This is a genomic window from Hydrogenophaga electricum, from assembly GCF_030160815.1.
GTDB classification, from domain to species: domain Bacteria; phylum Pseudomonadota; class Gammaproteobacteria; order Burkholderiales; family Burkholderiaceae_C; genus Hydrogenophaga; species Hydrogenophaga electricum.
In genome coordinates, this window is the sequence record NZ_BSPB01000014.1 from 1 (window position 1) to 95,124 (window position 95,124).

Here is a 95,124-nt window from a genome sequence, read left to right on the forward strand (position 1 = left end):
ACCTGACCATGGCGTTCTGCGGTCACACGCAGATCGACAACGTCGATGCCTCCGTGCTCCTCCCGGGCACTTTCCCTACCGCCTGAGGCCAGCGTTCGGGGGCGGCTCAGCGACCGATCCGGTCCAGCACGGGTTCAAGCACTTCCCAGTAGTCGGCCAGGTCCGGCCGGCTCATGGGGCTGGTGATGCCAAGCCAGGCATGGCCCTGACGCTCCACCTCGGTCTGGAGATCGGGCGTGACGCTGAGGTGCGTGCCCAGCCCGATGATGGTGGGCGTGTGGTGCACCTGGCGGCAGGCGCTCAGCACCTTGCCGACGATGCGGTGGTTCTGCTCGGCGTCGTCATCGAGCAGGATCACGACCGCTTCGTAGTTCGGCAGAAACGCATGGGTCATGCCCATGGCCAGCCCCTTGCGGGCGTTGGCGACGATGCGCACGCCGCACGGCCCCAGGCCCGGCAGGTCGAGGTAATCGCTTTCCACGTCGAGCGCGTCTTCCGAACTGCCGGCAAACCGGCGGCGGATGAGCGGGCGCGAGGTTTCGCGGGCCAGCCAGTTGATCAGGTCGAACGACACCGCCCGCCGCGCCGGCAGCAGCATCACGCGCGGGTAGGCGCCGCCGGCCGCCGGCATGTCGGGGTCGGACGGTGAGCACAGGCTCAGCCAGACCGAGGCGGGTTCCATCACGTCGCCCATTTCGTGCCGCTCCTTGAGCGCGAACACGCGCTGGGCGAAGTCGGCCGAGGTCTCGGTGGTCTGCACGATGGAGCCGATCCAGGGCCGCATCAGACGGGCCTTGCCGTGGCTGCGGTGGATGACGGTCAGGCCATGGTGGCGCGTGTCCTGGGCCACCCGGGTGACCAGGCGTTCGATGGCCGGCTCCGGCCCTTCGATCCACTGCACGAACCACCCGCACATGTTGAGCAGCGCCACGCGGATGCCATGCCCCTGGTTGTTGGCGATGGCGTGTTCCCGGATGCGCCGCATTTCGTCGAGCGCGGACCCCTTGACCTGGCTGACGCTGGCGTAGATCAGCCGGCCTACAGGCAGCAGCGGCACCTCGTTGCCAGAGTCGGGCCAACGGGTACTTTCGGGTTCATGCTCCGACACGCTCATGGGACAATCGCTCTCGTTCGACGTGCAGCGAGGCGCCCTATTGTGCGCCGCATCTGCCCCCGCTTCAATGGCGGGAATAACCACTTTCACCATCATGTCTTCGGCAGATTCCGACCAAACTGTAGCCCGCCCCACCACCCGCAGCGTGTCGCCCTGGTGGCGCGCCCTGACCATCGTGCTCGTGCTGGCCATGCTGCTGGGCTGGGCCGCCAGCGCCAGCCTGTACGAGCAGCTCAAAGCCCAGATCAGCCACCTGCAAGGTCGTCTGGCGCAGGTGCCGCAGGTGCGCCATGTGAGCGTGCTGCTGGACGCCCAGGGCCTGCCGGCCATGCTGGCCACCATGGACCCGCAGGAAGGCAAGCTGACGCTGCAGCGTCTCAACGACGTCAAGGAAGGGCGCGAGGACAGCATGCAGGTCTGGGCGGTGCCGGCCGAGGGCGCTCCGCGTTCGCTGGGCGTCATCGAAAGCAAATACCGGACGCTGCAGATGCCCGTGGCCGAAGCCGACCTGCAAGGCGTCACCGAACTGGCCATCAGCGCCGAGAACAAGGGCGGCGTGGCGGCGGGTCAACCGCCCAGCCTGCCCTGGCTGTTCAAGGGTTGGCTGGTGCAGAAAAGCCTCTGATCCAGAGCGCATCCCAGCCTTCTCAAGACCAGGCCGGGTCTTGCGGCGTGTGGCAGGCGACCGCCAGTTTGTTGCCATCGGGATCGCGGAAATACGCGCCGTAGTAATCGGGGTGGTAATGGGGCCGCAGGCCCGGCGCCCCTTCACCCGTGCCACCGTGCGCGAGCGCCGCGCCGTACACCGCCCGCACCTGTTCCCGCGAGGTGGCACCGAACGCCACCATCTGGCCATTGCCGGGCTGGTGCGCGGCGCCATCGAAAGGCTGGCCGATCAGGAACAGCGGCCGACCACCTTCAGCAGGTTGCCAGCCGGCCCAGGGGCGGTCGCGCTCGCAGAAGCGGGGCACCAGCCCCAGCGCGGCCATCACCGGGCCGTAGAAGGCGAGCGCACGGTCAAAGTCACTCACCCCGACAAAGACATGCGAAAACATGGTGATGAGGCCTCGCGGGTCGGACCGACGCTCAGCGCAACTCGTACTCGAACGAGCTGACCACCCGCAGCCGCTTGCTGCGCGAGCTGCCGTCGTCGAAGTCGTTGCCGTCGTCGCCGGTGATGCGGATCACGCCCTGGTTGGCGCTCTTGAGCGGCCCCAGTTTTGCCCCGGCTTCGGTGGCGAACTTCTCGGCCTGCTCGCGCGCGTTGCGGGTGGCTTCGGCCAGCAGCGGCGCCTTGATGTCGTTGAAGCCGCGCAACTGGTAACGCGGCCCGGCCGCGCCTTCGCCATCGCCGCTGAACTGCACGCCGGACTGGATCAGCGGGTCCAGCGCCAGCGCGGCCTGCGCCACCTCGGTCACCCGCGCCGAGCGGATCAGCACCTGGCCGCTGCCATTGAAGCGGAACGGCACGTTGCCCTGCGCGTAGTCGCGCGCCAGCAGGTCCTGCACCGCCAGCGGCCGGGCCTCCAGCTCGTCGTCCTTGAAGCCTTGTGCCTTGAGGAACGCCAGCACCTTTTCACGGTCGGCGGCCAGCGCCTGCTGCACGCCCGCGAATTCGTTGCCGGCACGGCGGAAGCTGAGCGTCCAGATGGCGAAGTCGGCCTCCACGTCCTTTTCGGCCAGGCCTTTGACGGCGATGGTGCGGTCGGCCATGCGAAAGCGCTCCAGGCCGCCACTGACAAAAAATCCCGCGACAGCAATGCCGCCGCCCACGATGAGCGCCACGATCAGGCGCGATGCCCCATTGGCCATGAAACGTTCTCCTTGAAAGCCGGCTGGCGGCGCCGTGTCGCCAGCCCGATCGGCGCATCTTAGCCCCCGCACCAGCGTGCCGGCACAGCGCTATGCTTGGCCGCGTGAACCCTGCCACACCCACCCCGCCGGCGTCTCGCCCGCGGCGCATCGCCCACCTCGACATGGACGCTTTCTACGCGTCGGTCGAGCTGCTGCGCTACCCGCAGCTCAAGGGCCTGCCGATGGTGATCGGCGGTGGGCGGCGGCGCGAGACCGAGATGTTCGAACGCCTGCGCGCCGCCTATCCCGAGCGCGAGTGGGGGCCGGACACCCTCGACCGCATCCCGCCCGATTTTTTCCCCCGCCTGAAGGACTACGCCGGCCGGGGCGTGGCCACCACCGCCACCTACGCGGCGCGCCAGTTCGGCGTCGGCTCGGCCATGGGGCTGATGAAAGCGGCCAAGCTGTGCCCCGACGCGATCCTGCTGCCGGTGGACTTCGACGAGGTCAAGCGCCTCTCGCGCCTGTTCAAGCAGACCATCCTGGAGATTGCGCCGGTGATGCAGGACCGTGGCGTGGACGAGGTCTACATCGACTTCACCGACGTGCCCGGCGGGCAGCGCGAAGGCGGGCGCGTGCTGGCGCGGCTGATCCAGAAAAGCATCTTCCAGGCCACGGGCCTGACCTGCTCCATCGGCGTGGCGCCCAACAAGCTGCTGGCCAAGATGGCGAGCGAGTTCCACAAGCCCAACGGCATCAGCATCGTCATGCCGGACGACCTGCAGGCGCTGATCTGGCCCCTGCCCTGCCGCAAGATCAACGGCATCGGGCCCAAGGCCGACGCCAAGCTGCAGGGCTTCGGCATCCACACCATCGGCGAACTGGCGGCGCGCGAACCGCCCTGGCTGATCGCGCATTTCGGCAAGAGCTACGGCGCCTGGCTGCACGAAGCGGCCTGGGGCCGCGACGACCGGCCCGTGGAAACCGAGAGCGAGCCCGTGAGCATGAGCCGCGAAACCACGTTTGACCGCGACCTGCATGCCGTGCGCGACAAGGCCGAGCTCGGCGCCATCTTCACGCGGCTGTGCGAACAGGTGGCGGCCGATCTGCAGCGCAAGGGCTACAGCGGCCGCACCATCGGCATCAAGATCCGCTACGACAACTTCCAGATCGCCACGCGCGACACCACCATCGACCTGGCCACCGCCGACGCGGCCACCATCCGGCGCCAGGCCGGCCTGTGCCTCAAGCGCGTCGATCTGAGCCGCCGCATCCGGCTGCTGGGGGTGCGGGTGGGCAAACTCGTCAAACCCGGGACAGAAAGCCGCACCGAGTCCCCCTACAGTGGGTCCGCGCACACCCGCCCGCCCCGAGACAAGGCCTCCGATGACCACACCGACCTGCTTTTCCCTGAACTGGGTTGACACCCACATCGCCCACCTGGTGCTCAACCGCCCCGAGGCGATGAACACCATGCACCCGACCTTCTGGCGCGAGCTGGACGACCTGCTCACGCAGCTGCACACCGAGGGCAAGGCCCGGGCCCTGGTGATCAGTTCCACCGGCAAGCACTTCAGCGCCGGCATGGCGCTGGAGACCTTTGCCGGGGCGATCCAGATGGACGACCAGAGCCCCGAAGGGCGTGCGGCCATCTTCGACCTGCTGACCGACATGCAGGCGACCTTCACCAAGATCGAGGCGCTGCGCATCCCGGTGATCTTCGCGATCCACGGCGGCTGCATCGGCGGCGCGGTGGACATGGTCACCTGCGGCTGCATCCGCTACGCCAGCGCCGACGCCTTCTTCTGCATCCAGGAAATCAACATCGGCATGGTGGCCGACGTGGGCACGCTGCAGCGCCTGCCCAAGCTGGTGCCTTTCGCCGTGGTCAAGGAACTGGCCTACACCGGCCGCCGCCTGCCGGCGGACCGCGCCGCGCAATACGGGCTGGTCAACGAGGTCTTCGACACCGCCGAAGCCACGCTGGCCGCCGCGCTGCAATGCGCCCGCGAGATCGCCGCCAAGCCGCCCATCGCCATCTGGGGCACCAAGCAGGCGGTGGCCTACGCGCGCGACCACAGCGTGGAAGACAGCCTGCGCCAGATGGGCTGGCTGCAGGGCGCGATCTGGAGCAACGCCCACGTGCGCGAATCCATCACCGCACAGAAGGCGCGGCGCGAGGGCCAGTTCCCGCCGCTGTCGCCCCTGCAATCGTTCAAGACGCTGGGCTGAGCCCAGGCACCGGCAAGGGCAGCGCGCCGGTTCTCAGGCGGCCAGCGTGCTGCGGATTTCGGCGAAGCTGTTGGCCGTCTCAATCAGCGCAATGGGCTGGCCGAGCTGCCGCTCCACCTGCGTCTGCGAGATCACGCCGCGCACCCGCGCACCGTGGCCGTTCCCGGCCTTCTGCACCACGATCAGGTGGCGCCGCCCGACCTGCTTGAGCGTGGCCACCACCTGCGCCACGTTGGCGTGCGACAGGTCTTCCAGACCGATCGCGTCGAGCGCCGCCAGCGGCGCCATGACGTCGGCCACCGTCAGGTCTTCGTAGCGCACCTGGCGCCGGTTGATGACCTGCATCGGCCGTTCGCCTTCGAGGTCGTTGGCCGTGATCAGGCCGTCGACACAGGGCATCGCGCCCACCACGAAGAGCAGCCGCACGCCCTGGTGGATCATGGTCTGACGGGCCTCGGCCAGCGGCATGTCGGGCGCGATGGTGGCGGCGCGCACATGCGTCAGGTCGGTCATCACCGCGCGGCCGGGCGACGACAGCGTCACCGGCACGCCCGTGGGGGGCTGGGCCTGGGCGATGCAGGTGCCCTCGGGGAAATGGAAGGTGTGAAGGGGCTGGGTGTTCACGGCTCACTCGCTTTCTGCAAAGTCACGGAGAACGCACGCACTGCCGGGGCAGTCAGGCCACCCTAGCAGGCCCACCACCGCCTCACAAGAGGCTTTTCCCCCTGCCGCGCCGGCACCCGCGCCGCGCGGTGCGACACTGGCGGGATGAAGATCTTTCTGAACGCCGACCACCACCGCCACGCTGGGCGGCAGGAAATGTTCCGGGGCCGGATGGTGCCCTGCCACGAGGTGCCCGCGCGGCTCGACCACGTGCTGGCCGAACTCGGTCGCCGGCCCCAGGGCGAACTGCTCTCGCCCGCCATCGGCGACGCCACGCTCGACGCGGCCCTGGCCCGCATGCACCACCCGGACTACCTGCAGTTCCTGGCCACCGCCTGGGCCGACTGGGTGGCCATGGACCCGGCCAACGCCGAGCGCGACGTGCTGCCTTCGGTCTGGCCGCTGCCCAACCGCCATGGCTTTCGCACCGACACGTCGCCGGCCAACTTCGCGGCCCGGCTGGGCCTGTACGGCTTCGATGCGGGCTCGCCCCTGATGGCAGGCACCTGGGCCGCCGCGCGCAGCGGCGCAGCCTGCGCGCTGGCTGCCGCGGGCGAGGTGCTCGGCGGCGCCCGCAGCGCCTTTGCGCTCACCCGCCCGCCGGGCCACCACGCCGGCCCCGACTTCTTCGGCGGCTACTGTTTCCTGAACAACGCCGCCCTCGCAGCCCAGGCACTGCGCGACGGCGGTCACCACCGGGTGGCCGTGCTCGACGTGGACTACCACCACGGCAACGGCACACAGACCATCTTCTACGAGCGCGCCGACGTGCTGACGGTGTCGATCCATGGCGACCCGCGCACCGAATACCCGTTTTTCCTCGGCCACGCCGACGAGCGCGGTGCCGGCGCCGGCGAAGGCGCCAACCTCAACCTGCCGCTGCCACGGGGCACCGGTTTTACCGACTGGCGAATGGCACTCGACACGGCCCTGCAGGCCGTGACCAACTTCGGTGCCAGCGCGCTGGTGGTGCCGATGGGCCTGGACACCTTCGAGGGCGATCCCATCTCCGGCTTCCACCTGCGCAGCGCCGACTACGCCACCGTGGGCCAGGCCCTGGCGGGTGCCGGACTGCCCACGGTGTTCACCTTCGAAGGCGGTTATGCGGTCGCCGAAGTAGGCATCAATGCCGTCAACCTGCTCGAAGGCTTCGGCCGCGCCGTCTGATCAGGCCGCCTTCCAGAAGATGTAGTCGGCACGGTAGTTGACGACCTGCTGGCTGCCGGTGTTGCCCGCGCCGCAGGGCGCGGCCGGTGCCACACCGCCCTGCGTGGCCACACGCTGGATGTAGGCCACGCCCTGCATCGCGCCCATGCCCATGGCCGGGTTGGCCTTGACCAGTTGCAGCGGAATGTTGCCGGCGCCCCCCGGTGCCACCGCGAGTTGCGTCGCGGTGAGCTTGGAGCCGTCCATGCTCTCCCAGGTGGCGGGCGGGCCGTAGTACTTGCCCACGGTCTTGCCGGCGCGGTCCATCAGCTTCGCATCGGGGCCAACGAACACCCACTCGAACTGGCCGGCCATGTCCTTCTTGGCGCGGCATTCGTAGGTAATGCGGCCCACCCCCACGGTTTCCATGGCCACCTGGTGGCCGGCCGGCACCTGCACGGCAGCCGGCAGACCGGCCTGCGAAAACGGGGTGGACATGCCGCCCATCGGGCTGGCGCAGGCCGACAGGGCCAGAGCGGCGACGGCGACGGAAGCGGTTTGGAAGAACATGGAGAGACTCCTGTGAAATGGGGGAAAAGACAAGGCAATGGGCAGCGAAGGGCTGGGCGACGGCGGCATCAGGCGCCGAACGACAGCGCCCCGGGCGGCAGCGGGCGGCCCAGCGCGCCGTTCAGCACCGTGAAGTGCATGGTTTCGTCGGCGGCCAGGCGCGCCGCCACCTTGGCCAGCTCGCGATCGCCCAGCGCGGGGATGACGCTCAGGTAGGCGTTGGTGGCGCCCAGCTCCAGCCGGGCCGCCAGGTCCAGCACATCGGCCTGGCCCTTGAGCGCACCCGCGTTCAGCGCCTTGGCGTAGTCGTCCAGCTTCTTTTCGGCCACCGGCGTACCGCCGAGCTTCTGGATGGTGGCGATCAGCGCGTCGCGGTGGGTCTTGTGGTGGCCCTGGAACTGCACGGCCACGTCGAGCACGGGCTTTTGCAGCAGGCCGCTGGCGGCGCCAAGCTGGTAGGCGTTGATCGCCTCGTGCTCCAGGCCCAGGGCCACGTTGAGGATGCCCACATCCTTGGACGTGTCGGCCTTCTGGCCCTGGGCCAGCGCGTCCTTGCCGGCCAGCAGGGCAACCGCGACGGCAGACAGCGTGGCGCCCTGGCCCATGAAGCGGCGGCGCGAAGCAATGGAAGACAGGGGAGCGGTGGTTGTTTGCATGGTGTTTCCTCAGGTCTGAAAGGTTCGTGGGGGTCATCGCCAGCCGCCACAGCGCGCTGGTGTCCCCAATACGCCGGCACCACCGTCCCCGGATTCACAAACACCCAAAAATCGAAGGGGTATTGGTTGCCGGCATCCATCCGGGGCTGCTGTGCGTACCTGCCCATACCCTTTGCCGAATCCCGCGATGCCCGCTCTGACCCACCTTCCCCTGCCCGCCTGGCACCCGCCGGCAGCCACCGCCGCCCTGCGGGCGATGGTGGGTGTGCACCCGTCGGCACGGTGGCGCCGGCCCGAAATGGCCCACAATGCGGCCATGCCCGACGCCACAGACGACCACCTGATCCACCTGATCGGCCGCGTGGCGGCACAGGACGAAGCCGCCCTCAAAGCGCTGTACGACCACACCTCCGGCAAGCTCTACGGTCTGGCCCTGCGCGTCCTGGGCCACGCGGAAGGCGCCGAAGACGCCTTGCAGGAGACCTTTCTGCAGGTGTGGCGCTCGGCGGGCGACTACCAGGCCAGCCTCAGCCCCCCGATGGCCTGGCTCGGCCTGATGGTGCGCAGCCGCTCCCTCGATCTGCTGCGCCGGCGCAAGGCCGAACGCGAACACCTGCGCACGGACCTCGATGACGAGGCCCTGGTCGAGACGCTCGAAGGCGATGCCCCCAACCCGCTGGACACCAGCCTGGCGAGCCAGCAGGCCTGGGCCCTGCACCAGTGCCTGGGCCGGCTGGAACACAAGCAGCGCCAGGTGGTGAACCTGGCCTACCTGCGCGACCTCAGCCACGGCGAACTGGCCCAGCACCTGCAACTGCCGCTGGGCACGGTCAAGACCTGGATCCGGCGCGGGCTCGACCAGTTGCGGGCCTGCATGGCCCGCTTTGCCTGAAGCCGGAGCGGACCATGGACATCCATCGCCACCCCGACCTGCTGGACCGCCTGGCCGCCGCCTACGCGCTGGGCACCCTGCGCGGCGCAGCACGCCGGCGCTTCGAAGCCCTGGCGCGCGAGCGCGCCCCCGTGCGGGCCGCCGCGCTGATCTGGCAGAGCCGCGTCGCCAGCCTCAACGAGCTGCAAGCGCCGGTCGCAGCACCAGCCAGCGTGTGGCCCCGCGTGCACAACCTGGTGCAGGCCGAGCGCGAACGCCAGGCCATGGCCGCCGCGCGCGCCACGCCCACACCGGCACGGCGCAGTTGGTGGTCCAGCCTGCCGTTGTGGCGCGGCGCCGCTGGCGCTGGCGCCCTGGCCACCGTGCTGGCGGTGGTGACCACGGTCGGCGTGAAGAACGATCTGGGCGGCCAGGTGCTCAACCTGCAGGCGCGCCTGGCCGCCACACCCCAGGTGGCCTACGTCGCGGTGCTCAACGACGACAGCGCGCACCCGGCCATGCTGGTCACTTTCGACCCCCAGCGCCAGACGCTGACCCTGCAGCGCGTGGGCGGTTATCAGGAAGCGGCCGACAAGTCGCTGCAGCTCTGGGCCCTGCCGCCGGGCGGCGCGCCCCGCTCGCTCGGTGTGCTGGGGCGCGATCCCCTGCTCCACCTCACGGCCGGCGAAGGCCAGGTGCGCCAGGTGCCGGCGCTGGCCATCAGCCTGGAGCCCCAGGGCGGCGTGCCCGGCGAGGGCGGCCCCACGGGTCCGGTGCTGTTCCAGGGCGCGCTGATCGAAAAAATGCTCTGAGCGCCGCCAGGCTACGCGCCCCGGTCACTGGCGCGCCGTGCGCACATTGGCCGGCGGCAGCTGGGGGTGGCTGGTGCGCCAGGGGTTGATGTCCAGCCCGCCGCGGCGGGTGTAGCGCGCATACACCGACAGCCTGGCCGGCCGGCAGCGCGCCCAGATGTCCATGTAGATGCGTTCGACGCACTGCTCGTGGAATTCGTTGTGGTTGCGAAAGCTCACGATGTACTGCAGCAGCCCGGCCTGATCGATCTGCGGCCCGGTGTAGCTGACCTGCACGCTGCCCCAGTCGGGCTGACCGGTCACCAGGCAGTTGCTTTTGAGCAGGTCGCTGGTGAGGATTTCGGTCACGGGTTTTTCATCCAGCGCGGCCGTCAGCAGGTCGGGCGCGGGCTGGTAGCGCGTGCACTCCACGTCGAGCCGGTCGATCGACAGGCCTTCGAGTTCACGCACCGGCTCGCACTCGAACAGCGGTGGCGTCAGCAGACGCACCCCGGCGCTCGAACGCACCGGCTCGCCGTGCCAGATGGCCGCACTGACGTCGCTGCGAAGGCGATCGCGCACCGCGTCCGCGTGCTCGAAGCGCGTGTTGTTGAAGCTGTTGAGGTAGAGCTTGAACGACTTGCTTTCGACGATGTGCGTGCTTTCGCAGGGAACCGTGATGTGGGCAATGGCCACCTGCGGTTTGCCCCGCGGGTTCAGCCACGACAGCTCGAAGGCCGTCCAGAGATCGGCCCCCAGAAAAGGCACGCTGCCGTGGATACCGATTTCCTGCCGCTTGGGCTCGCGCGGCAACGGAAACAGCAGCGCCGGGTCGTATTGGTCGGCATAGGCCGACGCCTTGCCCAACTGGGATTGTTCGGGGGTGTGCAGGCTCATGAAAAACAGCAGAAGGAAGGGCTCGGGCAGCGCCGGGAATGCGGTGGCGGGGTCAGACGAACACCCGCTCGCGCAGCCACTTGGTGGCGACCCATTTTTCGCCCTCCAGCACCGGCGCGCCGCCGTGCAGCGTGCGGGTGGCCGGGTGGGGACGGTCGTAGCTGAAGAACACCGCGTTGCCGCGCTGCGGCGCCACCTCCAGCCCCACGTCGGGGAAGGTGGTGCCGCCGCCGCGCACCGGCTCGTTCAGGTACATCACCAGGGTGGCCACACGCTGGCCGCCGCGGCGCAGGATGGTGGGGGTGCCGGGTTCGGCGGGATCGAAGTAGTCGTAGTGCGCCTTGTACTCGGCGCCCACGCGGTAGTTGAGCACCTGCATGCCTTCGCCGTTTTCGACCGGCCAGGCCACCAGGCGGGCGATGCGCGCCTCGATGCGTTCGAGCAGCGCGCTTTCACCCCGGTTGAAAAACATCCCGTCGCTGGTGCGGTCGGGGTTGAGCTCTTCGCCACCGGTGCGGGTCTGCACCGTGCGCGAACGCGCCATGCGCGGCTGCGCCGCCTCGATGAGGCCTTCGCACTCCTCGGCACTGAGCAGCCCGCCCAGCACCACGACCCGCGGCAGTTGCAGCGTCGCGAGCACCTCGACCACGCGGTCGCCCAGATCGATCTGGCGCGGCGACCCGCCAAGCCGGACTTCGGGCAAGGGCCCCGGCTCGACGGCCGGGGACAGCGCCCCGGCCTGCACCGGCTGGCTGGGCACAACCGGCACCGGCCGCCCTTCCGTGCGGGTGCGCAGGTGTTCGCTCAGGGTCGCTTCCAGCGCCTGCCCCGCCACGTCCTCACGCCAGCCGGCCGCGATCATGGCCTGCAGCACGGCGTCGGGCGGGAAACCAGCCGACGCCTGCTCGACGATCCACTGGCGCAGCTCCGGGGTGATCGCCTGACTCAAGGTGTCTTTCACGGCAAGCCTCTCAAGCCTTGGCGTCGCGGCGGAACACCAGCCGGTCGGCCTCGGACGCGGCCGGCACAAAGCGGTAACCCTCCCGATCGAAGCTCTGGAGCTGCTCGACCCGGGTGATGCGGTGCTGCACGGCGTGGCGCACCATCAGCCCGCGCGCACGCTTGGCCATGAAACTGATCACCTTGTACGCGTCGCCCTTGCGCTCTTCGAACACGCAGGTCACCACACGCGGCTGCAGCGCGCGGCGGTCGACCGCCTTGAAGTACTCCTCGCTGGCGAGGTTGACCACCACCGGCGTCTTGTCGGCCCGGGCCCGTTGATTGAGGTAGTCGGCGATCCGGGTGCCCCAGAACTGGTAGAGATTCTTGCCCCGGGGCGTGACCAGACGGGTGCCCATCTCCAGCCGGTAGGGCTGCATCCAGTCGAGCGGCCGCAGCACCCCGTAGAGGCCACTGAGAATGCACAGATGCTGCTGCAGCCAGTCGAGTTCGGGCTCGCCCAGCGAACGCGCGTCCAGCCCGCCGTACACGTCGCCATCGAAGGCCAGCACCGCCTGCTTGGCATTGCGGGCCGTGAACTTCGGCCGCCAGGCCTGGTAACGCGCCACATTCAGGCCGGCAAGCTGGTCGGACAGGTCCATCAGCTCGGCCACCTGCTGCGGGCTCTTGTCGCGCAACACGGTGATCAGCTCGGTTGCGTCCTTCACGAACAGCGGCTGGGTGTGGGTGGCCACGTGCGGGGGCGTCTCGTAGTCCAGGGCCTTCGCGGGAGAAATCAGAAACAGCATGTCGGTCGTCAGAAAGCAGGCGCCGCGCCCGGCTCACCCCGGCGAACGGGTGGGCACGGGAGCGGGCAGGGGTTTGGCCACGAGCTGCGACAGCTCGGCAACCAGTTGATTGTGCGCGTCCAGGAATGCCGCAGCGATGACCTTGCCTTCATGGGTATTGCTCCACCCCAGCCCACCCAGGCCGCCGCCCTTGCCGAAAGTCAGCCCGCCCAGCCCGAGGTCGGTGCTGCGCGCGGCGCCGGTGGCGGCCGACAGCTGTTCGGTGGTTTCGTTGTCGGTCAGCAGCAGCACCACCTGCGCCTCCTTGAACTTGACCTGTTCGGCCGCGCCGGCCAGCATGTCCAGCCCGGGAATGCGCGCCAGGATGCCGCCGATCTGCCGGCCCGCATCCTGCTCGGAAAACGTCAGGCTTGGCACCAGCGTGTACTGGGCCACGATACCGCGCCCCTTCTGCACCGTGGTGTCGTCCTGGCGCAGGACACCGTCTTCCTTCAGTTCCTGTTCGCGCACCGTGGCCTTCAGGCCCGAGTGGCGGTCCACCACCCGGAAGCAGCCGCTTTGCTGCATCAGCACCCGCACCAGCGGCAAAGGGGAATTCGGCAGCCCGCCTTGTCCGATGCCCACGTACCCGCCGGGGTTCTCCATGAGCGCGACCACCGCCACCGGCGAGGGACAGGTGCGCAGGTCGGTGGCGGCGTTGTGCGCCCCTTGCGGGCCGGCCGAACCCTGGACCACCGAGCCCCCTTCGCCCAGCTCCACGCCCTGTTTGCCGCAGCCAGCCAGGCCCAGCACCGCACACAGGAGCAGCCCGCACGCCATCCGGAAAGTTGGGGGAACCCAGACCATGTTCAGAGCAGAAGAAAAAAGTGGAGAAGACGGGCACGCCCGCCAGCGGCGCGGAAAGTTTACCCGTGCGGCCCGCGGGCCGCGGTGCCCTGGCGGACAATGCGCCGCGTGAACGCCGATGCCCCCCTGACGATCCTGTACCGCGACGCGCACCTGATCGCCATCCACAAGCCTCCCGGCCTGCTGGTGCACCGCACCGGACTGGACGCGGGCGAAACGCGCTTTGCGGTGCAGTGGCTGCGCGACCAGATCGGCCAGCCGGTCTGGCCGGCGCACAGGCTCGACAAGGGCACCAGCGGCGTGCTGCTGTTCGCGCTGGATGCCGCGACAGCAGGCCAGCTCGGCCGGGCGTTCGAAGCGGGCCAGGGCCTGCAGAAAACCTACCACGCCATCGTGCGCGGCTGGCCGGCCGACGGGGGCCTGATCGACCACCCGCTGCGGCGCATGCCCGACGACATGCGCACCGACCGCGAGGAGGTGCAGGCCGCGCAGACCCGGTTTGCCACGCTGGCGCGCTACGCCCTGCCGCTGCCGTATGGCGGCTTTCCCGCCACGCGCTGCGCGCTGGTCGAACTGCAACCGTTGACCGGCCGCCGGCACCAGTTGCGGCGCCACCTGAAGCACATCGCCCACCCGATCATCGGCGACGCGACGCATGGCAAGGGGCTGCTGAACCGGGCGGTGGCTGCGTGGCTGGGGGTGCAGCGGCTGTGGCTGCATGCGAGCGGGCTGGCGCTGGTGCACCCCGTCAGCGGGCACGCACTGCACATCGAGGCGCCCCGCGACGACGACTGGGCCCGCTGGGCGGGCGCCTGAGCGCTACGCCAGGTCCCCCGCCAGACTGGCCAGCGCCTCCGCCGGCACCTGCACATGCGCCGGGTAGTGCGTGTGGTCGCAGCCGAGCTTGACGGCAGCGCCAGCGCGGATGGCGGCGCGCATCGCGGGCGTGAACTCGAACCGCAGGAAATGCACGGCGCTGGTCTTTTCCGCGGTTTCGCGGTCCAGGTCTTCGTCGGCGATGGCGTAGACCCGCTGGTGGCCCTCGACCTCGACAAACATGCGGTCCTCCACGCCGATCAGGCGCGCGAGTTCGCGCTGGCGCTCGGGGATGTCGGTGTACGCGATCATCATCGTCGCCTTCCAGTTGCTGCCGTCGGGCACCAGCGGCGCGTAAGCCTCGATTTCGCTCTGGATGCCTTCTTCCTCGAAGATCTTTTCGATGCGCAGCATCTCCTGGATCTGGTAGCGCATGGTCGTTTCGGACTCGAAGTTCAGCGTGATGTGCTCGCCCAGATGCACGGTACGCCGTTTGCGGTGCGCCATGACCTCGGCCTTATGCACTTTGCGCCACTTGCTGTAGGCCTCCAGGCTCATCAGGCTGTCGGCGGTGATGTGTCCGGTCAGTTGCATGGTGTGGTCCTTCATGGTTTTGCCGCCGGGCCGCCCCAAGGCAAAACGCGCCCCCATGGGGGGCAGCGACCCGCGCAGCGGTGGAGCGTGGGGTCACTTCAGTCCATAGGCCTTGCGGACCAGGGTCAGCGGGTGGTTCAGCTCGGGCGCGCCGTGGCCGTTCACCTCAAAGCCTTGCGCGATGTGGTGCCCGCCGAGCGGGCAGTCGGAGCTGATGTAGTCGGGTTGGCTGCCGTCCTTCATGGTGGCCATGGCCTTGAACACCGGCTTGCCGATCTTCATGGCCTGCTGGTGCGAGCCCTTCTTGACACCGAAGGTGCCGGCGTGGCCCGAGCAGCGTTCGATGGTGTTCACCGTGGTGGCCGGGACCATCTTGAGCATCTCTTCGGTCTTGCGGCCGATGTTCTGCACCCGGCCGTGGCAGGGGATCTGGTAGCTGATGTTGCCCAGCTTCTGCGGAAACTCGGTCTTCAGAAGACCATCGCGCTTGCGCGCCATCAGGTACTCGAACGGGTCCCACATGTGTTCCTTGACGAGCTGCGTGTCGGCGTCGTCGGGGAACATCAGCGGGAGTTCCTGCTTGAACATCAGCGCGCAGCTCGGCACGGCGGCGAGGATGGCGTAGCCGTCGCGGGCGTACTTCGCCAGCACCGGAATGTTGGCCTCTTTGCTGGCCTGCACCGAGTCCAGGTCGCCCAGCTCCAGCTTGGGCATGCCGCAGCACTTTTCCTTCTCGACCAGGGTGTAGGGGATGTGATTGTGGTCGAGGATCTTGAGCAGGTCCAGGCCGATACCGGGTTCGTTGTGGTTGATGTAGCAGGTGGAGAAGATCGCCACCTTGCCCGGCGTCTTCTCGCCGTCCACCACCTGGGTGGCCTTCGCGTCCGGTGCGGCCCAGCGGAAGCGTTGGGTCGCCAGATCGGGCAGCCAGGCGTCCTTGTCCACGCCCATCACGTTTTCCATCACGCCGCGAGCGGCCTTGGTCCGGTTCACCGCGTTGACCACCTGCACCACGATCGGAATGCCGGCGAACTGGCCATGCACGTCGGTGGAGGCGAGCAGCTTCTCGCTGGTCTTGACCTCACCCTTCTTGAACTTGATCGCCTTGGCCCGCAGCATGGTGTGCGGGAAGTCCAGATTCCATTCGTGCGGCGGGGTGTACGGGCACTTGGTCATGTAGCAGAGGTCGCACATGTAGCACTGGTCCACCACCTTCCAGTAGTCCTGCTTGGCGACGCCATCGACCTCCATGGTCGCGCTATCGTCCACCAGATCGAACAGGGTCGGGAACGAGCCGCACAGGCTCACGCAGCGGCGGCAACCGTGGCAGATGTCGAAGATGCGCTCCAGCTCGTGGAAGCACTTCGCTTCGTCGTAGAAATCGGGGCTCTGCCAATCCAGCGGGTGGCGCGTCGGCGCCTGCAGGTTGCCTTCGGTGGCCATGTCTCGGGTCCTCGTCTGTGCGGGCTGGCTCGTGGTTTTTTGAAAGCGCTCGGCAAAGCGCATTCAAAACGGCGCCCGGAGCGAAAGGCTCCCCTTCCAGGGACACCGCGGAACCGGCTTTGCCGGGCCGCAGGTGTCGTCCCCCTGTCAGGGGGAAGCCGCGTCAGCGGCGCAGGGGGTGACCCGTTCAGTCCACCAGCTCGTTCAGGGCTTTCTGGTAGCGGTTCGCGTGCGAGCGTTCGGCCTTGGCCAGGGTCTCGAACCAGTCGGCGATTTCGTCGAAACCTTCTTCGCGCGCGGTCTTGGCCATGCCGGGGTACATGTCGGTGTACTCGTGGGTTTCGCCGGCCACGGCGGACGCCAGGTTCTGGCGCGTGTTGCCAATGGGCAGGCCGGTGGCCGGATCGCCCGACTGCTCCAGAAACTCCAGATGCCCATGTGCGTGACCGGTCTCGCCTTCGGCGGTGGAGCGGAACAGCGCCGCCACGTCGTTCTGGCCCTCCACGTCGGCCTTGTTGGCGAAGTACAGGTAGCGGCGGTTGGCCTGGGATTCGCCGGAGAAGGCGTCCTTCAGGCACTGTTCGGTTTTGGAACCTTTGAGCGCGGACATGGGGGTCTCCTTGTGGTGTATCGTGGGTGATCGACCGACCAGCAGGCGCCAAACGGGTGGCGCGCCCCGTCGAGTCGGCCTCCAACATACCCCCGTCGCCGGGCAGCGTCTAATTGTTCGACGCTATGCATCACATTGCCCCCGCCTATCGCCCGCCGCCCCGGGTACACACGGCAGAGGCACGGCGGAGACCCTGCCGGTGGCCGGGTTTCGATCCCCGGATACCATTCCGTTTGGTTAAATGCATTACGCATTGAAGAACAGGAGACGCCATGAATACCCCCCTGCCCCCACCCGCCCCGGTTCAGCAGTTGCACCACTACGCCTACCGGGCCCGCGACGCCGAAGAAACGCGGCATTTCTACGAGGACATCCTGGGCCTGCCGCTGTACCACATCATCCAGAGCGACTACGTGCCCAGCACGGGCGAGTACTGCCCGTACACGCACTTCTTCTTCCGTCTGCAGGACGGTTCGTTCATTGCCTTCTTCGACCTGGGCGACGACGTGGCGGCCGAGCCGTCGCCGAACACGCCGAAGTGGGTGAACCACATCAGCTTCCGCGTGAACACGGTGCAGGAACTGGAGAACACGAAAGCGCGGTTGCAGGCGCACGGCATCGAGGTGTTGGGCGTGACCGACCACCACATCTTCAAGAGCATCTATTTCTTTGATCCGAACGGCATCCGGCTGGAGCTGACGGCGCAGCTGGCGGACGAGTTCCAGATGCTGCAGGAGAGCAAGACGGCGCATGTGCGGCTGGCGGAGTGGAATGCGCGCAAGGAACAGTGGCGCCAGGAGCGGGCGTCGGGTCAATCTTCTGTACCGCTGAAGCCGCAGGCGAATGATCGGCCGGAGTTTGTGCCTCCCTCCGCCTGAGTTCGGCTTGGTCGGTGCTGGCGTTGGCGCAGTTCCGTGTGGTGAGGGCTGGGGCGACCGGCTCCGCTCGTGTCCCCCGCCAGCGGCTGCGCCGCTGGCTCCTCCTTTTACCTCGCTGCGCCGGTCACCCCAGCCCTCACCACACTCGTTGGCGCGCCAACATCAAGCACCCGCAATGCCTCAGGCCGGAAGTGATGGGTGTACTGTGCAGCGAAGTAAAGGAGGAGGCCCGGCGCAGCCGGGCCGGGGGACATGAGCGGAACAGTGCACCCGTCGCTTCCGAGCCCGCGAGGTCGATGAGAGAAAACAGACAACAGACAGAGCACCCGGAGACTGCAGATGAACGAGAACAGCTACAAACAAGCCGCCCACACCAACAGCTACGAGTTCACCCAAGGCAGCGGCTACCAACTGCCCGAGTACCCCTTTGTCCCCCCGCCCGAACTCGGCGAAACACGCACCAGAAGGCACCCCATCGTCATCGTCGGCGGCGGCATCACCGGCCTGACCCTCGCGTGCTCCCTGGCGAACCTGGGCGTGCCCGCCATCCTGCTCGACGAAGACAACACCGTCGGCGTCAAGGGCGCCTCCTCGCGCGGCATCTGCTACACCCAGAAATCGCTCGAAATCTTCCAGCGCCTCGGCATCTACGAGCGCATCGCCGCCAAGGGCATCCAGTGGAGTGTGGGCCGCACCTTCGCCGGCGACGACGAGGTCTACAGTTTCGACCTGCGCCAGCAAGGCGCCTACAACCTCTCGCAGCAGCCACCCTTCATCAACATCCAGCAGTTCTACATCGAAGGCTTTCTGGTCGAGCGCATCGCCGAACTCGGCCATATCGAGCTGCGCTGGCAGAACCGGCTGATGGCCTTCGAGCAGGGCGCGGACACCGCCACCCTGACCGTCGAGAGCCCGGCGGGGCGCTACACCATCGAGGCCGACCATGTCATCGACGCCACCGGCTCGAACAGCCCGCTGCGCCAATGGCTGCAAGTGCCCTTCACCGCCAAACGCGGCGACGACCGCTGGTGCATCGCCGACGTGCGCTTCACGAAACACCCGCCGGTCGAGCGCCACACCTGGGTCGAAGCACCCTTCAACGACAACCGCGCCGTCTGGCAGCACCTGATGGCCGACGATGTCTGGCGCATCGACTACCAGATGGCGCCCGACAGCGACCCGGCCTACGTGAGCCGCGAAGACGTGGTGCGCGAGCGCCTGACACGCCAGTTCGGCCCCGACACCGAGGTGCAGATCGTCTGGGTCGGCCCTTATGCCTACCGCAGCGAGTGCGTGCACCGGATGCGTGAGGGCCGCGTGTTCTTCATGGGCGACTCGGCCAAAGTGGTCAGCCCCTTCGGCGCACGCGGCGGCAATACCGGGGTGTCCGACGCGGACAACCTGGCCTGGAAACTCGCCGCCGTGCAGCGCGGCCGAGCCCACCCTGCGCTGCTGGACAGCTACGGCGACGAGCGCCTCGAAGCCGCGCAGCAGAACGTGCTGGTGACCAGCCGCACCGCGCGCTTCCTGCGCCCGGCCGACGGTGTGGAACGCCTGTTCCGCCACGCCGCCATCGGCCTGGCGAAAAAGTACCCGTTCGCCCGCACCTTGATGAACACCGGCCGCATGGCGGTGGCCAACCCCTACAGCCGCTCGCGCGCTTGCAGCTACGCCGAAGGATCGGCTGCGGGGCAGTCGGTGCAGAACGTGGCGCTGCGCTGGGCCGACGGCGCGACCGGTTGCGCCAACGACCTGCTCCGGTGGGCCGGTGGTGACCTGCTCCTGCTGGCCTTCGGGCCCCTGACCCGGGCCGACCTGGGCCGGCTGAAAACGCTGACCTCCGGTGCGCCGCTTCGTGCGGTGCAGGTAGCGGCCGGGCGCGAACGCGCTCAGGCCGCCGAACATGTGCGCGACCCCGAAGGCCATCTGCGCGCGGCCTGCCAGGTCCTCCCCACCGGCTGGGCGCTGGTCCGGCCCGACGGCTACCTGGCCGCCACCGGCGCCCGCATCGACGGCCGACTGATCGCCGCACTCGAACGTTCACTCGGCCTGCGCTGAGTCCCCTGGAGACCTGCATGAACACCACCCCGAACTTCCAAGACGCCGACGGTTTCTACGAGCGCCTGCTCGACGCCCACCAGGGCCTGTCGCGCGAGCAGTCCGAACTGCTCAACGCCCGCCTGATCCTGCTGCTGGCCAACCAGGTCGGCAACGCCCAGGTGCTGGCCCACTGCATCGACGCAGCGCGCGAGGCGGTCGAATAAAATCGGGGGTTTCCCGAGCACACCCTGACGGCGCCCTGCGGGGCGCCGTTGCACTTTTGGTCCCACCATGTCCGACACCCTGCAGCAACCCGGTCTGAACAGCCTGTCCAAGTCCTTCGAGCCCGCCGCGCTCGAAGCCCACTGGGGCCCCGAGTGGGAAAAGCGGGGCTACGGCGTCGCAGGCTTCCGGGGCACCGGCGTACCGCAGGCCGAAACGCCCTCGTTCGCCATCCAGCTGCCGCCACCCAACGTGACCGGCACGCTGCACATGGGCCACGCGTTCAACCAGACCATCATGGACTCGCTGACGCGCTATCACCGCATGAGCGGCTTCAACACCGTCTGGGTGCCAGGCACCGACCACGCCGGCATCGCCACCCAGATCGTGGTGGAGCGCCAGTTGCAGGAACAGGGCATCAGCCGCCACGACATGGGCCCCACCCCGCCCGAAGCGCGCAAGAACTTCGTCGCCAAGGTCTGGGAATGGAAGGAAAAGAGCGGCAACACCATCACCACCCAGATGCGCCGCATGGGCGACAGCGTGGACTGGAGCCGCGAGTACTTCACCATGGACGACAAGCTGTCCACCGTGGTGACCGAGACCTTCGTGCGCCTGTACGAACAGGGCCTGATCTACCGCGGCAAGCGCCTGGTGAGCTGGGACCCGATCCTCAAGTCCGCCGTGTCCGACCTGGAGGTGGAGAGCGAGGAGGAAGACGGCCACCTCTGGCACATCCGTTACCCGGTGGACGGCAGCGCCGAATCGCTGGTGGTGGCCACCACCCGGCCCGAAACCATGCTGGGTGACACCGCCGTCATGGTGCATCCGGAGGACGAGCGCTACACCCACCTGATCGGCAAACAGGTCAAGCTGCCCATCACCGGCCGTCTGGTGCCCGTGATCGCCGACGCCTACGTGGACAAGGCCTTCGGCACCGGTGTGGTCAAGGTCACGCCCGCGCACGACCAGAACGACTACCAGGTTGGCCTGCGCCATGGTCTCCCGATGCTGACCATCTTCGACCTGTCGGCCAAGGTCTGCTGCGACGAGGCCGACGACATTCCCGATGCCTATGTCGGTCTGGACCGCTTCGTCGCGCGCAAGCAGATCGTGGCGCAGCTCGAAGCCGAAGGCCTGCTGGTCGAGATCAAGAAACACAAGCTCATGGTGCCGCGTTGCGCACGCACCGGCCAGGTGATCGAGCCCATGCTGACCGACCAGTGGTTCGTCGCCATGAGCAAGGTCAGCGACCAGGACCCGACCGGCAAGAGCATCGCCCAGAAGGCCATCGACGCCGTGCAGTCGGGCCAGGTGCGCTTCGTGCCCGAAAACTGGGTCAACACCTACAACCAGTGGATGAACAACATCCAGGACTGGTGCATCAGCCGCCAGCTCTGGTGGGGCCACCAGATTCCCGCCTGGTACGACAAGGACGGCAAGGTCTACGTGGCCCGCAACCAGGAGGAAGCCCAGCTGCAAGCCGGTGCCGACGTCGAACTGACGCGCGACGCCGACGTGCTCGACACCTGGTACTCCTCGGCCCTGGTGCCGTTCTCGTCGCTGGGCTGGCCGCAGGCACTGGAAGACGACGACACCCTCAAGGACTACGACCTCTACCTGCCCTCGACCGTGCTCGTCACGGGTTACGACATCATCTTCTTCTGGGTCGCCCGGATGATCATGATGACCACGCACTTCACCGGCCGCGTGCCGTTCAAGGACGTCTACATCCACGGCCTGGTGCGCGACGCGCAGGGCCAGAAAATGAGCAAGTCCGAAGGCAACGTGCTCGACCCGGTGGACCTGATCGACGGCATCTCGCTCGCCCCGCTGCTGGACAAACGCACGACAGGTCTGCGCAAGCCCGAGACCGCGCCCAAGGTGCGCAAGCAGACCGAGAAGGAATTCCCCGACGGCATCCCGGCCTACGGCGCCGACGCCCTGCGCTTCACCTTCGCGGCACTCGCCTCGCTGGGCCGCAGCATCAACTTCGACAGCAAGCGCTGCGAGGGTTACCGCAACTTCTGCAACAAGCTCTGGAACGCCACCCGCTTCGTGCTGATGAACTGCGAGGGCCAGGACTGCGGCCTGATGGAACACACCAAGGCCGACTGCGCCGTGGGAGGCAAGGCGCATGGCTACATGAGCTTCAGCCACGCCGACCGCTGGATCGTCTCGCGCCTGCAGCGTGTCGAGGCCGAGGTGGCGCAAGGCTTCGCGGAGTACCGCCTGGACAACGTGGCCAACGCCATCTACGACTTCGTCTGGAACGAGTTCTGCGACTGGTACCTGGAAATCGCCAAGGTGCAGATCCAGACCGGCAATGAAGCGCAGCAGCGCGCCACCCGCCGCACCCTGATCCGCACGCTGGAAACCATCCTCCGCCTGGCGCACCCGATCACGCCCTTCATCACCGAAGAGCTGTGGCAGAAGGTCGCGCCCGTGGCCGGCCGCTGGCCGGCCACATCCGATGACACCGGCCGCGTCGGCGCATCGGTCAGCATCGCCGCCTACCCGGTCAGCCAGCCCGAACGCATCGACGAAAACGCCGAGGCCCAGGTCGCCAAGCTCAAGAGTCTGGTGGACGCCTGCCGCACACTGCGTGGTGAACTGAACGTCTCGCCGGCCACCCGCCTGCCGATGTACGTGGTCGGCGATGCCGACTTCATGCGCGCCAACGCTGCCGTGCTGCAGGGCCTGGCCAAGCTGGCGGAGGTCAAGGTGTTCGACGACGAGGCCGCCTGGGCCGCTGCAGCGCAGGCCGCCCCCGTGGCCGTGGTCGGCGAAGCGCGCCTGTGCCTGTTCATGGAAATCGACGTTGCCGCCGAAAAGGCCCGCCTGGCCAAGGAAGCAACCCGACTGGAAGGCGAGATCGCCAAGGCCAGCGGCAAGCTGTCCAACGAAGCCTTCGTGGCCAAGGCGCCGCCGGCCGTGATCGAGCAGGAAAAGAAGCGCGTCGCCGACTTCAGCGCCACGCTGGTCAAGGTGCGCGAACAGTTGAGTCGGTTGGGCTGAGCATCGGCGGCGGAAGCCGCCGCAGTCACCCCGAAGCGGGGCAATCCAGACCGCTCAGTGCTGATAAGACTGGATCGAGCCCCACTGCGAGGGCGAAATGACCTGGGGATCCTCCCCGTCCAGCACCTCCTGGCCACCGCTGTCCATGCCATCGAGGGTGGACGCAAAGTCGCGCGGCCGGGCCTCCCCGTGTGCCTGCTGGGGTGACAGCGTTTCGTGGATGCGGTAGGCCACGTACCAGCTGGCGCGCAGTTTGGCCTCCCGGGTGTGCGCCCCGAGCCGGGGTGTCAGGTGAAGATTCGGAATGCCATACAGCGGCGTGCCCTCCGCCGCGAATTGGGGATTGGCCCCGTCGAGCAGGCAGGCGTCGATCCGCCCATCGGTCAACGCCGTCGCCAGCGCATCCGGATCGAACAGCGAACTGCGGCTGACACCGACCCACAGTTGCCCAGGGCGGCAGCGGCTGAGCAGGTGGTCGTTGAGCCAGCCTTTGAATCGCGAGGCATAGACCATCTGGAGCGACACCGCGTCGGCGCGTGCCAGCAGGTTCTGGATCGGCATCGGCTCGACGCCCAGTTTGCTCCAGATGGCAGCCGCATGGTGCACAGCGGGGTCGTATCCCACCAGCCGGACACCCAGCCCCCGGAGCATGGGCGCCAGCGTGTGCGCCACGGGCGCCAGCCCGACCAGGCCGACGGTGCTGCCCGCCAGTTCCCGCCCCATGCGAACCTGGGCCAGCTTGCGCCCCAGCAACGCACTGACCATGCCTCGCCGATACAGCATCAACAAGCCGTAAAGCAGGTACTCGGCATTGGAGCGCACCGTGGCACTGCGTGCCTGAACCACACGCACTCGCCGCCGCGCACAGGCGTCAAGATCGGTGTTGTCGCTCGACATCTGCATGCGGGCCACCACCTGCAGTTTGGGCGAAAAATCCAGAAACTCCTTGGAGACGATGACGTGCGGCGGCAGCACGATGGCCCGCGTCTTGTAAATGGCCTTGCGCAGGGCCACGGGGTCGTCCCCCAGTTCCGGGTGATAACTGACGTCGTAGCGCTCCTGCAGCCAGTTGAGCGCCTCCGGCACCAGCGGATCGATCAGCAGGATTTCCATGGCTGGGCTGCCCGATCGCTGGCGACAGGCTCAGCGGCGCTTAAGGATGGAGATGTGGTCAGCCCCGACAGTCTGCTGCTCGACCAGTTCGTTGCCAGTCTGCTTGGCGAAGGCCTGGAAATCCCGGACCGAACCGGCGTCGGTCGCAATGACGCGCAAGGTCTGGCCACTGGTCATCTCGGCCAGGGCTTTTTTGGCCTTGAGAATAGGCAGGGGGCAGTTCAGCCCGCGGGCGTCAAGTTCTTTGTCTGTGTGCATGGCAAGGTCCCAGGATGGGGCGGATTTTAAGATCAAGCGGCTGGCGGGTCCATGAAAACCGGCTCCAAACCACGCCCGCGCAGCCATTGCGCCAGCGCCAACCCGGTACCCGCACGCCAGCAGCGCACCTGCTCGGGGGCCAGCAGCTTGTATTCGGCCAGCTCGGGCGAGAGCTGGACCTGGCCCTGCGTCTGGGCGTGGTAAGTGATGATCACCTGGTTCATCCGCTGGAAATCGTGCACCCCGACCAGCGACAGCGACAGCGTCTCCAGCCCGGTTTCTTCACGGATTTCCCGCCGGATACCCTCCTCCGGCGATTCACCGGCCTCCATGAATCCGGTGATCAGCGCAAACATCCGGTGCTGCCAGGCCGCATTGCGGGCGAGCAGCACCTTCCCATCCAGCTCGACGATGGCGGCCAGCACAGGCGTCGGGTTGTTCCAGTGGGTGAACCCGCAGGCCGGACAACGCCAGCGCTCCTTCGCCCCCCCATCTTCCATCTGGGTGATGGGAGCGAGCGCGGTGGCACAAGCTGGGCAGAACCGGTAGGCAGCGGTGTCCATGGGGCGTACCGATCAAGCCGGAAAAACGCCGGTCGACAGGTACCGGTCACCCCGATCGCAGACCACAAACACGATGGTGGCGTTTTCCACACTGCGGGCGATCTGCTGAGCCACCCAGCAGGCCCCCGCCGCGGAAATACCGGCAAAAATGCCCTCCTCGCGCGCCAGGCGCCGGCACATGTCTTCGGCGTCGGACTGGCTCACGTAGACCAGCTCATCGACGCCCGAAGGGTCATAAATCTTGGGCAAATATTCCTGCGGCCATTTGCGTATGCCCGGAATGCGCGAACCCTCACTGGGCTGCGCCCCGATGACACGGATGCCTGGGTTCTTTTCTTTGAGGAAGCGCGAAACACCAGTGATGGTGCCCGTGGTCCCCATGGCACTCACGAAATGCGTGATGCGCCCGCCAGTCTGCTCCCAGAGTTCGGGACCAGTGGTTTCGTAATGGATGCGCGGATTGTCGGCGTTGGCAAACTGGTCCAACACCCGCCCCTTGCCCTCTTTCTCCATCTTGTCGGCCAAGTCGCGCGCGTACTCCATGCCGCCACTTTTGGGGGTCAGCACCAACTCGGCGCCAAAGGCTTTCATGGTCTGGGCCCGTTCGATGGAGAGGTCCTCCGGCATGATCAGCACCATGCGATAGCCCTTGATCGCAGCGGCCATCGCCAGCGCGATACCCGTGTTGCCCGAAGTGGCTTCGATCAGCGTGTCACCGGGCCGAATATCCCCCCGCTCCTCAGCCCGCTTGATCATCGACACCGCCGGCCGATCCTTGACCGAACCCGCGGGGTTGTTACCTTCAAGCTTGCCCAGCACCACGTTGCCCCGGCCCCGGTTGTCTTCTGCGCCGATCCGCTGCAATGCCACCAGGGGGGTGTTGCCGATCGCGTCTTCGATGGTCGCGTAGTTCATGGGCCTCACTGTGCCATAATTTGAAGCTTGGCATGACCGTGGCCCGGGTGGCGAAATCGGTAGACGCAAGGGATTCAAAATCCCTCGCCGCAAGGCGTGTCGGTTCGAGTCCGACCCCGGGCACCAGCTTTGGACATCGCCATGAGAGAACCCGCACAGGCTTGGCCTCTGCGGGTTTTTTTGTTGGTGGCGAGCACCGTGGGGGCTGAATACAACATGACCGGTGCAAATGCACGGCACGACACGCCGCGAGACACAAAGTCTGTCAATAATGATTCGCAAGTCGTTGATTTAAGATAAATTAGACGTTATGGCTTCTGTCGACACGCCCACCCAGGAACCGTCTTCCATGGCTCTGCCCGGCTTGGGACGTGCGCTGGTATCCGCCGGCATGCTGGGGCAACGGGCGGCGGAAGACCTCTATAAAAAAGCCCAGAGCAGCCGCACCAGCTTCATTGCCGAGCTCACCGGCTCCGGAGCGGTCTCCCCCTACGATCTGGCTCATACCATGTCGGTGGCGTTTGGCGCGCCGCTGCTCGACCTGGATGCCATCGACACCCAGCGTTTGCCCAAAGGCCTGCTGGACACCAAGATCTGCGCAGACTACCGCATCGTCGTTCTGAGCAAGCGCAACAACCGCCTGATGGTGGCCACGGCCGATCCCGCCGACCTCCAGGCTGCCGAGAAAATCAAGTTCGCCACCCAGATGGGGGTGGACTGGGTCATTGCCGAATTCGACAAGTTGAGCAAGCTGGTCGACGCTCAGGCGACCTCCGCCAACGACACGATGGACAACATCATCGGTGGCGAGTTCGAATTCGACGAAATGGCGGCAGAGGCGGCCATCTCGGACAGTGGCAACGACAAAGCAGCCTCCGAGGTTGACGATGCGCCGGTCGTCAAATTCCTGCACAAGATGCTGCTGGACGCGTTCAACATGCGCGCATCCGACCTGCACTTCGAACCCTACGAGCACAACTACCGGGTGCGCTTCCGCATCGATGGCGAGTTGCGGGAAATCGCCTCGCCACCTGTGGCCATCAAGGACAAGCTGGCTTCCCGCATCAAGGTCATCTCTCGGATGGACATCTCCGAGAAACGAGTACCGCAGGACGGCCGGATGAAGCTCAAGGTCGGACCCGACCGGGTGATCGACTTCCGGGTGAGTTCGCTGCCCACGCTGTTCGGCGAAAAGATCGTGATCCGGATTCTCGACCCGAGCAGCGCCAAGCTCGGCATTGACGCCCTCGGGTACGAACCCGAAGAAAAAGAGCGCCTGCTGGAAGCGATCGAGCGGCCTTATGGCATGGTCCTGGTCACCGGCCCGACAGGCTCGGGCAAAACGGTGTCGCTCTACACCTGCCTGAATCTGCTGAACAAGGCGGGCGTCAACATTTCCACGGCCGAAGACCCGTCGGAAATCAACCTTCCCGGCGTGAATCAGGTCAACGTCAACGAAAAGGCCGGGCTGACTTTCGCGGCGGCGCTCAAAGCGTTCCTGCGCCAGGATCCCGATGTGATCATGGTGGGTGAAATCCGTGATCTGGAAACCGCCGACATTGCTATCAAGGCTGCCCAGACGGGCCACATGGTGCTCTCGACGCTGCACACCAACGACGCCCCCACCACACTCACACGGATGATGAACATGGGCATCCCCACGTTCAACATCGCCTCCAGCGTGATTCTCATCACCGCCCAGCGCTTGGCACGGCGTCTGTGCCCTGTCTGCAAGGCCCCACTGGAAGCCCCGCGCAAAGCCCTGCTGGATGCGGGATTTCAGGCCGAGGAGCTTGACGGCACTTGGACGCCTTACCGGCCTGTCGGTTGTTCTGCATGCAACAATGGGTACAAGGGGCGGCTCGGCATTTACCAGGTGATGCCGATCTCGGAAGAGATCCAGCGGATCATCCTGCGCGGCGGCAGTGCCTTGGACATCGCCAAACAAGCCAGCCTGGAAGGCGTGCGCACGCTGCGCGAATCGGGCCTGCTCAAGGTCAAGCAAGGCATGACTTCCCTGGAGGAAGTCCTCAGCGTGACCAACGAATGACGGGGTAACCCGCAACCGGACACAGGGACAAGATGGCCACTGCAGCTACCAAAAGCGCCAAGGAATTCGTCTTCGAATGGGAAGGCAAGGACCGCAACGGCAAGACCGTGCGCGGAGAAACCCGCGCCGGCGGCGAGAACCAGGTGCTCGCCTCGCTGCGCCGTCAGGGCATTGTCCTCAACAAGATCAAAAAACGCCGGATGTCCTCCGGCAAGCGCATCAAGCCCAAGGACATTGCCATCTTCACCCGGCAACTGGCCACGATGATGAAGGCCGGCGTCCCACTGTTGCAGGCTTTCGATATCGTCGGCCGTGGCAACCCCAACCCCAATGTCACCCGGCTGCTGAACAACATTCGTTCTGACGTCGAGACGGGTACCTCGCTGAGTTCGGCCTTCCGCAAACACCCTCTGTACTTTGACAGCCTCTACTGCAACCTGGTTGAAGCCGGTGAAGCCGCCGGTATCCTGGAAGAGTTGCTGGACCGGCTGGCCACCTACATGGAGAAAACCGAGGCCATCAAGTCCAAGGTCCGCTCGGCTTTGATGTACCCGACCTCGGTGCTTATCGTCGCTTGCGTGGTGGTGACCATCATCATGATCTTCGTGATTCCCTCTTTCAAGGAGGTGTTCACGTCTTTCGGCGCCGACCTTCCAGCGCCCACCCTCTTCGTGATCGCGATGAGTGAGTTCTTTGTCGCGTATTGGTGGCTCATCTTTGGGCTCATCGGCGGCGGCGCTTACTTCTTCATGCAAGCTTGGCGGCGCAGTGAAAAAATCCAGATGTTCATGGATCGATTGCTGCTGCGTGTGCCCATCTTTGGTCCGCTGGTGGAAAAGGCCGTTGTCGCGCGCTGGACCCGCACGCTGTCCACCATGTTCGCCGCCGGCGTTCCGTTGGTGGAAGCTTTGGATTCCGTGGGGGGTGCCTCTGGCAATTCCGTCTACGCGCGCGCCACCGACAAGATCCAGCAGGAGGTGTCTACCGGCACCAGCCTGACCAATGCCATGACCAATGCCAACATCTTCCCGTCCATGGTGCTGCAAATGTGCGCCATTGGCGAGGAGTCCGGCTCGATCGACCACATGCTGGGCAAGGCGGCAGATTTTTACGAGGCCGAGGTCGACGACATGGTCGCTGGCCTGTCCAGCCTCATGGAGCCCATCATCATCGTGGTGCTCGGCGTGATCATCGGCGGCATCGTGGTGTCGATGTATCTACCCATCTTCAAGCTCGGCCAGGTCGTCTGATGCCCGATGACGTCTTGACCAGCACGCTGTTGCTGGGTTTGCTAGGGTTGCTCATCGGCAGCTTTCTCAATGTGGTGATCCACCGGCTGCCCTTGATGCTCGAGCGGCGCTGGGCTGCAGAATGCGCCGAGCTGCAAGGCGAGCAGCCCCCGGATCAGCCACCGCTGAGCCTGACCACCCCTCGTTCGCGCTGCCCCCATTGCGGCCACGCGATCCGTTGGTATGAAAACGTTCCCGTGATCAGCTATCTGGTGCTGCGCGGTCGCTGCTCGGAATGCCAGGCACGCATCAGTCCCCGTTACCCTCTGGTGGAGATCCTGACTGGCGGGCTGTTTGCCTGGTGTGGCTGGCAATGGGGCTTGACCGCAGCTGCCGCCGTATGGTGTGGCTTTGCCGCTGCCATCGTGACCCTGGCCTTCATCGATTGGGACACCACGCTGCTGCCCGACGACATCACCCTGCCCCTGCTCTGGGCGGGTCTGTGTGCCGCGGCCCTGGGGTTCTCCGGTACCGCACTGCCCGATGCCCTCTGGGGTGCGGTGGGTGGATACCTTTCGCTCTGGCTGGTGTACTGGGGCTTCAAGCTTCTGACCGGCAAGGAAGGCATGGGCTACGGCGACTTTAAGCTGTTTGCCGCCCTGGGGGCCTGGTTCGGGTGGCAAGCGCTGATTCCCATTATTTTGATGGCCTCCATCATTGGCGCCGTCATCGGCATCGGCATCAAGTTCGTTGGACAGTTGCGCGAGGGGGGCTACGTCCCCTTCGGGCCGTTTCTGGCTCTCGCCGGACTGACCGCCATGATCTTTGGTCCCATGGCCATCCTCCGTCTGTTCGGCCTCTGATGGCGCAGTGGCGGCTCGGGCTGACAGGGGGCATCGGTAGCGGCAAGAGCACGGTAGCCAGCGTGCTCCAGCAGCAAGGTGCCGTACTCATAGATGCCGATGCCATCTCGCGTGCCAGCACCCAATCGAACGGCAGCGCCATCGCCCCCATCCGACGCGAATTCGGTCCCAACTTCATCGATGCCTCCGGCGCGCTGGACCGCCAGCGCATGCGCGAACACGTCTTTCGGCATCCTGAAGCGCGCCAGCAGTTGGAAACCATTGTCCATCCACTCGTGGGCCAAGAGATCCAGCGCCAGCTCGAAGCGGCGAGGCCTGCCGCCTGCGTCGTGCTCGACATTCCACTGTTGGTCGAGTCACCACGCTGGCGCCCGCAACTGGATCGCGTCATCGTGGTGGATTGCTCCGAAGCCACCCAGCGAGCGCGGGTGCGCCAGCGCAATGCCTGGGATGACGACACCATCGAGGCGGTGATGCGCACACAAAGCCCTCGGCTTCAAAGGTTGGCGGCGGCCGACCTTGTCGTCCACAATGATGGACACGATTTGGTGCAACTGCGCGCGCTGGTCCTTCAGTTGGGGGCCCGGTTCGGGCTATGATGCCCGAGCCCCCACCCGATGGCCCGCCCCTCGTCCCATCCGCCGCCGTGATCCTGTACGAATACCCATTCAACGAACGCATTCGCACCTACCTGCGGCTCGAACAACTGTTCCGGCGCCTTGCCGAACTCATGGCTCGCGACCAGCCGCTGGACCACCACTTTGCCATCCAGACGATTTTCGAAATCATGGATGTCGCCTCACGCGTGGACATGAAGTCCGATGTGCTGAAGGATCTCGACAAGCAGAAGCAGATCCTCAACAGCTACCGCGGTAATCCAGCCATTTCTGAGCGAGCCCTTGATGGCGTCGTGGCCCAGTTGGATGCCTGTTTCGAAGGGCTGAATGCCTCGAACGGCAAGGCTGGACAGTCACTCACCGAAAACGACTGGCTCATGGGGATCCGCAGCCGCATCGGCATTCCGGGTGGTACTTGCGAATTCGACCTTCCCGCTTACTTTCACTGGCAACACCTCGACACCAATCATCGACAGGCCGACCTGCAAAGCTGGGCGCAAACGCTGGCACCGCTGGCAGAGTCCATCGTGCTGCTGTTGAAAATGCTGCGCGACTCGGGCGCTGCACAGCGTGTGGTGGCTCCAGGCGGGCAGTTCCAGCAAAACCTGCCCCAGGGACGCACCTTTCAACTGCTGCGGTTGCGACTCGATCCTTCGGCGGGGTTGATTCCCGAGATCAGCGGCAACCGCCTGCTGGTGTCGGTGCGGCTGATGCGCACCGGTGAAGACCTGCGCCTGCACCCTGCAGGCGAAGACGCGACCTTTGAACTGACGCTCTGCGCATGAGTGAAAGCCTTTCCAACGAGACGACCAAGATCGTCGCCTGCCCTGCGTGCAGCGGCGACAGCCACTACGCGGCGAGCAACCCCTACCGTCCCTTCTGCAGCGCCCGCTGCAAACAGATCGATCTGGGGGCGTGGGCAAGCGAACAGTTCAGGGTGCAGGCCGAGCCGCCGGCAGATCCCGATACCGCCCCTTGGCCCACGCCCGCGCACTGAGCTGAGGCACCCGACCCTCGGTGCCTGCCTCAATCGCGCGCGGCAGCCTCTTCGGTCAACCACGCCAGTACCGGGATCGCGCCAGGCAGCACCGGCTCACACCCCACGGGCAGGTGCTCCCAGATGTGCTGCTGGCCTTCCCGCATTTGCAGCTCGCCGACCCAGTCGAATACCTTGCAGAAATGCAGACGCACCAGCGCATGCGGATAATCCACCAGCGTGTCGCGCCAGGGGTGCGCCGGCCCAATGCTGATCCCAAGCTCTTCCTGCAGTTCGCGTCGAAGCGCCTGCTCCACCGTCTCCCCGGCTTCGAGTTTGCCGCCCGGAAACTCCCAGTACCCTGCATAGACTTTGCCAGGTGGCCGTGAGGTCAGCAGAAATCGGCCATCGCGCCCGACCAGCACACCCACAGCCACTTCCGTCACCGGACGAACCGGTTGCCCTTGGGCCGCGCCACCGCCATCGACCACGAGTGTTTCTGAGGTCATGCGCGCCACCCGTCAGCCTTGCACACCGTGCGAACCCGCGTAGTCCCGCGCAAACTGATAGGCCACCCGTCCACTGCGTGAACCCCGCTCCAGCGCCCACACCAGTGCCTGCGGCCGGGCGGTTTCGATATCCTCAGGCGACACGCCGAACGATGCCAACCACTGACCGACGATCGCCAGGTATTCGTCCTGGCTGAAGGGGTAGAAACTCACCCACAGCCCGAAACGCTCCGACAGGGAAATTTTTTCCTCCACCACTTCGCCCGGATGAACTTCTCCATCCGCCGTGTGCGTGTAGCTGAGGTTTTCCTTCATGTATTCGGGCAACAGGTGCCGACGGTTGCTCGTGGCGTAGATGAGCACGTTCTGGCTGGCGGCCGACACCGATCCGTCCAGGATGGACTTGAGCGCCTTGTACCCCGCTTCGCCATCTTCGAAACTCAGGTCATCGCAGAACACGACAAACCGCTCCGGCCGCCCCGCGACCACGTCGACGATGTCGGGCAGGTCCACCAGATCGGCCTTGTCCACTTCGATCAGGCGCAAGCCGTGCGGCGCGTATTCATTCAGGCAAGCCTTGACCAACGACGATTTGCCGGTGCCACGCGCCCCTGTGAGAAGCACGTTGTTGGCAGGCAGGCCTTGAACGAATTGCTGGGTGTTGCGCTGGATTTTGGCCTTCTGGCCGTCGATTTCCTGCAGGTCGACCAAGCGCATCTGCGCCACATGGCGCACCGGCTCCAGCCAGCCATGTCCCCCCGCGCGCTTGCGATAACGAAACGCAACCGATGCATTCCAGTCGGGGGCACCCATCGGGCGGGGCAACACAGCCTCGATGCGGCCGATCAGTTGTTCGGCCCGCTCGATCAGACGTTCGAATTTTTCGTTCATGGATTTTCTGCCAGATCACCCCGCAGGTCTGCAGCCTGCGCGGGCGGCACCAAAGACACGCCGCAGTCGGCGAGAGATTTCACGAGCGGTAGTCGGCGTTGATCGACACGTAATCGTGGCTGAAGTCGCAGGTCCAGACGGTTTCGGTCGCCTCACCACGACCCAACCCGATGCGCACCAGAATCTCAGCGGCTTTCATCACACGCTGGCCGTCCGCCTCCTGATACGCTGGATGGCGCCCGCCCTGGTGCACCACGTGCACATCCCCCAGATGCAGATCGATGCCAGCGACGTCGAGATCGTCGATACCCGCGTAGCCCACCGCAGCCAGAATGCGGCCCAGATTGGGATCGCTGGCGAAGAAGGCGGTCTTGACCAGCGGCGAGTGCGCCACGGCATACGCAGCCTTCAGACATTCCTGCGCATCGCGCCCACCCTCCACCTGCACGGTGATGAACTTGGTGGCCCCTTCGCCATCGCGCACGATGGCATGGGCCAAGAAACGCGCCACGGGCTGGAGGGCCGCCAGCAAGGCCTGCCCTTGCGGGCTGTCCAGATCCGTCACCGCTGCATGGCCAGCCTTGCCGGTGGCCACGACCACGAAGGAATCGTTGGTGGAGGTGTCCCCATCCACAGTGACGCGGTTGAACGAAGCGTCGGCGAGTCGGCGCGCCAGATCGCTCATCACCCCCGGCGCCACCACCGCATCGGTCGCCAGAAAGCCCAGCATGGTGGCCATGTTGGGCCTGATCATCCCTGCCCCTTTGGCAATACCGCTGGCCGTGATGGTCTGTCCGTCAACCGTGGTCTGGGAACTCATGGCTTTGGGCACGGTGTCCGTGGTCATGATGCCTTCGGCCGCTTTGAGCCACTGCGCCCCCGAAGCGCCATCCGCGCCCCCCGCATCGGCCAGGGCAGCAGGCAGGCCCGCCAGCAAGCGGTCCACCGGCAGGGGTTCCATGATCACACCGGTGGAAAACGGCAGCACTTGTTCATGCTGCACACCCAGCGCCAATGCCAGCGCACTCGCTGTCTGGCGGGCATGGTGCAGACCGGGCTCGCCCGTGCCCGCATTCGCATTGCCGGTATTGATGACCATGGCGCGCACGCCGGCCTGGCTCGACAAATGCTCGCGGCAGACCTGCACGGGCGCGGCGGCATAGCGGTTGCGCGTAAAAACGGCCCCCACGCACGCCCCCTCGTCCAGCAGAAACACCGTCAGGTCTTTTCGGTGGGCTTTGCGGATGCCCGCTTCCGCCACACCGATACGCACGCCCGCAACGGGCAACAGATCCTGGGCGAGCGGCGCGTTGTAGTTCACGGCCATGGCAACAATCTCCGATCAAAGAAACTCGTCGTACACCCTGCGGGAACCACCCGGGCCCCGTTCGGTAACCGATCATGCCCCCGTGCCCCGCACGGGATGCGCTGTCAGCTCAATGCACCGTGGCAGTGCTTGTACTTCTTGCCGCTGCCACAAGGGCAAGGGTCGTTGCGGCCTACGCGCGGCACCGCCGAGGCCACCGTGGCCTCATCCACCTGCGACTCGGCCTCACCCGTCTCGGTCGGGGCGGTGTAGGTCACGTTGGCAATGCTTTCGGCACGCTGTTCCATCTGCTGTGCCGCTTCGCTCACCTGTTCAGGCGTCTGCACACGCACATTCAGCAGGACACGGCTCACGTCATTGCGAACGCTGTCGAGCAATTGACCGAACAGCGCAAAGGCCTCGCGCTTGTATTCCTGCTTGGGCTGCTTCTGGGCGTAGCCACGCAGGTGGATGCCCTGCCGGAGGTAATCGAGAGCCGCGATGTGGTCCCGCCACTGGCTGTCCAGTGTCTGCAAAAGCACCATGCGCTCGAACTGGGTGAAGTTCTCTTCACCCACCAGGGCGACCTTGGCATCAAATGCCTCCTTGGCCACCGCCTGCACACGGATAACGATATCGTCGGCATCGATCGCCTCCGCTTCTGCCACCCAGTTCGCGACCCGGGCCTCCAGCGCCCATTCCTCACGCAGGACGCGTTCGAGAGCGGGCAGATCCCATTGCTCTTCCACACTGCCCTCGGGCACATACTGGCTTACCACGTCGGCCATACAGCCGTCGCGCAAGCCATCGATCTGGGCACGCAGGCTGGCGGCATCCAGAATGTCGTTGCGCTGCTGGTAAATCACCTTGCGCTGGTCGTTGGCCACGTCGTCGTACTCCAGCAGCTGCTTGCGCACGTCGAAGTTGCGCGCCTCCACCTTGCGCTGTGCGCCCTCGATGCTTCGAGTGACGATACCGGCCTCGATGGCCTCGCCCTCCGGCATCTTGAGCCGGTCCATGATGGCGCGGACCTTGTCACCCGCAAAGATCCGCATCAGCGGATCGTCCAGACTCAGATAGAAACGCGACGAACCGGGGTCGCCCTGGCGCCCGGACCGGCCGCGCAACTGGTTGTCGATACGACGGCTTTCGTGACGCTCGGTCGCGATGATGCGCAAACCACCCAGTGCCTTGACCTTGTCATGATCCTGCTGCCACTGCTGACGCAGCGTCTCCATGCGCGTGGCCTTGGTCGCCTCATCAAGTGACGCATCCGCCTCGACAGCGGCCAGCATTTTTTCCAGATTGCCACCTAGCACGATGTCGGTGCCACGACCAGCCATGTTGGTCGCAATGGTGATGGCACCGGGCCGTCCCGCCTGCACGATGATGTCGGCTTCGCGTGCGTGCTGTTTGGCATTGAGCACTTCGTGTGGCAGCTTGGCCGCCACCAGCAACTGCGCAATGATTTCGGAGTTCTCGATCGACGAAGTCCCCACCAGCACGGGCTGACCGCGCTCATGGCATTCACGGATATCGGCGATGGCCGCTTCGTATTTCTCCTTGGTGGTCTTGTAGACGCGATCGAGCTGGTCATCGCGCTGACTCGGCCGGTTGGGCGGAATCACCACCGTTTCCAGGCCATAGATTTCCTGGAATTCATACGCCTCGGTATCGGCCGTACCGGTCATGCCGGAAAGCTTCGTGTAAAGGCGGAAGTAGTTCTGGAATGTGATCGATGCCAGCGTCTGGTTCTCGGGCTGGATCGCCACGCCTTCCTTGGCCTCCACCGCCTGGTGCAGACCATCGCTCCAGCGGCGGCCCGCCATGAGGCGGCCAGTGAACTCGTCGACGATGACGATCTCGCCGTTCTGGTTCACGTAATGCTGGTCGCGGTGGTAGATGTGATGGGCCTTGAGCGATGTCACCAGATGGTGCAGCAGCGCAATGTTGGCCGGGTCGTACAGCGATGCCCCTTCGGGCAACAGGCCCGCCTGCGCCAGCAGGCGCTCGGCATTTTCATGTCCCTGTTCGGTCAGGTGGATCTGGTGCGATTTTTCGTCGACCGTGAAATCGCCGGGCTTGATCACGCCCTCACCCGTTCGCGGGTCGGCTTCGCCTTCCTGGCGCACCAGATGGGGCACCAGCTTGTTGATGGTCACATAAACGGGCGTCTGGTCTTCGGCCTGGCCGCTGATGATCAGGGGCGTGCGAGCTTCATCGATGAGGATCGAGTCCACCTCGTCGACGATGGCGTAGTGCAGCGGGCGCTGCACCCGGTCACCCGACTCGTAGACCATGTTGTCCCGCAGGTAATCGAAGCCGTACTCATTGTTCGTCCCATACGTGATGTCCGCCCGGTAGGCTGCCTGCTTGTCTTCACGAGGCATCTGGGGCAGGTTGACCCCGACCGACAAGCCCAGAAAGTTGTACAGGCGCCCCATCCATTGGGCATCGCGCGTGGCCAGGTAATCGTTCACCGTCACCACGTGCACGCCCTTGCCTGCCAGGGCATTCAGGTACACCGGCAGCGTCGCCGTCAGGGTCTTGCCTTCCCCGGTGCGCATTTCAGCGACCTTGCCCGAGTGCAGGGCAATGCCTCCGATGAGCTGCACGTCGAAGTGCCGCATCTTCATCACGCGCTTGCTGGCCTCACGCACCACCGCAAAGGCTTCCGGCAACAGGGCATCCAGAGTCTCGCCAGCGGCCACACGCTGGCGGAGCGTACCTGTCTGTGCCTGCAGTTCGGCATCGCTGAGCTTTTCGAACTTCGGCTCCAGTGCGTTGATGCGCTCAACAGTCTTGCGGTAGGTCTTGATCAGGCGGTCGTTGCGGCTACCGAAGATCTTGGTGAGGAAGTTTGTGGCCATAGTGCGGGCCCGCAGGCGCACCGAATGCGCGCTGCCAGGGCAAGAAAGATCGGAAGTCCCGAAAAGGGCTGTCGGAAAGCCAGAAACGACTCAGATGCCCGCCGACGCAAGATATTCAAGAGCAAACAGGCATTTTAGCTGCCGCTCCTGCTGCTCGCCCACGAGGTCAACGCCGGACCACCGACGCCTTGCTGGACACTTCGGCTGCCGCCATGTTTTCCCCCGCATCCAGAAAACGGCGCGGATCCTGCGGAACCCCCGAAACCCACACCTCAAAATGGAGGTGCGGGCCGGTGGAACGGCCCGTGGACCCCACGTCCGCAATTCGCTGCCCCCTCTTGACCAGATCACCTTTTTTGACGTGTACCTTCGAGGTGTGGGCATAGCGGGTAATCAGGTTGTTGCCATGGTCGATCTCCACCATGTTCCCGTAAGCCGGGTGGTACTCCTGCACCACCACCACGCCGCCGGCAGCGGCCAAGATCGGCGTCCCGACGTCCGAGGGGAAATCAAGGCCGGTGTGCAGCGCCGAACGCCCCGTGAAGGGGTCGATCCTGAATCCGAACGGAGAACCGACACGCCCCCCCGTCACGGGTTCCTGTGTGGGCACCAGACTGCGCTGGATCTTCTGGTCAAACAGCCGCGACTCCACCGCTGTCAGCCAGTCAATACGCGAGCCGCTCGACACATCCAGTTGATCCATCGCCTGTCCGAGTTCGTCCACGGTCAACGCCCGCTCGCCGATCAGCATGCCGCCAGCTCCGGGCAAGGTCTTGAAGTCCGCCGGATTCAAGCCTGCCAAACCGGCCACTCGTTCCCCCAGCGACTCAATCTGCATCATGCGCGCCTGCATTTCACCCAGCCGGCGCGCCATCACGTCCAGGTTTTCTCGCATATACAGCGACCGGGCATCGAGCTCCCCCTGCGTCACGATACGCGCCACCGAAGCAAAACCCGGCCAGCCTTTGCGCACCCCTTCCAGAAAAACCCAGTGGTATGCCGCGACCGCTCCGAGCATCAACATCAGAGAGCCCAACGCTGCAGCACCCAGCAATTTCCACCCATTGAGATGCAGAGCCCGGCTCTGAGCCAACCAGGCGTCCGTGATAATGATGTGCACGCTTGAACCTTTCCCAACGACCGCACTTGCTGCCCATGAACGCAACACCTCGTCGCAGCGGCATGGTGAGCCTCGAAGAAGCCGTCACCCACGCTCCGACCCTGGCCAGCCTCCAGCAACGAATCCAGGAATCCAGCCGCCACTTGACCATGATCCAGCAGCTGATTCCCGCACCCTTGCGGCGCCATGTCAAAGCGGGCCCCCTGCAAGACGACGACTGGTGTCTGTTGGTCGGCAATGCCACCGCCGCATCCAAACTGAGACAGCTTGTCCCTGCCATCCAGCAGGAACTGAACCAAAAGGGGGCAAAGATTACCTCGATCCGCATCAAAATCCAAGCGGCATCGCGGTGAGTGAGGGACCCGCGGAACGGGAAATTGACTCCCGCCGCATCTCAACGGTCGGTGGGCAGACCGTGGTGCCGCTTGTCTGACTCGAACAGACGACCTATCGCTTACAAGGCGAGTGCTCTACCAACTGAGCTAAAGCGGCCACAACCCCGTTTCCGAGGTTGAGAATTCTACTTGACGCGCTTGAGGTGCGATCGCCCGCCACCACCCGAAGTCGGGCCATCCGGTGGTGGCTCACCAGCCTCATCCGACACCGCCCCCTCATCACTGGGAACCGCACGCAAGGGGGCGCGCTCCGCATCGGCCGCCGCTGCGGGCAGGACCTCGGAGACAGCCGGCGGAGGAAAGGCCATGCCTTGCCCGTTCTCACGGGCGTAGATGGCGATCACATGGCCCACGGGAATGATGATCTCGCGGGCAACCCCTCCGAATCGCGCCTTGAACTCGATGTAATCGTTGCCCAGACGCAAGCCGTTGGTGGCGTCAAAACTCACGTTCAAAACGATCTCGCCGTTTTTCACGTATTCCTGCGGAACCTGCACCGACGCATCGACCTGTACAGCGATGTACGGAGAAAACCCGTGATCGGTGCACCACTCGTGCAGCGCACGCAGCAGATAGGGACGCGTAGAAGGGAGTTCCTGTTGACTCAGACTCATGGAATCCATCAGATGGGCACCCAGATTGGCCGGGTGCCACAACCTTGTTACTTGCGCATGACCTTTTCCGAGGGCGTGAGCGCCTCGATGTAAGCCGGACGGGAAAAAATGCGCTCCGCGTACTTCAGCAACGGCGCCGCATTCTTGCTCAACTCGATGCCATAGAAATCGAGGCGCCACAGCAACGGCGCAATGGCCACGTCCAGCATCGAGAAGTTGTCACCCAGCATGTACTTGTTCTTCAGGAACACCGGTGCCAGTTGGGTCAGACGGTCACGGATATGCGCTCGCGCTTTTTCCAGCGCCTTGTCATTGCCCTTCGCTGCACGCGATTCCAGCACGGACACATGGGTGAACAGCTCTTTCTCGAAGTTCAGCAGAAAGAGGCGCACGCGCGCACGGTCCACCGGGTCGCCCGGCATCAGCTGAGGATGCGGAAAGCGCTCATCGATGTACTCGTTGATGATGTTCGATTCGTACAGGATGAGATCACGTTCGACCAGAATCGGCACCTGCCCGTAAGGATTCATCACGCTGATGTCTTCGGGCTTGTTGTACAGATCCACATCGCGGATCTCGAAATCCATGCCCTTCTCGAACAGCACGAAGCGGCAACGGTGGGAGTAAGGGCAGGTGGTGCCCGAGTACAAGACCATCATGTGAGAGACTCCTTAATGCAAAAAACAGTGGAGGACCTGGAGAGCATTTGCTCGACACGGCCCTGCCACTGTGGGCAGCCAACCCCGACGCCTTGACGGCGGCAGGCCGGCTCCAGAGGAAAAATTACTTGACGTCTTTCCAGAACGCTGCGTTCAAGCGCCAAGCCACAAGGGCAAAGGCCGCCAGGAAGATCATGACCCAGACGCCAATGCGCACACGGCTGTTCTGGGCCGGCTCCCCCATCCACTGCAGGTACGCCACCAGATCACCTACGTTCTGATCGAACTCGGCCTGCGTCATCTTGCCAGGCTTTACATCTTGCCAGCCCTTGAGAACGTCGACCTCATGACCATGGCTCCCCACTTTTTCCAGAACCGGGGCGCGCTCGCCCTGCAGCTCCCAAAGTGGGTTGGGCATGCCGATGCTGGGGAACACCATGTTGTTCCAGCCGGTCGCCTTGGTGTCATCGCGGTAGTAAGTCCGCAGCAAGGTGTAAATGTAGTCGGCACCGGTGTAGCCCGGGCCCGAACGCGACCGTGCGATCACCGTCAGGTCGGGCGGGTTGGCGCCGAACCACTCCTTGGCCTGCTTGGGATCAATAGCCGCCTTCATCGTCTCACCGATCTTGTCGGTAGTGAAGGTCAGGTTTTCAGCAATCTGCTTGTCATCCAGCCCAATATCGCGCAAGCGGTTGAAGCGCATGAACGCCGCAGAATGGCAGCTCAGGCAGTAATTGACAAAGATCTTGGCGCCGTTTTGCAGCGCCGCCATGTCGTTGGTTCGGTTGGGAGCCTTGTCGATCGGGAAGCCACCACCCGCAGCCTGCGCGGCACCGGCAAGACCCAAGGTGAGCACAAAGCCCAGAAGCATCTTTTTCATGGGGATATTTCTCCGCTGGGACTTTTGACTCAATGGGCCGTGAAGTTCACGCGCGCGGGCACGGGCTTGAATTCACCCAGACGCGACCACCAGGGCATCAGCAGGAAGAAGCCGAAATAGAACAGCGTACCCACCTGGGACACACGCTCACCGATAGGCGACGGCGGCAAAATACCCAGGTAGCCGAGGATCAGGAAATTGATCACGAAGACGGCGTAGAGCCATTTGTTCCAGCTCGGACGGTAGCGGATCGACTTGACCGGGCTGTGGTCCAGCCAAGGGAGGAAGAAGAGGATGATGACCGCACCACCCATGGCCACCACACCCCAGAACTTGGCATCGATCGCCCACATCAGGGCAATCAGCACCAGCGCAGCGCCGACAACCACGCCCTTGGCCAAACCGCCGAGCTTGGTCTTGACGACGCCCAGAACGGCGCCAGCCAACACACAAGCCATGAGGGCGTACATCATTTCGGTCGTTATCGCACGCAGCATGGAGTAGAACGGTGTGAAGTACCAGACCGGTGCAATATGCGGCGGGGTCTTCAGCGGATCGGCCGGGATGAAGTTGTTGTACTCCAAGAAGTAGCCGCCAAACTCAGGCGCGAAGAACACGATGGCCGAGAACACCATCAGGAACACAGCCACACCAAACACATCGTGCACGGTGTAGTAGGGATGGAACGGCACGCCATCGGCCGGTGCATCCTTGGACCAGCGGTTGCCCTTCGGACCGGCCTTGATTTCCACACCATCCGGATTGTTGGAACCCACATCGTGCAGCGCCAGCAAGTGCGCCACCACCAGACCCAGCAAAACCAGGGGCACAGCAATCACGTGGAAGCTGAAGAAGCGGTTGAGCGTGGCATCGCCCACCACGAAGTCGCCACGGATCAGGATGGCCAGATCAGGGCCGACAAAGGGGATGGCGGAAAACAGGTTCACGATCACCTGCGCGCCCCAGTAGGACATCTGGCCCCAGGGAAGCAGATAACCCATGAAGGCCTCGGCCATCAGTGCCAGGAAGATGGCACAACCGAAAACCCAGACCAACTCACGCGGCTTGCGGTAGGAGCCGTAGATCAGGCCACGGTACATGTGCAGATACACCACCACAAAGAAGGCCGATGCCCCGGTGGAGTGCATGTAGCGAATCAGCCAGCCCCAGGGCACATCGCGCATGATGTACTCGACAGAGGCAAACGCTAGGTTGGCGTCGGGCTTGTAGTGCATCACCAGAAAAATGCCGGTGACGATCTGGATCACGAGCACCAGCAACGCCAGCGAACCGAAGATGTACCAGAAGTTGAAGTTCTTCGGAGCGTAGTACTCCGACATGTGAACGCGGTAAGCCGAGAAAGCGGTAGGAAACCGGTTCTCGAACCAGTTCACGACCTTCTGGCCAGCGGGAGCATCGGGGGGGAGTTCTTTGAATTCAGCCATGTCAGCCTCTGTTGGTCGGTGCGCCAGGGCCTGTCAGGCCTTCTTGTCTTCGCCGATGAGCAGCACCGTGTCCGACACGTAGTAGTGCGGCGGCACTTCCAGATTGTCCGGAGCCGGCTTGTTCTTGAACACCCGGCCCGCCAGGTCGAAAGTGGAACCGTGGCAAGGGCAGAGGAAACCGCCCTTCCAGTCTTCGGGCAACGAAGGCTGCGTACCAACGGCGAACTTGTCGATAGGCGAACACCCCAGGTGCGAACAGATGCCCACGCCCACAAACACCTCGGGCTTGATGGAGCGGTGGCGGTTCTTGGCGTACTCCGGCGTGGGATACGCCTTGCGATCGGAATTCGGGTCGGCCAGTTGCGCCTCGTCCTCTTCCAACGACTTGAGCTGCTCGGCCGTGCGCTTCATGATCCACACTGGCTTGCCTCGCCACTCCACAACGATTTTCTCGCCAGGCTGGACGGCCGAAATATCGACCTCGACCGCAGCGCCAGCGGCCTTGGCCCGCTCCGACGGCTGGAAGGTGCTCACGAAAGGCACGGCAACGGCTGCGGCTCCCACGCCACCCATGGCGCAGGAAGTGATCAGCCAGGTTCGGCGACTGCTGTCCACAGTCGCATCGACGGTTGCTTCACTCATGGGGAACTTTCAATGACGTTTCGAAACGGGGCAATACCAAGGTCAACATTGCATTGTACCGAAGCCCAAAACCGCCTCCCGAACCTTTCGGGACACAGCACCAGCCAGGGTCAGCCCCTTGCCTTCGGCAAAAGAGCCCCTCCGTTAATACCAAGGTGCTCTGTGAGAAAATGAAAACAAGAGGGCTGCACGGTGCAGCCCTCGCCGCGGAGCGCGATGATGAGCATAGCGAGTGAATTCAAAGAATTCGCCCTGAAGGGCAATGTGATGGACTTGGCAGTTGGCGTCATCATTGGGGGGGCGTTTGGCAAGATCGTCAGCTCTCTGGTGGATGACGTGATCATGCCGGTGGTCAGCAAGATTTTTGGCGGGCTGGATTTTTCCAGCTACTACGTCCCTCTGGCGGGACAGGCTGCGGGCTTGCCTTTGGCCAAGGCCAAGGAAGCTGGCGCAGTGCTCGCCTACGGCAACTTCATCACCATCGCACTCAACTTCATCATCCTGGCGTTTGTCATCTTCGTGATGGTCAAGCAGGTCAACCGCCTCAAGCGCGAGACCCCTCCGCCGCCGCCAGCAGGCCCGACGGAGGAGGTGCAGTTGCTGCGAGACATCCGCGATAGCCTGCGCAAATAAACCCCTCGGACATCCATGGCCGCTGCCGGAGTCGGCAGCTTTTTTTGCGACTGCCTCAGAGCTCGCCAGGCCCAGGCGACCGGGCAGCGGTCTGCCAGGCTTCGTCAAGCGCAGCCAAAAGGCTCGCCGCACTGGCTTGACCTGTCCCTGCCAGATCGAAGGCCGTACCGTGATCAGGGCTGGTGCGAATCAGAGGCAGGCCCAACGTGGTGTTGACGCCGTGCTCCAACCCCATCAGCTTGACCGGAATGAGCCCTTGGTCGTGGTACATCGCCACCACGGCATCGAACGCCCCTTGCCGGGCCCGCATGAACACCGTATCAGGTGCATACGGACCTGACACGTTCCAGCCGCGATCCCTGCCAGCCGCGATTGCTGGCGCAATCACTTCCAGTTCCTCTCGTCCGAACAGCCCCCCCTCTCCGGCGTGGGGGTTCAGTCCAGCCACCGCAATGCGTGCCTGCGGCAGACCATGGCGCGCAAAATAGTCGGCCGTAATGCGCAACGTCTCCAACACCTGATCGAACGTCACCGCCGCTATGGCCTCCCGCAACGCCACATGGATGCTCACCAGCACGGTACGCAGTCCTGGTGCGCTGAGCATCATGCGAACCGGCATCTGTTCCAGCGGGACTCCCGCGTAAGCCGCCGACAGCGCCTGCAGCATTTCCGTGTGCCCGGGATAAGGCACACCCGCCGCATGCAACGCCTCTTTGTGGATGGGCGCGGTCACCAAAGCCCTCGCTCGCCCGGCCAGCACCTCCGTTGCCCCCCAGGCGATGCAATCCGCCGCAGCCCGCCCCGCAGAGGCAGAAATACACCCCCACGACACAGGCTCATGCAAAGTACATGTCTGCACCACCACCGGAGCCCCCACCGGCACATGCACCCACGCATTCAGATCGGACACCTCCACCCATTCCGGCTCAGCCCCCAGCAAGGCCTGCGCCCGCTTCAGAGAGGGCACATCGCCCGCCACCAGGACACGCTGGCACCATTCCGGCCGTTGCATCAAGGCCTTGGCAATGATTTCCGGCCCCACACCGGCCGGATCGCCCATGGTGAGGACGATGGGGCGGGAAGGGCGTTCGGACTGCATGCGCAACCCCTTCAGGCAGGATTGGGAATATCGATGAACACATGCTCCATGCCGAGCTCCCCGGCCACATGCGCGCCCACCGCCGGCGCCCCATAGCGCTCCGAAGCGTGATGGCCGCAGGCGACGTAGGCCACGCCGCTTTCGCGAGCGTAGTGGGCTTGTGGCTCGGATATTTCGCCCGTGATGAACAGGTCTGCGCCGGCCGCAATCGCCGCCTCGAAGTAGCCTTGCGCACCGCCGGTGCAGAGCGCCACCCGCTCCACCGGCCGGCTGGCCTCATTGGCCACCAAAGTCACCGCACGTCCCAAAGAGCCTTCGATCCGATCCGCCAAGGCCTGCGCGGTGACGGGAGCGGTGCACCCCAACCAGCCCAGCGCCTGGTCCCCGAAGCAGCCCTCCAAGCCACCGAACCGCTCCAGACCCAACCGGGCGGCCAGTTGGGCATTGTTTCCGAGCGTGGGGTGGGCATCCAGCGGAAGGTGATAGGCGAACAAACTGATGTCGTGCGCCAATAGACGGGACAGGCGTTGTTTCATCCACCCGACGACCCGGCCATCTTGCCCCCGCCAGAAAAGGCCATGGTGCACCAGAATGGCGTCGGCCCCTTCGGCGATAGCGGCATCGATCAGTGCCAGACTGGCCGTCACACCAGACACCAGCTTCCTGATCCGAGCCCGGCCCTCGACCTGGAGGCCGTTGGGACCGTAGTCGCGAAACTGGGCTGGCTGCAGCAGCGTATCGAGGGTTTGCAACAAAAGCGTGCGATCAGCGGGTGCTTGCATGCCCGCATTCTGACAGCGTGCGGGACGCACTCGCCCGCGTCGGAACCTTACCCCTCGCTGCGCGGCGCCTCATTCACCTTGCGCAGAAAAAATCGGATGAACCAGATTGCCATACCGATCATGAAAATGATGCCGGCAATGCTGAAGAGGCCGTAGTCGGTCGAGAACAGATCCACCAATGCTTTCATCGTCTTCTCTCCTTAGAGATACTGAGGGGAGCACCATTGCAAGCCATGCCCTGTTCAGGTGCGTTGATCTGCATCAATTCGCATGAACCCGTGAAACAGAATGCAGATGCAGGACAATGCGCATCACGTTTGCGTCTCTTCGCCAACAGAACTTTGCTGCGCTTCTCATGAAACGACTCTGGCTGGTCTTCGCCCAATCCGTCACCGTGCTGCTGGCAGCTTATTTTGTGGTCGCCACCTTGCGGCCCGAATGGCTCAACCGCAAGCCCTCTCTGCCCATGATCGTGCCGGTTCTGGAGTCTTCGACCCCTCCGGGAGATGGCGCCCAGGCCACGACGGCGGGATTCCGCTCGGCAGCCCAGGCCGCTTCGCCCGCCGTGGTCAGCATAAACACCAGCAAAGCCACGGAAACCAATCCTCAGACCTCTGACCCCTGGTTTCGTTTCTTTTTTGGCGACCAGGGCCAATCCCAGCGGCAAAGCGGCCTCGGTTCAGGCGTCATCGTCAGTCCCGCCGGCTACATCCTCACCAATAACCATGTGATCGAGGAAGCCGACCAGATCGAGGTTCTGCTCAATGACGGCCGACGCAGTCCCGCCCAGGTCATCGGTACCGACCCGGACACCGACTTGGCCGTGCTCAAGGTCGACCTTCAGTCGCTGCCCGTTATCACGCTGGGTGATTCGGACGCACTGGCCATCGGCGATGCTGTCCTGGCTATCGGCAACCCCTTTGGTGTGGGGCAGACCGTCACCAGCGGCATCGTCAGCGCCCTGGGACGCACGCAACTGGGCATCAACACCTTTGAGAACTTCATCCAGACCGATGCGGCCATCAACCCCGGCAACTCCGGTGGCGCACTGGTAGACACCAACGGCCACCTGATGGGCATCAATACGGCCATTTACTCCCGCTCAGGTGGATCAATGGGCATTGGGTTTGCCATCCCCACCTCCACCGCCCGCAGCGTCATGGAGGCCATCGTGCGGGACGGCCAGGTCACCCGGGGATGGATCGGCGTGGAACCCCAGGACCTCACCCCCGAACTTGCTGAGAACTTCGGTGTGCCGCCGGGTACCGGCGTCATCATCACGGGCGTGCTCCAGAACGGCCCTGCCGCACAGGCCGGACTCCGCCCGGGAGACGTCATCACCCAGGTGGCAGGCAAGTCGGTCAACAACGTCGCCCAACTGCTGTCGGCGGTCGCCGCCCTTCCGCCGGGTCAGCCGGCATCTCTGGAAGTGGTCCGCAAAGAAGGCGCGCAGCACCTGCAAGTGGTCCCGGGTAGGCGCAATCTGCCCCGGCAAACCAACGGCCAGCGCTGAAGCTTTGGGGAGGAGCGGTGTTGTGGCTCTTGCCACCGCACCGCCTGCGACGCCTTAGGAAGCTGAATCTTCGGGCGTGGCCGGTGCCTGGGTGCTCCGGACAAACCACTGCGAACCCCAGATGCCCAGCTCGTACAGCAGGCACATGGGAACGGCCAGCGCCAGCTGGGAAATCACATCGGGCGGCGTGACCACCGCCGCGATGATGAAGGCCAGCACGACAAAATAACCCCGGAATTCCTTGAGCTTTTCCACGGTGACCAGATCCATCTTGACCAGCAGCACCACCACGATCGGCACCTGGAAAGCCAGGCCAAAGGCGAGGTACAGCGACAGAATGGCCTCGACATAGGAAGCGATGTCTGGCGTGGCCGCCACGCTTTTGGGCGTGAACTGCTGAATGAAGCCGAACATCTTGTCCAAGACAAAAAACTGCACGAAGGCGATACCCATGTAAGCCAGAAGGCTGCCCACGATGATCAGAGGCACGGCAAAGCGCTTCTCATGGCTGTACAGGCCTGGCGCCACAAACGCCCATATCTGGTACATCCACCAGGGCAGCGACATCAGCAAAGCCGCCATGGCCAACACCTTGAGGGGCACAAAGAACGGCGAGAACACGCCCACCGCGATCAATTTCTCCGTGCCGGCAGGCATGTGCGACAGGATGGGTACGGCGATCAGATCGATCAGGCCACTGGGCCCAGGCCAGATCGCCAGCAATGCCATGCAAATGCCCAATCCCGCCATGCCGTAGAGCAGGCGATCACGCAACTCCATCAGGTGCTGGACAAAGGGCTGCTCGGTGCCGGCCAGTTCGTCGGCGGGTTCTTTGGAGTCGGACATCAGCGGGACGCAGAAGATGAGCGTGGGCGATAGCGCGCCACACGAGCGGCACCAGACAAGGCGCGCGTGCGCACGCCAGAACGGGCCTTGTACCACTGGGGCATGGCGGTCTGTTTGATGCGCCAGTTTTTGCCGGGGTGCTTGTAGGCCGGGTAGACCGGCGCGCCCAACGCGCTCAGGGCGTCGTCCATGCCGGAAGAAGCCTGACCATCCAGCCCAGCCGTCGCTTCCGACCACGATTTTTCAAAATCATTGACGCCACTGCTGACCGAAGTCTCGACGTCGCGAGCCGCGCTTTCGACCGACTCTTTCATCTTGCGCAGCTCGTCAAGTTCCATCGACCGATTGACTTCGGCCTTGACGTCGGCCACATACCGCTGCGCCTTGCCCAACAAGGCCCCCACAGTGCGGGCCACGCGCGGAAGCTTTTCGGGGCCGATGACGATCAGCGCCACCGCGCCAATGAGCGCGAGCTTGGAAATGCCCAGATCAATCATGCAAGATTACCCGTGGGAAAGCCGCAGCCCGGCACCAGAAACCCGGACCGCCATCGCCTCCCGGCAGGGAGGCCATCGTTTTCGGTCAGCTTTTTTGCTTGGCCTCGACATCGATCGCGGCCTTGTCGGCACGCGAAGCGTCCTGGGTGACCTGGCCGGCAGCCGGTGGTGTATCGGCACCGCCTTCTTTCATCCCGTCCTTGAAGCCCTTCACCGCCCCGCCGAGATCGGAGCCGATGTTCTTCAGCTTCTTGGTGCCAAACACCATGACCACGATCAGCAGCACGATCAACCAATGCCAGATCGAAAAGGAACCCATGTCGCTCTCCAACAATATTTGATTCAGTTCGTACCCGAACTAAGGGTACCGTTGCTGGGATTCTACGCGCCGCCCCGGAGTTCAGCGCGCACGGATTCAACCGCGCGCCCAGGGGCGGGGGCCACCCATGACATGGACGTGCAGGTGGTGGACTTCCTGCCCCCCTTCTGTGCCGGTGTTGCACACGATGCGGAACCCGCCTTCAGGATACGGGTTGCAACCCTGCTCCATGGCCAGCTTGGGCGCCAGCACCATGATCCGACCCAGCAAGCGCTCGTGCTCAACCGTCAGCTGCGCCATGGAAGGGATGTGCTGCTTCGGCACTATCAGGAAGTGCACGGGCGCCCAGGGTGCAATGTCGTGAAAGGCGTAGAGTTCGTCGTCCTCGTGCACCTTGCGCGAGGGGATCTGGCCAGCAATGATCTTACAGAAAATGCAGTCGGGGTCGTGGGCACTCATGGTGGGCACAAAAGAGGTATCAATCGGGCATGGCCTGCCCGGTGTTCATCCGCACCATGCCTTTGACGATGCGGTAGAGGAACCAGACGGAAATCACCACCCAGGCAAGCATGCCCGGCAGCAAAAACAGCAGCCACAGTGGCAAGGTGACGAGGTACAGGATGCCCGCCCACAGCACCGACCGGATCCGCCATGAAAAATGGCTGGCCTGCCAGGTACCCGCCGCGTCGGACTGTTTGACCAGATCGATGACCAGGGCCACCAGCAGGATACCGATCCCCACCTGGGCGCCCGGCACGACGGCCGCAATGGCCACGACCAAGTGCAACAGGTAACTCACCCAGCCGATCGTGCGCAGCGATTCCGCTGCCTCGTCGCTCTTGTCCTGCACATCGATCACATCACGCGGGTCGTTCATCACGATCTCTCCAGAAAAGGGCGCTGGCTCACTCCCCGGCCTCCCGGGCTTGCGCCTTGCGCAGCGCTTTTTCTTCCAGGCCACTGAGGCCTTCGCGCCGAGCCAGTTCGGCCACCACATCGGCTGGCGACTTGCCGTAATGGGCCAGCGCCACCATGCAATGGAACCAGAGATCGGCCACTTCGTTCACCAGCTTTTGCGGATCGCCGCCGTAGTCAATGTCCTTGGCGGCCATGACCGATTCCGTGGCCTCTTCACCGATTTTTTTCAGAAAGGCATCCGGCCCTTTGTGGAGCAGACGCGCCACATAGCTTTTCTCCGGGTCACCGCCATGGGCGGGTTTGCGGCTTTCGATGACCGCAGCGAGGCGGTCCAGCGAGTCGGTAGAAGTCATGCGTTCATTGGTAGATGGATTCCGGATCCTTGAGCACCGGGTCCACCGGCGTCCAAGCACCATCGCGCAGCACGCTGTAGAAACAGCTGTGCCGCCCGGTATGGCAGGCAATACCGGGTTCGTGCCCGAGCTGGGTCACCTTCAGCAGCACCACATCGTTGTCGCAGTCGAGCCGGATTTCGTGCACGGTCTGCACGTGCCCGGACTCTTCGCCCTTGAACCAGAGCTTGCCACGCGAACGGCTGAAGTACACCGCCCGCCCGAGCTCGGCCGTTTTCTGCAGCGCCTCGCGGTTCATCCAGGCAAACATGAGCACGTCGCCACTGCCTTGTTCCTGCGCGATCACGGGCACCAGGCCCTGCGCATCCCATTTCACGTCATCCAACCAGTTCATCCCGTGAATCTATCACGCGCCCTCCCCCATCACCGCGGGCCTTCGGGGTACCATGGTCCGGCCTTGCATTTCCGGAGACGCCCATGAAAGCCCGCACCCTCATCCTCGTTGCCTGCCTGCTGCTCGTGGCAGGTTTCGTGGCCCTCAATCTGGACGAGATCTTCCGGCCGACCACCCTGAACTTCGCCGTCACCGAAGTGCAGGCCCCGATGGGTCTGGTGCTGCTGGGCCTGCTGGCCCTGGTGCTCGTGGTCTTTCTGCTGGCCCTGGTGTTCAACCAGACCACCCACCTGATGGAGGTGCGCCGCATCAGCCGCGAGGCGGCAGAACAGCGGCAACTGGCCGACAAGGCCGAGGCCTCCCGCATTGCCGAACTGAGGGACGATCTGCGGTCGCAGGTGGCGCATCTCGAGAGCCAGCAGCAGACCCAAGCCAACGCGCTGCAGCAGCAGATCGAGCGATCGCACGCCGAACTCGCCCGCCTGTTCGAGCAGACCAGCAACGGTCTGAGCGCCAGCCTCGGCGAACTGGAAGACCGGCTGGAGCGCCAGGAGCGGCTGGCCCCGCCACCGGGCGCCTGAGCCGCCTGCTCAGAGCCTGACGGGAATGCCTCTCTCGGCCATGCGTTGCTTGGCCTGGGCCACCGTGTATTCGCCGTAGTGGAAGATGCTCGCGGCCAGCACCGCGTCGGCGCCACCCTGCTGCACCCCGTCGGCGAGATGGTCGAGATCGCCCACCCCGCCAGAAGCGATGACGGGCACGCTCACCGCGTCGGACACCGCCCGCGTCAGCGCCAGATCGAAGCCCGACTTGGTGCCATCGCGGTCCATGCTGGTCAGCAGAATTTCGCCCGCACCGAATTCGGCCATCTGCCGGGCCCAGGCCACGGCATCCAGTCCGGTGTTTTTGCGCCCACCGTGGCTGTAGACATCCCAGCCCTCGCCGCGCGTTGCCACGTCATCCCCTTGACGGCGTTTGGCGTCGATGGCCACCACGATGCACTGGGCACCGTATTTGTCGGACGCCTCGCGAATCACCTGCGGGTTGGCGATGGCGGCCGAGTTGAAGCTGGTCTTGTCGGCGCCGGCATTGAGCAGGCGGCGCACGTCTTCCACCGTGCGGACACCGCCCCCCACCGTCAGCGGGATGAAGACCTGCGAGGCCACCGCTTCAATGATGTGGAGGATCAGATCGCGGCCATCGCTGGTCGCGGTGATGTCCAGGAACGTGAGTTCGTCTGCACCTTGCTCGTTGTAGCGCGCCGCGATCTCGACCGGATCGCCGGCATCGCGCAGTTCGACGAAGTTGACGCCTTTGACGACGCGACCGCCGGTCACGTCCAGGCAGGGGATGATGCGTTTCGCCAGCATGGGAAGCCTTGTGTCAGCGATTGAAAAAGCCGGCTACTCAGGCCAGCACCAGCCGTTGATGGCCCACCCAGGTCGCGCCAGGTGCCACTTCGGCGACAGCGAGTGCCTGCGCGGCCTCCACGCAAGCCAGACGCCGCTCACCACCCGGGGGCAGATCGGCCATGGCCGCCGCCTTGTCGGGCCCCGGATTCCAGACCACGGTGTCGGACCACCCCACCTGGGCGACGCCCAGGCGCTTCGGGCCATCGTCCACGCGCAGGCCCTCGGAGGCTGCGGGCAGGATACGGTCAATCTCACCCTGCAGGGGCAGCGCCGGCAGCACCGGGCAGGGCGTGCCACGCACCGAATCCCAGCCACGGCCACCGTCCGGCCAGCCGGAAACGGAAGCCCTGTTGGCGTCATCAAGCGCCAGATAGGTGTGCAATGCGCCGGTGAACGGGAGCACCGTAGGGCCTTCGTTGTGGATGGCCAAAGAAACGGTGAGACAGCCCGATGACAGCGTCACGGTCAGCGCCAGCCGGCACCGGTGCGGCCAGTCGACACCCGCCGGGCGGCACGCCGCCGGGTCGATTTCGAAGCGCAGGCTGGCCTCGGCCACACCGAGTTCTGCCCGCGCGAAACGCCACGGCACCTGGCGGACCCAGCCATGGCGTGGCAACAGGCCCCGATCCGAAAACTGTGGCCAGCACACCGGAATGCCACCGCGGATGGCCGCGCTGCCATCGAGCACGGCACGTGGGCTGAGGTAGAGACGCTCGCTGCCCCCGGCCATCCACGACAGCACCTGGGCACCGTGTTCGGCCACGCAGACCGCATCACCGCCGGGCCAGTACAGACGGTGGCAGGCGAGCTGCTGCAGGGCCACCCGCTCATGCACCGGGGTGTCACCGGCGGAGTTCATCCGTTGAGCTCGTCGGCCAGCCGCTGCGCGGCTTCGAAGTCCAGATCGCCGCTGTAGATGGAGCGGCCGCAGATCACGCCTTCGACCCCCTCGCTTTCGACCGCACAGAGCCGGCGGATGTCGTCGATGTTCGACAGACCACCCGACGCGATGACCGGGATCGACAGGGCCTGGGCCAGCTTCACGGTGGCGTCGATGTTGATGCCGGTGAGCATGCCGTCGCGGCCGATGTCGGTGTAGATGATGCCTTCGACGCCGTAGTCCTCGAACTTGCGCGCCAGATCGACCACTTCGTGGCCGGTGAGCTTGCTCCAGCCATCGGTCGCCACCTTGCCGTCCTTGGCATCGAGGCCGACGATGATGTGGCCGCCAAAAGCGGTGCAGGCATCCTGCAGGAAGCCGGGGTTCTTGACCGCAGCCGTGCCAATGATGACGTAACGCAGGCCTGCATCGAGATAACGCTCGATGGTGTCCAGGTCGCGGATGCCGCCGCCCAGCTGCACGTCGACCTCGTCGCCCACCTCCTGCAGGATGGCGCGGATGGCGGCCTCGTTCTTGGGCTTGCCGGCGAATGCCCCGTTGAGGTCGACCAGGTGCACGCGACGCGCGCCCTTGTCCACCCATTGCCGGGCGATGGCGGCCGGGTCTTCGCCGAATACGGTGGATTGATCCATGTCGCCCTGCTTGAGGCGAACGCACTGGCCGTCTTTGAGGTCAATGGCGGGAATCAGCAGCATGATGAAGAAGCCGGGAAAGGCAGAAAGTCCTCAGGGTTTCCAGAGGAGGAAATTGCGGTAGAGCGCCAGACCCTGGTCGGCGCTCTTTTCGGGGTGAAACTGGGTGGCGAAAATATTATCGCGGGCGATGGCGGCCGCAAACCGGCCACCGTAGTCCGTCTCTCCCGTGGTGTGGGAGGGCTCTGCCGGGCGGGCGTAATAGCTGTGCACGAAATAGAACCAGGCACCGTCGGGCACGCCGGCCCACACCGGGTGCGCCGGCCCGCGCCCAAGGGCGTGGTGAACACGGTTCCACCCCATCTGCGGCACCTTGAAGCGGCTACCGTCGGGCTGCAGCCGGCCTTCGAGCCGAAAGCGCACCACCTCGCCCGGGAACAGGCCCAGGCCATCGGTGGGCCCTTCTTCACTGCGCTGCAGCAGCATCTGCATGCCCACGCACACACCGAACAAAGGCTTGTTCGCGGCCGCGTGAAGCACCGCATCCTTCAGGCCGGAGGCGGCCAGCTCGCGCATGCAGTCGCCCATGTGGCCTTGTCCGGGCAGCACGACGCGGTCGGCATCGCGCACCACGCTCGGATCCGAAGTGACTTGCACCACAAAGCCCTCCGCAGCGGCCACGTGCGCCACCGCCTGCGACACGGAGCGCAGGTTGCCACTGCCGTAGTCCACCACGGCGACTGTCTTGGATGTCATCGAATCGGCCAGAAAAAGGCAGAAAGAATCAGAGCGAACCTTTGGTCGAGGGAATCGCATCCCCCAGGCGGGCGTCCCGCTCCAGGGCCATGCGCAGTGCCCGGGCGAACGCCTTGAACACGGTCTCGGCCTGGTGGTGGGCGTTTTCCCCCTTGAGGTTGTCGATGTGCAGGGTCACCCCCGCATGGTTGACAAAGCCCTGGAAGAACTCGAACGTGAGCTGGGTGTCGAAGGCCCCGATCATGCCGGCCTTGAACGGCACCTGCATGTGCAGACCCGGACGGCCGGAAAAATCGACCACCACGCGCGAAAGCGCCTCGTCCAGCGGCACATAGGCATGGCCGTAGCGGCGCAGGCCCTTCTTGTCACCCACGGCCTTGGCAAAGGCCTGGCCCAGGGTGATGCCCACGTCTTCCACCGTGTGGTGGCCATCGATGTGCAGGTCGCCCTGGCAGTCGATCTCCAGATCGATCAGGCCGTGACGGGCGATCTGGTCGAGCATGTGATCGAAGAAGCCGATGCCCGTAGACAGGCGCGCCTCACCGGTGCCATCGAGGTTCACACGAACACGGATCTTCGTCTCGGCGGTGTGGCGCTGAACGTCGGCAATGCGGGCGGCAGCGGATGCGGCGGCGCTGAGGGGGGTCGGGGTGGTCATAAGCTGGGAGGCAGGGCGTTCAGCATCTGCGTGTTCTCTTCCGGTGTGCCCACCGTCAGGCGCAGGCATTGGCCCAGCAACGGGTGCATTTTAGAAACATTCTTGACCAGCACGCCACGCGCCTTGAGACCGGCAAAGGCACGGTCGGCGTCGGGCACGCGCACCAGCAGCATGTTGGCTTCGCTCGGGAACGGGTGCACGCCTGGCATGGCCGCCATGGCAGAGGCCAGCCGGTCGCGTTCGCTGCGGATCTCCACCGCCTGCCGGGCGAACACGTCGGCGTGCTCCAGCGCGAACAGCGCACACTCCGCATTGAGCACGCTCACGTTGTAGGGCGGGCGCAGCTTGTCGATCTCGTGCACGAGCGCCGATGGACCGACCAGGTAACCCAGACGCACGCCGGCCAGGCCGAACTTGGACAGCGTGCGCATGAGCAGCACGTTCGCATTGGCCACCGGGTCCGCCCGCATCTCATCCAGCCAGCTGCGGCTGGAAAAGGGCTGGTAGGCCTCGTCCATCACCACCAGCCCCCCGAAGCGGGCCGCTTCGGCAATCAGGCGTCGGATCACGGCCGCGTCCCAAAGGTTGGCGGTGGGGTTGTTCGGATAAGCCAGGTAGGTGATGGCTGGCCGGTGTGTGCGCAAAGCCGCCACCATCGCCACCTCATCCAGTTCGAATGCGGCCGTGAGCGGCACGCCATGAAACGCCAGGCCCTGCAACTGGGCACTCATGGCGTACATCACGAAACCCGGCACCGGCGCCACGATGGCCGCACCCGGGCGGTCGCAAGCCATGGCCAACAGCGAGATCAGCTCGTCGGAGCCGTTGCCCAGCATCAGCGCCTGCCCGGCGGGCAGATCGATGTGCCGGGCCAGGGCCTGCCTGAGATCCTCAATGCGATCCCCCGGGTAGCGGTTGATGGCCACCCGCCCCAGACGCTCGCCCAGCGCGGCCTGCAAGGCCGGCGGCAGCGAGAACGGGTTTTCCATCGCGTCCAGCTTGATCAGGCCGGTCGCATTCTGGATCGCGTAGGCATGCAGGGACTGCACATCCTCACGGATGTGCCGCAGCGGGTTCGGGTCGAGCGGTGCGTTCATGTCGGAGACCGCATCGGCGGCACGGTGGACAGGCGCAGCTCGGCTGCGCGGGCGTGGGCTTGCAGCCCCTCGCCATAGGCCAGCTCTGCGGCCACGGCGCCCAGTCCCTGGGCGCCGGCCTCGCTGACCTCGATCAGGCTGGAGCGTTTCTGGAAGTCGTACACACCCAGCGGCGACGAAAAACGCGCCGTGCCGCTGGTGGGCAACACGTGGTTGGGGCCAGCGCAGTAGTCGCCCAGACTTTCGCTGGTGTAGGCGCCAAGGAAGATGGCCCCCGCATGCTTGAGCAGCGGCTCCCAGCGGTGCGGATCGCGGCTGGAGACCTCCAAGTGTTCGGGCGCGATGCGGTTGCTGATGGCGCAGGCCTCTTCCATGTCGCGCGTGTGGATCAGTGCACCGCGGTCGTTCAGGCTCTTGGCGATGATGGCCGCGCGCGGCATGGTCGGCAGCAGGCGCTGAATCTCGGCCTGCACGGCGTCGATGTAGGCCGCATCGGGGCACAGCAGGATCGACTGCGCCAGTTCGTCGTGTTCGGCCTGGCTGAACAGGTCCATGGCGACCCATTCGGGCGGTGTGGTGCCGTCGGCCAGCACCAGGATCTCGCTCGGGCCCGCGATCATGTCGATGCCCACGGTCCCGAACACGTGTTTCTTGGCACTGGCCACGTAGGCATTGCCAGGCCCGGTGATCTTGTCCACCTTGGGCACGGTGGCGGTGCCATACGCCAGTGCGGCCACGGCCTGGGCACCGCCGATGGTGAAGGCACGGGTGACGCCAGCCACGTGGGCGGCGGCCAGCACCAGTTCGTTGCGCTCGCCGCGCGCGGCCGTCGCGGCGCCGCTGCCACCGGTGGCCACGCTGCCACGCACCGGCGTCGGCACCACCATGATGATTTCGCTCACGCCCGCCACGTGCGCCGGCACGGCGTTCATGATCAGGCTCGACGGGTAGGCGGCCTTGCCGCCGGGCACGTAGATGCCGACGCGATCCAGCGGGGTGACCTTCTGGCCCAGCAGGGTGCCGTCTTCATCGCGGTAGGTCCAGCTCTCGCCGGACGCCTTTTTCTGCGCCTCGTGGTAGCTGCGCACACGGCGTGCCGCGCTCTGCAGCGCTTCGCGCTGGGCGGCGGGCAAACCGTCAAAAGCCGCCTTGAAATCAGCCTGCGTCAACTCCAGCGCCGCCATCGACGCCACCTGCAGGCCATCGAACCGCGCGGTGTATTCCAGCACGGCCGCATCACCCCGGGTCCGCACGTCCCGCAGGATGTCGGCCACGCGCTGCTCGATCGCGTGATCGGTATCGGAAGACCAATGCAGCCGCGCCGCAAACTGCGTCTCGAAGTCGGACGAAGCGGTACTCAGGCGAAGCGGGGCTGCAGACAGGCTCATGATGCAACGGGTGTGATGGCGCCAGCGAAGGCGTCGATGATGGGGCGAAGGGCTTCGCGCTTGATCTTCAGCGCGGCCTGGTTGACCACCAGACGCGAGCTGATGTCCATGATGCGCTCGACCTCGACCAGGTTGTTGGCCTTGAGCGTCTTGCCGGTGGACACCAGGTCGACGATGGCATCGGCCATGCCGGTCAGCGGCGCCAGCTCCATGGAGCCGTAGAGCTTGATCAGGTCCACGTGCACACCCTTGCCCGCAAAGAACTCGCGCGCGATGGTGGTGTACTTGGTCGCCACCGTCAGGCGCGAGCCCTGGCGCACGGCCGAGGCGTAGTCGAAATCGGCCGGCACCGCCACGCTCATGCGGCATTTGGCAATCTGCAGGTCCAGAGGCTGGTACAGGCCCTGGCCGCCGTGCTCGATCAGTGTGTCCTTGCCGGTCACGCCCAGGTCGGCGCCGCCGTGCTCCACATAGGTGGGGACGTCGGTGGCCCGAACCAGCACCACGCGCACGCCGGGTTGATTGGTCGGCAGGATGAGCTTGCGCGAGGTTTCGGGATCTTCCAGCACCTCAATCCCTGCGGCCGCGAGCAGCGGCAGGGTTTCGTCGAAGATGCGGCCTTTGGACAGGGCTAAGGTAATCAAGACTTCACTCCAAAAGCGGTGTACCCGCAGACCGGGAACACCGCGGGACTGGCTTTGCCAGACCGCAGGTGTTGCCCCCTTGAGGGGGTCGCGCGCAGAGCGGCGGGGGAGTTCATTTCACCCGCTCGATGTTCGCGCCGATCGTGCGCAGCTTGGCTTCCATCTGGTCGTAGCCACGGTCCAGGTGGTAGATGCGGTCGACAATGGTCTCGCCGTCGGCCACCAGCCCGGCGATCACCAGGCTGGCCGACGCCCGCAGATCGGTGGCCATGACGGTGGCGCCCGAGAGCTTCTCCACACCTTCGACCACGGCCACCTTGCCGTCGATCTGGATCTTGGCGCCCAGGCGCATGAGCTCGCTCACGTGCATGAAGCGGTTTTCGAAGATGGTCTCGGTGGCCGTGCTGTTGCCCTGCGCCACGCAGTTCAGGGCCATGAACTGGGCCTGCATGTCGGTCGGGAAGCCCGGGTATTCGGTGGTGCGAAAGCTCTGGGCCTTCAGACGCCCTTGGCTCTTGACGCGGATGAAGCCTTCACCGGCTTCGATGCTGGCGCCGGCTTCGCGCAGCTTGTCGATCACCGCGTCCAGATGGTCAGCGCGGGCGTGGTGCAGCACCACATCACCGCTGGTGGCCGCCACCGCGCACAGGAAGGTGCCCGCCTCGATGCGGTCGGCCACCACCTGGTGGCTGCAACCGTGCAGCCGCTCGACCCCCTGGATGCGGATGCGGCTGGTGCCGTGACCTTCGATCTGTGCCCCCATCGCGATCAGCATCTCGGCCAGATCGGGAATCTCGGGCTCCTGGGCGGCGTTTTCCAGCACCGTCTCGCCCTCGGCCAGTGCGGCAGCCATCAGAAAATTCTCGGTACCCGTCACCGTGACCATGTCGGTGGTGATGCGGGCGCCTTTCAGCCGCGTGCGGCCGGCAGGCAGGCGCGCTTCCATGTACCCGTGTTCGACACCGATCTCGGCCCCCATGGCCTGCAGCCCTTTGATGTGCTGATCCACCGGGCGGGCCCCGATCGCACAACCACCGGGCAAGGACACGCGGGCGCGCCCGAAACGGGCCAGCAGCGGGCCGAGCACCAGCACCGAAGCGCGCATGGTCTTGACCAGTTCGTAGGGTGCCTCGGGGTTGAGCGTGTCGGGCGCCTGGAAACCCATGCCTCCGCGTTCGCCATGGGTTTGCGTCTTCACCCCCATGTGATCGAGCAGCGAACGCATGGTCGCAATGTCGCGCAAGCGCGGCACATTGGTCAGCGTCACCGCATCCGCGGTGAGCAGCGTCGCGCAAAGCTCGGGCAGGGCCGCGTTCTTGGCGCCGGAAATGACCACTTCCCCGTGCAGGGGCTGGCCACCGATGATGCGAAGCTTGTCCATGGGGCGGGTTCTCAGGCCTGGTTGGCCGCCCATTCGGCGGGGGTGTGGGTCTTCATCGACAAGGCATGCACCTCATCGGTCCGGATCTTCTCGCCCAGCGTGGCGTAGACGCGCTGGTGCCGGGCAATGGGGCGCAGGCCCTCGAACTCCGGCGAGACGATCACGGCCGCCCAGTGGCGACCGTCACCGGTGACCTCGATGTGGTCGCAGCGCAGGCCGGCGCTGATGAGGGCCTGGAGTTGTTCGGCGGTCATGGACATGGGGGGAGAAGTCAGTGGCGGATCTTGTAGCCGGTCTTGAGCAGGTGCAGCGCCAGGGCGCTCACCCCAGCGAACGCCCCCCCCACGATCGTCAGGCTCAACCACGGCGAGACGTCGCTGACGCCGAAGAAGCCGTAGCGGAACCCATCGATCATGTAGAAGAACGGGTTGAGGTGGCTCACCTGCTGCCAGAAGGCCGGCAGCGAATGGATCGAGTAGAACACGCCCGAGAGGAAGGTCATGGGCATGATGATGAAGTTCTGGAAAGCGGCCATCTGGTCGAACTTCTCGGCCCAGAGCCCGGCGATCAGGCCCAGCGCCCCCAGCAGACCGGCGCCGAGCAGCGCAAACAGCACGATCCACTGCGGCGCCACCATGGCCGGACGGGCGTACCACCAGGTCACCGCCATGACCCCGGCACCGACCGCCAGCCCGCGCACGATGGACGAGCCCACATAGGCCACGAACCAGGCGCGGTGCGACAGCGGCGTCAGCAGCAGAAACACCAGATTGCCCATGATCTTGCTCTGGATGAGCGATGAACTGCTGTTCGCAAAAGCGTTCTGCAGCACGCTCATCATCACCAGGCCCGGCAGCAGGAAGGCGGTGTAGTTCACCTGGCCATACACCTTCTGGCTGCCGTCCAGCACATGGCCGAAGATCATCATGTAGAGGATGGCGGTGATCACCGGCGCCGCCACGGTCTGGAAGCCAACCTTCCAGAAGCGCAGCACCTCTTTGTAGAACAGGGTCTGCCAGCCGGTCATGCCTTCAGCTCCTCGGTGGGCAGAGGGGAAGCCACGGCAGCCGTCGATGCGGCCGCACCCGTCATGACCTCCAGAAACACGTCTTCCAGATCGGCCTTGCGGATCTCGATGTCCTCCGCCGTCGCACCGGCTTCGCGCACCCGCGCCAGAATGCGTTCGACGTCCAGCGCGTTCTGCGCCGGCAGTTGCACCACCCGGCCGGTCACGCGGGCCTGGGCGGCCAGGTCGGGTGGCAGTGCGTCGTCGGTCTTGAAACGCAGCACATTGGACGAAGCACCACGCAGCAGATCGGACGTGGTGGCCAGCGCCACCACCTGCCCTTGCTTGAGCATCGCGATGCGGCCGCACAGAGCCTCGGCCTCTTCCAGGTAATGCGTCGTCAGCAGCACCGTGCTCCCCTGGCGGTTGAGCTGGGACACAAACTGCCAGAGGGTCTGGCGCAGCTCCACGTCGACCCCGGCCGTCGGTTCGTCCAGCACGATCACCGGCGGCTTGTGCACCAGTGCCTGCGCCACCAACACCCGGCGCTTCATGCCGCCCGAAAGCTGGCGCATGTTCGCCCCGGCCTTGTCGGCCAGCCCCAGACCGTCGAGCAACTCGTCGATCCATGCGTCGTTGTGACGGATCCCGAAATAGCCCGACTGGATGCGCAAGGTTTCGCGCACGCTGAAAAACGGATCGAACACCAGTTCCTGGGGCACCACCCCCAGGTGGCGGCGCGCCGCCGCGTAGTCCTGGCGCACATCGTGCCCATGCACACGGACAGCGCCCGAAGAGGCTCTTGCCAAGCCGGCCAGGATGCTGATGAGGGTGGTCTTGCCAGCACCGTTCGGCCCCAGCAGACCGAAAAACTCACCGGGCTCGATGTCGAAGCTGACACCCTTGAGCGCCTGCAGCTCGCCACGCGCGGTGCGGTAGCTCTTGGAGACGTTCTGAAAGGAAACTGCGGGCATGAAAAGGGCAACCCAGAAAGACAGCCGCCGGCCGCAGCACGGCTGCGGCCGGCGGGAGAACCGGGTATTTTAAGGGGAAGCCCATGGGCCTGCTGCCCGGTGGGCTACAGGCGGCCAGCCCGCTCAGGCGGGCAGCAACTCGGCCACGCCGTACAGCGCAATCAGCTCCCGCAAACGGGACGGCCAATTGAGCACCTTGAGCCGGCGCCCCTGACGCAACAGCTCGCGACGCAACTCCAGCAGCACCGCCACCGCCGACGAATCGAACTCCTTGAGCCCTCCCGCATCCAGGGTGACTTCTTCCCCAGAACGGCTGGACAGGACCGGCTGCAACTGGGTGAGCGTGGCAGCCGCCACCTCCAGCGTCAGCTTTTCCGGCAACTGGGCATCGGCAACGGATTCGCCCATGCTCAGCCCTTGCCCGCCGACTTGTTGCGCTGCGCCAGCGTGGCGATCAATCCGTCAATGCCTTTGGCATTGATTTCCTGCGCAAACTGCGCGCGGTAGGTTTCCACCAGCCATACGCCCAACACGTTCAGGTCATAGATCTTCCAACCGTCAGCCGTCTTTTCGAGGCGGTAATCCAGCTGGATGGGATCGCCCTTGCCCCGGACTTCGGAGCGCACCACCACCTCGGTGTCGTTGGGTGCCGCCCGGAACGGCTTGAAACTGAGCGACTGGTCCTTCACTTCGGCCAGCGCACCGGAATAGGTGCGCAGCAGCAGAGTCTTGAACTCGTCCTGCAGCTGCTTTTGCTGCTCGGGCGTGGCCTGGCGCCAGAAGCGCCCGACAGCCGACGAGGTCATGCGCGTGAAGTTCACGTTCGGCATGATTTTGGTATCTACCAGCGAGGAAATCCGGCTGACGTCGCCCTTCTGGATGGCTGTGTCGGCCTTGACCGCTTCGAGCACTTCGGTAGAAACCCGCTTGATCAGGGCATCCGGCGCCTCGTCCGCAGCGACGGCGTACCCCAGAGGGGCCACGGCCAGCACCACCGTGGCCATTGCCTGGGAGAGCCATTGACGTCTTTTCATGTTGCAGTTCCTTTCTGAGCTTGGTCAGCGCCCGCCCGGTTGGCGCGCCTGACACGGTGTCACTGTAAGACCCTCAACCACCGGTTTTGTTTCGGGACGGTAAGGGCTTGCCGTCAAAATGTGACGGCCTGTAGCCGTCAACGGGATCACTCCCGGTCGATGGGGGGCACGCCAATGCCCTGGTCGACGATGTCTTCGATCAGCGTCTGGCGACGCTGGAGGTACACGTCGCGTGTGAAGCTGTACGGATCCAGCGCCACGTCACCCAGCATGGAGGTGGCCCGCAACAGCCCCGCACGGGTATCGACCACACGCAACACCGTCAGCGAGTTGCGCACGGGCACGTCGGACACCTGCGACAGCGGGTCTGCCGTCAGGTCGACCACGAACCCGCCCGCATCCCGCACCGACGAGGGACCAAAAATCGGCAACACCAGATAGGGCCCGGAAGGCACGCCCCAGCGTCCCAGCGTCAGCCCCAGATCCAGCTTGGTGCGGGGAATGCCCATTTCGCTGGCGATGTCCAGCAAACCGCCCAGGCCCAGAATGGTGTTGACATTGAAGCGCAGGAGGTTCTCCGTCGCTTCACGCGGCCGCAACTGCAGCATGGCATTGACGGCCGACCAGACGTCCCCCAGGTTGCCAAAGAAATTGTTCACCCCCGTGCGAACCGGACTCGGCACCACATCGCGGTAGGTGGTGGCCACCGGCTTGAGCACCGCGGTGTCGACCGCATCATTGAACCCGGAAACCTGGCGGTTGAAGCCCTCCCAGGGATCGGCCGGGTGCGCGTCCGGCGCGCTCGCACACCCTGCCAGCAAAACCACGCCCAGCCCCACGGCCAGCGCTTTGCGAATCCACCCTGCCATCATGCGTGCAACTCCGTCGTGGGTCATGGATTTTGGTATGTGATGGTTTTCGGCCACGCCCGCACTCAGGGTGCAGGCTTCTCGCCGCCTTCAGCCGCCTTGCTGAAGAGGAACTGACCAATGAGATTTTCCAGCACCACCGCCGACTGCGTCTGGTTGATCATGTCGCCGGCGGCCAGATTCTTTTCATCGGCGCCGGGCTCGATGCCGATGTACTGCTCGCCCAGCAGGCCCGCCGTCAGGATCTTCGCGGAAGAGTCCTTGGGAAAGACCACCCCCTTGTTGAGTTCCAGCGTCACCAGGCCCTGGTAGGTGTGCGGGTCCAGCGTGATCGACGACACGCGCCCCACGGTCACCCCGGCCGAACGCACCGGCGAGCGGTTCTTGAGACCACCGATGTTGTCAAACCGCGCCTGCACGGTGTAGGTGTCGCCACCCCGGCTGAAGCTGCCCAGGTTGGCGGCCTTCAAGGCCAGGAATACCAGCGCCAGTGCGCCCAGCAGGACAAACAGGCCGACCAGGATTTCAGTGCTTTTTTTGGTCATGGATGAATACCGGAAATCAGGGGGTGGAGAACATCAGGGCGGTCAGCAGGAAATCCATGGCCAGGGTGCCCAGCGAAGCGATGACCACCGTCCGGGTCGTCGCGTAGGCCACCCCTTCGGGCGTGGCTTCGGTTTCATAGCCTTGGTAGAGCGCGACTGCAGTACAGATCACGCCGAACACGGCGCTCTTGACCACGCCATTGCCCACGTCGCGCCAGACGTCGACACTGCTTTGCTGGATTGCCCAGAAATTGCCGGCATCGATGCCGATGAGGCCGACCGCGACCACCCAGGCACCCAGAATACCCACCGCGGAGAAAAGCGCAGCCAGCAGGGGCATGGCGATGATGCCGGCCAGGAAGCGCGGCGCCAGCACCCGGCGACGCGGGTCGATGGCCATCAGTTCCATCGCGGCGATCTGCTCGCCGGCTTTCATCAACCCGATTTCGGCCGTCAGCGAGGTGCCCGCCCGTCCGGCGAACAGCAATGCCGTGACCACCGGCCCGAGTTCGCGCACCAGGGCCAGGTTGACGATCAGGCCCAATGTGCCCGTGGCGCCAAACGTCACCAGCGCGTAGTACATCTGCAACGCCAGCACAAAGCCCACCGCCGTGCCTGAGGCCAGGATGATCACCAGCGAGCGGTTGCCGATGGCACGGATCTGCTGCACCACCAGCCCGAACCGGCCGAAGGCGGCCGGCAGGGCCTTGAGCAGTTCCAGGAAAAAGAGCGCGCCGCGCCCCCACGCCGAAATGATGGCCAGCGTGCGCTGGCCCAATTGCTGCAACAGGTTCATGACGCGGCTCCCACGCCGAAATCCTGCTCGACCGAGGCCGCGGGATAGTGAAACTTCACCGGACCGTCCGGCTCTCCGCGCACGAACTGGCGCACTTCGGGGTCGGCACTCGCCATCAGTTCTGCGGGGGTGCCCTGCGCCACCACACGGCCACCGGTGGCCAGCAGGACCACCCAGTCGCTGATCGCCATGCATTGCGGAATGTCGTGGGAAATGAGCAAGGTGGTGGCCCCGGTCACATCGGTCAGGGTCCGGATCAAGCGGGCCGTCACGCCCATCGACACCAGATCCAGCCCGGCGAACGGTTCGTCGTACATGATGAGTTCGGGGTCCAGCGCAATCGCGCGGGCCAGGGCGATGCGCCGGGCCATGCCGCCCGACACCTCGCTGATGCGCAGACCGGAGGCCCCACGCAGACCCACAGCCTGCAGCTTCATGAGGACGATGTCGCGAATCAGCGGCTCGGGCAGGTCCGTCATCTCGCGCAGCGGGAACGCCACGTTGTCGAACACATTGAGGTCGGTGAACAGGGCGCCGAACTGGAACAGCATGCCCAGGCGACGCCGCAGGCGCTGGAGCTGCGCCTTGTCGCGGATGTTCACCATCTCACCGTCAAACACCACCCGCCCGCTGCCGGGCGCGTGCACGCCGCCGATCAGGCGCAGCAAGGTGGTTTTCCCGCACCCGGAACCACCCAGCACCGCCGTCACTTTGCCACGGGCAAAACGCAAGGAAATGTCGTTGAGGATCGTACGCCGGCTATCGTAGCCGAACGTCACGTGATCAATCTCGATGAAAGGACGGTGACTGTCGTTCATGGGGCCGGGAAAAACCCGGATTGTCTCATGCACGAAGTACCCTTATTTGTTACAAGGCGCTTTCGCCCCGAGCGATCAAACAGGGCCGGCAGCACTTGCCGGCCCTCTTCGGTCATCAGCGCGGCAGGTCGGAATACCCCATCAGGAACTCGTCGACCGCGCGCGCGGCCTGCCGGCCTTCGCGAATCGCCCAGACCACCAGCGACTGGCCGCGGCGCATGTCGCCGGCCGCGAACACCTTGTCCGTGCTGGTCGCGTAGCCGCCCGTGAATTCCGTCGAAGCCTTGGCGTTGCCACGGGCATCCTTTTCGACGCCGAAGGCATCGAGCACGGTGGCCACCGGGTTCACGAACCCCATGGCCAGCAGCACCAGATCGGCCGGGTATTCCTTTTCGGTACCGGCGATTTCCACCAGCTTGCCGTCCTTGAACTCGACGTTCACGGTCTTCAGGCCGGTCAGCTTGCCGTTCTTCCCGACAAACGCCTTGGTGGAGATGGCGAACTCGCGCGCCAGGATACCCTTTTCGGCGCTTTCGTCGTGGCTGGAACTGGTGCGCAGCTTCAGCGGCCAGTAAGGCCAGACCAGGGGCTTGTTTTCGTGCTCCGGCGGCTGGGGCATGACCTCGAACTGGGTCACGCTCAGGGCGCCGTGGCGGGTGCTGGTGCCCACGCAGTCGGAGCCGGTATCCCCGCCACCGATCACGATGACGTGCTTGCCGTCCGCGCGCAACTGGTTCTTCAGCTTGTCGCCCGCGTTGACCTTGTTCTGCTGCGGCAGGAATTCCATGGCGAAGTGCACGCCATCCAGTTCCCGGCCGGGCACCGACAGATCGCGGCTCTGCTCCGAACCACCGGTCAGCAGCACGGCATCGAACTGCGCCTTCAGCTCATCGGCGCTGATCACGGTCTTGGCATCGTTGGTGATCTTGCTGCCCTCGGGCATGGCACCCACCAGCGTGCTGGTCTTGAACACCACGCCCTCGGCTTCCATCTGCGCCACGCGGCGGTCGATATGCGACTTCTCCATCTTGAAGTCGGGAATGCCGTAGCGCAGCAGGCCACCGAGGCGGCTGTTCTTCTCGAACACCGTCACGTCATGGCCGGCGCGTGCCAGTTGCTGCGCAGCCGCCAGACCGGCCGGGCCGGAGCCGACCACGGCCACTTTCTTGCCGGTCTTGTGCTTGGCCGGTTGTGGCTGGACCCAGCCGTTTTCCCAGGCCTTGTCGATGATGGCGTGCTCGATGGACTTGATGCCCACCGCGTCGCCATTGACGTTGATCGTGCAAGCCGCTTCGCACGGCGCCGGGCAGATGCGGCCGGTGAATTCCGGGAAGTTGTTCGTGCTGTGCAGCACGGCAATGGCGTTCTGCCAGTCGCCCTGGTACACCAGGTCGTTGAAATCCGGAATGATGTTGTTGACCGGGCAGCCGTTGTTGCAGAACGGCGTGCCGCAGTCCATGCAGCGTGCGCCCTGGATCTTGGCCTGACCGTCGTCAAGACCGACGACGAACTCCTTGTAATGCTTCAGGCGCTCGGCAACGGGCTTGTAGCCTTCTTCCAGGCGCTCGTATTCCATGAAGCCGGTGACTTTTCCCATGATCTCTGATCCTTCGTGGGTGGTTCTGTCGTTCTGTTTACTTGGCCGGCACAGCCGACTTCTTCGCACTGGTCTGGGCCTTGGCCGTGACGGCCGAGGCCGCCTTCTTGGCGTTGATCTCGCCCAGCGCACGCTTGTACTCGTTCGGGAACACCTTCACGAACTTGGCGCGCGCCACCGCCCAGTTGTCCAGCAGCTCGCGGGCACGGCGGCTGCCGGTCCAGCGGCTGTGGTCTTCCAGCAGCTTGCGCAACTGCGCTTCGTCGGTCTGATCCCGGTGCCAGACGGCCTTGTCGACCGAGGCTTCCTGTTCGGCGGCCGACAGCACCTTGTCCAGACTCACCATGGCGGGGTTGCAGCGCGTGGCGAACTGGCCATCTTCGTCGTACACGTAGGCCACGCCACCGCTCATGCCAGCAGCGAAGTTGCGACCGGTCTTGCCGAGCACGACGACGGTACCGCCCGTCATGTATTCGCACCCATGATCGCCCGTGCCCTCCACCACCGCCGTGGCACCCGACAGGCGCACCGCGAAGCGTTCGCCGGCCACGCCGCTGAAGAAGGCCTCACCCGTGGTGGCGCCGTACATCACGGTGTTGCCAACGATGATGTTGCGCGTCGCGTCGCCGCGGAAGTCGATGCTCGGACGCACGATCACGCGCCCGCCCGAAAGCCCCTTGCCGGTGTAGTCGTTGGCATCGCCGATCAGGTACAGCGTGATGCCGCGCGCCAGGAAGGCACCAAACGACTGACCACCCGTGCCTTCCAGCTGGATGCGGATCGTGTCGTCCGGCAGGCCTTCCGGGTGCACCTGGGTCACCGCGCCGGACAGCATCGCGCCCACAGAGCGGTTGACGTTGCGCGCCACTTCGATGAACTGCACGCGCTCGCCCTTTTCAATGGCCGGCTTGGCCTTGGCGATCAGCACGTTGTCCAGCGCCTTTTCCAGACCGTGCTCCTGGGCTTCGACGTGCAGGCGTGGTACCTCCGCCGGCACCGCCGGCGTGGCCAGCAGGCGGCTGAAGTCGAGGCCCTTGGCCTTCCAGTGCTCGACGCCCTTCTTCATGTCCAGCAAGTCGGCCCGGCCGACCAGGTCGTCGAACTTGCGGATGCCCAGTTGCGCCATGATCTGGCGCGCTTCTTCGGCGATGAAGAAGAAGTAGTTGACGACGTGCTCGGGCTTGCCCGAGAACTTCTTGCGCAGTTCCGGGTCCTGCGTGGCCACACCCACCGGGCAGGTGTTGAGGTGGCACTTGCGCATCATGATGCAGCCCTCGACCACCAGCGGCGCGGTGGCAAAGCCGAATTCGTCGGCGCCGAGCAAAGCACCGATCACCACGTCACGGCCGGTCTTCATCTGGCCATCGGCTTGCACGCGGATGCGTCCGCGCAGGCGGTTGAGCACCAAGGTCTGCTGGGTCTCGGCCAGGCCGATTTCCCACGGCCCCCCCGCGTGCTTGATCGACGACCAGGGCGATGCCCCGGTGCCACCGTCGTGACCGGCGATCACCACGTGATCGGCCTTGCACTTGGCCACGCCCGCCGCGATGGTGCCCACCCCCACTTCCGACACCAGCTTGACGCTGATGGAGCTGTGCGGCGCCACGTTCTTGAGGTCGTGGATCAGCTGCGCCAGGTCTTCGATCGAATAGATGTCGTGGTGCGGCGGCGGGCTGATCAGGCCCACGCCCGGCACCGAGTAGCGTTGCTTGCCGATGTACTCGGACACCTTGCCGCCCGGCAACTGGCCGCCCTCGCCCGGCTTCGCGCCCTGGGCCATCTTGATCTGGATCTGGTCGGAGCTGAACAGGTATTCCGCCGTCACGCCAAAGCGGCCCGAAGCCACCTGCTTGATGCGCGAGCGCAGGCTGTCGCCGTCTTCCAGCGGCATGTCCACCTCGACCACGTCGTCGCCGATGACCGACTTGAGCGTTTCGCCCTTGGTGATCTTGATGCCCTTGAGTTCGTTGCGGTAGCGCGCAGGATCCTCGCCCCCTTCACCGGTGTTGCTCTTGCCGCCGATGCGGTTCATGGCCACCGCCAGCGTGGCATGCGCTTCGGTCGAAATCGAGCCCAGCGACATGGCACCCGTGGCGAAGCGCTTGACGATTTCCTTCGCCGGCTCGACCTCCTCGACCGGAATCGCCTGGGCCGGATCGACCTTGAACTCGAACAGGCCACGCAGCGTCATGTGACGGCGGCTCTGGTCGTTGATGATCTGCGCGTATTCCTTGTAGGTGTTCCAGTTGTTGGCCCGGGTGCTGTGTTGCAGCTTGGCGATGGCATCGGGCGTCCACATGTGTTCTTCGCCACGCGCGCGCCAGGCGTATTCGCCACCGGCATCCAGCATGTTCGCCAGCACCGGGTCGTCGCCGAAAGCCGCCTTGTGCATGCGGATGGCCTCTTCGGCGATCTCGAACACGCCGATGCCTTCCACCCGGCTGGCAGTGCCGGTGAAGTACTTGGCCACGGTTTCGCCGTTCAGGCCGATCGCCTCGAACAGCTGCGCGCCGCAGTAGCTCATGTACGTGCTCACGCCCATCTTGGACATGATCTTGGACAGCCCCTTGCCGATCGCCTTGATGTAGTTGTAGATCGCCTTCTCGGCCGACAGCTCGCCCGACAGGTCCTTGTGCATCTCGGCCAGCGTTTCCAGCGCCAGGTACGGATGCACCGCCTCGGCGCCATAGCCGGCCAGCACCGCGAAGTGGTGCACTTCGCGCGCAGACCCGGTCGCCACCACCAGGCCGGCGCTGGTGCGCAGGCCTTCGCGGATCAGGTGCTGGTGGATGGTCGACAGCGCCAGCAGCGCCGGGATCGCCACCTGCGTCGGGCTGACGGCCCGGTCGCTGATGATCAGGATGTTGTGGCCGCTCTTGATCGCGTCGACCGCTTCGGCGCACAGCGACGCCAGCTTGGCTTCCACCCCTTCATGGCCCCAGGCCAGCGGATAGGTGATGTCCAGCCGGTGGCTCTTGAACTTGCCTTGCGTGGCGGCTTCGATGCCGTTGAGCTTGGCCATGGCCTCGAAGTCCAGGATCGGCTGCGGCACTTCCAGACGCAGCGGCGGGTTGACCTGGTTGATGTCCAGCAGGTTCGGCTTCGGACCGATGAACGACACCAGCGACATGACGATGGCCTCGCGGATCGGATCGATCGGCGGGTTCGTCACCTGGGCGAACATCTGCTTGAAGTAGTTGTACAGCGGCTTGTTCTTGCTCGACAGCACGGCCAGCGGGCTGTCGTTGCCCATGGAGCCGATGCCCTCTTCGCCATTCACCGCCATGGGCGACAGCAGGAACTTGACGTCTTCCTGCGTGAAGCCGAAGGCCTGCTGGCGGTCGAGCAGGCTGACCGCGTCGGGCGTGGCCTGCTGCGCCACCGCATCCGTCGCGGGCGACGGCACGTTCTCCAGCTTGATGCGCAGGTTTTCGATCCACTGCTTGTAGGGCTTGCCGTTGGCCAGGTTGGCCTTGACTTCCTCGTCGTCGATCATGCGGCCGAGTTCGAGGTCGATCAGCAGCATCTTGCCCGGCTGCAGGCGCCACTTGCGCACGATGCGGCTTTCGGCAATGGGCAGCACGCCCGATTCGGAGCCCAGGATCACCAGGTCGTCGTCGGTGACGCAGAAACGCGCCGGGCGCAGGCCGTTGCGGTCCAGCGTGGCGCCGATCTGGCGGCCGTCGGTGAACACCACCGCAGCCGGGCCGTCCCACGGCTCCATCATCGCCGCGTGATATTCATAGAAGGCGCGGCGGCGCGAATCCATGCCTTCGTGCTGCTCCCAGGGCTCGGGCATCATCATCATGACGGCCTGGCTGATGGGGTAGCCCGCCATCGTCAGCAGTTCGAGACAGTTGTCGAAGGTCGCGGTATCGGACTGGCCAGCGAAGCTGATTGGGTAGAGCTTCTTGAGGTCGGCACCCAGCACCGGCGAGGACATCACGCCTTCGCGGGCCAGCATCCAGTTGTAGTTGCCACGCACCGTGTTGATTTCGCCGTTGTGGGCGACATAACGGTACGGGTGGGCCAGCGGCCACTCCGGGAAGGTGTTGGTCGAAAAACGCTGGTGCACCAGACCGATGGCCGACACACAGCGCGGATCCTGCAGGTCGTAGTAGTAGGTGCCGACCTGGTCCGCCAGCAGCAGGCCCTTGTAGACCACCGTGCGGCTGGACATGCTCGGCACGTAGTATTCCTTGCCGTGCTTGAGCTTGAGGCGCTGGATGTTGGCGCTCGCCGTTTTGCGGATCACGTACAGCTTGCGCTCCAGCGCGTCCTGCACGATCACGTCGGAGCCGCGGCCGATGAAGACCTGGCGCAGCACCGGCTCCTTCTCGCGCACGGTGGGCGACATCGGCATCTCGAGGTTGACCGGCACGTCGCGCCAGCCCAGCAACACCTGGCCTTCGGCCTTGATGGCGCGTTCCATTTCCTGCTCACAGGCCAGGCGCGAAGCGTGCTCCTTGGGCAGGAAGATCATGCCGACGCCGTACTCGCCGGCCGGCGGCAGCGCCACGCCCTGCTTGGCCATTTCTTCGCGGTAGAGCTCGTCCGGAATCTGGATCAGGATACCGGCACCATCGCCCATCAGCTTGTCGGCGCCGACGGCACCGCGGTGGTCGATGTTCTCCAGAATCTTCAGCGCCTGCGCCACGATGTCGTGCCGCTTTTCGCCCTTGATATGGGCCACGAAACCCACGCCGCAGGCGTCGTGCTCGTGAGCGGGATCGTACAAACCTTGTTGCTGGAGTTGCTGCTGTTCGGCTGCCGTGGTCATGGCATATCCTTTTCTGGAACGTGGGCTCGCAAAATTACGCGGGGAGCAAAGCTTAGTGCATTGCAACAAGAATGCCAAGCCAATAAATAGGGGTCAGATACAATTTAAAAATCTATAGAACCTGTACGTAATAAATCGGGGACATATCAAAGGAAGCTGAAAAATCTTGATATATCAATGCATTACGGCATCAGAGGGGATTTTTCGCCGGTCGCCCAGGACGACGGGGCGAAATTCGGCGGTCGGTCTGCTTTTGCAGATCGGCCACAAACGCCTCGTCTCCCAGAGCCCAGCCGTGCAGCGTGGCCTGCATGAGCGTGTCGATCTGGCCGGCGGGCAACCCGGCATGCACCATTTCGGCGTACGCCGCTTCCCGGGCAAATGGGGTGTTGCCCAGTGCCCAGACCGGCGCTGGCGGCACCAGGCGCCGGTCCACCGACTGACCGATGTAGTGGCGGTGGCTCGACCAGGGGTGCTGCTGGGGCTCGACCACCCCCCCGCGGCGCACCGGGTTGAGGTCCATACCCACCATGCACGGCAACACGAACCGCTCGGGCTGCAGCACGGTGGCGCGGTAGCGCCCTTCCCACAGCGTGCCGCTGCGACCATACCGGTCGTTGAAATAGCGCACATAGCGCCGCCCGACGGCCTGCAGCATCAGCGGCAGCCCATCGGCGGTCTCCGGTGTCAGCAGCAGGTGGAAGTGGTCATCCATCAACACCCAGGCGTGCAGGGCCACCCGGTGCCGGCCCGCGTTTTCCGCCACCAGATCGAGCCATTGCTGCCGATCTTCGTCGTCCTGGACGATGGCGCACCGGTTGTTGCCCCACTGGATCACATGGTGCGGCAAACCGGGCAGGGTGAGTCGGGGCAGTCGGGCCAAGGCGGGTGGGCGGAACAAAGGGTGGTTGGCACCCGATCCACACGGCGCGCCTGGCGCCCGAGTATGCCAAGACCGGCGCCGGTCAAACCACGCCCGCAGACTGACGGGCCCGGTGGTAGGCGCCGTCACCCCGGTCGATCACACCGTCCGATGCGAGCAGTTCACCCGGTGCGATGACGGGCGCCGCTCCCGTGCGGTCGTACAGCGGCGCAAAGTCGATCCGGGTGAACTCCAGCAACTCGTCCAGGTCGCGAATGACGAAATAGGTTTCCTGGAAGTCGTCGATGCGGTAATCGGTGCGCATCACCCGTTCGAGCTCGAAGCGCACCCGGTTCGGCGACGGGCTCTCCAGACAGAACCGCGTCTCCGTGAAAGACGATGCGATGCCGGCGCCATAGAGCCGCAACCCATCGTCTTGGCGCAGCAGGCCGAACTCGACCGTGTACCAATAGACCCGGGCCAAATGGGACAGGTGGCCCAGGCGTTGCGCCCGCAGCCCGCCTTCACCATAGGCCTGGATGAAGTCGGCCATGGCGGGGTTGAGCAGCAGCGGTACGTGGCCGAACACGTCGTGAAACACGTCGGGCTCCTGCAGGTAGTCCAGTTCCTGCGGCCGACGGATGAAGTTGCCGGCCGGGAAGCGCCGGTGCGCCAGGTGCTCGAAGAACACGTCGTCGGGCACCAGGCCTGGCACAGCCACGATCTGCCAGCCGGTGCGCGGCATCAGCACCTCGGACAGGCGGCGAAAGTCCGGAATCTGATCGGCCCCGATGGGCAGTTCCTGCATGCCTTGCACGAACTCCCGGCAAGCCCGCCCGGGCAACAGGCGGGTCTGGCGCTCGAACAGGGTCTTCCAGGTGGCATGGTCGGCGTCGGAGTAGCGCTCCCAGCCCTGGTCGATGGTCCAGTCGGCGCGCTCGGGGCGACCGGCTTCGCCAGCCGCCAGGCCGTGCAGCGCCGGCGCCGCGTCTTTCGAGGCGGCCGCCATGTCAGGCGCTCCGCCGCTCAAAGGCGGCGTCGGCCCGTTGCGCCCAGGCGATGTCACGCGCCGACAGCCCGTGCACATCGTGGGTGGTCAGCCGCACCTCGACCCGGTTGTACACATTGCTCCACTCCGGGTGGTGATCCATCTTCTCCGACACCAGGGCCATCTCGGCCATGAAACCGAAGGCGTGGGCAAAGTCCGGAAACAGAAAGCTGCGGCGGATGGCGTCACCCAGAGGTTCGGGGGTCCAGTGGGGCAAGGCGGCCAGTTGTTCGCGCACGGCCTCAGGGGTCAGAGCGGGCATGGGGTGTCTCCTGTCGTTTGATGCTGCAGAGTTTGCGGCACGATTCGGACAATTTGCTCTCGTTTTCGGCCACACTCCGGGCAAACACCGAGAGACCCTTTCATGAATGCCGACAACAGCGGAACTTCCTTGCACAGCGAGCCACTCGACCGCCTGGACCGGCGCCTGCTGGCGGCCTTGCAGGCCAACGGCCGCATCAGCAACCAGGAACTGGCCCAGACCGTGCACCTGTCCCCCGCGCAGAGCAACCGCCGCCACCGCCGGCTGGAAAACGCGGGCTACATCCGCGGTTACGAAGCCCGGCTCGATCCGCAGCGCCTGGGCCTGGGCGTGATGGCTTTCGTGCACGTCTCGATGGAGCGGGGGCAGCACAGGGAACTGGTGAAGTTCCAGCGCACCGTGGGCAAGATGCCCGAGGTGCTGGAGTGTTACGCCGTCACGGGCGACTTCGACTACGTGTGCAAGGTGGTGGCGCGCGATCTCAAGGCGCTGTCGGACTTCCTGCTCCGCACCCTGGCCCAGTTGCCGGGTGTCAGCAGCGTGCGTTCCAGCATCTGCCTCGACGAACTCAAGTGCACCACCGCCCTGCCGCTGGAATGAGTGCCCGATGGCGCAGGCCGGCCGGTCTTCAACCGGCCGAGCGGGCAACCCCGGCGCGCTGCAATTCTTCTTCCACCAACTGGCGGTAGATGCGCGGCAGCTCACGGCTCATGGTGTTGTTTTCGATCCCATAACCCAGACTGGTCCAGGTGCCGGAAAGGCGCCGGAGCACGACCTGGATGCGCCCCTGCTGGAGCTGGGTCGCCAGACTGCCGCCCCAGCGCGGCTCGCTCAGCCAGGCGTGCACCACCAGATCCTGGTAGATCGGCGCAAAACTCAGTTCGGTGGCATCCAGCGGATCGCTGGTCCGCTGCGGGTGGTACTTGGCCGCCAGCTCGACCCAGGTGCCATACAGCAGTTGGTAGCGGCCTGCGGCCGTGGAGCAGTTGCCCTTGTTGGGCCCCTTGCCGATGGCCTCGCACCGGTTGGGGTGGCGGTCCAGCGTGCCCACCAGTTCACCGCCATGCAAGACGTGATAAGGGCGCAGCACATTGGATTCGCTGGCCGAGATCGTGCGCATGAGCGCCCGGATATACGGGTCGCCCCCCTCCATCACCAGCGACTGGGTGCCCGGCAGCAGAAACGCCGGCCGCCACCACCAGATCAGCCCGAGCAGCAGCAGCACCCCGACAGCGGTCAGCGCCCCCCGCGCCAGCCAGGGCAGGCTCCAGAAATCGCGCTGACGGGAAGGGGCGTGCCGCAATGCGTGCGGGGGAGGATGGTCCGGCAAAGTCTTGATCCCAGGGGGCCCTGGCGCCGAAACGGGCCCCGGGCACTGACACAATGCCATTGTCCTCCAGCCCGAATGCCCAAGTTGTTACCATGCTGTTGCCCATCGCCGCCCTGCTTGCCGGACTGCTGATGCTGGCCTGGAGCGGCGAGCAGTTCGTCCAGGGCGCGCGGGCCTTGGCCCGCCACGGGCGCATGCCGCCCTTGCTGGTGGGACTGGTGGTGGTCGGCTTTGGCCATTCGGTGCCCGAGCTGGCGGTGGCGATCTGGTCGGCCTGGCTGGAACGCCCGGGCCTGGCCCTTGGCAATGCCTGGGGCGCCCATATCGTGAACATTGGCCTCATCCTGGCAGTGACAGCACTGCTGGCGCCGGTGCGCCTGCGCTCGCAGGTGCTGCGCCGGGAAGCGCCAATGCTGCTGGCAGCGACCGCGCTGACCGCCGTGCTGGTGGCCGACAGCACACTCTCCAGAGCCGACGCTTTCGTGCTGCTGGCGGCCATGGGCGCGTTGCTGGTCTGGACGGTGCGGCAGCCGCGGCGGCATGCCGACGATGCCCTGGCCCGGGAAATCGCGGCCGACGATGCCCCCGCCCCCACCCGCTCCCTCGGCGCAGCGCTGCTGCAAAGCCTGGTGGCCGCCGCCGTGCTGGCCGGTGGTTCGGCCCTGCTGGTCTGGGGCACTGCGGCCGCGGCCTGGCTGCTGGGCATCAGCGATCTGGCCATGGGCCTGAGCGTGATCGCCCTGGGCTGCGCCCTGCCCGAGCTGGCCGCCTGTGTGGCTGCGGCGCGCCAGGGTGACGACGATGTCGTGCTGGGCACGGTGCTGGGTGCGGCCCTGTTCAACCTGCTGGCCGTCGTCGGCCTGACCGCGGCCATTGCGCCCGCCGACATCGAACCCCAGGCCCTCACGCGCGACCTGCCGGTGCTGGCCGGCATGACCCTCGCGCTGTTCGTGCTCGCCCGGCGGCGCGGCGAAGGCCTGCTGCGCCGCCCCGAGGCCCTGACCCTGCTGTTCGCCTATGGGGCCTATCTGGCCTGGCTGCTGGCGACCCTGGTGCCGGGCGGCGGCACCTGAGTCCCGCCAGCCGCCTGTGCGCACAGGCCCTCGGCCACCGTGGGGTAGCGCAGGCGCAGGCGCAATTCGGCTTTCAGGCGATCGTTGCGCAGCCGGCGCGATTCGTTCATGAAGCTCAGCAGCGACACCGGCAGTTGCTCGCGTGCCGCATCCCGCGCCAAGCGCGGCGGCCGGGGCAGCCCGAGCAGGTCGGCGGCAACATCGAAGTAGTCGCCCATGCGCAGTTCGGTGTCGTCCGCCACGTTCAGGCAACGCTGGGCGCGCCCCTGCCACAACGCCCGCACGCAGGCCCGCGCGAGGTCGTCGGCATGGATGTGGCTGGTGAACACATCATCTTCCGCGCGCAGCACGGGCGTACCGCGCAACAGGCGGTCGCGCGGACCGCCGGCGCGGTCATGGGCATAGATGCCGGGAATGCGCAGCGTGGTGCAGCGCACGCCGAACGCCCGGCCGAGCCAGCGCACGGCCGCCTCGGCATCGACCCGGCGCAGCGCGCGGGGCGACTGCGCCTGCAGGGCATCGGTTTCGCGCACCCAGGCACCCGCCCGGTCACCATAGACCCCGCTGGTCGAGCCGTACACGAGCGACAGCGGTCGCCCCCGCAACGCCAGCACCCGCGTCAGCGCGCGCGTGCGCCCATCCAGCCACCAGTTCCCGGTTTCGCCGGCGGGCGGCGGCGCCAGATGCAGCACGCGCGACGCCAGACCGGCCAAGCGGCGCAGACTGGCGGGCGCGTCGAGGTTGCCCGCCAGCGGCACGATGCCGGCACTGCGCAAGGCGTCGTGGCGTTCCGGGCTGGAGGTCAGCGCCAGCAGCCGGGCGCGGCGGCCCGCACCCAGTTCGCGCGCGGCGCGCAGGCCGACATCGCCACAACCGACGATCAGCACCCGCTCGCGGCGGAAGCGCGCGGGCAATGCGCCCTGAAAGATGATGCCCATGGGGTATTTGAGAGAATGGCGGCTGGCCGACCCGGACACCGGTCCGCGCCCACGTGTCGAGCCCGCCAGACAAGCCTCACAGTATGACATTCACCATCACCGTCACGCCCAGCGGGCGTGCGTTCGCCGCCGAACCCACCGAAACCCTCCTGGCCGCCGGCATCCGGCAGGGCATCGGGCTTCCCTATGGCTGCAAGGACGGTGCCTGCGGTTCCTGCAAGTGCAAGCTGGTCAGCGGCAGCGTGACCCACGGCCCGCACCAGGCCAAGGCGCTGAGCGCCGAAGAAGAGGCCGCCGGTTACGTGCTGACCTGCTGCGGCACCGCGCACAGCGACGTGGTGATCGAGTCGCGTCAGGTGACCGAGGCCGGCGCCTTCCCCATCAAGAAGATGCCGGTGCGCGTGAACACGATGGCGCGCGCGTCGCACGACGTGATCGTGCTCAAGCTCCAGTTGCCGGCCGCCGACACTTTCCAGTACCACGCCGGCCAGTACGTGGAATTCCTGCTGCGCGACGGCGACCGCCGCAGCTATTCGATGGCCAATGCGCCGCACACCCAGGCAAGCGGCCCGCACATCGAACTGCACATCCGGCACATGCCCGGTGGCAAATTCACCGACCATGTTTTCGGCGCAATGAAAGAGAAGGAGATCCTGCGCATCGAAGGGCCCTACGGCAGCTTCTTCCTGCGCGAGGACTCGGACAAGCCCATCGTCCTGCTGGCCTCGGGCACGGGCTTCGCCCCGATCAAGGCCATTCTGGAACACATGGCTCACAAAGGCATCACCCGCCCTGTGGCGCTGTACTGGGGCGGGCGCCGCCCGGCCGACCTGTACCAGTCGGACTGGGTCGCAGCCCAACAGGCCACGCTGCCCCAGTTGCGCTACGTCCCCGTGGTTTCGGACGCCCAGCCCGAAGACGCCTGGGCAGGCCGCACCGGCTTCGTCCACCAGGCGGTGCTGCAGGACATCCCCGATCTCTCGGGCCACGAGGTCTACGCCTGCGGTGCGCCCATCGTGGTGGAATCCGCCCGGCGCGACTACGTCGCGGCCGGATTGCCGGAAGAAGCCTTTTATGCCGACGCCTTCACCAGCGCGGCCGACAAAACCTGACAGGAGACCCTTCATGATTGCACGCCGCCAAGTCCTCGGAGCGCTCGCCGCCGCCTCGCTGGCTGCTCCCGGTATTGCCCTGGCCCAGGCTGACAAGGTCACCCGCATCGTCGTCCCGTTCGCCGCAGGCGGGCCGATCGACGTGACCGCGCGCATCCTGGCCGAAGCGGTGAAGGACAGCCTGGGTACCGTGATCGTGGAAAACCGGCCTGGTGCGGGCGGCAACATCGGCATCAGCGCGGTCGCCAAGTCGGCCCCCGACGGGCACACCATCGGCATCGCCACCACCGCTTCGCACGCCATCAACCCCTGGCTGTTCAGCAAGCTGCCCTACGACCCACAGAAAGACTTCACACCCATCACCCAGATGCTGCGCGTGCCCAACGTGCTGGTCATGAACGCGGACACGGCGCAGCGCCTGGGCATCCGCACCGTGACCGACCTGATCCGCTACGCCAAGGCCCACCCGGGCGTGTTGAACTACGGCTCCGGCGGCAACGGCAGCGCCGGGCACCTGGCTGGCGAGCTGTTCAAGTTCCAGGCCGGCGTGTTCGCCCTGCACATTCCCTACAACGGCGCCAACCCGGCCCAGCTCGGCCTGCTGTCCGGCCAGGTCGACTTCAACTTCGACAACCTCGCTGCCGCCGCCACCAACATCCGCGCCGGCAAGCTCAAGGCCCTGGCGGTGACCACCGCACGGCGCAGCCCGGTGATGCCCGACGTGCCGGCACTGGCCGAAACCCTGACCGATTTCGAGATCGACACCTGGTGGGGCCTCGTCGCCCCGGCCGGCATCCCGGCAGACACCGCCGCGCGCCTGAACACCGCCTTCACCCAGGCGCTGGCCACGCCCGAGGTGAAGAGCCGCTTCGCAGCCTTGATGGCCGATCCGGCTCCCAACACGCCCGACGCCTTTGCCGCCTTCATGACCCGCGAACGCGCGAAATACCAGCGCGTGGTCAAGATCAGCGGCGCCAAGGTGGACTGAAGCCGCGTTCGGGCGGGCCACAACCGCCCTCATGAAAAAAGCCCCGCGCAGTACCGTCTGCGTGGGGCTTTTTTGTGGATCTGCAGCGTTTTCAGCCACCAGCAGCCGGCTCGGCCAGCAGTATCCGGGCGTCGTCCGCCAACGAAGGGGCGCCGCTGGCATAGCGGTGGTACACCCGCACCCGGCCCTGCGGGTCGTAGAGGTAGCTGCCTGCGGAGTGGTCCATGGTGTAGCTGGTGGGCGTCTGGCCGTCGACCTTCTTGTAGTAGATCTTGAAACGCTTGGCCAGCTCGGGCAGTTCTTCCGGCGAGGCGTGCAGCGCCAGAAAGCTCGGGTCGAAGCTGGCCATGTATTCCTTCATGATCGCGGGCGTGTCGCGCTCCGGGTCCACGCTGATGAACAGACCTTGCAGCCGGTCCCCGTCGGCACCCAGCAGCTGTTTGGCCTGCGCCAGTTCGGCCATCGAGGTCGGGCAGACATCGGGGCACTGCGTGTAGCCAAAAAAGATCACCACCACCTTGCCGCGGAAATCGGCCAGGGTGCGCATCTGGCCATTGTGGTCGGCGAGCCGGAAGTCGTCCGCGTACGGAGCACCCGTGATGTCGATGCCCTTGAAGGCCGAGGCCGGCGCCTCGGCGGCCTTGTCCGAACAGGCGCCCAGAAACAGGCCGCTCACGCCCAGGGCCAGAAGATGTCGGCGGTTCATACGGTGCGCGCTCCCAGAAAAATCAGAGGTAATGGTCCACCAACAGGGCCGCGAACAGCAGCGACAGGTGGATCAGCGAAAAACGGAAGGTCTTGCGGGCCAGCGCGTCAGAATACTGGCGCCATAGCGCCGCCGCGTAGGCACAGAAGCCGATCGACAGCACCACGGCCGCCGCGAGGTAGAACCAGCCGCTCATGCGCATCACGAAGGGCATGAGACAGGCCGCGAACAGCACGAAGGTATAGAGCAGGATCTGCAGACGCGTGAACTCGGAGCCATGGGTGACCGGCAGCATGGGCAGCCCCGACTTGCGATAGTCCTCCACCCGGTACAGCGCCAGCGCCCAGAAGTGCGGCGGCGTCCACAGGAAGATGATGAGGAACAGGATCAGCGCCTCGGGCGCGACCTCACCCGTCATCGCCGCCCAGCCCAGCACCGGCGGCATGGCGCCCGAAGCCCCGCCAATCACGATGTTCTGCGGCGTCAGCGGCTTGAGCACCACCGTGTAGATCACCGCGTAGCCGACGAAGGTGGCGAAGGTCAGCCACATGGTCAGTGGGTTGACCCAAACGTACAGAATGGCCGAGCCGATGGCACACAGGACGGCCGAGAAACTCAGGGTCTGCAGGTTGGTCAGCTCGCCCTTGGCCGTTGGGCGCCAGGCGGTGCGCTTCATGCGCGCGTCGATGCGCTGTTCGACCACGCAGTTGAACGCTGCGGCGGCACCGGCCACCAGCCAGATGCCCAGGCAGGCGATGGCGGCGAGCCGGACATCGGCCCAGCGCGGCGGACCCGGCACGGCCAGCACCATGCCGATGAGCGCGCAGAACACGATGAGCTGAATGACCCGGGGCTTGGTCAGCGCATGAAACTGCCGCCAGGTTGAAGGCAGGGCGGCAGCAGGGGATGGGGCGGCGTCACTCATCGGCGGGCACGGGAAGGAGAAGCGGGAAAAGCGCGGCGGGCGGTCGCTGCCGGGCGCGCGTCGCCCAGCAGACCGGTCAGCACCAGCACCAGTGCGGCGGCGCCACCAGTGTGGCCCACGGCGGACAGCAAGGGCCAGTCAAGCAACACGTTGGACAGGCCGGTCAGCAGTTGCCAAGCGGCCAGCGCCGCGAGCCAGCGGGCCACCCCGCGCAGCGGCGGCTGCAGCCACAGTGCCCACACCAGCGCCAGCAGCGCTGCCAGCACGGCATAGGCGGCCAGGCGGTGGGCGTAATGGATGGCCGTAAGAGCCGCAAACGGGATCGAGGCGCCCGAACGGCCCTGTCCCAGTTCGCGCCAGAGCGCAAAGCCCTCGTGCCAGTCCATCGTCGGCCACCACTGGCCCTGGCAGGTCGGAAATTCCGTGCAGGCCAGCACCGCATAGTTGGTGCTCACCCAGCCACCCAGCGCGATCTGCAGCCACAGCAGCCCCCAGACGGCCAGCGCGACCCACCACAGACGCGCCGGCACCGGCGCTGCCGGGCGGGCCGCCTGCGCGTAGCGCGATGCCTGCCAGCGCAGCAGCGCCAACAGCCCCAGGCCCCCGAGCAGGTGCAGCGTGACGATGGCCGGGAACAGCTTCATGGTGACCGTCAGGGCCCCGAAGGCCCCTTGCAGGCTCACCCACAACAAGGTAATAGTCGGCCACCAGGGTGAGACCGACAGGCGTCGGCGCTCGACCCAGCTCACTGCCGTCAGCACCAGGATCAGGACCCCAACACCGGTCGCGAGATAGCGGTGAACCATTTCGATCCAGGCTTTGGACAGCGTCACCGGCCCGGTCGGCATGGCGGACTGGGCGGCCGCGATCTCGGCCTTGGCGCCCACCGGGCTCGCACTGCCATAACAGCCAGGCCAGTCCGGACAGCCCAGCCCCGAATCGGTCAGGCGCGTGAAGGCGCCGAACAGCACGAGGTCGAAGGTGAGGAACAAGGTCACCAGGGTCAGCACCTGCAGCCGGCGCGCCACGGGCGCCTGGCGGTTGCGCAACCAGACCCAGGTCAGCGGGCCCAGGGCGAGCACCACGCCGAGCAACATCATCCGGGCGACCGGGGCCAGGTCGTACAGCGGGACGTCCATCGAAGCTTCCATGGCAAGCGCTCCGGACCGGCTCAGTGGCCCGCCCCGCTCTCACGGCCGGCACGGTCCCACGACGAGGACGCGCGCATCAGCCGCTCCAGGTCACGGCGGGCACGCTTGGGCTCGACGTTCGCCGGAAACCGCATCATCCAGTTGCCCTGGGGATCGATCACGTACAGGTGGTCTTCCAGGCGCTGGCCTTGGGCAGGCTGCAGCCACTGCGCCACCGCCGCAGCATCGACCTGCAGCACGGTGGCCGAAGCGACCCCGGCGCGCAGGGCTTCCGGCACGGCCGCTTCCCCGGTGCGCAGCCAGACCCAGTCCATGCGGTCCTTGTCCTTGCCCAGGCTTTCACGCAACTGGCGCTGCAGATAAAGATGGTCCTGACAGACCTGGGCGCAGGACGAGTCGGCAACGCTCAGCAACAGCCATTGACCGCGCAACGCCGTCAGCGGCACTTCGGCACCTGCCGCATCGCGGCCGGTCCAGGCGGGCAAGGGGCGCTGGGGATCGACCAGTTCGCCATAGTTGGTCCGCCCCTGCGGCCGGATCACGTAATAGGTGAAGTAGGAGGCGATCACCGGCGCCGCGCTGACCAGCAGCAGCAGCACCATCTTCCAACGTCCGGCACGCGTGTCGACCGCCGAGCGCACCGTCTGCGCATCGGCCGCCGGCAGCGAGTGCACGGTCAGCGTCAGCGGTTCGTCACGGGGCGGGGCGGTGCCGTTGTCGGCGGGGGGCGATGAATTGGAACCAGACATACAGCAAGCCCGTGAGGGCACACAAACCAAACCACTGGAAGGCATAACCGTGGTGCTTGGACACATCGGCCGCGAAGCGCGGCCAGTCCCGCAGCAGGCCATCGCCTGCGTCACAGGTCTGCAAGAGAGAGAGGTCGAGCAACGCCAGTCCCGTCTCCCGGGCATAAGCGGCCAATTCGATATTTTGCCGGATCGGCCCCGGCGCCGCCGCTCCCGGCTCGAACAGCCTCGATGGCGGCGGGGCAAGGCGGCCGCGCACCTGCACCATACCCTGCGGTGTGTCCAGTGCCGGCAACCGCGTGCGGTCCTGGAAATCACGCGGCACCCAGCCACGCTGGACCAGCACCGTGCGGTCGGAGCCTTCCAGGCGCAACGGGGTGACCACGATGAATCCACTTCGTGCGGCCATCGGCCGGTTCTCCAGCCAGACCGTGGCTGCAGCCACCCACTGCCCCTGCAACTGCGCCTGCCGGTGCAACAGCGCCTCGGTCGACCCGACCGCCAACACCGCCGGCGTATCCAGCGCGGGCTGCGCACCACGCGCCTCGATCGACGCCTGCAGATCCAGCTTGAGCTGCGCCCGCCCCAACTGCCAGCGCCCGAGCGAGGCGGTCACCACCATCACGACCAGCGCCGCCAGTGTGACCAGCCAGAAACGGGCACTGCGAAAACGCGCAGACGGAGCGGTCGGTTCAGGCATGGCGGGACAGCGTTGGGGAAGACAAGCGATCAATAATGGCGGCCATGAAGTACCTCGTCATTGTGGCATTCGTGGCCATCCTTGCCAGCCTGGGAGCCGCGCTCGTGTTCATGATGAAAGGCCATGCGCCACCGGCCGAGGGTGAAGGCGGTGAAGCGCCCGCCCCCAATCGCCGCATGGCACGGGCGCTGGCCCTGCGGGTCGCCTTCTCCGTGCTGCTGTTCGTCGCGGTGCTGGTCAGCTACCTGCTCGGCTGGATCCAGCCGACGGGCCTGCCCTTGCGCTGACACCGCGCCACCTCCCGCCAGAAGCAACAAGGCGCCCCGAAGGCGCCTTGTTGGTAACGGATCACGCGGGTATCACATCCAGTAGACCAGGATGTACAGACCCAGCCAGACCACGTCCACAAAGTGCCAGTACCAGGCCGCGCCTTCGAAGCCGAAATGGCGTTGCGGGGTGAAGTGGCCCTTCTGCAGACGCAGCGTGATGAACAGCAGCATCAGCATGCCCACGAAAACGTGGAAGCCGTGGAAACCGGTCAGCATGAAGAACGTGGAGCCGAAGATGCCCGAGCTGAGCTTGAGGTTCAGGTCGGCATAGGCATGCGCATATTCATAGCCCTGCACGAACAGGAAGATCACACCGAGCAGCACCGTCATCCACATGAAGGCGATGGTCTTGGCGCGGTTGCCAGCCTGCAGCGCGTGGTGGGCGATGGTCAGCGTGACGCCCGAGGTCAGCAGCAGCGCGGTGTTGATGGTCGGCAGCCAGAACGGACCGACGGTCTGGAAGGGCTCGACGATGCCACCCGGCGATGCCGTGGCACCCGCCTGCGCGCTGGGCCAGATGGCCGAAAAGTCGGGCCAGAGCAGCGCGTTTTCGATGTTGCCCAGATTGGGAATCGCCTGCACCCGCGCCCACCACAGTGCGGTGAAGAAGGCGCCGAAGAACATCACTTCGGAGAAGATGAACCAGCTCATGCTCCAGCGGAACGAGATGTCGATCTTGCGACCATAGAGGCCGCCCTCGCTCTCACCCACGGCGTCGCGGAACCACTGGAACAGCACGATGAGCCAGAACGCCAGGCCGAAGACCAGCGAGTACATGCCCCATTGCGCACCGTTGATCCACTGCCCCGCGCCCAGGATCACGAAGAACAGCCCCAGGGCAGCGAGCGCCGGATGGCGGGAGAGTCCAGGGACAAAGTAATAAGGTGTGGTGCCGTGGGATGCTGCGGTCATGCTCGCTCCTGAATGCCTTCGCTTTTATGGTCTGTGAGAAATAAGGTCTGAGATCCGTGGCGTCACCCGCCGGCCACCCAGTTGACGATGCCCATGAGCAGGAGCACGAACAGGAAAGCCAGGACCACCCCCACCGCCATGATGTGCAACGGGTTGAGGCGGGCAATGTCTTTTTGGTAGTCGGCCTGACGGCGCACGCCCAGGAAGCCCCAGAGCACGGCCTTGACCGTGTCTTTCAGGCTGCCTTTGCGTGCCGGCGGCGTGGGCTGTTGTGTGCTCATACAGCCCCCTGTGCGGCCGGAACTGGCGGGCGGGTCAACGTGGCCTGCGGCGCCGGCGGCGTCTGCATGCCGACTTCGAAGAAGGTGTAGGACAGCGTGATGGTCCGCACGTCCTTGGGCAGCTTCGGATCAATCACAAAAGCCACCGGCCACGACTTCTTCTCGCCCGGCGCCAGGGTGTACTGCGAAAAACAGAAACACTCCAGCTTGTTGAAATGGGCCTCCGACTGCTTGGGTGCATAGCTCGGAATGGCCTGCGCTGCCATGGTGCGGTTCTGGATGTTCTGGAACTCGTACATCACGGTCTTGAGCTCACCCGGGTGCACGTCGATCGACCGCATTTCGGGTTTGAAATGCCACGGACCACGGACATTGACGTCGAACTCCACCGTCACGGTGCGCGAGGTATCCACCTGGGTATTGGCCGGCAGACCTCGGGCCACGCCAGGAATCTGGCGCTCGGCCACCGCCAGCACGTTGATGCCCAGGGCATCGCAGATCGCACGGTACATCGGCACCAATGCGTAACCGAAGCCGAACATGCCCAGCGTGATCACGCCGAGCTTGCCGAGCATCTTCCAGTTTTCGCGGTGCAGTGCCATGTCCGTCCAGGGTGGTCGCGTGCGTCAGCCGCCGAGCAGGGCCATCTTGCCCATGAAGCCCAGCAGGAAGATGAGCGCCACCGAGGCCAGGATCAGCCCGAGGCGAACATTCTTGCGGCGCAGGTCGTTGTCCATAACAAGGTGTCCGATCCGGGTCAGCCCACCACGCGGGTGGCGGTGGCGTCCAGCTTGGGCGGGTTTTCGAAGGTGTGGTGAGGCGCCGGTGACGGCACTTCCCATTCGAGGCCCACAGCGCCCTCCCAGGGCTTCTGCGGGGCCTTTTCACCCTTGCCGCGCATGGCTGGAACGACCACGAACAGGAAGAAGTAAACCTGTGCAAAACCGAAGAAAAAGGCCCCCACCGACGCGATCATGTTGAAGTCGGCGAACTGCATGGGGTAGTCGGCGTAGCGGCGAGGCATGCCGGCCAGCCCCAGGAAGTGCATCGGGAAGAAGGTGACGTTGAACGAGATCATCGACCACCAGAAATGGATCTTGCCGCGCGTTTCGCTGTACATCACGCCGGTCCACTTGGGCAGCCAGTAATAGACGCCCGCAAACATGGCGAACAGGGAACCGGCCACCAGCACGTAGTGGAAGTGCGCCACCACGTAGTAGGTGTCCTGGAAGTTGATGTCGATGGGCGCCATCGACAGGATCAGGCCGGTGAAGCCACCCATGGTGAACACGAAGATGAAGCCCACAGCCCACATCATCGGGGTCTCGAAGGTCATCGAACCCTTCCACATGGTCGCGATCCAGTTGAAGATCTTCACGCCCGTGGGCACGGCGATCAGCATGGTCGAGTACATGAAGAACAGCTGGCCCGTCACCGGCATGCCGGTGGTGAACATGTGGTGCGCCCACACGACGAAGGACAGGATGGCGATGGAGCCGGTGGCATACACCATGGAGGCGTAGCCGAACAGCTTCTTGCGCGAGAAGGTCGACACCACATGGCTCACGATGCCGAAAGCCGGCAGGATCATGATGTAGACCTCGGGGTGGCCGAAGAACCAGAAGATGTGCTGGTACATCACCGGGTCGCCGCCACCGGCGGGGTTGAAGAAGCTGGTGCCGAAGTGGCGGTCGGTCAGCGTCATGGTGATGGCGCCGGCCAGCACGGGCATCACGGCGATCAGCAGGTAGGCGGTGATCAGCCAGGTCCAGGCGAACATCGGCATCTTCATCAGCGTCATGCCAGGGGCGCGCATGTTGAGGATGGTCACGATGATGTTGATCGAGCCCATGATCGACGAGGCACCCAGAATGTGCATCGCGAAGATGGCTGCATCCATCGAGGGGCCCATCTGCAGCGTCAGCGGCGCGTACAGCGTCCAGCCGGCGGCGGGAGCACCGCCGGGCATGAAGAACGACAGCACGATGATCACGGCCGCCGGAATCATCAGCCAGAAGCTGAAGTTGTTCATGCGGGCGAAAGCCATGTCGGAAGCGCCGATCTGCAGCGGCAGCATCCAGTTCGCGAAGCCCACGAAGGCCGGCATGATGGCCCCGAACACCATGATGATGCCGTGCATGGTCGTGAGCTGGTTGAACAGCTCGGGGTTGACCAGTTGCAGGCCGGGCTGGAACAGTTCGGCCCGGATGCCCAGCGCCAGCACGCCGCCCACCATCAGCATGGTGAACGAGAACAGCAGGTACAGGGTGCCGATGTCCTTGTGGTTGGTCGCGAACACCCAGCGCCGCCAGCCGGCGGGCGCATGGTGGTGATCGTGGTCGTGCGCGTCGTGGTGGTCAAGCACTGCACTCATGTCGTTTTCCTTTGATGCTCAAATTCCTGGGTGCGGCGCGCTCACTGGCGGGCGACGACCACTTCGGCGGGCTGCACGATCTGCTCGGTCTGGTTGGACCAGCTGTTCTTGGCGTAGGTCATCACCGCCGCCAGTTCGGTATCGGACAGCTGTTTCCAGGACGGCATCGCCCCCCCGGCGGCGCCGTGCAGCAGCACCTGGATCATCTTGGCGTGATCGGTGTCGGTCACGATGGCCGAGCCGTCGAGCGGCTTGATCGGGCCGGCGCCCTTGCCGTTGGCCTGGTGGCAAGCTGCGCAGTTGGCGGCGTACACCGATTCGCCTCGCTTGACCAGATCGCTCAGCACCCAGACCTTGTTCGGATCGTCTGCGGCGGCAGCCATCTTCTTCTTCTCGCCATCAACCCAGGCGGAATAGTCCTCGGCCGACAGCACCTTCACGTGGATGGGCATGTAGGCGTGTTCCTTGCCACACAGCTCGGCGCACTGGCCGTAGAAGTCACCGGTCTTTTCGGCACGGAACCAGGTGTCGCGCACGAAGCCGGGGATCGCGTCCTGCTTGACGCCAAAGGCCGGCACCATCCAGGCATGAATCACGTCGTTGGCCGTGGTGATGACGCGGATCTTCTTGCCCACCGGCACCACCAGCGGGTTGTCGACCTTGAGCAGGTAGTCGTCGGTCGGGGCGGGTTTGCCGCTGTTGGACATTTCGCGGTGGGTCACGTCGAGCGTGGACAGGAAGCCGATGCCCTCGCCTTCCCCCTTGAGGTAGTCGTAGCCCCACTTCCACTGCATGCCGGTGGCCTTGATGGTGATATCGCTGGCGGTGGTGTCCTTCTGCGCCACCAGCACCTTGGTGGCCGGCAGGGCCATGCCGATCACGATCAGCAGCGGCACGATGGTCCAGCCCAGCTCGACCCAGATCGGTTCGGGCAGCTCCTGCGCCTTGTGCCCCACCGACTTGCGGTGCTTGACGATGGAATAGAACATCACCCCGAACACCAGCACGAAGATGACGGTACAGATCACCAGCATGAACCAGTGCAGCCAGTGCTGCTCTTCGGCGATGCGGGTGGCGGGCGGCGCGAAGTTCAGCTGGTTGACGGCCGGGCCGCCCGGAAGGTCATTGACCCGGGCGTGGGCGGTCGCTCCCGCCCAGGCACCAAAACCGAGCACAGCCCCCGAAACCATCCCGTGCAGGCCCGACAGTCGCCCACGCAGGGAACCAGCTGTTGTCTTCGTCATACTCACGTTCACCGCCTCAAATATAAGTATTGATTTATATCAACCGATTAGAACAAACTTTCCCCGAATCGCCCTTCAGGGATAACCCACATTCAGGCCATCCGCAATGCTTGGCGCATCTCATTGAGCAACACCGCGCGCTGATCCGGGCGCAGAAAACGCCCCACCCGCACGATCTGGGCGCCGGCGGTGACCTCCACCAGCCACCCTTCGCCTTCGGCAGCCCTCAGGCGAACCCATTCCCTCACGAACTCGGCCCGACGCATGCGACCGGCACTTTCCTGCTCCACCACCAAGCGCTGGCCATCCAGCCAGATGCGCTCGAAATCGGTGGCATGGCGGGCGTGCACCACAAAGGCCATCCCGAGCACCAGCACTTCGAGCAACGCGAACGGCAATACCAGCACCGCCCCCTGCCACCAGAACAGACTGGCCACCAGCAACGAAGACAGCCCAATAACCGCCAGCCCCGCCCCCAACTGCGCGGGTGTTGCCGAGCAGTTGCGCCGCATGAGCCAGCATCCGCCGGCCGCACCGGCGGGCGCTGCAGAAGCCTCCTGCTGCCCGACACCCATTGCTGACACCACCCAGAAAAACACCGGCTGTGACCGGTGAAGCAGAAGTCAACCTCGAAAGTTTGATTTATATCAATTGTAGCGGCGTCCGAAGCGGGTGCAGGCCCGGCCGGACACCTGGGCGACGCCGCCACCCGCGAGGGACGCGGGCTCAGCGCGGCGGACGCTGGCGCAACTGGTTGCGCATCTCGTCGAGCGAGACAGTCTGGGTGCCACGGTCCCTGGGCACCGGTTTGTAGGCGTGGCCATAAACGATTTCAAAGGTCATCTGCAGACGGCCGTCATCGCCCCGCGGCAACCCCGACTCCAGCACCTCCACCAGCGCGGCCCGTCCGCCCGGCGCCTGCAAACGGGGAGCGCGATCCGTGGACAGGTTGCGGCCCAGGGTGCGCAACTCATCCAGCAGCGCGGCGCCACTGGAATAGGTGAGCACGATGCGCTCCATGTCCATCACGGGCTCGGCAAAGCCGCTTTGCACCAGCATGTCGCCCCAGTCGTGCATATCGGTGAAGGCCTGGGCCGGCGGCCGCCAGCCCCGGGCCGCGTACAGCGCGCGCAACTCGCGCAGCGTGTCCGGCCCCAGACAGGAAAACATGAGGAAGCCGTCGGTCCGGATCAGCCCCTGCCAACGGCGCAACAGCGCCTGAGGCTGCGGTTCGGCGTGCAACGCCAGGTTGGACCAGAGCATGCCCACCGTCTCGTCGGGCACCCAGGCGCGCGTGCGCGTGTCCCGGCGCAGCCACTGCGAAGGGTGCCAGGCCGGCCCCGGCCGGCGTGCGCCTGTGGCCGCGAGCGCGGCATCCAGGTGTTCGGCCCAGACCAGCGCCTGCGCCTGCGGCAAGCGCTCGACCAGTGCCGCATGCGCCCGCAGCCCCCCCAGCACCGGCTCCCAGTGCAACCAGCTGTCCGGCAGGGTGCGGAACCACCCCAGCCGGTCCATCATGCGCCGGGCCACCTCTTCGTGCAGCCAGGCACTGCCCTCGGCCGGGCGCCGCAACCAGCGGTGAGCGGCAAGCGCATCCAGACCAGGCACCTCCGACACGGGCATTTCAGAAACAGACGGGGTGGACACGGCGCAGGGCAGAGGAAGAAGGAAAACGAACGGAACGGCAACGCCGGCCGGCCAGTATATTGGCCCCATGTGGAGGATGTGGACACCCGCCCGGGAAGCCCTGGCCGGCACTTGCCAGGTCTGCGGCCGCTGGCCCGCCGCGCCGGTTTGCGCCGCCTGCGAACACCGTTTTGCCATGCCCCGGCCGCGCTGCGAGCGCTGCGCCCTGCCGCTCCCGCCCAAGGCCGGCCCCCTCTGCGGCGAATGCCTTGCCTGCGCAGCCCACGATGGCCTGGACGCCTGTGAAGCCGCCGTGGACTACGCCTATCCCTGGGACGGCCTGGTCGCGCGCTTCAAATTCCGGGGCGAGCCGGCCTGGGCCGGCACCTTCGCCCGGCTCCTGCGCCGATCAGCACGGCTGAACACCTGGCTGCAGGAGGACGACCTGCTGGTACCCATTCCCGCCGATCCGCAACGCCTGGCCACCCGGGGCTACAACCCGGCCTGGAACCTGGCCAAGGCGCTGCGTCGCGGCAGCCCCTCGCCGGCCATCGACACGCTGCCCATGGGTCTGGTCCGTCTGGGCACGCCCCGCGCCCAGCACGACCTGCCGCGCGCCGAGCGCCTGCGCAATGCCCGGGGCACCCTGGCCGCGCACCCGGAACACGCAGCGCGCCTGCATGGCCGGCGGGTGTTGCTGGTGGACGACGTCTGCACCACCGGCGCCACCCTGGAAGCCGCCGCGCAGGCCCTGCGTGCAGCCGGCGCCCGGTCGGTGCGCGCCTGCGTCTTTGCCCGCACACCCGATGATCGGGGCCTGCGCGCCGAAGCTCACGAAACACGCGATACCCTGTGAGGAGGGCTTCGCCCGCGCGGCTATCATCGGCTGCACAGGGAGAGCAAAAAAACCAGTTCACTGGTTGCACAAGGGCCATGCAGCCCCAGGGTTCGGCACGCCGGCATGTTTCACATCGTCCTCGTTGAACCGGAGATCCCGCCCAACACCGGGAACGTGATCCGCCTGAGCGCGAACACCGGCTGCACACTCCACCTGATCGAACCGCTGGGTTTTTCGATGGAAGACAAGCAGATGCGGCGCGCCGGCCTCGACTATCACGAATACGCCAGCGTGCAACGCCACGCCAGCTGGCCCGACTTCGTGCAGCAGGCCCAACCCGACCCGTCCCGCCTGTTCGCGCTGACCACCCGAGGCAGCCACAACGCCTTCGAGCAGCGTTTCCAGCCCGGCGACTGGCTGGTCTTCGGGGCCGAAACCCGCGGTCTGCCGGAAACCCTGCGCGAATCGTTTCCGGCCTCGCAGCGGCTGCGCCTGCCGATGCGCCCAGGCCAGCGCAGCCTCAACCTATCGAACGCCGTGGCGGTGCTGGTTTTTGAAGCCTGGCGCCAACAGGGCTTTGCCGGCATGGGATCGTGAAAGCCATGATCCGCACGCTGACCCGTCTGCTGCGTGCGCGCTTCCAGCGCGCCCAGAAGCCCCGGCGTTTCCCCACCGCCCGGGACATGTACCAGATCCGTGAAGCCATGCTCTCGGCCATGAACGACTGCGAAAGCAGCGGGGCCGACCGTCTGCGCCAGCGCCTCTACCAGGCCCGGGCGCCGCAGGAGCTCTGGCTGCTGCGCAACGACATCTACCAGCTCGTCTCCCAGCGGCACAGCCAGTCGGAAGCGGCCCAGCGCATCAACGCCCTGATGCCGGTCTTCGAAGGCTGGGTCGACGCCAAGCAGCTGCTGCGCATCAAATAGCCGGCGACCACCCCGTCAGCCCCCCCTTTCAAGGGTATTGCCGCACCAGCGCCTCGGCCACGCAAACCGGCTTGTCGCTGCCCTCGCGCTCCACGAGCATCTGCCAGGTCATCTGCAGCCCCTGGTTCTCGATCGGGTCGGCCGACAGCAGGGTCATGCGCCCACGCAAGCGGCTGCCCACCGGCACCGGCGCCGTGAACCGCACCTTGTTCAGACCATAGTTGACGCCCATGCGGGTCTGGCGCACCACGAAGCTGGACTCGAAGAACAGCGGCAGCAGCGACAGCGTCAGGAAACCATGGGCGATCGGCGCACCAAACGGTCCCTGGCGGGCGCGCTCGACGTCCACGTGGATCCACTGGTGATCACCCGTGGCCTGGGCGAACAGGTTGACCTGTTCCTGGGTGATGGTGAACCAGTCGCTGAGCGCGACTTCCTGTCCCACGCAAGCGGCCAGATCGGCCAGGGTTTCAAAGACTTTCATGCTGGCCATTCTGGCGACCGCGGGCCCGTCGAACGTGTCAGGCCCGGGACAACTCCGGGTATTCCCGCAGGCTCAGGCCCGACAGGCCGCGTCAGTCGGCCAGCCAGCGGCACAGACCGGCCCACTGGCCCAGATCCTTCTCGACCCGGCTGGGCGCGATGTCGAACAGGGTGAGCCCGCGCGCAGCCAGGTGGATGTAGTTCTGCGTGTCGCGCAGGTATGCCAGCACCGGCAGCCCCAGGCCCTCGACAAACTCGCGCAGCTTGTCCGCGGCGATGGTGCGCTCGTCCACCCGCATGCCGACGATGCCCACCTCCAGCGTCTGGCCGCGCTTGGACTCGGCCAGTTCGTCCAGGAAAGCCCGCGTGGCGTAGATGTCGAAGATGCTTGGCTGCAGCGGCACAAGCACCTTGTCGGCCAGCTTGAGCACGTCCTTGAAGCGCCAGCCGTGCAGGCCCGCCGGGGTGTCCAGCACCACATGCGAAACGTCGCGCGGCGGCCGGGCGATGAAATCGCTGGAAATCTCCCAAGTCTGGATCGGGCGGGCCGCGGGCGGGCGCAACCCCAGCCACAGGCGGGACGATTGCTGGCGGTCAGCGTCACCGAGCATGACCGCATGCCCCTGGCTGGCGAAATACCCCGCCACGTTGGTCGACAGCGTGGACTTGCCCACACCGCCCTTGGGATTGGCCACCACCACCACCGGCATACCGACCTCCTGTTGCTTGAACCGGAGGCTATGTTATCGCCATGCGTCCCAAACCAGCTTCAACCCGGTCAGCAGCATGCCCGCGTACACCAGGCGGTAGAACAGCACCGGGTTGATGCGGTGCGCGATGCGCACCCCGACCCAGACCCCGATCGGCGCGAACGGCAGCAGCGCCAGCGACGTGGCCATGTTGCGCCAGTCCAGCAGGCCGAGCCAGGCGTAAGGCAGCCATTTGGCCAGGTTCACGAAGAAAAAGAAAAAGGCCATCGTGCCGGTGAACAGCAGGGGCGGCAGTTTCAGCGGAATCACGTAGGCGTTGATCGGTGGCCCGCCAGCGTGAGCGATGAAGCTGGTGAAGCCGGACGTCATGGCCAGAAAACCACCCAGCCAGCGCGGTGGCGGCGGGCTGTCGGGACGGGGCGGGAACAGCAGGCGCTGCGCCAGGAACAGCAACGTCGCGACGCCCACGATGCCGGCCACCATGCGCGCGTCCAACAGGCGGAAGGCCAGGGTGCCGACCACAATGCCCAGCAGACCGAACGGCAGCAGAAAGCGGAACAGCCGGACATCCACGTGGCGCCGGAAGGCGGCGATGCCCATCAGGTCCATCACCAGCAGCACCGGCATCAGGATGGCCGCCGCCTGCGGCACGCTGATCGCCAGCGCCATCAGCGGCACCGCCAGCGACCCGAAGCCGGCGCCAAAGCCGCTCTTGCTCACGCCCAACAGCAGCACGGCCGGGATCGCCACGGCATAAAAAAACGGATCGGTGATCAGCGGCAGGGCGGGCATGGACAATCGGGCGATGCAAAACGTTCAGGTCTGGGGCGAAACCCTGCGCTTGCTGGTGGAAATGGCCGCCACCGCCGCCTTTGCCCTCTCCGGGATCATGGAGGCGGCGCGCAAGCGGCTGGATGCGGTGGGGGTGTGCGTGGTGGGCTTTTTGGCCGCATTCGGCGGGGGCACGCTGCGCGACCTGCTGCTCGACCAGCGCCCCTTCTTCTGGGTGCGCCATGTGGAGATGCTCTGGGGCGTGCTGGCGCTGTGCGTGCTGGCCATGCTGTTCCTGCGGACGCGCCATTTTGCCCTGACCGAACGCGCCATCCAGTGGCCCGACGCGCTGGGCCTGGGCCTGTTTGCCGCCACCGGCGTGCACCAGGCCCTGCTGCTCGAATTGCCGGCCCTGGTGGCCGTGCTCATGGGCCTGATCACCGGCGTGTTTGGCGGGGTGCTGCGCGACGTGGTCTGCAACCAGATTCCCGCCGCCTTTCACGACCACCGCCCCTACGCGGTCTGCGCCTTTGCCGGCGGCTGGGTTTATGTGGGCCTGTGGCAGGCCAACGCCCCGGGCTGGGTCGCCCTGGTGTCGTGTGTGGGCGTCACGGCCGGGCTGCGGGCATTGAGCCTGTGGCGCAACTGGCAGTTGCCTGCCTGGAAAACATAGGGGCCCCCTCGCTCCGCCGCTGCGCGGGTCGCTGCCCCCCGAGGGGGTGCGGATTCAGCTTGGGGCGGCCCGGCGCTTGAATCCCGGGCCCCCACGCTCCGCCGCTGCGCGGGTCGCTGCCCCCACTGAGGCTGCAGTTGCCTTGGGGCAGGTTTTTGATCCCCGCGCTTCGCCGCTCAAGCTCAGACCCGCTCGATGACCAGCGCAATGCCCTGCCCGACCCCGATGCACATGGTGCACAGCGCGTAGCGCCCGCCCGTGGTGTGCAGCCGGTTGACCGCCGTGGTCGCCAGCCGCGCGCCACTGGCCCCCAGCGGGTGGCCCAGCGCGATGGCACCGCCCCAGGCGTTGACCCGCTCATCATCGTCCGCCAGCCCCAGCAGGCGCAGCACCGCCAGCCCTTGCGCCGCAAAGGCTTCGTTGAGTTCGATCACGTCCATCTGCGCCAGGGACAGCCCGGTCAGCGCCAGCACCTTTTCGGTCGCCGGTGCCGGGCCGATGCCCATCACGCGCGGGGCCACCCCGGCCGTGGCCATGCCCACGACCCGGGCCCTGGGCGTCAGGCCGTAGCGGGCGGCCGTGGCTTCATCGGCCAGCAGCAGCGCGC

Annotated in this window: 108 protein-coding genes, 2 tRNA genes and 1 pseudogene; 31 read left to right on the forward strand and 80 right to left on the reverse strand. The window is 65.6% G+C overall.

The genetic code is table 11. The features are described from left to right. Positions 1 to 106: 106 nt before the first annotated feature. Positions 107 to 1,114, reverse strand: coding sequence for a BLUF domain-containing protein (locus QQK43_RS10410; protein WP_234266141.1), 1,008 nt, complete (start codon positions 1,112 to 1,114; stop codon positions 107 to 109). A 94-nt stretch (positions 1,115 to 1,208) separates the two neighbouring features. Between QQK43_RS10410 and QQK43_RS10415 the strand changes: the two genes are divergently transcribed. Then, positions 1,209 to 1,739 carry an anti-sigma factor domain-containing protein gene (locus QQK43_RS10415; RefSeq protein ID WP_284307707.1) on the forward strand — a complete coding sequence of 177 codons (531 nt, stop codon included), beginning with the start codon at positions 1,209 to 1,211 and terminating at the stop codon, positions 1,737 to 1,739. A gap of 22 nt (positions 1,740 to 1,761) precedes the next feature. On the opposite strand, the gene QQK43_RS10420 is transcribed toward QQK43_RS10415, so the two are convergent. Further along, positions 1,762 to 2,169, reverse strand: coding sequence for a VOC family protein (locus QQK43_RS10420; RefSeq protein WP_284307708.1), 408 nt, complete (start codon positions 2,167 to 2,169; stop codon positions 1,762 to 1,764). Positions 2,170 to 2,200: 31 nt separating this feature from the next. Then, positions 2,201 to 2,926, reverse strand: coding sequence for an SIMPL domain-containing protein (locus QQK43_RS10425; RefSeq protein WP_234266144.1), 726 nt, complete (start codon positions 2,924 to 2,926; stop codon positions 2,201 to 2,203). Between the two features lie 164 nt (positions 2,927 to 3,090). On the opposite strand from QQK43_RS10425, the gene QQK43_RS10430 reads away from it, so the two are divergent. Both QQK43_RS10430 and QQK43_RS10435 read left to right on the forward strand, forming a co-directional pair. Continuing rightward, positions 3,091 to 4,332, forward strand: coding sequence for a Y-family DNA polymerase (locus QQK43_RS10430; protein WP_370465259.1), 1,242 nt, complete (start codon positions 3,091 to 3,093; stop codon positions 4,330 to 4,332). Next, on the forward strand, positions 4,295 to 5,140 hold the full coding sequence (locus QQK43_RS10435; protein ID WP_284307710.1) for an enoyl-CoA hydratase-related protein: 846 nt from the start codon (positions 4,295 to 4,297) through the stop codon (positions 5,138 to 5,140). Before QQK43_RS10430 ends, QQK43_RS10435 begins: the two co-directional genes overlap by 38 nt. Positions 5,141 to 5,173: 33 nt before the next feature. Here QQK43_RS10435 and QQK43_RS10440 read toward each other — a convergent pair whose 3' ends face one another. Beyond that, positions 5,174 to 5,764 (reverse strand): CBS domain-containing protein, encoded by a 591-nt coding sequence (locus tag QQK43_RS10440; protein ID WP_284307711.1) that lies wholly within the window; start codon positions 5,762 to 5,764, stop codon positions 5,174 to 5,176. Between the two features lie 144 nt (positions 5,765 to 5,908). Between QQK43_RS10440 and QQK43_RS10445 the strand changes: the two genes are divergently transcribed. Further along, on the forward strand, positions 5,909 to 6,970 hold the full coding sequence (locus tag QQK43_RS10445; RefSeq protein ID WP_284307712.1) for a histone deacetylase family protein: 1,062 nt from the start codon (positions 5,909 to 5,911) through the stop codon (positions 6,968 to 6,970). Here QQK43_RS10445 and QQK43_RS10450 read toward each other — a convergent pair whose 3' ends face one another. Together QQK43_RS10450 and QQK43_RS10455 are read right to left on the reverse strand one after the other, a co-directional pair. After that, positions 6,971 to 7,519 carry a DUF3455 domain-containing protein gene (locus QQK43_RS10450; protein WP_234266149.1) on the reverse strand — a complete coding sequence of 183 codons (549 nt, stop codon included), beginning with the start codon at positions 7,517 to 7,519 and terminating at the stop codon, positions 6,971 to 6,973. It lies immediately after the preceding gene. 68 nt (positions 7,520 to 7,587) lie between these two features. Further along, complete coding sequence (locus QQK43_RS10455) at positions 7,588 to 8,175, reverse strand: ferritin-like domain-containing protein (protein ID WP_234266150.1); 588 nt, start codon at positions 8,173 to 8,175, stop codon at positions 7,588 to 7,590. A 316-nt stretch (positions 8,176 to 8,491) separates the two neighbouring features. Here QQK43_RS10455 and QQK43_RS10460 point away from each other — a divergent pair, with 316 nt between their 5' ends. Next, positions 8,492 to 9,067: a sigma-70 family RNA polymerase sigma factor gene (locus tag QQK43_RS10460; RefSeq protein ID WP_284307713.1), complete on the forward strand. Its 576-nt coding sequence runs from the start codon at positions 8,492 to 8,494 to the stop codon at positions 9,065 to 9,067. A gap of 14 nt (positions 9,068 to 9,081) precedes the next feature. Then, on the forward strand, positions 9,082 to 9,858 hold the full coding sequence (locus tag QQK43_RS10465; protein ID WP_234266151.1) for an anti-sigma factor: 777 nt from the start codon (positions 9,082 to 9,084) through the stop codon (positions 9,856 to 9,858). 24 nt (positions 9,859 to 9,882) lie between these two features. On the opposite strand, the gene queF is transcribed toward QQK43_RS10465, so the two are convergent. The 4 genes from queF to QQK43_RS10485 are packed head-to-tail and all read right to left on the reverse strand — an operon-like array spanning position 9,883 to position 13,301. Next, complete coding sequence (gene queF / locus QQK43_RS10470; protein WP_284307777.1) at positions 9,883 to 10,728, reverse strand: NADPH-dependent 7-cyano-7-deazaguanine reductase QueF; 846 nt, start codon at positions 10,726 to 10,728, stop codon at positions 9,883 to 9,885. A gap of 58 nt (positions 10,729 to 10,786) precedes the next feature. Further along, positions 10,787 to 11,695: a 2OG-Fe(II) oxygenase gene (locus QQK43_RS10475; RefSeq protein WP_284307714.1), complete on the reverse strand. Its 909-nt coding sequence runs from the start codon at positions 11,693 to 11,695 to the stop codon at positions 10,787 to 10,789. Between the two features lie 10 nt (positions 11,696 to 11,705). Further along, entirely contained in the window at positions 11,706 to 12,482 is a 777-nt protein-coding gene (yaaA, locus tag QQK43_RS10480; protein WP_284307715.1) for a peroxide stress protein YaaA, read from the reverse strand. A 33-nt stretch (positions 12,483 to 12,515) separates the two neighbouring features. Further along, complete coding sequence (locus tag QQK43_RS10485) at positions 12,516 to 13,301, reverse strand: CsgG/HfaB family protein (protein WP_284307716.1); 786 nt, start codon at positions 13,299 to 13,301, stop codon at positions 12,516 to 12,518. A gap of 135 nt (positions 13,302 to 13,436) precedes the next feature. Here QQK43_RS10485 and QQK43_RS10490 point away from each other — a divergent pair, with 135 nt between their 5' ends. Continuing rightward, positions 13,437 to 14,144: a pseudouridine synthase gene (locus QQK43_RS10490; RefSeq protein WP_284307717.1), complete on the forward strand. Its 708-nt coding sequence runs from the start codon at positions 13,437 to 13,439 to the stop codon at positions 14,142 to 14,144. A 3-nt stretch (positions 14,145 to 14,147) separates the two neighbouring features. Here QQK43_RS10490 and QQK43_RS10495 read toward each other — a convergent pair whose 3' ends face one another. The 3 genes from QQK43_RS10495 to QQK43_RS10505 form a co-directional block, all read right to left on the reverse strand. After that, a complete protein-coding gene (locus QQK43_RS10495; RefSeq protein WP_284307718.1) occupies positions 14,148 to 14,738 on the reverse strand; it encodes a DUF3501 family protein in 591 nt (196 codons plus the stop codon). 93 nt (positions 14,739 to 14,831) lie between these two features. After that, on the reverse strand, positions 14,832 to 16,181 hold the full coding sequence (locus tag QQK43_RS10500; RefSeq protein ID WP_284307719.1) for a (Fe-S)-binding protein: 1,350 nt from the start codon (positions 16,179 to 16,181) through the stop codon (positions 14,832 to 14,834). A 187-nt stretch (positions 16,182 to 16,368) separates the two neighbouring features. Then, positions 16,369 to 16,791: a rubrerythrin family protein gene (locus QQK43_RS10505; protein ID WP_234266158.1), complete on the reverse strand. Its 423-nt coding sequence runs from the start codon at positions 16,789 to 16,791 to the stop codon at positions 16,369 to 16,371. 272 nt (positions 16,792 to 17,063) lie between these two features. Between QQK43_RS10505 and QQK43_RS10510 the strand changes: the two genes are divergently transcribed. The 4 genes from QQK43_RS10510 to QQK43_RS10525 all read left to right on the forward strand — a co-directional run bounded on the left by QQK43_RS10510 (position 17,064) and on the right by QQK43_RS10525 (position 22,949). Next, the gene (locus tag QQK43_RS10510; RefSeq protein ID WP_234266159.1) at positions 17,064 to 17,669 is read left to right on the forward strand and encodes a VOC family protein; all 606 of its coding nucleotides are present in this window, start codon (positions 17,064 to 17,066) and stop codon (positions 17,667 to 17,669) included. A gap of 339 nt (positions 17,670 to 18,008) precedes the next feature. Then, on the forward strand, positions 18,009 to 19,727 hold the full coding sequence (locus QQK43_RS10515; protein WP_284307720.1) for an FAD-dependent monooxygenase: 1,719 nt from the start codon (positions 18,009 to 18,011) through the stop codon (positions 19,725 to 19,727). Between the two features lie 17 nt (positions 19,728 to 19,744). Beyond that, on the forward strand, positions 19,745 to 19,933 hold the full coding sequence (locus tag QQK43_RS10520) for a DUF2783 domain-containing protein (protein WP_234266161.1): 189 nt from the start codon (positions 19,745 to 19,747) through the stop codon (positions 19,931 to 19,933). Between the two features lie 67 nt (positions 19,934 to 20,000). Continuing rightward, on the forward strand, positions 20,001 to 22,949 hold the full coding sequence (locus tag QQK43_RS10525; protein ID WP_284307721.1) for a valine--tRNA ligase: 2,949 nt from the start codon (positions 20,001 to 20,003) through the stop codon (positions 22,947 to 22,949). A 54-nt stretch (positions 22,950 to 23,003) separates the two neighbouring features. On the opposite strand, the gene QQK43_RS10530 is transcribed toward QQK43_RS10525, so the two are convergent. From QQK43_RS10530 to cysM, 4 genes are read right to left on the reverse strand one after another with little or no spacing between them, the layout of a single operon-like run. Beyond that, a complete protein-coding gene (locus tag QQK43_RS10530; RefSeq protein WP_284307722.1) occupies positions 23,004 to 24,062 on the reverse strand; it encodes an NAD(P)-dependent oxidoreductase in 1,059 nt (352 codons plus the stop codon). Between the two features lie 30 nt (positions 24,063 to 24,092). Further along, entirely contained in the window at positions 24,093 to 24,320 is a 228-nt protein-coding gene (locus QQK43_RS10535) for a sulfurtransferase TusA family protein (RefSeq protein ID WP_234266164.1), read from the reverse strand. A 32-nt stretch (positions 24,321 to 24,352) separates the two neighbouring features. After that, positions 24,353 to 24,883 carry an NUDIX hydrolase gene (locus tag QQK43_RS10540; protein ID WP_234266165.1) on the reverse strand — a complete coding sequence of 177 codons (531 nt, stop codon included), beginning with the start codon at positions 24,881 to 24,883 and terminating at the stop codon, positions 24,353 to 24,355. 12 nt (positions 24,884 to 24,895) lie between these two features. Then, complete coding sequence (cysM, locus tag QQK43_RS10545; protein WP_284307723.1) at positions 24,896 to 25,798, reverse strand: cysteine synthase CysM; 903 nt, start codon at positions 25,796 to 25,798, stop codon at positions 24,896 to 24,898. Positions 25,799 to 25,839: 41 nt separating this feature from the next. Between cysM and QQK43_RS10550 the strand changes: the two genes are divergently transcribed. The 7 genes from QQK43_RS10550 to QQK43_RS10580 all read left to right on the forward strand — a co-directional run bounded on the left by QQK43_RS10550 (position 25,840) and on the right by QQK43_RS10580 (position 31,554). Further along, a tRNA-Leu gene (locus QQK43_RS10550) sits at positions 25,840 to 25,924 on the forward strand. Between the two features lie 184 nt (positions 25,925 to 26,108). After that, the gene (gene pilB / locus QQK43_RS10555; RefSeq protein WP_234266167.1) at positions 26,109 to 27,848 is read left to right on the forward strand and encodes a type IV-A pilus assembly ATPase PilB; all 1,740 of its coding nucleotides are present in this window, start codon (positions 26,109 to 26,111) and stop codon (positions 27,846 to 27,848) included. 32 nt (positions 27,849 to 27,880) lie between these two features. Beyond that, entirely contained in the window at positions 27,881 to 29,098 is a 1,218-nt protein-coding gene (locus QQK43_RS10560; RefSeq protein ID WP_284307724.1) for a type II secretion system F family protein, read from the forward strand. Further along, the gene (locus QQK43_RS10565) at positions 29,098 to 29,940 is read left to right on the forward strand and encodes a prepilin peptidase (protein WP_284307725.1); all 843 of its coding nucleotides are present in this window, start codon (positions 29,098 to 29,100) and stop codon (positions 29,938 to 29,940) included. The genes QQK43_RS10560 and QQK43_RS10565 overlap by 1 nt, the downstream gene beginning before the upstream one ends. Continuing rightward, positions 29,940 to 30,539 (forward strand): dephospho-CoA kinase, encoded by a 600-nt coding sequence (gene coaE, locus QQK43_RS10570; RefSeq protein WP_284307726.1) that lies wholly within the window; start codon positions 29,940 to 29,942, stop codon positions 30,537 to 30,539. Before QQK43_RS10565 ends, coaE begins: the two co-directional genes overlap by 1 nt. A 47-nt stretch (positions 30,540 to 30,586) precedes the next feature. Further along, positions 30,587 to 31,342, forward strand: coding sequence for a cell division protein ZapD (gene zapD / locus QQK43_RS10575; RefSeq protein ID WP_284307727.1), 756 nt, complete (start codon positions 30,587 to 30,589; stop codon positions 31,340 to 31,342). Next, entirely contained in the window at positions 31,339 to 31,554 is a 216-nt protein-coding gene (locus tag QQK43_RS10580) for a DNA gyrase inhibitor YacG (protein ID WP_284307728.1), read from the forward strand. The genes zapD and QQK43_RS10580 overlap by 4 nt, the downstream gene beginning before the upstream one ends. A gap of 29 nt (positions 31,555 to 31,583) precedes the next feature. Here QQK43_RS10580 and QQK43_RS10585 read toward each other — a convergent pair whose 3' ends face one another. The 5 genes from QQK43_RS10585 to QQK43_RS10605 all read right to left on the reverse strand — a co-directional run bounded on the left by QQK43_RS10585 (position 31,584) and on the right by QQK43_RS10605 (position 38,229). Next, the gene (locus tag QQK43_RS10585) at positions 31,584 to 32,042 is read right to left on the reverse strand and encodes an NUDIX domain-containing protein (protein WP_284307729.1); all 459 of its coding nucleotides are present in this window, start codon (positions 32,040 to 32,042) and stop codon (positions 31,584 to 31,586) included. 12 nt (positions 32,043 to 32,054) lie between these two features. Further along, positions 32,055 to 32,933, reverse strand: a complete 879-nt coding sequence (locus tag QQK43_RS10590; RefSeq protein ID WP_234266173.1) for an ATP-binding protein — start codon at positions 32,931 to 32,933, stop codon at positions 32,055 to 32,057. Between the two features lie 79 nt (positions 32,934 to 33,012). Continuing rightward, the gene (argJ, locus tag QQK43_RS10595; RefSeq protein WP_284307730.1) at positions 33,013 to 34,260 is read right to left on the reverse strand and encodes a bifunctional glutamate N-acetyltransferase/amino-acid acetyltransferase ArgJ; all 1,248 of its coding nucleotides are present in this window, start codon (positions 34,258 to 34,260) and stop codon (positions 33,013 to 33,015) included. Between the two features lie 104 nt (positions 34,261 to 34,364). Continuing rightward, positions 34,365 to 37,109: a preprotein translocase subunit SecA gene (gene secA / locus QQK43_RS10600; RefSeq protein ID WP_284307731.1), complete on the reverse strand. Its 2,745-nt coding sequence runs from the start codon at positions 37,107 to 37,109 to the stop codon at positions 34,365 to 34,367. A gap of 166 nt (positions 37,110 to 37,275) precedes the next feature. Then, positions 37,276 to 38,229 carry a M23 family metallopeptidase gene (locus QQK43_RS10605; RefSeq protein ID WP_234266176.1) on the reverse strand — a complete coding sequence of 318 codons (954 nt, stop codon included), beginning with the start codon at positions 38,227 to 38,229 and terminating at the stop codon, positions 37,276 to 37,278. A gap of 2 nt (positions 38,230 to 38,231) precedes the next feature. Here QQK43_RS10605 and QQK43_RS10610 point away from each other — a divergent pair, with 2 nt between their 5' ends. Continuing rightward, positions 38,232 to 38,582 (forward strand): DciA family protein, encoded by a 351-nt coding sequence (locus QQK43_RS10610; RefSeq protein ID WP_284307732.1) that lies wholly within the window; start codon positions 38,232 to 38,234, stop codon positions 38,580 to 38,582. 63 nt (positions 38,583 to 38,645) lie between these two features. Here the strand turns inward: QQK43_RS10610 and QQK43_RS10615 are convergent. From QQK43_RS10615 to petA, 6 genes are all read right to left on the reverse strand, one after another. Then, a tRNA-Thr gene (locus QQK43_RS10615) sits at positions 38,646 to 38,721 on the reverse strand. 28 nt (positions 38,722 to 38,749) lie between these two features. Further along, a complete protein-coding gene (locus QQK43_RS10620) occupies positions 38,750 to 39,238 on the reverse strand; it encodes a ClpXP protease specificity-enhancing factor (RefSeq protein WP_284307733.1) in 489 nt (162 codons plus the stop codon). A 47-nt stretch (positions 39,239 to 39,285) separates the two neighbouring features. After that, positions 39,286 to 39,897 (reverse strand): glutathione S-transferase N-terminal domain-containing protein, encoded by a 612-nt coding sequence (locus tag QQK43_RS10625; protein WP_234266179.1) that lies wholly within the window; start codon positions 39,895 to 39,897, stop codon positions 39,286 to 39,288. Positions 39,898 to 40,021: 124 nt separating this feature from the next. Beyond that, on the reverse strand, positions 40,022 to 40,777 hold the full coding sequence (locus tag QQK43_RS10630; protein WP_284307734.1) for a cytochrome c1: 756 nt from the start codon (positions 40,775 to 40,777) through the stop codon (positions 40,022 to 40,024). A 29-nt stretch (positions 40,778 to 40,806) separates the two neighbouring features. After that, the gene (locus tag QQK43_RS10635) at positions 40,807 to 42,222 is read right to left on the reverse strand and encodes a cytochrome b N-terminal domain-containing protein (RefSeq protein ID WP_234266181.1); all 1,416 of its coding nucleotides are present in this window, start codon (positions 42,220 to 42,222) and stop codon (positions 40,807 to 40,809) included. Between the two features lie 33 nt (positions 42,223 to 42,255). Next, positions 42,256 to 42,864 (reverse strand): ubiquinol-cytochrome c reductase iron-sulfur subunit, encoded by a 609-nt coding sequence (petA, locus tag QQK43_RS10640; RefSeq protein WP_284307735.1) that lies wholly within the window; start codon positions 42,862 to 42,864, stop codon positions 42,256 to 42,258. Between the two features lie 219 nt (positions 42,865 to 43,083). On the opposite strand from petA, the gene mscL reads away from it, so the two are divergent. Next, the gene (gene mscL, locus QQK43_RS10645; RefSeq protein ID WP_234266257.1) at positions 43,084 to 43,497 is read left to right on the forward strand and encodes a large conductance mechanosensitive channel protein MscL; all 414 of its coding nucleotides are present in this window, start codon (positions 43,084 to 43,086) and stop codon (positions 43,495 to 43,497) included. A gap of 55 nt (positions 43,498 to 43,552) precedes the next feature. Here the strand turns inward: mscL and pdxA are convergent, their stop codons facing one another. From pdxA to QQK43_RS10660, 3 genes are read right to left on the reverse strand one after another with little or no spacing between them, the layout of a single operon-like run. After that, positions 43,553 to 44,596, reverse strand: a complete 1,044-nt coding sequence (gene pdxA, locus QQK43_RS10650; RefSeq protein WP_284307736.1) for a 4-hydroxythreonine-4-phosphate dehydrogenase PdxA — start codon at positions 44,594 to 44,596, stop codon at positions 43,553 to 43,555. A gap of 11 nt (positions 44,597 to 44,607) precedes the next feature. Further along, the gene (locus QQK43_RS10655; RefSeq protein ID WP_234266184.1) at positions 44,608 to 45,378 is read right to left on the reverse strand and encodes a Nif3-like dinuclear metal center hexameric protein; all 771 of its coding nucleotides are present in this window, start codon (positions 45,376 to 45,378) and stop codon (positions 44,608 to 44,610) included. A 47-nt stretch (positions 45,379 to 45,425) separates the two neighbouring features. Beyond that, positions 45,426 to 45,566 (reverse strand): DUF3149 domain-containing protein, encoded by a 141-nt coding sequence (locus tag QQK43_RS10660; RefSeq protein WP_234266185.1) that lies wholly within the window; start codon positions 45,564 to 45,566, stop codon positions 45,426 to 45,428. Between the two features lie 167 nt (positions 45,567 to 45,733). Between QQK43_RS10660 and QQK43_RS10665 the strand changes: the two genes are divergently transcribed. Further along, entirely contained in the window at positions 45,734 to 46,891 is a 1,158-nt protein-coding gene (locus tag QQK43_RS10665) for a Do family serine endopeptidase (RefSeq protein WP_284307778.1), read from the forward strand. Positions 46,892 to 46,945: 54 nt separating this feature from the next. Here the strand turns inward: QQK43_RS10665 and tatC are convergent, their stop codons facing one another. The 7 genes from tatC to hisI all read right to left on the reverse strand — a co-directional run bounded on the left by tatC (position 46,946) and on the right by hisI (position 50,227). Next, on the reverse strand, positions 46,946 to 47,737 hold the full coding sequence (gene tatC / locus QQK43_RS10670; protein WP_284307737.1) for a twin-arginine translocase subunit TatC: 792 nt from the start codon (positions 47,735 to 47,737) through the stop codon (positions 46,946 to 46,948). Further along, positions 47,737 to 48,234 (reverse strand): Sec-independent protein translocase protein TatB, encoded by a 498-nt coding sequence (tatB, locus tag QQK43_RS10675; RefSeq protein WP_284307738.1) that lies wholly within the window; start codon positions 48,232 to 48,234, stop codon positions 47,737 to 47,739. The genes tatC and tatB overlap by 1 nt, the downstream gene beginning before the upstream one ends. Before the next feature lie 85 nt (positions 48,235 to 48,319). After that, the gene (gene tatA / locus QQK43_RS10680; protein WP_284307779.1) at positions 48,320 to 48,553 is read right to left on the reverse strand and encodes a Sec-independent protein translocase subunit TatA; all 234 of its coding nucleotides are present in this window, start codon (positions 48,551 to 48,553) and stop codon (positions 48,320 to 48,322) included. A gap of 96 nt (positions 48,554 to 48,649) precedes the next feature. Next, positions 48,650 to 49,012, reverse strand: coding sequence for a histidine triad nucleotide-binding protein (locus QQK43_RS10685; RefSeq protein ID WP_234266190.1), 363 nt, complete (start codon positions 49,010 to 49,012; stop codon positions 48,650 to 48,652). A gap of 19 nt (positions 49,013 to 49,031) precedes the next feature. Then, on the reverse strand, positions 49,032 to 49,430 hold the full coding sequence (locus QQK43_RS10690; RefSeq protein WP_284307740.1) for a DUF4870 family protein: 399 nt from the start codon (positions 49,428 to 49,430) through the stop codon (positions 49,032 to 49,034). Positions 49,431 to 49,458: 28 nt separating this feature from the next. After that, a complete protein-coding gene (locus QQK43_RS10695; protein ID WP_284307741.1) occupies positions 49,459 to 49,824 on the reverse strand; it encodes a phosphoribosyl-ATP diphosphatase in 366 nt (121 codons plus the stop codon). Positions 49,825 to 49,828: 4 nt separating this feature from the next. Beyond that, positions 49,829 to 50,227 carry a phosphoribosyl-AMP cyclohydrolase gene (gene hisI / locus QQK43_RS10700; protein WP_284307780.1) on the reverse strand — a complete coding sequence of 133 codons (399 nt, stop codon included), beginning with the start codon at positions 50,225 to 50,227 and terminating at the stop codon, positions 49,829 to 49,831. Positions 50,228 to 50,301: 74 nt separating this feature from the next. On the opposite strand from hisI, the gene QQK43_RS10705 reads away from it, so the two are divergent. Next, entirely contained in the window at positions 50,302 to 50,799 is a 498-nt protein-coding gene (locus QQK43_RS10705; RefSeq protein ID WP_284307742.1) for a hypothetical protein, read from the forward strand. 9 nt (positions 50,800 to 50,808) lie between these two features. Here the strand turns inward: QQK43_RS10705 and hisF are convergent, their stop codons facing one another. The 23 genes from hisF to QQK43_RS10820 form a co-directional block, all read right to left on the reverse strand. Then, positions 50,809 to 51,588 carry an imidazole glycerol phosphate synthase subunit HisF gene (hisF, locus tag QQK43_RS10710; RefSeq protein WP_234266193.1) on the reverse strand — a complete coding sequence of 260 codons (780 nt, stop codon included), beginning with the start codon at positions 51,586 to 51,588 and terminating at the stop codon, positions 50,809 to 50,811. Positions 51,589 to 51,625: 37 nt separating this feature from the next. Next, entirely contained in the window at positions 51,626 to 52,489 is an 864-nt protein-coding gene (locus QQK43_RS10715) for a D-hexose-6-phosphate mutarotase (protein ID WP_284307743.1), read from the reverse strand. Then, positions 52,486 to 53,226 (reverse strand): 1-(5-phosphoribosyl)-5-[(5-phosphoribosylamino)methylideneamino]imidazole-4-carboxamide isomerase, encoded by a 741-nt coding sequence (gene hisA / locus QQK43_RS10720; protein ID WP_234266195.1) that lies wholly within the window; start codon positions 53,224 to 53,226, stop codon positions 52,486 to 52,488. Before hisA ends, QQK43_RS10715 begins: the two co-directional genes overlap by 4 nt. Before the next feature lie 30 nt (positions 53,227 to 53,256). Continuing rightward, positions 53,257 to 53,919, reverse strand: a complete 663-nt coding sequence (hisH, locus tag QQK43_RS10725; protein ID WP_284307744.1) for an imidazole glycerol phosphate synthase subunit HisH — start codon at positions 53,917 to 53,919, stop codon at positions 53,257 to 53,259. Positions 53,920 to 53,947: 28 nt separating this feature from the next. Further along, entirely contained in the window at positions 53,948 to 54,577 is a 630-nt protein-coding gene (hisB, locus tag QQK43_RS10730; protein WP_234266197.1) for an imidazoleglycerol-phosphate dehydratase HisB, read from the reverse strand. Beyond that, positions 54,574 to 55,674 (reverse strand): histidinol-phosphate transaminase, encoded by a 1,101-nt coding sequence (gene hisC, locus QQK43_RS10735; protein WP_284307745.1) that lies wholly within the window; start codon positions 55,672 to 55,674, stop codon positions 54,574 to 54,576. Before hisC ends, hisB begins: the two co-directional genes overlap by 4 nt. Further along, positions 55,671 to 57,062, reverse strand: coding sequence for a histidinol dehydrogenase (gene hisD / locus QQK43_RS10740; RefSeq protein WP_284307747.1), 1,392 nt, complete (start codon positions 57,060 to 57,062; stop codon positions 55,671 to 55,673). The genes hisC and hisD overlap by 4 nt, the downstream gene beginning before the upstream one ends. After that, a complete protein-coding gene (gene hisG / locus QQK43_RS10745) occupies positions 57,059 to 57,706 on the reverse strand; it encodes an ATP phosphoribosyltransferase (RefSeq protein ID WP_234266200.1) in 648 nt (215 codons plus the stop codon). Before hisG ends, hisD begins: the two co-directional genes overlap by 4 nt. Before the next feature lie 112 nt (positions 57,707 to 57,818). Further along, complete coding sequence (gene murA, locus QQK43_RS10750) at positions 57,819 to 59,087, reverse strand: UDP-N-acetylglucosamine 1-carboxyvinyltransferase (protein ID WP_284307748.1); 1,269 nt, start codon at positions 59,085 to 59,087, stop codon at positions 57,819 to 57,821. 11 nt (positions 59,088 to 59,098) lie between these two features. Then, positions 59,099 to 59,341 carry a BolA family protein gene (locus QQK43_RS10755; RefSeq protein ID WP_234266260.1) on the reverse strand — a complete coding sequence of 81 codons (243 nt, stop codon included), beginning with the start codon at positions 59,339 to 59,341 and terminating at the stop codon, positions 59,099 to 59,101. A gap of 17 nt (positions 59,342 to 59,358) precedes the next feature. Continuing rightward, positions 59,359 to 60,114, reverse strand: a complete 756-nt coding sequence (locus QQK43_RS10760) for an ABC transporter permease (RefSeq protein ID WP_284307749.1) — start codon at positions 60,112 to 60,114, stop codon at positions 59,359 to 59,361. After that, positions 60,111 to 61,067: an ABC transporter ATP-binding protein gene (locus QQK43_RS10765; protein WP_234266203.1), complete on the reverse strand. Its 957-nt coding sequence runs from the start codon at positions 61,065 to 61,067 to the stop codon at positions 60,111 to 60,113. Before QQK43_RS10765 ends, QQK43_RS10760 begins: the two co-directional genes overlap by 4 nt. Before the next feature lie 123 nt (positions 61,068 to 61,190). Then, a complete protein-coding gene (locus QQK43_RS10770; RefSeq protein WP_234266204.1) occupies positions 61,191 to 61,475 on the reverse strand; it encodes an STAS domain-containing protein in 285 nt (94 codons plus the stop codon). A gap of 2 nt (positions 61,476 to 61,477) precedes the next feature. Beyond that, positions 61,478 to 62,101, reverse strand: a complete 624-nt coding sequence (locus QQK43_RS10775) for an MlaC/ttg2D family ABC transporter substrate-binding protein (RefSeq protein ID WP_284307750.1) — start codon at positions 62,099 to 62,101, stop codon at positions 61,478 to 61,480. Positions 62,102 to 62,247: 146 nt separating this feature from the next. Next, the gene (locus QQK43_RS10780) at positions 62,248 to 62,997 is read right to left on the reverse strand and encodes an MlaA family lipoprotein (protein WP_370465256.1); all 750 of its coding nucleotides are present in this window, start codon (positions 62,995 to 62,997) and stop codon (positions 62,248 to 62,250) included. A gap of 38 nt (positions 62,998 to 63,035) precedes the next feature. Further along, a complete protein-coding gene (gene mlaD, locus QQK43_RS10785; protein WP_234266207.1) occupies positions 63,036 to 63,515 on the reverse strand; it encodes an outer membrane lipid asymmetry maintenance protein MlaD in 480 nt (159 codons plus the stop codon). A gap of 16 nt (positions 63,516 to 63,531) precedes the next feature. Further along, positions 63,532 to 64,311: a lipid asymmetry maintenance ABC transporter permease subunit MlaE gene (gene mlaE, locus QQK43_RS10790; RefSeq protein WP_234266208.1), complete on the reverse strand. Its 780-nt coding sequence runs from the start codon at positions 64,309 to 64,311 to the stop codon at positions 63,532 to 63,534. Next, a complete protein-coding gene (locus QQK43_RS10795; RefSeq protein WP_284307752.1) occupies positions 64,308 to 65,129 on the reverse strand; it encodes an ABC transporter ATP-binding protein in 822 nt (273 codons plus the stop codon). The genes mlaE and QQK43_RS10795 overlap by 4 nt, the downstream gene beginning before the upstream one ends. 115 nt (positions 65,130 to 65,244) lie before the next feature. After that, complete coding sequence (locus QQK43_RS10800; RefSeq protein WP_284307753.1) at positions 65,245 to 66,726, reverse strand: glutamate synthase subunit beta; 1,482 nt, start codon at positions 66,724 to 66,726, stop codon at positions 65,245 to 65,247. Between the two features lie 37 nt (positions 66,727 to 66,763). Then, on the reverse strand, positions 66,764 to 71,506 hold the full coding sequence (locus QQK43_RS10805; protein ID WP_284307754.1) for a glutamate synthase-related protein: 4,743 nt from the start codon (positions 71,504 to 71,506) through the stop codon (positions 66,764 to 66,766). A gap of 190 nt (positions 71,507 to 71,696) precedes the next feature. Next, the gene (locus QQK43_RS10810) at positions 71,697 to 72,389 is read right to left on the reverse strand and encodes a transposase (protein ID WP_284307755.1); all 693 of its coding nucleotides are present in this window, start codon (positions 72,387 to 72,389) and stop codon (positions 71,697 to 71,699) included. Between the two features lie 82 nt (positions 72,390 to 72,471). Next, positions 72,472 to 73,377, reverse strand: a complete 906-nt coding sequence (gene phhA, locus QQK43_RS10815) for a phenylalanine 4-monooxygenase (protein WP_284307756.1) — start codon at positions 73,375 to 73,377, stop codon at positions 72,472 to 72,474. A 1-nt stretch (position 73,378) separates the two neighbouring features. Next, the gene (locus tag QQK43_RS10820) at positions 73,379 to 73,678 is read right to left on the reverse strand and encodes a 4a-hydroxytetrahydrobiopterin dehydratase (protein ID WP_284307757.1); all 300 of its coding nucleotides are present in this window, start codon (positions 73,676 to 73,678) and stop codon (positions 73,379 to 73,381) included. A 102-nt stretch (positions 73,679 to 73,780) separates the two neighbouring features. On the opposite strand from QQK43_RS10820, the gene QQK43_RS10825 reads away from it, so the two are divergent. Then, entirely contained in the window at positions 73,781 to 74,278 is a 498-nt protein-coding gene (locus tag QQK43_RS10825) for an Lrp/AsnC family transcriptional regulator (RefSeq protein ID WP_370465257.1), read from the forward strand. 28 nt (positions 74,279 to 74,306) lie between these two features. Here QQK43_RS10825 and QQK43_RS10830 read toward each other — a convergent pair whose 3' ends face one another. Then, positions 74,307 to 74,981 (reverse strand): glycoside hydrolase family 24 protein, encoded by a 675-nt coding sequence (locus QQK43_RS10830; protein ID WP_284307758.1) that lies wholly within the window; start codon positions 74,979 to 74,981, stop codon positions 74,307 to 74,309. Between the two features lie 119 nt (positions 74,982 to 75,100). On the opposite strand from QQK43_RS10830, the gene QQK43_RS10835 reads away from it, so the two are divergent. Continuing rightward, positions 75,101 to 76,081: a calcium/sodium antiporter gene (locus tag QQK43_RS10835; RefSeq protein ID WP_284307759.1), complete on the forward strand. Its 981-nt coding sequence runs from the start codon at positions 75,101 to 75,103 to the stop codon at positions 76,079 to 76,081. Here QQK43_RS10835 and QQK43_RS10840 read toward each other — a convergent pair. Continuing rightward, the gene (locus QQK43_RS10840) at positions 76,033 to 77,019 is read right to left on the reverse strand and encodes an NAD-dependent epimerase/dehydratase family protein (protein ID WP_284307761.1); all 987 of its coding nucleotides are present in this window, start codon (positions 77,017 to 77,019) and stop codon (positions 76,033 to 76,035) included. The two genes, QQK43_RS10835 and QQK43_RS10840, sit on opposite strands and share 49 nt — an antisense overlap. An 83-nt stretch (positions 77,020 to 77,102) precedes the next feature. On the opposite strand from QQK43_RS10840, the gene QQK43_RS10845 reads away from it, so the two are divergent. Beyond that, on the forward strand, positions 77,103 to 78,131 hold the full coding sequence (locus QQK43_RS10845) for a CDP-6-deoxy-delta-3,4-glucoseen reductase (RefSeq protein WP_284307763.1): 1,029 nt from the start codon (positions 77,103 to 77,105) through the stop codon (positions 78,129 to 78,131). A gap of 13 nt (positions 78,132 to 78,144) precedes the next feature. Further along, positions 78,145 to 79,119 (forward strand): Bug family tripartite tricarboxylate transporter substrate binding protein, encoded by a 975-nt coding sequence (locus QQK43_RS10850; protein ID WP_284307764.1) that lies wholly within the window; start codon positions 78,145 to 78,147, stop codon positions 79,117 to 79,119. 91 nt (positions 79,120 to 79,210) lie between these two features. Here the strand turns inward: QQK43_RS10850 and QQK43_RS10855 are convergent, their stop codons facing one another. The 5 genes from QQK43_RS10855 to QQK43_RS10875 are packed head-to-tail and all read right to left on the reverse strand — an operon-like array spanning position 79,211 to position 83,350. Further along, entirely contained in the window at positions 79,211 to 79,825 is a 615-nt protein-coding gene (locus QQK43_RS10855; RefSeq protein WP_234266220.1) for an SCO family protein, read from the reverse strand. Between the two features lie 22 nt (positions 79,826 to 79,847). Further along, positions 79,848 to 80,750 carry a heme o synthase gene (cyoE, locus tag QQK43_RS10860; protein ID WP_284307766.1) on the reverse strand — a complete coding sequence of 301 codons (903 nt, stop codon included), beginning with the start codon at positions 80,748 to 80,750 and terminating at the stop codon, positions 79,848 to 79,850. Then, entirely contained in the window at positions 80,747 to 81,901 is a 1,155-nt protein-coding gene (locus QQK43_RS10865; protein WP_284307767.1) for a COX15/CtaA family protein, read from the reverse strand. Before QQK43_RS10865 ends, cyoE begins: the two co-directional genes overlap by 4 nt. 20 nt (positions 81,902 to 81,921) lie before the next feature. Further along, the gene (locus QQK43_RS10870; protein ID WP_284307768.1) at positions 81,922 to 82,650 is read right to left on the reverse strand and encodes an SCO family protein; all 729 of its coding nucleotides are present in this window, start codon (positions 82,648 to 82,650) and stop codon (positions 81,922 to 81,924) included. Continuing rightward, positions 82,595 to 83,350 (reverse strand): SURF1 family protein, encoded by a 756-nt coding sequence (locus tag QQK43_RS10875; RefSeq protein WP_284307769.1) that lies wholly within the window; start codon positions 83,348 to 83,350, stop codon positions 82,595 to 82,597. Before QQK43_RS10875 ends, QQK43_RS10870 begins: the two co-directional genes overlap by 56 nt. 44 nt (positions 83,351 to 83,394) lie before the next feature. Here QQK43_RS10875 and QQK43_RS10880 point away from each other — a divergent pair, with 44 nt between their 5' ends. After that, a complete protein-coding gene (locus QQK43_RS10880; RefSeq protein ID WP_234266225.1) occupies positions 83,395 to 83,637 on the forward strand; it encodes a twin transmembrane helix small protein in 243 nt (80 codons plus the stop codon). Between the two features lie 72 nt (positions 83,638 to 83,709). Here QQK43_RS10880 and QQK43_RS10885 read toward each other — a convergent pair whose 3' ends face one another. From QQK43_RS10885 to QQK43_RS10920, 8 genes are all read right to left on the reverse strand, one after another. Then, the gene (locus QQK43_RS10885; protein WP_234266226.1) at positions 83,710 to 84,591 is read right to left on the reverse strand and encodes a cytochrome c oxidase subunit 3; all 882 of its coding nucleotides are present in this window, start codon (positions 84,589 to 84,591) and stop codon (positions 83,710 to 83,712) included. A 62-nt stretch (positions 84,592 to 84,653) separates the two neighbouring features. After that, entirely contained in the window at positions 84,654 to 84,872 is a 219-nt protein-coding gene (locus QQK43_RS10890; RefSeq protein ID WP_234266227.1) for a DUF2970 domain-containing protein, read from the reverse strand. Beyond that, positions 84,869 to 85,474: a cytochrome c oxidase assembly protein gene (locus QQK43_RS10895; protein WP_234266228.1), complete on the reverse strand. Its 606-nt coding sequence runs from the start codon at positions 85,472 to 85,474 to the stop codon at positions 84,869 to 84,871. Before QQK43_RS10895 ends, QQK43_RS10890 begins: the two co-directional genes overlap by 4 nt. Before the next feature lie 24 nt (positions 85,475 to 85,498). After that, entirely contained in the window at positions 85,499 to 85,609 is a 111-nt protein-coding gene (locus QQK43_RS10900) for a cytochrome oxidase small assembly protein (RefSeq protein ID WP_234266229.1), read from the reverse strand. Positions 85,610 to 85,629: 20 nt separating this feature from the next. Further along, on the reverse strand, positions 85,630 to 87,246 hold the full coding sequence (gene ctaD, locus QQK43_RS10905) for a cytochrome c oxidase subunit I (RefSeq protein WP_284307770.1): 1,617 nt from the start codon (positions 87,244 to 87,246) through the stop codon (positions 85,630 to 85,632). A gap of 41 nt (positions 87,247 to 87,287) precedes the next feature. Then, a complete protein-coding gene (coxB, locus tag QQK43_RS10910; RefSeq protein ID WP_284307783.1) occupies positions 87,288 to 88,436 on the reverse strand; it encodes a cytochrome c oxidase subunit II in 1,149 nt (382 codons plus the stop codon). Positions 88,437 to 88,582: 146 nt separating this feature from the next. Then, complete coding sequence (locus tag QQK43_RS10915) at positions 88,583 to 89,002, reverse strand: DUF2244 domain-containing protein (protein ID WP_284307771.1); 420 nt, start codon at positions 89,000 to 89,002, stop codon at positions 88,583 to 88,585. 214 nt (positions 89,003 to 89,216) lie between these two features. Next, complete coding sequence (locus tag QQK43_RS10920) at positions 89,217 to 90,113, reverse strand: class I SAM-dependent methyltransferase (RefSeq protein ID WP_284307784.1); 897 nt, start codon at positions 90,111 to 90,113, stop codon at positions 89,217 to 89,219. Between the two features lie 100 nt (positions 90,114 to 90,213). Between QQK43_RS10920 and QQK43_RS10925 the strand changes: the two genes are divergently transcribed. From QQK43_RS10925 to QQK43_RS10935, 3 genes are all read left to right on the forward strand, one after another. Then, on the forward strand, positions 90,214 to 90,972 hold the full coding sequence (locus tag QQK43_RS10925; RefSeq protein ID WP_284307772.1) for a ComFC family protein: 759 nt from the start codon (positions 90,214 to 90,216) through the stop codon (positions 90,970 to 90,972). A gap of 105 nt (positions 90,973 to 91,077) precedes the next feature. After that, positions 91,078 to 91,551, forward strand: a complete 474-nt coding sequence (trmL, locus tag QQK43_RS10930; protein ID WP_234266233.1) for a tRNA (uridine(34)/cytosine(34)/5-carboxymethylaminomethyluridine(34)-2'-O)-methyltransferase TrmL — start codon at positions 91,078 to 91,080, stop codon at positions 91,549 to 91,551. 5 nt (positions 91,552 to 91,556) lie between these two features. Next, positions 91,557 to 91,880: a hypothetical protein gene (locus QQK43_RS10935; RefSeq protein WP_284307773.1), complete on the forward strand. Its 324-nt coding sequence runs from the start codon at positions 91,557 to 91,559 to the stop codon at positions 91,878 to 91,880. Positions 91,881 to 91,908: 28 nt separating this feature from the next. Here the strand turns inward: QQK43_RS10935 and QQK43_RS10940 are convergent, their stop codons facing one another. The 3 genes from QQK43_RS10940 to QQK43_RS10950 all read right to left on the reverse strand — a co-directional run bounded on the left by QQK43_RS10940 (position 91,909) and on the right by QQK43_RS10950 (position 93,865). After that, complete coding sequence (locus QQK43_RS10940; RefSeq protein ID WP_284307774.1) at positions 91,909 to 92,364, reverse strand: MaoC family dehydratase; 456 nt, start codon at positions 92,362 to 92,364, stop codon at positions 91,909 to 91,911. Positions 92,365 to 92,455: 91 nt separating this feature from the next. Then, on the reverse strand, positions 92,456 to 93,073 hold the full coding sequence (locus QQK43_RS10945) for a nucleotide-binding protein (protein ID WP_284307775.1): 618 nt from the start codon (positions 93,071 to 93,073) through the stop codon (positions 92,456 to 92,458). 33 nt (positions 93,074 to 93,106) lie between these two features. Continuing rightward, positions 93,107 to 93,865, reverse strand: a complete 759-nt coding sequence (locus tag QQK43_RS10950; protein WP_234266237.1) for a sulfite exporter TauE/SafE family protein — start codon at positions 93,863 to 93,865, stop codon at positions 93,107 to 93,109. A gap of 13 nt (positions 93,866 to 93,878) precedes the next feature. On the opposite strand from QQK43_RS10950, the gene QQK43_RS10955 reads away from it, so the two are divergent. Next, complete coding sequence (locus QQK43_RS10955) at positions 93,879 to 94,517, forward strand: trimeric intracellular cation channel family protein (RefSeq protein ID WP_284307776.1); 639 nt, start codon at positions 93,879 to 93,881, stop codon at positions 94,515 to 94,517. Positions 94,518 to 94,699: 182 nt separating this feature from the next. Here the strand turns inward: QQK43_RS10955 and QQK43_RS10960 are convergent. After that, positions 94,700 to 95,124: pseudogene (locus tag QQK43_RS10960) on the reverse strand (3-oxoadipyl-CoA thiolase); the annotation flags it as partial.

Coding starts and splice junctions, on each gene's coding strand:
- QQK43_RS10410 (WP_234266141.1), bottom strand. CDS start 1,114: ATGAGCGTGTCGGAGCATGAACCCGAAAGTACCCGTTGGCCCGACTCT.
- QQK43_RS10415 (WP_284307707.1), top strand. CDS start 1,209: ATGTCTTCGGCAGATTCCGACCAAACTGTAGCCCGCCCCACCACCCGC.
- QQK43_RS10420 (WP_284307708.1), bottom strand. CDS start 2,169: ATGTTTTCGCATGTCTTTGTCGGGGTGAGTGACTTTGACCGTGCGCTC.
- QQK43_RS10425 (WP_234266144.1), bottom strand. CDS start 2,926: ATGGCCAATGGGGCATCGCGCCTGATCGTGGCGCTCATCGTGGGCGGC.
- QQK43_RS10430 (WP_370465259.1), top strand. CDS start 3,091: ATGGACGCTTTCTACGCGTCGGTCGAGCTGCTGCGCTACCCGCAGCTC.
- QQK43_RS10435 (WP_284307710.1), top strand. CDS start 4,295: ATGACCACACCGACCTGCTTTTCCCTGAACTGGGTTGACACCCACATC.
- QQK43_RS10445 (WP_284307712.1), top strand. CDS start 5,909: ATGAAGATCTTTCTGAACGCCGACCACCACCGCCACGCTGGGCGGCAG.
- QQK43_RS10450 (WP_234266149.1), bottom strand. CDS start 7,519: ATGTTCTTCCAAACCGCTTCCGTCGCCGTCGCCGCTCTGGCCCTGTCG.
- QQK43_RS10455 (WP_234266150.1), bottom strand. CDS start 8,175: ATGCAAACAACCACCGCTCCCCTGTCTTCCATTGCTTCGCGCCGCCGC.
- QQK43_RS10460 (WP_284307713.1), top strand. CDS start 8,492: ATGCCCGACGCCACAGACGACCACCTGATCCACCTGATCGGCCGCGTG.
- QQK43_RS10465 (WP_234266151.1), top strand. CDS start 9,082: ATGGACATCCATCGCCACCCCGACCTGCTGGACCGCCTGGCCGCCGCC.
- yaaA (WP_284307715.1), bottom strand. CDS start 12,482: ATGCTGTTTCTGATTTCTCCCGCGAAGGCCCTGGACTACGAGACGCCC.
- QQK43_RS10485 (WP_284307716.1), bottom strand. CDS start 13,301: ATGGCGTGCGGGCTGCTCCTGTGTGCGGTGCTGGGCCTGGCTGGCTGC.
- QQK43_RS10495 (WP_284307718.1), bottom strand. CDS start 14,738: ATGCAACTGACCGGACACATCACCGCCGACAGCCTGATGAGCCTGGAG.
- QQK43_RS10500 (WP_284307719.1), bottom strand. CDS start 16,181: ATGGCCACCGAAGGCAACCTGCAGGCGCCGACGCGCCACCCGCTGGAT.
- QQK43_RS10505 (WP_234266158.1), bottom strand. CDS start 16,791: ATGTCCGCGCTCAAAGGTTCCAAAACCGAACAGTGCCTGAAGGACGCC.
- QQK43_RS10510 (WP_234266159.1), top strand. CDS start 17,064: ATGAATACCCCCCTGCCCCCACCCGCCCCGGTTCAGCAGTTGCACCAC.
- QQK43_RS10515 (WP_284307720.1), top strand. CDS start 18,009: ATGAACGAGAACAGCTACAAACAAGCCGCCCACACCAACAGCTACGAG.
- QQK43_RS10520 (WP_234266161.1), top strand. CDS start 19,745: ATGAACACCACCCCGAACTTCCAAGACGCCGACGGTTTCTACGAGCGC.
- QQK43_RS10525 (WP_284307721.1), top strand. CDS start 20,001: ATGTCCGACACCCTGCAGCAACCCGGTCTGAACAGCCTGTCCAAGTCC.
- QQK43_RS10530 (WP_284307722.1), bottom strand. CDS start 24,062: ATGGAAATCCTGCTGATCGATCCGCTGGTGCCGGAGGCGCTCAACTGG.
- QQK43_RS10535 (WP_234266164.1), bottom strand. CDS start 24,320: ATGCACACAGACAAAGAACTTGACGCCCGCGGGCTGAACTGCCCCCTG.
- QQK43_RS10540 (WP_234266165.1), bottom strand. CDS start 24,883: ATGGACACCGCTGCCTACCGGTTCTGCCCAGCTTGTGCCACCGCGCTC.
- cysM (WP_284307723.1), bottom strand. CDS start 25,798: ATGAACTACGCGACCATCGAAGACGCGATCGGCAACACCCCCCTGGTG.
- pilB (WP_234266167.1), top strand. CDS start 26,109: ATGGCTTCTGTCGACACGCCCACCCAGGAACCGTCTTCCATGGCTCTG.
- QQK43_RS10560 (WP_284307724.1), top strand. CDS start 27,881: ATGGCCACTGCAGCTACCAAAAGCGCCAAGGAATTCGTCTTCGAATGG.
- QQK43_RS10565 (WP_284307725.1), top strand. CDS start 29,098: ATGCCCGATGACGTCTTGACCAGCACGCTGTTGCTGGGTTTGCTAGGG.
- coaE (WP_284307726.1), top strand. CDS start 29,940: ATGGCGCAGTGGCGGCTCGGGCTGACAGGGGGCATCGGTAGCGGCAAG.
- QQK43_RS10580 (WP_284307728.1), top strand. CDS start 31,339: ATGAGTGAAAGCCTTTCCAACGAGACGACCAAGATCGTCGCCTGCCCT.
- QQK43_RS10585 (WP_284307729.1), bottom strand. CDS start 32,042: ATGACCTCAGAAACACTCGTGGTCGATGGCGGTGGCGCGGCCCAAGGG.
- QQK43_RS10590 (WP_234266173.1), bottom strand. CDS start 32,933: ATGAACGAAAAATTCGAACGTCTGATCGAGCGGGCCGAACAACTGATC.
- argJ (WP_284307730.1), bottom strand. CDS start 34,260: ATGGCCGTGAACTACAACGCGCCGCTCGCCCAGGATCTGTTGCCCGTT.
- secA (WP_284307731.1), bottom strand. CDS start 37,109: ATGGCCACAAACTTCCTCACCAAGATCTTCGGTAGCCGCAACGACCGC.
- QQK43_RS10620 (WP_284307733.1), bottom strand. CDS start 39,238: ATGAGTCTGAGTCAACAGGAACTCCCTTCTACGCGTCCCTATCTGCTG.
- QQK43_RS10625 (WP_234266179.1), bottom strand. CDS start 39,897: ATGATGGTCTTGTACTCGGGCACCACCTGCCCTTACTCCCACCGTTGC.
- QQK43_RS10630 (WP_284307734.1), bottom strand. CDS start 40,777: ATGAAAAAGATGCTTCTGGGCTTTGTGCTCACCTTGGGTCTTGCCGGT.
- QQK43_RS10635 (WP_234266181.1), bottom strand. CDS start 42,222: ATGGCTGAATTCAAAGAACTCCCCCCCGATGCTCCCGCTGGCCAGAAG.
- petA (WP_284307735.1), bottom strand. CDS start 42,864: ATGAGTGAAGCAACCGTCGATGCGACTGTGGACAGCAGTCGCCGAACC.
- mscL (WP_234266257.1), top strand. CDS start 43,084: ATGAGCATAGCGAGTGAATTCAAAGAATTCGCCCTGAAGGGCAATGTG.
- pdxA (WP_284307736.1), bottom strand. CDS start 44,596: ATGCAGTCCGAACGCCCTTCCCGCCCCATCGTCCTCACCATGGGCGAT.
- QQK43_RS10655 (WP_234266184.1), bottom strand. CDS start 45,378: ATGCAAGCACCCGCTGATCGCACGCTTTTGTTGCAAACCCTCGATACG.
- QQK43_RS10660 (WP_234266185.1), bottom strand. CDS start 45,566: ATGAAAGCATTGGTGGATCTGTTCTCGACCGACTACGGCCTCTTCAGC.
- QQK43_RS10665 (WP_284307778.1), top strand. CDS start 45,734: ATGAAACGACTCTGGCTGGTCTTCGCCCAATCCGTCACCGTGCTGCTG.
- tatC (WP_284307737.1), bottom strand. CDS start 47,737: ATGTCCGACTCCAAAGAACCCGCCGACGAACTGGCCGGCACCGAGCAG.
- tatB (WP_284307738.1), bottom strand. CDS start 48,234: ATGATTGATCTGGGCATTTCCAAGCTCGCGCTCATTGGCGCGGTGGCG.
- tatA (WP_284307779.1), bottom strand. CDS start 48,553: ATGGGTTCCTTTTCGATCTGGCATTGGTTGATCGTGCTGCTGATCGTG.
- QQK43_RS10685 (WP_234266190.1), bottom strand. CDS start 49,012: ATGAGTGCCCACGACCCCGACTGCATTTTCTGTAAGATCATTGCTGGC.
- QQK43_RS10690 (WP_284307740.1), bottom strand. CDS start 49,430: ATGAACGACCCGCGTGATGTGATCGATGTGCAGGACAAGAGCGACGAG.
- QQK43_RS10695 (WP_284307741.1), bottom strand. CDS start 49,824: ATGACTTCTACCGACTCGCTGGACCGCCTCGCTGCGGTCATCGAAAGC.
- QQK43_RS10705 (WP_284307742.1), top strand. CDS start 50,302: ATGAAAGCCCGCACCCTCATCCTCGTTGCCTGCCTGCTGCTCGTGGCA.
- hisF (WP_234266193.1), bottom strand. CDS start 51,588: ATGCTGGCGAAACGCATCATCCCCTGCCTGGACGTGACCGGCGGTCGC.
- QQK43_RS10715 (WP_284307743.1), bottom strand. CDS start 52,489: ATGAACTCCGCCGGTGACACCCCGGTGCATGAGCGGGTGGCCCTGCAG.
- hisA (WP_234266195.1), bottom strand. CDS start 53,226: ATGCTGCTGATTCCCGCCATTGACCTCAAAGACGGCCAGTGCGTTCGC.
- hisH (WP_284307744.1), bottom strand. CDS start 53,919: ATGACATCCAAGACAGTCGCCGTGGTGGACTACGGCAGTGGCAACCTG.
- hisB (WP_234266197.1), bottom strand. CDS start 54,577: ATGACCACCCCGACCCCCCTCAGCGCCGCCGCATCCGCTGCCGCCCGC.
- hisC (WP_284307745.1), bottom strand. CDS start 55,674: ATGAACGCACCGCTCGACCCGAACCCGCTGCGGCACATCCGTGAGGAT.
- hisD (WP_284307747.1), bottom strand. CDS start 57,062: ATGAGCCTGTCTGCAGCCCCGCTTCGCCTGAGTACCGCTTCGTCCGAC.
- murA (WP_284307748.1), bottom strand. CDS start 59,087: ATGGACAAGCTTCGCATCATCGGTGGCCAGCCCCTGCACGGGGAAGTG.
- QQK43_RS10755 (WP_234266260.1), bottom strand. CDS start 59,341: ATGACCGCCGAACAACTCCAGGCCCTCATCAGCGCCGGCCTGCGCTGC.
- QQK43_RS10760 (WP_284307749.1), bottom strand. CDS start 60,114: ATGACCGGCTGGCAGACCCTGTTCTACAAAGAGGTGCTGCGCTTCTGG.
- QQK43_RS10765 (WP_234266203.1), bottom strand. CDS start 61,067: ATGCCCGCAGTTTCCTTTCAGAACGTCTCCAAGAGCTACCGCACCGCG.
- QQK43_RS10770 (WP_234266204.1), bottom strand. CDS start 61,475: ATGGGCGAATCCGTTGCCGATGCCCAGTTGCCGGAAAAGCTGACGCTG.
- QQK43_RS10775 (WP_284307750.1), bottom strand. CDS start 62,101: ATGAAAAGACGTCAATGGCTCTCCCAGGCAATGGCCACGGTGGTGCTG.
- QQK43_RS10780 (WP_370465256.1), bottom strand. CDS start 62,997: ATGACCCACGACGGAGTTGCACGCATGATGGCAGGGTGGATTCGCAAA.
- mlaD (WP_234266207.1), bottom strand. CDS start 63,515: ATGACCAAAAAAAGCACTGAAATCCTGGTCGGCCTGTTTGTCCTGCTG.
- mlaE (WP_234266208.1), bottom strand. CDS start 64,311: ATGAACCTGTTGCAGCAATTGGGCCAGCGCACGCTGGCCATCATTTCG.
- QQK43_RS10795 (WP_284307752.1), bottom strand. CDS start 65,129: ATGAACGACAGTCACCGTCCTTTCATCGAGATTGATCACGTGACGTTC.
- QQK43_RS10800 (WP_284307753.1), bottom strand. CDS start 66,726: ATGGGAAAAGTCACCGGCTTCATGGAATACGAGCGCCTGGAAGAAGGC.
- QQK43_RS10805 (WP_284307754.1), bottom strand. CDS start 71,506: ATGACCACGGCAGCCGAACAGCAGCAACTCCAGCAACAAGGTTTGTAC.
- phhA (WP_284307756.1), bottom strand. CDS start 73,377: ATGGCGGCCGCCTCGAAAGACGCGGCGCCGGCGCTGCACGGCCTGGCG.
- QQK43_RS10820 (WP_284307757.1), bottom strand. CDS start 73,678: ATGCCCGCTCTGACCCCTGAGGCCGTGCGCGAACAACTGGCCGCCTTG.
- QQK43_RS10825 (WP_370465257.1), top strand. CDS start 73,781: ATGAATGCCGACAACAGCGGAACTTCCTTGCACAGCGAGCCACTCGAC.
- QQK43_RS10835 (WP_284307759.1), top strand. CDS start 75,101: ATGCTGTTGCCCATCGCCGCCCTGCTTGCCGGACTGCTGATGCTGGCC.
- QQK43_RS10840 (WP_284307761.1), bottom strand. CDS start 77,019: ATGGGCATCATCTTTCAGGGCGCATTGCCCGCGCGCTTCCGCCGCGAG.
- QQK43_RS10845 (WP_284307763.1), top strand. CDS start 77,103: ATGACATTCACCATCACCGTCACGCCCAGCGGGCGTGCGTTCGCCGCC.
- QQK43_RS10850 (WP_284307764.1), top strand. CDS start 78,145: ATGATTGCACGCCGCCAAGTCCTCGGAGCGCTCGCCGCCGCCTCGCTG.
- QQK43_RS10855 (WP_234266220.1), bottom strand. CDS start 79,825: ATGAACCGCCGACATCTTCTGGCCCTGGGCGTGAGCGGCCTGTTTCTG.
- cyoE (WP_284307766.1), bottom strand. CDS start 80,750: ATGAGTGACGCCGCCCCATCCCCTGCTGCCGCCCTGCCTTCAACCTGG.
- QQK43_RS10865 (WP_284307767.1), bottom strand. CDS start 81,901: ATGGAAGCTTCGATGGACGTCCCGCTGTACGACCTGGCCCCGGTCGCC.
- QQK43_RS10870 (WP_284307768.1), bottom strand. CDS start 82,650: ATGTCTGGTTCCAATTCATCGCCCCCCGCCGACAACGGCACCGCCCCG.
- QQK43_RS10875 (WP_284307769.1), bottom strand. CDS start 83,350: ATGCCTGAACCGACCGCTCCGTCTGCGCGTTTTCGCAGTGCCCGTTTC.
- QQK43_RS10880 (WP_234266225.1), top strand. CDS start 83,395: ATGAAGTACCTCGTCATTGTGGCATTCGTGGCCATCCTTGCCAGCCTG.
- QQK43_RS10885 (WP_234266226.1), bottom strand. CDS start 84,591: ATGACCGCAGCATCCCACGGCACCACACCTTATTACTTTGTCCCTGGA.
- QQK43_RS10890 (WP_234266227.1), bottom strand. CDS start 84,872: ATGAGCACACAACAGCCCACGCCGCCGGCACGCAAAGGCAGCCTGAAA.
- QQK43_RS10895 (WP_234266228.1), bottom strand. CDS start 85,474: ATGGCACTGCACCGCGAAAACTGGAAGATGCTCGGCAAGCTCGGCGTG.
- QQK43_RS10900 (WP_234266229.1), bottom strand. CDS start 85,609: ATGGACAACGACCTGCGCCGCAAGAATGTTCGCCTCGGGCTGATCCTG.
- ctaD (WP_284307770.1), bottom strand. CDS start 87,246: ATGAGTGCAGTGCTTGACCACCACGACGCGCACGACCACGATCACCAC.
- coxB (WP_284307783.1), bottom strand. CDS start 88,436: ATGGTTTCGGGGGCTGTGCTCGGTTTTGGTGCCTGGGCGGGAGCGACC.
- QQK43_RS10915 (WP_284307771.1), bottom strand. CDS start 89,002: ATGCGGCGCAACTGCTCGGCAACACCCGCGCAGTTGGGGGCGGGGCTG.
- QQK43_RS10920 (WP_284307784.1), bottom strand. CDS start 90,113: ATGCCCGTGTCGGAGGTGCCTGGTCTGGATGCGCTTGCCGCTCACCGC.
- QQK43_RS10925 (WP_284307772.1), top strand. CDS start 90,214: ATGTGGACACCCGCCCGGGAAGCCCTGGCCGGCACTTGCCAGGTCTGC.
- trmL (WP_234266233.1), top strand. CDS start 91,078: ATGTTTCACATCGTCCTCGTTGAACCGGAGATCCCGCCCAACACCGGG.
- QQK43_RS10935 (WP_284307773.1), top strand. CDS start 91,557: ATGATCCGCACGCTGACCCGTCTGCTGCGTGCGCGCTTCCAGCGCGCC.
- QQK43_RS10940 (WP_284307774.1), bottom strand. CDS start 92,364: ATGAAAGTCTTTGAAACCCTGGCCGATCTGGCCGCTTGCGTGGGACAG.
- QQK43_RS10945 (WP_284307775.1), bottom strand. CDS start 93,073: ATGCCGGTGGTGGTGGTGGCCAATCCCAAGGGCGGTGTGGGCAAGTCC.
- QQK43_RS10950 (WP_234266237.1), bottom strand. CDS start 93,865: ATGCCCGCCCTGCCGCTGATCACCGATCCGTTTTTTTATGCCGTGGCG.
- QQK43_RS10955 (WP_284307776.1), top strand. CDS start 93,879: ATGCAAAACGTTCAGGTCTGGGGCGAAACCCTGCGCTTGCTGGTGGAA.